This is a genomic window from Chryseobacterium soli (assembly GCF_000737705.1).
Lineage (GTDB): Bacteria > Bacteroidota > Bacteroidia > Flavobacteriales > Weeksellaceae > Chryseobacterium > Chryseobacterium soli.
Window position 1 is genome coordinate 173,014 of record NZ_JPRH01000004.1, and the last position, 115,343, is coordinate 288,356.

Annotated in this window: 115 protein-coding genes and 1 other RNA gene; 30 read left to right on the top strand and 86 right to left on the bottom strand. The window is 35.6% G+C overall.

What is annotated here, in order from left to right; all coding sequences use genetic code 11:
- The first annotated feature begins 51 nt into the window (after nt 1-51).
- Nucleotides 52-336: a bacteriocin-like protein gene (locus IW15_RS22780; protein WP_034711330.1), complete on the top strand. Its 285-nt coding sequence runs from the start codon at nt 52-54 to the stop codon at nt 334-336.
- Between the two features lie 174 nt (nt 337-510).
- Here the strand turns inward: IW15_RS22780 and IW15_RS11085 are convergent, their stop codons facing one another.
- The gene (locus tag IW15_RS11085) at nt 511-951 is read right to left on the bottom strand and encodes a nuclear transport factor 2 family protein (RefSeq protein ID WP_034711331.1); all 441 of its coding nucleotides are present in this window, start codon (nt 949-951) and stop codon (nt 511-513) included.
- A gap of 104 nt (nt 952-1,055) precedes the next feature.
- On the opposite strand from IW15_RS11085, the gene IW15_RS11090 reads away from it, so the two are divergent.
- On the top strand, nt 1,056-1,448 hold the full coding sequence (locus IW15_RS11090) for a winged helix-turn-helix transcriptional regulator (RefSeq protein WP_034711332.1): 393 nt from the start codon (nt 1,056-1,058) through the stop codon (nt 1,446-1,448).
- Between the two features lie 407 nt (nt 1,449-1,855).
- A complete protein-coding gene (locus IW15_RS11095) occupies nt 1,856-2,722 on the top strand; it encodes a DMT family transporter (protein WP_034711333.1) in 867 nt (288 codons plus the stop codon).
- A 189-nt stretch (nt 2,723-2,911) separates the two neighbouring features.
- Here IW15_RS11095 and arsB read toward each other — a convergent pair whose 3' ends face one another.
- The 4 genes from arsB to IW15_RS11115 are packed head-to-tail and all read right to left on the bottom strand — an operon-like array spanning nt 2,912 to nt 5,442.
- Complete coding sequence (gene arsB, locus IW15_RS11100; protein WP_034711334.1) at nt 2,912-3,943, bottom strand: ACR3 family arsenite efflux transporter; 1,032 nt, start codon at nt 3,941-3,943, stop codon at nt 2,912-2,914.
- The gene (locus IW15_RS11105) at nt 3,943-4,557 is read right to left on the bottom strand and encodes an arsenate-mycothiol transferase ArsC (protein WP_034711335.1); all 615 of its coding nucleotides are present in this window, start codon (nt 4,555-4,557) and stop codon (nt 3,943-3,945) included. The genes arsB and IW15_RS11105 overlap by 1 nt, the downstream gene beginning before the upstream one ends.
- A gap of 33 nt (nt 4,558-4,590) precedes the next feature.
- The gene (locus IW15_RS11110) at nt 4,591-5,058 is read right to left on the bottom strand and encodes a DUF6428 family protein (protein WP_034711336.1); all 468 of its coding nucleotides are present in this window, start codon (nt 5,056-5,058) and stop codon (nt 4,591-4,593) included.
- A 57-nt stretch (nt 5,059-5,115) separates the two neighbouring features.
- Nucleotides 5,116-5,442: an ArsR/SmtB family transcription factor gene (locus IW15_RS11115; protein ID WP_034711337.1), complete on the bottom strand. Its 327-nt coding sequence runs from the start codon at nt 5,440-5,442 to the stop codon at nt 5,116-5,118.
- Between the two features lie 135 nt (nt 5,443-5,577).
- On the opposite strand from IW15_RS11115, the gene IW15_RS11120 reads away from it, so the two are divergent.
- The 7 genes from IW15_RS11120 (at nt 5,578) to IW15_RS11150 (ending at nt 9,502) form a co-directional block, all read left to right on the top strand.
- On the top strand, nt 5,578-5,895 hold the full coding sequence (locus IW15_RS11120; RefSeq protein ID WP_034711338.1) for an ArsR/SmtB family transcription factor: 318 nt from the start codon (nt 5,578-5,580) through the stop codon (nt 5,893-5,895).
- A 111-nt stretch (nt 5,896-6,006) separates the two neighbouring features.
- Nucleotides 6,007-6,474 (top strand): SRPBCC family protein, encoded by a 468-nt coding sequence (locus IW15_RS11125; protein ID WP_034711339.1) that lies wholly within the window; start codon nt 6,007-6,009, stop codon nt 6,472-6,474.
- Nucleotides 6,475-6,500: 26 nt separating this feature from the next.
- Entirely contained in the window at nt 6,501-7,079 is a 579-nt protein-coding gene (locus tag IW15_RS11130; protein ID WP_034711340.1) for a YdeI/OmpD-associated family protein, read from the top strand.
- A gap of 16 nt (nt 7,080-7,095) precedes the next feature.
- Entirely contained in the window at nt 7,096-7,485 is a 390-nt protein-coding gene (locus IW15_RS11135; protein ID WP_034711863.1) for a DoxX family protein, read from the top strand.
- A gap of 41 nt (nt 7,486-7,526) precedes the next feature.
- The gene (locus IW15_RS11140; RefSeq protein ID WP_034711864.1) at nt 7,527-8,087 is read left to right on the top strand and encodes a DUF4256 domain-containing protein; all 561 of its coding nucleotides are present in this window, start codon (nt 7,527-7,529) and stop codon (nt 8,085-8,087) included.
- A 493-nt stretch (nt 8,088-8,580) separates the two neighbouring features.
- Nucleotides 8,581-9,081 (top strand): hypothetical protein, encoded by a 501-nt coding sequence (locus IW15_RS11145; RefSeq protein ID WP_034711341.1) that lies wholly within the window; start codon nt 8,581-8,583, stop codon nt 9,079-9,081.
- Nucleotides 9,082-9,181: 100 nt separating this feature from the next.
- Nucleotides 9,182-9,502: a hypothetical protein gene (locus IW15_RS11150; RefSeq protein ID WP_034711342.1), complete on the top strand. Its 321-nt coding sequence runs from the start codon at nt 9,182-9,184 to the stop codon at nt 9,500-9,502.
- A gap of 54 nt (nt 9,503-9,556) precedes the next feature.
- On the opposite strand, the gene IW15_RS11155 is transcribed toward IW15_RS11150, so the two are convergent.
- Nucleotides 9,557-10,591, bottom strand: coding sequence for a threonine aldolase family protein (locus IW15_RS11155; RefSeq protein WP_034711343.1), 1,035 nt, complete (start codon nt 10,589-10,591; stop codon nt 9,557-9,559).
- A gap of 85 nt (nt 10,592-10,676) precedes the next feature.
- Here IW15_RS11155 and IW15_RS11160 point away from each other — a divergent pair, with 85 nt between their 5' ends.
- Nucleotides 10,677-11,330 carry a metal-dependent transcriptional regulator gene (locus IW15_RS11160; protein WP_034711344.1) on the top strand — a complete coding sequence of 218 codons (654 nt, stop codon included), beginning with the start codon at nt 10,677-10,679 and terminating at the stop codon, nt 11,328-11,330.
- 21 nt (nt 11,331-11,351) lie between these two features.
- Here the strand turns inward: IW15_RS11160 and IW15_RS11165 are convergent, their stop codons facing one another.
- The 4 genes from IW15_RS11165 to IW15_RS11180 all read right to left on the bottom strand — a co-directional run bounded on the left by IW15_RS11165 (nt 11,352) and on the right by IW15_RS11180 (nt 15,696).
- A complete protein-coding gene (locus IW15_RS11165) occupies nt 11,352-12,518 on the bottom strand; it encodes an aminotransferase class V-fold PLP-dependent enzyme (RefSeq protein ID WP_034711866.1) in 1,167 nt (388 codons plus the stop codon).
- Between the two features lie 137 nt (nt 12,519-12,655).
- Complete coding sequence (locus tag IW15_RS11170; RefSeq protein WP_034711345.1) at nt 12,656-13,795, bottom strand: hypothetical protein; 1,140 nt, start codon at nt 13,793-13,795, stop codon at nt 12,656-12,658.
- 26 nt (nt 13,796-13,821) lie between these two features.
- Nucleotides 13,822-14,724 carry a TssN family type VI secretion system protein gene (locus IW15_RS11175; protein WP_034711346.1) on the bottom strand — a complete coding sequence of 301 codons (903 nt, stop codon included), beginning with the start codon at nt 14,722-14,724 and terminating at the stop codon, nt 13,822-13,824.
- Nucleotides 14,725-14,778: 54 nt separating this feature from the next.
- On the bottom strand, nt 14,779-15,696 hold the full coding sequence (locus IW15_RS11180) for a type VI secretion system baseplate subunit TssG (RefSeq protein ID WP_228384353.1): 918 nt from the start codon (nt 15,694-15,696) through the stop codon (nt 14,779-14,781).
- Between the two features lie 422 nt (nt 15,697-16,118).
- Here IW15_RS11180 and IW15_RS11185 point away from each other — a divergent pair, with 422 nt between their 5' ends.
- From IW15_RS11185 to IW15_RS11205, 5 genes are all read left to right on the top strand, one after another.
- Entirely contained in the window at nt 16,119-16,910 is a 792-nt protein-coding gene (locus tag IW15_RS11185) for a S1/P1 nuclease (protein WP_034711348.1), read from the top strand.
- 409 nt (nt 16,911-17,319) lie between these two features.
- A complete protein-coding gene (locus tag IW15_RS11190) occupies nt 17,320-18,186 on the top strand; it encodes a sigma-70 family RNA polymerase sigma factor (RefSeq protein WP_027385416.1) in 867 nt (288 codons plus the stop codon).
- Nucleotides 18,187-18,331: 145 nt separating this feature from the next.
- Nucleotides 18,332-18,718: a hypothetical protein gene (locus tag IW15_RS11195; protein WP_131368545.1), complete on the top strand. Its 387-nt coding sequence runs from the start codon at nt 18,332-18,334 to the stop codon at nt 18,716-18,718.
- A gap of 195 nt (nt 18,719-18,913) precedes the next feature.
- Complete coding sequence (locus IW15_RS11200; protein WP_034711350.1) at nt 18,914-19,411, top strand: GNAT family N-acetyltransferase; 498 nt, start codon at nt 18,914-18,916, stop codon at nt 19,409-19,411.
- 9 nt (nt 19,412-19,420) lie between these two features.
- A complete protein-coding gene (locus IW15_RS11205; RefSeq protein ID WP_034711351.1) occupies nt 19,421-20,539 on the top strand; it encodes an FAD-dependent monooxygenase in 1,119 nt (372 codons plus the stop codon).
- 211 nt (nt 20,540-20,750) lie between these two features.
- Here the strand turns inward: IW15_RS11205 and IW15_RS11210 are convergent, their stop codons facing one another.
- The 8 genes from IW15_RS11210 to IW15_RS11245 form a co-directional block, all read right to left on the bottom strand.
- Nucleotides 20,751-23,564: a multicopper oxidase domain-containing protein gene (locus IW15_RS11210; protein ID WP_394331244.1), complete on the bottom strand. Its 2,814-nt coding sequence runs from the start codon at nt 23,562-23,564 to the stop codon at nt 20,751-20,753.
- A gap of 100 nt (nt 23,565-23,664) precedes the next feature.
- Complete coding sequence (locus IW15_RS11215) at nt 23,665-24,138, bottom strand: DUF3347 domain-containing protein (RefSeq protein ID WP_034711352.1); 474 nt, start codon at nt 24,136-24,138, stop codon at nt 23,665-23,667.
- A 100-nt stretch (nt 24,139-24,238) separates the two neighbouring features.
- A complete protein-coding gene (locus IW15_RS11220; protein ID WP_228384354.1) occupies nt 24,239-24,616 on the bottom strand; it encodes an HYC_CC_PP family protein in 378 nt (125 codons plus the stop codon).
- 131 nt (nt 24,617-24,747) lie between these two features.
- Nucleotides 24,748-26,952 (bottom strand): TonB-dependent receptor plug domain-containing protein, encoded by a 2,205-nt coding sequence (locus tag IW15_RS11225; RefSeq protein ID WP_034711353.1) that lies wholly within the window; start codon nt 26,950-26,952, stop codon nt 24,748-24,750.
- Between the two features lie 44 nt (nt 26,953-26,996).
- On the bottom strand, nt 26,997-27,806 hold the full coding sequence (gene kdsA, locus IW15_RS11230) for a 3-deoxy-8-phosphooctulonate synthase (protein ID WP_034711354.1): 810 nt from the start codon (nt 27,804-27,806) through the stop codon (nt 26,997-26,999).
- Between the two features lie 215 nt (nt 27,807-28,021).
- Nucleotides 28,022-28,552, bottom strand: a complete 531-nt coding sequence (locus tag IW15_RS11235; RefSeq protein WP_034711355.1) for a DUF1697 domain-containing protein — start codon at nt 28,550-28,552, stop codon at nt 28,022-28,024.
- A gap of 110 nt (nt 28,553-28,662) precedes the next feature.
- On the bottom strand, nt 28,663-30,153 hold the full coding sequence (locus IW15_RS11240; RefSeq protein WP_034711356.1) for a hypothetical protein: 1,491 nt from the start codon (nt 30,151-30,153) through the stop codon (nt 28,663-28,665).
- 90 nt (nt 30,154-30,243) lie between these two features.
- Nucleotides 30,244-33,729 carry a glycosyltransferase family 117 protein gene (locus tag IW15_RS11245; RefSeq protein ID WP_034711357.1) on the bottom strand — a complete coding sequence of 1,162 codons (3,486 nt, stop codon included), beginning with the start codon at nt 33,727-33,729 and terminating at the stop codon, nt 30,244-30,246.
- A gap of 223 nt (nt 33,730-33,952) precedes the next feature.
- Here IW15_RS11245 and IW15_RS11250 point away from each other — a divergent pair, with 223 nt between their 5' ends.
- The 4 genes from IW15_RS11250 to IW15_RS11265 all read left to right on the top strand — a co-directional run bounded on the left by IW15_RS11250 (nt 33,953) and on the right by IW15_RS11265 (nt 39,525).
- Nucleotides 33,953-34,990: a PLP-dependent cysteine synthase family protein gene (locus IW15_RS11250; RefSeq protein WP_034711358.1), complete on the top strand. Its 1,038-nt coding sequence runs from the start codon at nt 33,953-33,955 to the stop codon at nt 34,988-34,990.
- A gap of 75 nt (nt 34,991-35,065) precedes the next feature.
- The gene (locus IW15_RS11255) at nt 35,066-36,328 is read left to right on the top strand and encodes an aminotransferase class I/II-fold pyridoxal phosphate-dependent enzyme (RefSeq protein ID WP_034711359.1); all 1,263 of its coding nucleotides are present in this window, start codon (nt 35,066-35,068) and stop codon (nt 36,326-36,328) included.
- Nucleotides 36,329-36,399: 71 nt separating this feature from the next.
- Nucleotides 36,400-37,278 (top strand): DMT family transporter, encoded by an 879-nt coding sequence (locus tag IW15_RS11260; RefSeq protein ID WP_034711360.1) that lies wholly within the window; start codon nt 36,400-36,402, stop codon nt 37,276-37,278.
- Nucleotides 37,279-37,338: 60 nt separating this feature from the next.
- Nucleotides 37,339-39,525: a B12-binding domain-containing radical SAM protein gene (locus IW15_RS11265; protein ID WP_034711361.1), complete on the top strand. Its 2,187-nt coding sequence runs from the start codon at nt 37,339-37,341 to the stop codon at nt 39,523-39,525.
- Nucleotides 39,526-39,603: 78 nt separating this feature from the next.
- Here IW15_RS11265 and IW15_RS11270 read toward each other — a convergent pair whose 3' ends face one another.
- The 3 genes from IW15_RS11270 to atpD form a co-directional block, all read right to left on the bottom strand.
- Entirely contained in the window at nt 39,604-40,428 is an 825-nt protein-coding gene (locus tag IW15_RS11270; protein ID WP_034711362.1) for a hypothetical protein, read from the bottom strand.
- A 78-nt stretch (nt 40,429-40,506) separates the two neighbouring features.
- Complete coding sequence (locus IW15_RS11275) at nt 40,507-40,788, bottom strand: FoF1 ATP synthase subunit delta/epsilon (RefSeq protein ID WP_034711363.1); 282 nt, start codon at nt 40,786-40,788, stop codon at nt 40,507-40,509.
- 89 nt (nt 40,789-40,877) lie between these two features.
- Complete coding sequence (gene atpD, locus IW15_RS11280) at nt 40,878-42,386, bottom strand: F0F1 ATP synthase subunit beta (RefSeq protein WP_034711870.1); 1,509 nt, start codon at nt 42,384-42,386, stop codon at nt 40,878-40,880.
- A gap of 353 nt (nt 42,387-42,739) precedes the next feature.
- On the opposite strand from atpD, the gene IW15_RS11285 reads away from it, so the two are divergent.
- Nucleotides 42,740-43,660 (top strand): bifunctional riboflavin kinase/FAD synthetase, encoded by a 921-nt coding sequence (locus IW15_RS11285; protein ID WP_034711364.1) that lies wholly within the window; start codon nt 42,740-42,742, stop codon nt 43,658-43,660.
- Nucleotides 43,650-44,723: an acyltransferase family protein gene (locus IW15_RS11290; protein WP_051881960.1), complete on the top strand. Its 1,074-nt coding sequence runs from the start codon at nt 43,650-43,652 to the stop codon at nt 44,721-44,723. The genes IW15_RS11285 and IW15_RS11290 overlap by 11 nt, the downstream gene beginning before the upstream one ends.
- A gap of 17 nt (nt 44,724-44,740) precedes the next feature.
- Here the strand turns inward: IW15_RS11290 and IW15_RS11295 are convergent, their stop codons facing one another.
- Complete coding sequence (locus IW15_RS11295) at nt 44,741-45,094, bottom strand: MmcQ/YjbR family DNA-binding protein (protein ID WP_034711365.1); 354 nt, start codon at nt 45,092-45,094, stop codon at nt 44,741-44,743.
- 206 nt (nt 45,095-45,300) lie between these two features.
- On the opposite strand from IW15_RS11295, the gene IW15_RS11300 reads away from it, so the two are divergent.
- The gene (locus IW15_RS11300) at nt 45,301-45,957 is read left to right on the top strand and encodes an NAD(P)H-binding protein (protein WP_034711366.1); all 657 of its coding nucleotides are present in this window, start codon (nt 45,301-45,303) and stop codon (nt 45,955-45,957) included.
- Nucleotides 45,958-46,044: 87 nt separating this feature from the next.
- Here IW15_RS11300 and IW15_RS11305 read toward each other — a convergent pair whose 3' ends face one another.
- The 14 genes from IW15_RS11305 to IW15_RS11370 form a co-directional block, all read right to left on the bottom strand.
- Complete coding sequence (locus tag IW15_RS11305; RefSeq protein WP_165585184.1) at nt 46,045-46,563, bottom strand: VOC family protein; 519 nt, start codon at nt 46,561-46,563, stop codon at nt 46,045-46,047.
- A 52-nt stretch (nt 46,564-46,615) separates the two neighbouring features.
- Complete coding sequence (locus IW15_RS11310; RefSeq protein ID WP_084681417.1) at nt 46,616-47,515, bottom strand: ADP-ribosylglycohydrolase family protein; 900 nt, start codon at nt 47,513-47,515, stop codon at nt 46,616-46,618.
- Nucleotides 47,516-47,538: 23 nt separating this feature from the next.
- Nucleotides 47,539-48,114, bottom strand: coding sequence for a glutathione peroxidase (locus tag IW15_RS11315; RefSeq protein ID WP_034711368.1), 576 nt, complete (start codon nt 48,112-48,114; stop codon nt 47,539-47,541).
- Between the two features lie 238 nt (nt 48,115-48,352).
- Nucleotides 48,353-49,015, bottom strand: coding sequence for a hypothetical protein (locus IW15_RS11320; protein ID WP_034711369.1), 663 nt, complete (start codon nt 49,013-49,015; stop codon nt 48,353-48,355).
- 70 nt (nt 49,016-49,085) lie between these two features.
- Nucleotides 49,086-49,814, bottom strand: coding sequence for a 3-deoxy-manno-octulosonate cytidylyltransferase (gene kdsB / locus IW15_RS11325; RefSeq protein WP_034711370.1), 729 nt, complete (start codon nt 49,812-49,814; stop codon nt 49,086-49,088).
- An 11-nt stretch (nt 49,815-49,825) separates the two neighbouring features.
- Complete coding sequence (locus IW15_RS11330) at nt 49,826-50,539, bottom strand: hypothetical protein (RefSeq protein WP_034711371.1); 714 nt, start codon at nt 50,537-50,539, stop codon at nt 49,826-49,828.
- Nucleotides 50,540-50,551: 12 nt separating this feature from the next.
- Nucleotides 50,552-51,805 (bottom strand): pyridoxal phosphate-dependent aminotransferase, encoded by a 1,254-nt coding sequence (locus IW15_RS11335; protein WP_034711372.1) that lies wholly within the window; start codon nt 51,803-51,805, stop codon nt 50,552-50,554.
- Between the two features lie 35 nt (nt 51,806-51,840).
- Nucleotides 51,841-52,731 carry a hypothetical protein gene (locus IW15_RS22020; RefSeq protein WP_051881962.1) on the bottom strand — a complete coding sequence of 297 codons (891 nt, stop codon included), beginning with the start codon at nt 52,729-52,731 and terminating at the stop codon, nt 51,841-51,843.
- A 17-nt stretch (nt 52,732-52,748) separates the two neighbouring features.
- The gene (locus tag IW15_RS11345) at nt 52,749-54,464 is read right to left on the bottom strand and encodes a phospho-sugar mutase (RefSeq protein ID WP_034711373.1); all 1,716 of its coding nucleotides are present in this window, start codon (nt 54,462-54,464) and stop codon (nt 52,749-52,751) included.
- A 99-nt stretch (nt 54,465-54,563) separates the two neighbouring features.
- The gene (locus IW15_RS11350) at nt 54,564-55,265 is read right to left on the bottom strand and encodes a GIN domain-containing protein (RefSeq protein WP_034711877.1); all 702 of its coding nucleotides are present in this window, start codon (nt 55,263-55,265) and stop codon (nt 54,564-54,566) included.
- Between the two features lie 8 nt (nt 55,266-55,273).
- A complete protein-coding gene (locus tag IW15_RS11355; RefSeq protein WP_034711374.1) occupies nt 55,274-56,002 on the bottom strand; it encodes a DUF3667 domain-containing protein in 729 nt (242 codons plus the stop codon).
- A 139-nt stretch (nt 56,003-56,141) separates the two neighbouring features.
- On the bottom strand, nt 56,142-56,534 hold the full coding sequence (locus tag IW15_RS11360; RefSeq protein WP_034711375.1) for a hypothetical protein: 393 nt from the start codon (nt 56,532-56,534) through the stop codon (nt 56,142-56,144).
- A gap of 2 nt (nt 56,535-56,536) precedes the next feature.
- Nucleotides 56,537-57,487: a glycosyltransferase family 2 protein gene (locus IW15_RS11365; protein ID WP_034711376.1), complete on the bottom strand. Its 951-nt coding sequence runs from the start codon at nt 57,485-57,487 to the stop codon at nt 56,537-56,539.
- A gap of 15 nt (nt 57,488-57,502) precedes the next feature.
- Complete coding sequence (locus IW15_RS11370; protein WP_034711377.1) at nt 57,503-58,102, bottom strand: DUF4199 domain-containing protein; 600 nt, start codon at nt 58,100-58,102, stop codon at nt 57,503-57,505.
- A gap of 131 nt (nt 58,103-58,233) precedes the next feature.
- On the opposite strand from IW15_RS11370, the gene ffs reads away from it, so the two are divergent.
- Nucleotides 58,234-58,331: signal recognition particle sRNA small type (gene ffs / locus IW15_RS22330), an RNA gene on the top strand.
- 101 nt (nt 58,332-58,432) lie between these two features.
- Here the strand turns inward: ffs and IW15_RS11375 are convergent.
- From IW15_RS11375 to gyrA, 6 genes are all read right to left on the bottom strand, one after another.
- Nucleotides 58,433-59,119: a metal-dependent hydrolase gene (locus tag IW15_RS11375; RefSeq protein WP_034711879.1), complete on the bottom strand. Its 687-nt coding sequence runs from the start codon at nt 59,117-59,119 to the stop codon at nt 58,433-58,435.
- Nucleotides 59,120-59,265: 146 nt separating this feature from the next.
- Complete coding sequence (locus IW15_RS11380; RefSeq protein WP_034711378.1) at nt 59,266-59,712, bottom strand: SRPBCC family protein; 447 nt, start codon at nt 59,710-59,712, stop codon at nt 59,266-59,268.
- Between the two features lie 13 nt (nt 59,713-59,725).
- Nucleotides 59,726-60,655 carry a 1,4-dihydroxy-2-naphthoate octaprenyltransferase gene (menA, locus tag IW15_RS11385; RefSeq protein WP_034711379.1) on the bottom strand — a complete coding sequence of 310 codons (930 nt, stop codon included), beginning with the start codon at nt 60,653-60,655 and terminating at the stop codon, nt 59,726-59,728.
- Between the two features lie 109 nt (nt 60,656-60,764).
- Nucleotides 60,765-61,601 carry a 1,4-dihydroxy-2-naphthoyl-CoA synthase gene (locus IW15_RS11390; RefSeq protein ID WP_034711881.1) on the bottom strand — a complete coding sequence of 279 codons (837 nt, stop codon included), beginning with the start codon at nt 61,599-61,601 and terminating at the stop codon, nt 60,765-60,767.
- A 153-nt stretch (nt 61,602-61,754) separates the two neighbouring features.
- On the bottom strand, nt 61,755-62,783 hold the full coding sequence (locus IW15_RS11395) for a tetratricopeptide repeat protein (protein WP_034711380.1): 1,029 nt from the start codon (nt 62,781-62,783) through the stop codon (nt 61,755-61,757).
- A gap of 28 nt (nt 62,784-62,811) precedes the next feature.
- Entirely contained in the window at nt 62,812-65,409 is a 2,598-nt protein-coding gene (gene gyrA, locus IW15_RS11400; protein WP_034711381.1) for a DNA gyrase subunit A, read from the bottom strand.
- 148 nt (nt 65,410-65,557) lie between these two features.
- On the opposite strand from gyrA, the gene IW15_RS11405 reads away from it, so the two are divergent.
- Nucleotides 65,558-65,872, top strand: coding sequence for a DUF4286 family protein (locus IW15_RS11405; protein WP_034711382.1), 315 nt, complete (start codon nt 65,558-65,560; stop codon nt 65,870-65,872).
- 75 nt (nt 65,873-65,947) lie between these two features.
- Here the strand turns inward: IW15_RS11405 and IW15_RS22600 are convergent, their stop codons facing one another.
- The 5 genes from IW15_RS22600 to uvrA all read right to left on the bottom strand — a co-directional run bounded on the left by IW15_RS22600 (nt 65,948) and on the right by uvrA (nt 70,683).
- Nucleotides 65,948-66,223: a hypothetical protein gene (locus tag IW15_RS22600; RefSeq protein ID WP_131368546.1), complete on the bottom strand. Its 276-nt coding sequence runs from the start codon at nt 66,221-66,223 to the stop codon at nt 65,948-65,950.
- 110 nt (nt 66,224-66,333) lie between these two features.
- Entirely contained in the window at nt 66,334-66,828 is a 495-nt protein-coding gene (locus tag IW15_RS11415; RefSeq protein ID WP_034711384.1) for a GNAT family N-acetyltransferase, read from the bottom strand.
- A gap of 5 nt (nt 66,829-66,833) precedes the next feature.
- Complete coding sequence (locus tag IW15_RS11420; protein ID WP_034711385.1) at nt 66,834-67,346, bottom strand: DUF421 domain-containing protein; 513 nt, start codon at nt 67,344-67,346, stop codon at nt 66,834-66,836.
- Between the two features lie 208 nt (nt 67,347-67,554).
- Nucleotides 67,555-67,689 (bottom strand): bacteriocin-like protein, encoded by a 135-nt coding sequence (locus IW15_RS22335; RefSeq protein WP_084681418.1) that lies wholly within the window; start codon nt 67,687-67,689, stop codon nt 67,555-67,557.
- A 162-nt stretch (nt 67,690-67,851) separates the two neighbouring features.
- Entirely contained in the window at nt 67,852-70,683 is a 2,832-nt protein-coding gene (gene uvrA, locus IW15_RS11425; RefSeq protein WP_034711386.1) for an excinuclease ABC subunit UvrA, read from the bottom strand.
- Between the two features lie 231 nt (nt 70,684-70,914).
- Between uvrA and IW15_RS11430 the strand changes: the two genes are divergently transcribed.
- The 3 genes from IW15_RS11430 to IW15_RS11440 all read left to right on the top strand — a co-directional run bounded on the left by IW15_RS11430 (nt 70,915) and on the right by IW15_RS11440 (nt 72,638).
- The gene (locus IW15_RS11430; RefSeq protein ID WP_034711387.1) at nt 70,915-71,484 is read left to right on the top strand and encodes a Crp/Fnr family transcriptional regulator; all 570 of its coding nucleotides are present in this window, start codon (nt 70,915-70,917) and stop codon (nt 71,482-71,484) included.
- Between the two features lie 138 nt (nt 71,485-71,622).
- The gene (locus tag IW15_RS11435) at nt 71,623-72,303 is read left to right on the top strand and encodes a type 1 glutamine amidotransferase domain-containing protein (protein WP_034711388.1); all 681 of its coding nucleotides are present in this window, start codon (nt 71,623-71,625) and stop codon (nt 72,301-72,303) included.
- Nucleotides 72,304-72,338: 35 nt separating this feature from the next.
- Entirely contained in the window at nt 72,339-72,638 is a 300-nt protein-coding gene (locus IW15_RS11440; protein WP_034711389.1) for a putative quinol monooxygenase, read from the top strand.
- A gap of 248 nt (nt 72,639-72,886) precedes the next feature.
- Here the strand turns inward: IW15_RS11440 and IW15_RS11445 are convergent, their stop codons facing one another.
- The 3 genes from IW15_RS11445 to IW15_RS11455 form a co-directional block, all read right to left on the bottom strand.
- On the bottom strand, nt 72,887-74,761 hold the full coding sequence (locus IW15_RS11445) for a type VI secretion system baseplate subunit TssF (protein ID WP_034711390.1): 1,875 nt from the start codon (nt 74,759-74,761) through the stop codon (nt 72,887-72,889).
- Nucleotides 74,762-74,784: 23 nt separating this feature from the next.
- A complete protein-coding gene (locus IW15_RS11450) occupies nt 74,785-75,225 on the bottom strand; it encodes a GPW/gp25 family protein (RefSeq protein ID WP_034711391.1) in 441 nt (146 codons plus the stop codon).
- 216 nt (nt 75,226-75,441) lie between these two features.
- Nucleotides 75,442-76,863, bottom strand: a complete 1,422-nt coding sequence (locus tag IW15_RS11455) for an APC family permease (protein WP_034711392.1) — start codon at nt 76,861-76,863, stop codon at nt 75,442-75,444.
- Between the two features lie 143 nt (nt 76,864-77,006).
- On the opposite strand from IW15_RS11455, the gene IW15_RS11460 reads away from it, so the two are divergent.
- A complete protein-coding gene (locus IW15_RS11460) occupies nt 77,007-77,522 on the top strand; it encodes a DUF4920 domain-containing protein (RefSeq protein ID WP_034711883.1) in 516 nt (171 codons plus the stop codon).
- Nucleotides 77,523-77,630: 108 nt separating this feature from the next.
- Here IW15_RS11460 and IW15_RS11465 read toward each other — a convergent pair whose 3' ends face one another.
- Nucleotides 77,631-78,740 carry a M14 family zinc carboxypeptidase gene (locus IW15_RS11465; protein ID WP_034711393.1) on the bottom strand — a complete coding sequence of 370 codons (1,110 nt, stop codon included), beginning with the start codon at nt 78,738-78,740 and terminating at the stop codon, nt 77,631-77,633.
- An 831-nt stretch (nt 78,741-79,571) separates the two neighbouring features.
- On the opposite strand from IW15_RS11465, the gene IW15_RS11470 reads away from it, so the two are divergent.
- Nucleotides 79,572-80,105, top strand: a complete 534-nt coding sequence (locus tag IW15_RS11470) for a helix-turn-helix transcriptional regulator (protein ID WP_034711394.1) — start codon at nt 79,572-79,574, stop codon at nt 80,103-80,105.
- Nucleotides 80,106-81,195: 1,090 nt separating this feature from the next.
- On the opposite strand, the gene IW15_RS11475 is transcribed toward IW15_RS11470, so the two are convergent.
- The 35 genes from IW15_RS11475 to atpB all read right to left on the bottom strand — a co-directional run bounded on the left by IW15_RS11475 (nt 81,196) and on the right by atpB (nt 114,780).
- Nucleotides 81,196-82,365 carry a proline dehydrogenase family protein gene (locus IW15_RS11475; RefSeq protein WP_034711395.1) on the bottom strand — a complete coding sequence of 390 codons (1,170 nt, stop codon included), beginning with the start codon at nt 82,363-82,365 and terminating at the stop codon, nt 81,196-81,198.
- A gap of 64 nt (nt 82,366-82,429) precedes the next feature.
- Nucleotides 82,430-83,359 carry a UbiA family prenyltransferase gene (locus tag IW15_RS11480; RefSeq protein ID WP_051881964.1) on the bottom strand — a complete coding sequence of 310 codons (930 nt, stop codon included), beginning with the start codon at nt 83,357-83,359 and terminating at the stop codon, nt 82,430-82,432.
- Between the two features lie 10 nt (nt 83,360-83,369).
- Complete coding sequence (locus tag IW15_RS11485; protein ID WP_034711396.1) at nt 83,370-84,296, bottom strand: mevalonate kinase family protein; 927 nt, start codon at nt 84,294-84,296, stop codon at nt 83,370-83,372.
- 156 nt (nt 84,297-84,452) lie between these two features.
- Entirely contained in the window at nt 84,453-85,943 is a 1,491-nt protein-coding gene (locus IW15_RS11490) for an MFS transporter (protein WP_034711397.1), read from the bottom strand.
- A 79-nt stretch (nt 85,944-86,022) separates the two neighbouring features.
- Entirely contained in the window at nt 86,023-87,201 is a 1,179-nt protein-coding gene (locus IW15_RS11495; protein ID WP_034711398.1) for an acetyl-CoA C-acyltransferase, read from the bottom strand.
- A gap of 59 nt (nt 87,202-87,260) precedes the next feature.
- Nucleotides 87,261-87,704 (bottom strand): hypothetical protein, encoded by a 444-nt coding sequence (locus IW15_RS11500; protein ID WP_084681419.1) that lies wholly within the window; start codon nt 87,702-87,704, stop codon nt 87,261-87,263.
- 11 nt (nt 87,705-87,715) lie between these two features.
- Nucleotides 87,716-88,105, bottom strand: coding sequence for a hypothetical protein (locus IW15_RS22340; protein WP_084681420.1), 390 nt, complete (start codon nt 88,103-88,105; stop codon nt 87,716-87,718).
- Between the two features lie 148 nt (nt 88,106-88,253).
- Complete coding sequence (locus tag IW15_RS11510) at nt 88,254-89,336, bottom strand: hypothetical protein (protein ID WP_034711401.1); 1,083 nt, start codon at nt 89,334-89,336, stop codon at nt 88,254-88,256.
- Between the two features lie 81 nt (nt 89,337-89,417).
- Nucleotides 89,418-90,119, bottom strand: a complete 702-nt coding sequence (locus IW15_RS11515; protein WP_034711402.1) for a hypothetical protein — start codon at nt 90,117-90,119, stop codon at nt 89,418-89,420.
- The gene (locus tag IW15_RS11520) at nt 90,085-90,639 is read right to left on the bottom strand and encodes an RNA polymerase sigma factor (protein ID WP_034711403.1); all 555 of its coding nucleotides are present in this window, start codon (nt 90,637-90,639) and stop codon (nt 90,085-90,087) included. Before IW15_RS11520 ends, IW15_RS11515 begins: the two co-directional genes overlap by 35 nt.
- 114 nt (nt 90,640-90,753) lie before the next feature.
- Nucleotides 90,754-92,034: an MFS transporter gene (locus tag IW15_RS11525; RefSeq protein WP_034711404.1), complete on the bottom strand. Its 1,281-nt coding sequence runs from the start codon at nt 92,032-92,034 to the stop codon at nt 90,754-90,756.
- A gap of 18 nt (nt 92,035-92,052) precedes the next feature.
- On the bottom strand, nt 92,053-92,652 hold the full coding sequence (locus tag IW15_RS11530) for a bifunctional nuclease family protein (protein WP_034711405.1): 600 nt from the start codon (nt 92,650-92,652) through the stop codon (nt 92,053-92,055).
- Between the two features lie 161 nt (nt 92,653-92,813).
- Nucleotides 92,814-93,761 (bottom strand): electron transfer flavoprotein subunit alpha/FixB family protein, encoded by a 948-nt coding sequence (locus IW15_RS11535; RefSeq protein ID WP_034711406.1) that lies wholly within the window; start codon nt 93,759-93,761, stop codon nt 92,814-92,816.
- A gap of 96 nt (nt 93,762-93,857) precedes the next feature.
- Nucleotides 93,858-94,604, bottom strand: coding sequence for an electron transfer flavoprotein subunit beta/FixA family protein (locus IW15_RS11540; protein ID WP_034711407.1), 747 nt, complete (start codon nt 94,602-94,604; stop codon nt 93,858-93,860).
- Nucleotides 94,605-94,755: 151 nt separating this feature from the next.
- Nucleotides 94,756-95,463 (bottom strand): SDR family oxidoreductase, encoded by a 708-nt coding sequence (locus tag IW15_RS11545; protein WP_185097420.1) that lies wholly within the window; start codon nt 95,461-95,463, stop codon nt 94,756-94,758.
- 77 nt (nt 95,464-95,540) lie between these two features.
- Nucleotides 95,541-96,533: a T9SS type A sorting domain-containing protein gene (locus IW15_RS22025; protein ID WP_051881967.1), complete on the bottom strand. Its 993-nt coding sequence runs from the start codon at nt 96,531-96,533 to the stop codon at nt 95,541-95,543.
- A 224-nt stretch (nt 96,534-96,757) separates the two neighbouring features.
- Nucleotides 96,758-97,675, bottom strand: a complete 918-nt coding sequence (locus IW15_RS11555; RefSeq protein ID WP_034711409.1) for a T9SS type A sorting domain-containing protein — start codon at nt 97,673-97,675, stop codon at nt 96,758-96,760.
- Nucleotides 97,676-97,909: 234 nt separating this feature from the next.
- On the bottom strand, nt 97,910-98,815 hold the full coding sequence (locus IW15_RS11560) for a T9SS type A sorting domain-containing protein (RefSeq protein ID WP_165585186.1): 906 nt from the start codon (nt 98,813-98,815) through the stop codon (nt 97,910-97,912).
- A gap of 159 nt (nt 98,816-98,974) precedes the next feature.
- On the bottom strand, nt 98,975-100,354 hold the full coding sequence (locus IW15_RS11565) for a dipeptidase (RefSeq protein WP_034711411.1): 1,380 nt from the start codon (nt 100,352-100,354) through the stop codon (nt 98,975-98,977).
- 78 nt (nt 100,355-100,432) lie between these two features.
- Nucleotides 100,433-101,077, bottom strand: coding sequence for an OmpA family protein (locus IW15_RS11570; protein ID WP_034711412.1), 645 nt, complete (start codon nt 101,075-101,077; stop codon nt 100,433-100,435).
- A 55-nt stretch (nt 101,078-101,132) separates the two neighbouring features.
- Nucleotides 101,133-102,281: a class I SAM-dependent methyltransferase gene (locus IW15_RS11575; RefSeq protein WP_034711413.1), complete on the bottom strand. Its 1,149-nt coding sequence runs from the start codon at nt 102,279-102,281 to the stop codon at nt 101,133-101,135.
- Nucleotides 102,282-102,326: 45 nt separating this feature from the next.
- A complete protein-coding gene (locus tag IW15_RS11580) occupies nt 102,327-102,710 on the bottom strand; it encodes a GxxExxY protein (protein ID WP_034711414.1) in 384 nt (127 codons plus the stop codon).
- 375 nt (nt 102,711-103,085) lie between these two features.
- Nucleotides 103,086-103,526 carry a DinB family protein gene (locus IW15_RS11585; protein ID WP_034711415.1) on the bottom strand — a complete coding sequence of 147 codons (441 nt, stop codon included), beginning with the start codon at nt 103,524-103,526 and terminating at the stop codon, nt 103,086-103,088.
- A gap of 51 nt (nt 103,527-103,577) precedes the next feature.
- Nucleotides 103,578-104,738, bottom strand: coding sequence for a methylmalonyl-CoA mutase family protein (locus tag IW15_RS11590; protein ID WP_034711416.1), 1,161 nt, complete (start codon nt 104,736-104,738; stop codon nt 103,578-103,580).
- Nucleotides 104,739-104,823: 85 nt separating this feature from the next.
- Nucleotides 104,824-105,183, bottom strand: a complete 360-nt coding sequence (locus IW15_RS11595; RefSeq protein ID WP_034711417.1) for an FtsB family cell division protein — start codon at nt 105,181-105,183, stop codon at nt 104,824-104,826.
- Nucleotide 105,184: 1 nt separating this feature from the next.
- The gene (gene udk / locus IW15_RS11600; RefSeq protein WP_034711418.1) at nt 105,185-105,799 is read right to left on the bottom strand and encodes a uridine kinase; all 615 of its coding nucleotides are present in this window, start codon (nt 105,797-105,799) and stop codon (nt 105,185-105,187) included.
- Nucleotides 105,800-105,928: 129 nt separating this feature from the next.
- Nucleotides 105,929-107,773 (bottom strand): T9SS type A sorting domain-containing protein, encoded by a 1,845-nt coding sequence (locus IW15_RS22030; RefSeq protein ID WP_051881971.1) that lies wholly within the window; start codon nt 107,771-107,773, stop codon nt 105,929-105,931.
- Nucleotides 107,774-107,926: 153 nt separating this feature from the next.
- A complete protein-coding gene (locus IW15_RS11610) occupies nt 107,927-108,232 on the bottom strand; it encodes an ATP-dependent Clp protease adaptor ClpS (RefSeq protein WP_034711419.1) in 306 nt (101 codons plus the stop codon).
- Nucleotides 108,233-108,242: 10 nt separating this feature from the next.
- Nucleotides 108,243-109,601, bottom strand: a complete 1,359-nt coding sequence (locus IW15_RS11615) for a hemolysin family protein (protein WP_034711420.1) — start codon at nt 109,599-109,601, stop codon at nt 108,243-108,245.
- Nucleotides 109,602-109,704: 103 nt separating this feature from the next.
- Nucleotides 109,705-110,571, bottom strand: coding sequence for an ATP synthase F1 subunit gamma (gene atpG / locus IW15_RS11620; protein ID WP_034711421.1), 867 nt, complete (start codon nt 110,569-110,571; stop codon nt 109,705-109,707).
- 84 nt (nt 110,572-110,655) lie between these two features.
- Entirely contained in the window at nt 110,656-112,233 is a 1,578-nt protein-coding gene (gene atpA, locus IW15_RS11625; protein WP_034711422.1) for a F0F1 ATP synthase subunit alpha, read from the bottom strand.
- A gap of 18 nt (nt 112,234-112,251) precedes the next feature.
- Nucleotides 112,252-112,791, bottom strand: coding sequence for an ATP synthase F1 subunit delta (gene atpH / locus IW15_RS11630; RefSeq protein ID WP_034711423.1), 540 nt, complete (start codon nt 112,789-112,791; stop codon nt 112,252-112,254).
- A gap of 2 nt (nt 112,792-112,793) precedes the next feature.
- Entirely contained in the window at nt 112,794-113,288 is a 495-nt protein-coding gene (locus tag IW15_RS11635) for a F0F1 ATP synthase subunit B (RefSeq protein ID WP_034711424.1), read from the bottom strand.
- Nucleotides 113,289-113,392: 104 nt separating this feature from the next.
- Entirely contained in the window at nt 113,393-113,611 is a 219-nt protein-coding gene (locus IW15_RS11640; protein ID WP_034711425.1) for an ATP synthase F0 subunit C, read from the bottom strand.
- Nucleotides 113,612-113,643: 32 nt separating this feature from the next.
- A complete protein-coding gene (gene atpB / locus IW15_RS11645; RefSeq protein ID WP_034711426.1) occupies nt 113,644-114,780 on the bottom strand; it encodes a F0F1 ATP synthase subunit A in 1,137 nt (378 codons plus the stop codon).
- Nucleotides 114,781-115,343 lie beyond the last annotated feature (563 nt).

Consider the following 115,343-nt stretch of genomic DNA (forward strand, 5'->3'; position numbering starts at 1 on the left):
TATTGTTATTATTCATATCTTAGTGATGTAATAATCATACAAATTTATATCATGAAAAATTTAAAAAAACTAAACAGAAACGAGATGAAAGCTATCTCTGGAAACGGATTATTTGATAATATCGGTGGCGTAGTAGGCGGCCTTGGTGGTGCTATCGGCGGTGCAATAGGAGGTGTAGGAGGAGTAATCGGCGGTGCTATTGGCGGCATTGGTGGAGTAGTTGGCGGTGTAGTAGGAGGCCTAGGTGGTGTTGTAAGTGGTACTCTATGTAACGTACAGTGCGTTATCAATGGAGTAGTACACATCCAGGTTCTTTCATGTGGATCCACTTGTTAAGATTAGTAATGAATTTATAAGGTATACCGCTCTGAAAAGAGCGGTTTTTTTTATGGGTTATTCCAATTTACAAATAAACATTTTTTTCAATTATAACCATAAAAAACTCCTGCAAAAATGCAGGAGGTAAAATTTAAAATATAACTAATTATTGATCTGCAGAGAGATTTTGACTTACTGATTAAGTAATCTGGTTTCAATAATCACAAAATAACCAACCCGGTCTTTTATTAGCCATTTTCCGTTTTGAACCACATAATAATCTTCATATTTTACATTATAATCAGTCAGAATATCTTTTCCATTAACTTCTCTTATCATTTTAATTTGAGTAAAAGATATTCCTGTAGCACTGTCACTCCCGATTTTTACAGTGTGCTGACCATTTAAAGTGAAATAGGTTTTTACTTCAGAAGCATGTCCATTGAAACTTATTTCCATATTTTCTTTTCCCGAAACATCGGCCACCAAAGCTCCGCCCATATAAACTTTGTAAGTAACATCTGCTGTAAAAAGATCCATTACCTCAGAGATTTTTTTTTCATCTCCTAGATAAGCATAATCATCAATTAAATTTCTTAAATCTTCTTTTGTTTTTAAAATTTCTAGTGTCATAATGAATTGTTTTTATTTTCTTGCTAACAAAATTATACTATATTTGCTTACAATTTATTAGTTGTTACCTAAAGGTTATTAACTAATTATTTAATAACTGCCACATGGAAAGAAATAATTTAATTGAAGTTAATAAAGAATTTACCGATGAATGTCATACGGTTTTAGACGCTGTTAGTGATGCATTGTATGCAATTGGCGGTAAGTGGAAACTGATGATTATCATTGCTATGGCTCGGGGAAACAACCGGTTCGGAGAACTTCAAAAAAATGTAAAAGGCATTTCTGCTAGAGTTTTATCAAGCGAATTAAAAGAACTAGAACTTAATGGTTTTATTATTAAAAAAGTTTCTGTTGGATATCCGGTGATGATTGAATACCAATTATTACCATACAGTCATACTTTAGAAGAACTTGTAGGAGCAATGACAAGATGGGGAATTCAGCACAGAGCAAAAATAAAAAGTGAAATGTCTGCAGACAGCCGACCATCATAAAATCAAAGATTATTAAGAGGTTTTCTTCTAGAAATGCATCTTAATAGTTTTATAAGCCGATTCTAAATTTTGATGTAAAATACTAACAATTAATTCTTTTTCAATTATGATAACATGTTCAATTTAACATAATATAAATTATAGGATAAAATATATTCTAAAGATTATCTACTTATCTTACCTAATGACAGCTTTTATAATCTTGTAAGCTTAAAAAATATTTTTCTTATATTTGAGCTAGAACAAATAAATATGAACCGCGCGAACTGTCTGCCTCCTCCGGCACCTTAATATTTTCAAATTGCTTTGAAGTATACTTATGTTGTTAATTTATTAACCACTCATATTGTTATACTTCAGATTCTGATAAAAAAATATTAATTCAAAATCTTTACAGTTCATTCTCAATGAAAAAATCATATTTATTATTACATCTAGCCGTGATACTGGCCGGCTTCACAGGCATATTCGGAAAACTAATCACTCTTAATGAAGGATTGCTGGTCTGGTATAGACTCTTATTTTCCTCAATCATATTATTTGTTATTCTAAAACTGCTGAGAATCCCCTATAACGTCTCCAGACAGGAAAAGATCCGTATAATGAAAGCTGGGCTGCTTATCACGATGCACTGGCTTTTTTTCTATGCCAGTATCAAATATTCCAATATTTCGATTGGTGTAGTCTGCTATTGTCTTACCAGTTTTTTTACTGCTGTATTCAAACCTTTAATCGACAGTGAGAAGTTTAAGATCTCAGAGCTCCTTCTTAGTACATTAACTTTATTGGGGATCAGTCTGATCTTTCATTTCGATGCCTCTTACCAGCTGGGAATTATTTTAGGGATTATATCTTCTGCTTTAGGAGCTCTTTACACGATCTACAATAATCGTCTGGTCAGGCATTTTGATACTAAGGTGATTAACTTCTACCAAATGATTAGCGGAACCTTATGTCTAGGAGCATTTTTGCCCGTTTACCTTGTTTTTTTTCCGTCTGATAGCATAATACCTGACTTAAAAGATGCAGCATATTTGGGCCTTTTAGCACTTTTTTGTACTGTAGGCTTATATGTGGCTTTTGCGGAAGTTTTGAAAAAAATTCCGGCATTTACCGTTAACTTAACTTTTAATCTGGAGCCTGTTTATGCAATCATTATGGCATTTTTATTCTTTAATGAAAGCAAAGAAGTTAATGGTGCATTTTACATAGGACTCTCATTTATAATTATTTCCGTTATCTTACAAACCTTTATTTCAATAAGGAAAATCTAACTGTTACACAGCCCTCATTATGATATATGAGGGCTTTATATTATGTTAAATTGTAGCAGTATTACTTTACGTCATCAGCTTCTGCTTCCAAATAGTAAATTATTTCAGCTTTGTCTTTTTTCAGATTTTAAATAATTTAATCCAACATAATCATCTGTGGAATTTGTATAATCTGTGGTAAAATATTTCTTAATGATAATATTTTTTCTTCAACCATAAGCTTAGCCTTACCAAAAGTATCAATACCGGAACTTCTATCAAAGGACCAATAACTCCTACAAATGCCTGAGGTGAATTAATCCCGAATACCCCTATTGCAACAGCAATTGCTAATTCAAAATTATTTCCAGTAGCAGTAAATGCAATAGATACATTTTTGTCGTAAGGAACTTGTAAAGACCTATTGATAAAAAAACTCACCAAAAACATCACAATAAAATAAATGACTAACGGTATTGCTACTTGTATAACATCCATCGGTAATTCTATTATTTTGTCACCCTTCAGGCTAAACATCAAAATAATGGTAAATAATAATGCATATAAAGTAACCGGGGATATTTTTGGGATAAATTTTGTGTTGTACCATTCTGTTCCTTTTGATTTTACGAGAAAATAGCGGCTTAAGAAACCAGCAAGAAAAGGAATTCCCAGATAGATCAATACACTTTCTGTGACATCTTTCATCGATACCGTAACATTGAAATTGGCAATTCCCAATTGCCGTGGCAATACATTAATAAATATCCAGACAAAAAAACTGTACGTAAATACCTGAAAAATACTATTTAAAGCAACCAATAAAGCGGCATATTCCCTACTCCCTTTTGCGAGGTCATTCCAGACAATTACCATGGCAATGCATCTTGCAAGACCAATGAGGATCAAACCGATCATATAATCAGGTTCATTTTTCAGAAATAATAATGCCAGTATAAACATGAGAACAGGACCAATAATCCAATTCAGGATCAGTGAAATGCTGATTACTTTTTTGTCTTTAAATGCTATGGGAAGTAATGAATAATCAACCTTTGCCAGTGGCGGATACATCATCACTATTAATCCTATGGCCAGCGGAATATTGGTAGTCCCTACTGATAAGGCATTAATGACTTTTGAAATGTCAGGAAATACATATCCTAATCCTATCCCCACAGCCATGGCAAGAAATATCCACAAAGTAAGATATCGATCTAAAAATTTCAATTTTGGCTCCATTATTTGGTGTTAATCTGTGAAAAAACATATCTTATTTCTGCACCTATCTGCAGACTTGTCTCTTGGTATACTTGATCCTGTTCAATGGTACCATCAGAGATTTTCGGGTCTTCAAAAGGAAGGGAAATTCGAAGATCAGCACCGGCAATAAACGGGCATCCGCTATCAGCTTCCGAACAGGTCATTACTGCTATAAATCCGTTTGCGGGATTGAACTCATCGTCATACTTTTTAGAAAAAGCGATTACAGGATGTGAGTTTTTATTATACTTAATAGCATACATAGGATTCTCGGTATCGGCTATTTTCTGAATTCTAAATCCCTGTTCAGAAAGCGTTTCTATAACTTTAGGATACACAGCTGTACCTTCTGTACCTCCTGAATAACAGGCAATTTCACGAATGTTATAATAAAAACTCATCGCTTGTGCCCAAACCTGTGTCAGATGGCTTCTTCTGGAATTATGGGTACATATGAAATTAAGATGGACCGCTTTTCCGATTTGGATTCGTTCCCGAATGCTATCTGCTAAAGGGCGCAGCATTGATTTTCTTTCTGCACTTATTTCATAATTCTTTAAGGATTCTATTGTTTGTAATAGTTTCAAATTCATAGGCTTTATATATTAGGCATGACAATCGATTGGTTAGCAGCATCCTGATCCCGGAGCACAGTTTGAAGTTGAAGAAGAATTCGAATTTTCAACATTAACCTTTGCTGCAGGAATCCCACACGCTTCCTGGGCCAGACAGGCAGTCGTTTTATTAAGGAGTATAAAGTTTTTTCCATTAAAATCTAAATCATATCTTCCAATGGTAGTATTCTGAAACTCAACTTCAATTTCATTATCTTCAATTCCTAGTTTTTCTTCTGATAGCTTAATGATATTGAGAAGTTTAGTCGGTTTTAACCGATGCTCAAAGTCATCAGCATTCCATAGCTGGAAGTTAACTGCTTTTTCATTCCGGACTGTTCCGCCACAATCTATAAACTCTTTTGTTACTGTACCGACTTCTGTTACATGAAAATGCTCAGGGACGAAAGTTCCGTTTTCCAATTGAAATTCTACATTCTCTAATGTGGTCAGAATTTCTTTAATTTCAGATAATTTCATAAGTTTTTATTTATTATTCAATCGTAATATTGCGATAATTAAGAGCAAAAAAAATGCTTAACAGCACTTTTGGTGGGTCACTGTAGTGATGATTCTTGAAAAATAAGTATTCACCATTTCAAAAGTCTTTTCATTAATACAGTAACAAATAGCAGTTCCTTCAATGTTTCCTTTGATCAGTCCGGCATTTTTTAATTCTTTTAAATGCTGGGAAACCGTAGCTTGTGCCAATGGAAGCTCATTCACGATATCTCCGCAAATACAGGTATTTACTTTTAGCAAATATTCAATAATCGCTATTCTGGCCGGATGCCCCAACGCTTTAGCAATCGCTGCCATTTGGTTTTGCTCATCAGTGAAATGTTCTGTTTTTGTAGTGCCCATCTTCTAATTATATATCGCAATATTACGATATAACATATTGTTGACCAAATTTTATCTTCTATTCTTTTAATTTTTTTATAAAATATTTGCGTAGTCAAATAACTTCATTTAAATTTGTAGTCAAATAACTACACTATGAATTTAAGAAGAGATGTTTTTCAGGCTATTGCCGACCCTACCAGAAGATCAATCCTGATGCTGGTGGCCACACAATCTATGACGGCCGGTGCTATCGCTTCCAATTTCGACACTGCTAGACCTACCGTTTCCAGGCATCTTCAGATTCTTACAGAATGTGAATTATTGAGCCAGGAACAAAACGGACGTGAAATGATTTACCATCTTAACCCAAACAAAATGAAGGAAATTGCTAATTTTATAGAGCCATTCCGCAAAATGTGGGACGATCGGTTCAATACTCTGGAAAGTGTAATGAAAAATTATAAAGCATAATATTTTGTAAGACCTGGAGTTTTAAATTTAAGTTGTTTATCAACAAAACCTCCATCTTCTAAATACTAAATACTAAAAACAAAACACCAAAATATTAAACACCCACACAAAATGGAACTCAAAACTAAAATCCACGCGGAAGATAACAAACAGGAAATCCTGATCACCAGAGAGTTTGATCTTCCGGTAGAACTCCTTTTCAAAGCATATACAGAGTCCGATATTGTAGAACAATGGATGGGAACTAAAGTCTTGAAACTTGAAAATAAACCGCATGGCGGCTACCAGTTTGAAACTTCAAATCCTAAAGGTGAAGTTGTTTTCCGGGCCAATGGAACCATCCATGAATTTCTCCCGGATCACAAAATAACCCGGACTTTCCAGATGGAAAATACCCCTTTTCCCGTTCAACTGGAATTTTTAACTTTTGAAAAAATCACTGATAACACCAGTAAAATAACCATTCATACGATCTATCAATCAGTAGATTACCGGGATAAAATCCTGAAACTTCCTTTTGCCCAAGGATTGAATATGGCTCATAATCGCCTGCAGGAAATTGGGAATACATTGAAATAACAGTCTATCTTTTAACACCAATAATTATGAATCCAAAAGCAGATTTCTTTTTCGATCAGGCCAAACAATGGCAGCAGGAGTTTGAAAAATTAAGATCCATTGCACTGGACACCGGACTTGAGGAGGAAGTAAAATGGGGATGTCCGTGTTACACCTATCATGGGAAAAATATTTTTTTAATCCACGGATTTAAAGAATACTGCGCTCTACTTTTTTTTAAAGGAGCATTGCTGAATGATGCTGAAAAAATACTGATTCAACAGTCTGAAAATGTGCAGGCTTCCCGACAGATTCGCTTCACTAGTCTTCAGGAAATTACTGATCTGGAAAAAGCAATAAAAACGTATATGTATGAAGCCGTTGAAGTGGAAAAAGCCGGATTAAAAGTAGTATTAAAAGAAACAAAAGAATTCGAAATGCCTGAAGAATTTCAACATCAACTAGATGAAAATATTGAATTAAAAACAGCTTTCGAAGCACTAACTCCCGGAAGACAAAGGGCTTACCTACTCTACTTTTCAGCGGCAAAACAATCTAAGACCCGCGAGTCGAGGATTGAAAAATACATTCCACAAATCCTTCGTGGAAAAGGAATTAACGATTAACCATATACTTCCAATCATGAAAACACACACTCAATTCCGAAAAAGAAACACTATTATTTACTGGTTTTTCACAGCATGGCTATCATTAGGAATGTTCTCAACAGCAGCTGTACAACTCCTGAAAAATAAAGATGAAGTAGAAAACTTTACCCATCTGGGATATCCACTGTATCTTATGACTCTTATTGGAATATGGAAAATATTGGGTGTGATTGCAATACTCATCCCCAAAAGACCCTTATTAAAAGAATGGGCATATGCCGGATTTTTCTTTGTAATGTCCGGAGCTATTATTTCCCATATCGCGTCAGACCACAATTTTAGTAAAATATTTGCATCGTTGCTCCTTCTTGTTCTTACCATCATATCATGGTATTTCAGACCGGCAGAAAGAAAAATGATTTAATATATTTGAATACAGATTTAAAATACACCAAAACTAATCTTATGAAAAACAATAAAAAATTATCTACCGAACAAGCCCAGGATTTATTAAAAATATTAAAAGCGCGTTTTGAGAAAAATATAAAACGACATAAAGATCTTGACTGGAAAAAAATTCAGGCAAAATTAGAAGCTTCACCCGAAAAGCTCTGGTCTTTGAATGAGATGGAACAAACGGAAGGTGAACCAGACGTGACAGGTTACGATAAAAAAACTGACGAATATATATTCACCGATTGTTCTACTGAAAGTCCGAAACGCAGAAGTCTCTGTTATGATAAGCAAGCCTGGGATTCCAGAAAAGCAAACAAGCCAGAAAGTAACGTGATTGATAGAGCGACAGAAATGGGAATTGAATTATTAACAGAAGAACAATACCGGAAACTCCAAGAAATAGGAAAATTTGATTTGAAAACTTCCAGCTGGGTACAGACTCCCCAAAATATCAGAAATCTTGGAGGTGCGATTTTTTGTGACCGTCGTTACGATATGGTTTTCATGTATCACAACGGAGCAGATTCTTATTATGCAGCGAGAGGTTTCAGAGGAATGTTAAAAGTTTAATTCTTTCAGTTTATAGCTTCACTAAATCTTGTACATTGAGAAAACTCTCTTTTTAAAATCTGCAAGATCAGCTTGATTAGCGAGAGCAAAAATAAATTACCGAAATTTTATTCTTTAAGATTTTCACGCTGATTTTGCAAATTGAGCAGATTCTTTTTTCGATCTGCGCAAATAAAAAAATTACATCCAATTTCATGTTTTCTGAATCGCTCGCAGATTTTGCAGATTGATCAGATTTACTATCTTATTTTCGTCTTGTTTCTACCGCCTTTATTTTTCGCTGTACGGGAAAAGATACAGAAATATTTTTTTTAAGCGATTCTCAGAGATTAGAAAATCATTAAATCTTTCTCCTTTATATTCAGTCACTTACGCTTATAAATTATTTAAAACCAAAAAATAGTTTTTAATTTATAGATAATTTGCTTTCATATACAAATACTATTATTAATTTAGCCTTAACGAAATTGAATTTAACATAATAATAGTGGGTATGAAAAAATTGATCGTATTGGGTTCATTATCTGTATTTTTAATGAATTGTAATAAAAAAACAGAAACTCCAGCTCCTAAAGCTGAGACAGATTCTGTAGCGACCGTTGAAAAGGTAGTAGATACGCTAGGTTCGAAATCATTCTGTTACATGGGAGTAACCGGAAAAGATACTGTTTTTGCATCTATTGATGATAATCTGGGAACGGTAACCGGAAAATTATTCTACAAAAACAGCGAAAAAGACAGCTCAAAAGGTGACGTAACTGGTTTTAAATCAGGAGATACCTTAAAATTGACCTATGAATTTGCCGCAGAAGGATCAAAAAGCAAAAGCGATATCTTCTTCATTCAAAAAGGTAATACATTGGTTGAGGGAATTGGCGACCATAAAGAAGAAGGTGGACAGTCAAAATATGCTGATGAGAAAAAAATAAATTATGTCAACGGACAAAAATTGACTTCCGCAGATTGTACTCTTGTGAACAAAGCTTTAAAATAAAATTCGCTAAACATATAATTCCCTGAAAAATGAAATACTTGCATGGTATTTGCTATTAAAGAGTTTCGCACACTTAACAACAAATTATTAATAACTAACTATGCAGCGTTTACAATTAAAACCATTTTCAAAAACTGAACTTATTGAAGGACTGAAGAAAACATTTCCTCAATATAAAATCCAGACAAACTTTGGATCATTACAAGTCCGCACCAGTGGTTTTACTCTGACGGGAAATGTGAAAATAAATGCACATCCGGAAACCGGAAAAATAACTACACAAACTCAATTGGATTCTGGTTTTTTTCTTATTCTGTACTTCCCTATTGGGATTTATGTAATGATGAAGAAAGAAAAAATAAGAAAACTTGAAAATGAAGTTGTTGAGGGAATAAAAAAGATACTCAATCAAGAGAACTAGGAATTCTTGTTTAATAAAAAAAGAAAAAAACAGCCTGATCAGGCTGTTTTTTATTTATGATAATTTACTGTTAATCATTTCATTAAAACTGTCTACTGCTTCATCACTGGTATTCCAGGAAGTAATAAGACGGATTGCAGAATATTTTTCGTCGATTTTTTTCCAAACATAAAATTCAAACTTTTCAGATAAAATTTCAATCATTTCATTGCTGATTACCGGAAAAATCTGGTTGGTATAGGTATCCGAAAGAAACTGTACTCCCCTTTCCGCCATAGCATTTTTCATTTTCATGGCCTGTTGGTTAGCATGTTTTGCCAGATCAAAATACAGATCATTCTTCATCAACTCCAAAAACTGGATTCCCAGAAGTCTTCCTTTTGCTAATAATGCACCTTTCTGTTTGATATTAAAACCAAAATCTTCCTGAATAGCAGGATTATTAATGACAATCGCCTCTCCTATCAATGCCCCGTTTTTGGTTCCTCCTAAATAAAAAATATCTGTTAATTCGGCTACTTTTTCAATAGTAAGATCACTTATTTCTGCAGTCAGTCCATGCCCAAGTCTTGCTCCATCCATAAAAAGATAGAGTTTATGTTCTTTACAGAAGGCAGAAAGTTCCTCCAATTCTTTAGCCTGATAAATGGTTCCCAGTTCCGTAGAATTAGAGATATACACTAATTTAGGCATCACCTGATGGGGTACATTGGAATGGTTTTTCAGGATAGGAATAATATCCGAAGGACTTATTTTTCCGTCTTGGGTTTCAATACCCAGAACTTTATGTCCTGTTGCTTCGATAGCTCCCGCTTCATTGTTCAAAATATGCCCCGTGGAAGCGGAAATCACACATTGATAAGGTTTTAACAAGGAAGAAATTACAATTAAATTAGCCTGAGTTCCTCCGGAAACAAAATAGATTTCTGAAGCTGGACTTTTAATTCTTTCCTTAATTAATTCTTTAGCCTGTAAAGAATACTGATCTTCGCCATAACCTGCCTGTTGGTCCGTATTATTCAACAAAAGTGATTGTAAAATATTGGGGTGGCAGCCCTCTGAATAGTCGTTTTTAAATGAAAATTTCATACTGTAAAATTAAAAAAAGTTAAAATAACAAGAGCAAAATTTTAATAATATTTTGTTAGATTTGTAGTGAAAATCATCTAACATTTTGAGAACAACATTAACAGAAGAAAATTATCTGAAGGCTTTGTTTCATTTAGTTGACCATGAAGGGAAAGTGACGATTAACGAACTTAGCAAATTTTTAAATGTAAAAATGCCGAGCGTCAATAATATGATGAAAAAATTCGCGGATAAGAACTGGGTCATTTACGAAACCTATAAACCACTGATTGTCACAGAAAAAGGAAAGCAGGAAGCCGCTTTAGTCGTACGCAAGCACAGACTGACTGAAATGTTTTTGGTGAAAACCATGAATTTTGGATGGGAAAATGTGCATGAAATTGCTGAACAGCTGGAACATGTACATTCACAACTGTTTTTTGATAAAATGGATGAAATTCTGGATTATCCAAAATTTGACCCCCATGGCGAGCCTATTCCGGATAAAGACGGAAACATTATTGCCCAGGATCTGCAAAAATTGAGTAACTGCGAAGACGGAGAAACCGTAGTTTTTGCTTCAGTAACCCTTTCTGATGACAGCTTTTTAAGCTATCTCACTGAGAGAAATCTTCTCCTGAATACTAAGATAAAAGTGATTAAAACAGAAAGTTTCGATAAATCGATGACCATAGAAATCGGTGACAAAAGAGAAATTATCAGTAAAAAAGCCACTGAAAAGATATTGGTAAAGAAATAAGAGATTTCTTTACCAATACAATTATTTTGAAAGTATTTCCAACATTGCTTCAATTTCGTCAGAAGTATTGAAATAATGTGGGAAAAAACGAATGACACCGTCTACATTTTTATGGGTAAAGTCAATTAAAGCTCCGTTTTTCGGGCTTACTGAAAAGTATACATTATGCTCTTTTAATACTTTCTGAATGCTTTCAATATGACCATCCTGAGTGCAAAACGTAATAATACTGTTCAAATTATTTCCTTCATCCAATACTCTGAAACCTCTATTCTGAAGTTCATTGCGTAATTTTCCCGATAATTTTTGGTTGTAATTTTCAATTGTTGATAATCCGATATTGTTGGCATATTTCACGGCTTCGGTAAGCCCAAGCAATGCTGCATATGAATTTTCCCAAAGCTCAAATCTTTTCGCTGTTTTGATCAATTCATATTCATTAAATCCTGTCCAGACCGCACCGCTCATATCTAAAAATAAAGGCGCAAGGTTTTGAGCGATTGCCCTGTCAGATACATATAAAAATCCGGTTCCACGGGGTCCACGTAAAAATTTTCTCCCTGTAGCCGTAAGAAAATCACAGCCTATTTTCTCAACGTCTACAACCATCTGACCAACCGACTGACAGGCATCAACAAGGTAAAGAATATTATACTTACGGCAGATTTTCCCAACTCCTTCCACATTTTGAATCAATCCTGAATTGGTGGGAATATGGGTAACCGCAACTAATTTTGGATTCCGTTTTTGAATGATATTCTCCAGATCTTCTAAGTCGAGTTCATGGTCAGCAAGATTTTTAAGCCTGATAATCTCTATATTATATTTTTTCTGCAGCGAAATAAAAGCAATCTGATTGGAAACATAATCATCATTCGTCGTGATGATACAATCTCCTTCTGTAAAGGAAATACTTGATAAAGCCTTTACGTAAGCATCAGTAGCACTTGATGTGAAGGCCATATTTGAAGCTTTAGCATTAATTAATTTTGCCGTTTCTTCATAAAACCCGCTGATTAATTCAGCATTACGATTCGCTGTTTCATAGCCACCATACATCTCTTCCTGATGTAAATAATCGGTCATCGTTTTTACTACAACTTCCGGCATCAGCGATGAACCGGCACTGTTTAAAAATATTTTATCTGATAATCCTTTAGTATCCTTTCTTATTGAATGTATGTCCATCTTATATCTGTTTTCTTTTGTAAATGTAAGTTTCATCAGTAAAATTGACAATAATTTTACTGGTATATAGGTGACAATTTTACACAAAAAATCCCGAAATGCATATAACGGGATTATGTATTTTTAAAATATTGAAATTAATCAAGAACACTCCAGCCTCTCTTTGGATTGCTGTTGGAGGATACTTCCTGCTCATTAACAATAATGTTTTCTTTTCTCTGACCGATATAATCAAGCTCGCTTAATTTGGAGAAAATAGTTTCTAAACTCTTCAGCATCTGACTGATATACAAAAGAGGTTCTCCACAATTATGATGATCATAGTTGGTTTCTGCAACAATAGAAAGTTGATTCAACAGTGTATGAGGTGCTATTTCACTCCATTCTAAACTGTAATTCAGCATTTCTTCCAATTCTGCTGGTACGAGAACCTGCGTGGAATTATAAAGATGAAGCGCTAATTTCGCAAAAGAATCAATTAAAAATACCGGCGGCTGCCAAGGGATAATATTTCTGAACTGGAAATACATATCACCAAAGGTATTGACCATCGTGGTACACAGAAACTTAACGTTTTGCGCTAATGCTGTATTTTGATTTTTATGGGATGCTTTCTGAATGATTTTAAAGGCATACTGCTGTAAATTACCAATCGCTTTTGCATAGCTGTTGTAATAATCCAGCAACGCAGGATGGCTCTGAATAGAGGTACAAGGCGGAATAAAATTAGAATCTACCTGGGCAATATTACCTTTTAAGTCTACTTTACCAATAATCAGATAATTTCCTCCTGAATAACTGCTGTTCAAAGAAGTTACGGGAAGCAACTCGATATGATGGTTAGGTTGTGCACTGGGATGACGTGGCGGAATTTCCTCCGGATCAATATCCCCGAAAGGTACTTTATCAAAAGGATTTACAGAAATTAGAATATAATATTCTCCGTCTGCCTGCTCTTCATTCATAGACCTGGCTAATGATTTTACACTGACTCTCCTATCGTTAAGTTCGATTCGGTACCCTGCCATAGTAACAGCGGTACAGTGCTTTATAACCAATTGAACATCATTGGTAGCCGTATTGTGAACATCAAAAATAGTTCTGTCTGTAAACTCATTGGATATAGGCAAAAGCCCATAATTGTATGTCGTGATTCCAAGTGAATTGGAATCTCTTATGGTATCAATTAAGAAATTATCCTGATCATTAAGGTGTCTCTGGGAAACTTTCATCCCATCCACCCAATTAATTGCAAAATGTTTAATAGGCTGTATCATAGTAATACTTTTAAAATTTCGTGTGATTATGCTTTTCTTTTAATTCCTTCTTCTTCATGCTGGATCACTCTTTTACAGATCACCACTTCATTTTCGGAAATACTGTTGGTGGAAATATCCTGATCAAAATCAATATATTTTCTGAAGCTGAAAAAGGACTTTTTTGTATAGAAAATCCAGTAATATGGCTCTTTTTCCTCATCTGTAAGATGAATGATCGAATTAGGATTTTTGTGATTGTAATCATCAACAACCCTATAAAACCAGTCTCCAAAAGTAACTCCCGTTGGTAATGTTTTCGCTTTAATCCTGAATCTGTTGGCATCTTCCAGTTTTTTGCTTAATTCAACATTAAGTACCAGCAAACGGTCAAAATCAACACCTTCAAAGTCCGGCAGCCTTTGATCAGGCGAATATTTCCATGTTTTATAGATATCAAATGGAATACTGATAAGCTGGATATAACAGTAGTAAAATACCATCGGAACAAAGAAAATAAGTATACTTGTTGCTGCCATTACCGCATATCCCATTCCGTTACTCATCCAATTGAAGATCAGTGTGAAAAGAAACCCTCCAAAAACAACACAGGTCAGCGTGAGTATCGATTCAAACAAGATATTCATTGCTAAAGAATCAATATGTTTCTTGAAATATCTATGAAGCAGATTAACATGGATAATCCCAAAAATCAGGTAAATAATCTGTGCGATAAGGTACCAATAGGGATTAAACAAATTCCCTGCAAACCCGAAAAATCCAGGCAGTGCAAGACATAAACTGCATAGAAGAACGTATACAATGATGACTTTAATTTTAATCGCAGGTTTGTTTCGTCTGATTATCCCAAGGATAAACATCATAATCACAGCGATTAAAGGCATTAAAATATATCTGAGAAAGATACCTTTTACTGAAGAAATTTCCATCTGTTTCTTTTCAAAATTAAAATTGGTTGGTGATTGTAAATATAATAAAATAATCTACAGAAAAGTAGAGTATCCAAGACGGTTTGCATTTCTTCCGTCATCTTCAAGACTAAATGAGTACTCTTTCTTATCGGTAACAAAATTTTCCACGATATCCACGGTTACAGGAAGAAAATAATCATATAAAGCCTGAAGCACTTTTCTGAATGGACTTCCGTCAATATATTTTGTCATTTCTCCATAAGGAATCGGACCTATATTCACTACCCAGTTGCGTTGTCCGTCCATATGTCTTCCACTAGGAATATAGGTAACGCCCAAGGTAGAATTTCCCAATAACATAGAATCGTCATTTTTCTCTATTCTGTCGATTACATTCGGAGTGAAAGTCACTTCTACAGGCATCTGTAAAAAAGCAGTCATGCATCTTTCAAACCATTTTTTGTCGCCTCTTATCTGATGAAAGAATGGCAAAATATAAATAAAAATATATGCATGCTGTTTGTCCAGCATCCTTACCAAAGGCCAGAGTTCACTTACCGTTTCCAGTAAACTATCCGTGTCACTGGTAATTTCAAAATCAAATTCTTTAAGGAGAGAGCTTATTTCCGTGAAAAATATTTCCAATTCAAAAGGCTGGAAAAATTTTCGGGCATCCTCTTCTACCCTTTTCTGTTTCCGGATCTCTCTTACTACCGTATCCACATTTTTTCTTGAAGCACCCAGTGAAGGCGGATGAAAAAGTCCTTCAGGAAGATAATCATAGATTCCCTCCCTATAGGTTTCTATCGTGAAAACTTCTTCATCAAACCCCAGGTAACTGCTCGAAATACTTTTGATATCCTTTAAATAGGCACGATCATTAATGCCGAGCCTTTCTATAAAAATATTACTTACCGCTCTCTGGTATTTCAAAAGATTAACGGCTACCGCTTCAGCTTTAAAATCCGTCTGAAGCTTATTGTAATGCATATCTACAATATTGTTCTCATACATAGTGTTTCCGTGATTATGACTTGTAAAGATAATATATCTCGTAAGGAAGAAAAATATTTTGGCTATTAATTTTACTTAAAAATGCTAATTAATTGAATTCGCAAAGAATAAAATGCAATCAGAGCAATAAATGTATAAAAAAACTGAATAAAAAGCACCAATTTGAGAGGGAATGTAAGAATTACAATAAAGCAGATCTCCAAAAACGATGTCGTCAATCAAGCTGTTTATCTTTTAATTAATATCAGATTAGAAAATGCAATATAAAATTCTGCTGTGAGGTTAAGTCTTATTTAGATTAAATTTTATTAACACATATAAACGAAATAAATTATCCAAATCCTAACATGAGTTAGAAAAGCGAGCCGTATCTTTGTGCTTTGAAAATGTTATTTAAAATGAAAAGTATTTATTCTAAAATTCTGATTTTAGCATTCATCTCCTCTTCACTGTATTCTTATGCATGGGGATTGACCGGGCACAGAATTATTGCAGAAATCGCAGAAAATCATCTTTCCGGAAGAGCAAGGAGAGAAATCAGAAAAATAATGGGCCAGGAACGTCTTGCCTATTGGGCAAACTGGCCAGACTTCATTAAATCTGATACCACAGGAGCATGGAAACAGGCTTCATCATGGCATTATGTAAATATTGATCCACAGGTTGATTTTAAAGCTTTTGAACAGAATCTTAAAGCTCAGGCAGGTCCAAGTCTTTATACACAGGCAAAAACATTATCCAGCCAGATTAAAGACAAAAATACTTCTGAAAAAGACAGAAAAATTGCATTGATCTTCTTGATTCACATCATGGGAGATTTGGCTCAGCCACTGCATGTAGGAAGAGCTGATGATTTAGGAGGAAACAAAATTAATGTAACCTATTTCGGAGAAAAAACAAATTTACACTCTGTATGGGATGGAAAATTAGTGGATTCTCAAAAATACAGCTATACAGAATACTCTAGATTGCTGGATATTAAATCTAAAGATGAAGTAAAGCAGATCCAATCCGGAACTCTGGAAGACTGGTTATATGATTCTCATAAGATCGCAAATAAAATCTACGCACAAACGCCGAATGATTCAAAATTGTCTTATGACTACCAGTATAAATTTAATGATACTATGGAAAGACAGCTTTTATATGGTGGATTGAGATTGGCAAAAATGCTTAATGAATTGTTTTAGTTGATAATTGAAGGTAACATTTAAAAAAACATCTTTTTATCTTTTATCTTCATACAAATAAAATAATTCTTAATATAATATATTGGCGAAACTTCGGTTTCGCTTTTTTTCTGTATTCTTTTTCCAAGATCATAAATACAGTAAAGATAGCCTTAGATTCTACTGTATCATTTATTCATTAAATTATTGATAAACAAACATTTAATATCATTTAAAATAATAAAAATCAGCATAGCTCATCTCTATTATATATCTCTTCAATGGTGTAAAAGTTGCTTTAATAAGGCAGAATAAAAGAAGCAAAAAGAAATGCACAATGCATTAATTTAAAAAATAATTAAAGTACGTGTAACCTTTTTACCCTTTCAGGCGTATAATATTATAGTAACTCTATTTTGAGGAATAATAAATGAGACAATTAAAAATCACTAAGCAGGTTACCAACAGGGAAACTGCTTCATTAGACAAGTACTTGCAGGAAATTGGTAAAGTGGAACTGATCACTGCGGACGAAGAAGTAGATTTGGCACAGAGAATCCGTGCGGGCGACAGAGCTGCACTGGAAAAATTAATCAAGGCCAACCTTCGTTTCGTAGTTTCCGTATCTAAACAATACCAAAATCAAGGTCTTTCTTTACCCGATTTAATCAATGAAGGTAACTTAGGACTAATGAAAGCAGCCAAAAGGTATGATGAAACTAGAGGTTTCAAATTTATCTCTTATGCGGTTTGGTGGATTCGTCAGTCAATTTTACAGGCTTTGGCAGAACAGTCAAGAATTGTAAGATTGCCATTGAATAAAATTGGTTCCATCAACAAGATCAATAAAGCATACGCTCACCTTGAACAGGAAAATGAAAGACCTCCTTCTCCGGAAGAATTGGCTGAAGTTCTTGATATGAGTGAGGAAGATATCAAAGAATCTATGAAAAACTCCGGTAGACACTTGTCTATGGATGCACCTCTTGTAGAAGGTGAAGATTCTAATCTTTATGATGTATTGCGTTCAGGAGAATCTCCTAGTCCGGATAAAGATCTGATGCTTGAATCTCTTCAGATTGAAATTGAAAGAGCATTGAATACTTTGACTCCAAGAGAGGCTGACTTGGTAAGATTATACTTCGGATTGAACGGAAAACATCCAATGACTTTAGAAGAAATTGGAGAGACTTTCGATCTTACAAGAGAAAGAGTCCGTCAGATCAAAGAAAAAGCAATTAAGAGACTAAAACATAATACCAGAAGCAAGATCCTGAAATCTTACTTAGGTAAATAAATTTTAGCGTAAAAACAATGTATGCGGAGTCTGTTTTCAGGCTCCGTTTTTTTATTTTTGTATGATGGAAATCTATTTTATTTTTGCAGGAATGTTCTGTGTTTTTATTTTTGGAAACTTGGGAATTCATCTTTATTATAAGAAAATGCACAAAAAACTTATTGAATCTCTACAAGGTAAAAACTACACTTTATGTAAAAATGTAGATATGGAAATGGATTCTTCCGGGAAATTAGCATTTAGTTATCAACGTAATAAGGCCAACATTATAATTTTAGATAATGAAATTTTTATTTTGCTTTTTAATAAACCGTTGAAGCAAGCCCAGCCTATTTTACAAATAAGTAACAGTAATGAAACATTTCCTTTTATCTCAAAAAAAATTTCTTTTGATTCAAAATTCAGAGTAAATGGAAAACTTAGAATACAGGGTACTTTCGGACAGGGAATAACAAGTGGAAAGTATAAGATATTTTTAGATTTTAATACAATAGATTTTGATTTAGAATACTATTTACATCATTCAAGGTAACAATTTTCACATGATCTTCAACTCATTGAAATAAAAATTATCTACACTTTTGTCATTCAGAACGAAGCACAGCGGAGTGAAGAATCTCTACGATGAATTATTAATTAGCCATTAAGATTTTATTTAAAATATTAAGATTATTAAGAGATTTCTCCTATCGTCGAAATGATAATATAAGCTGAAAAAAAATAAATAATGAATTACACTACACAATGGCTTACCGATACTAGCAGAACTGAAGAACTGGTTGATTTTTTTATAACCCATAAAACAGATTCTTATATCTCACACGGTGAAATCATCTCCGGGAGAGCTTTGGATTCACAGCACTGGAATCCTGATCTTAAAGCCATATTAACGGCACAATTTAATTCCGGTTTTACTGCTGATCAGAATTCAAAACTAAATATTCTGGTTGCTGAAAATGAAGAAGGAAAGATTATAGGAATACTGGTTTTCAATATCATTACCGGATTCAAAAATTATGCAGTACTGGAAGATATGCTGCTGGATCAATCCGTTAGAGGACAATCACTCGGCAGTACTTTACTGGAAAAAGCTGTAGAAGAATCCAAAAATTGGAATATCAGCTTTATGATGCTGGAAAGCGGAATTAATAATACCGGTGCGCATCACTTTTTCAATAAGTACGGATTTAAAAAAGTCTCTGAAAATTATATTTTAACGCTTTAAAAAATCCTGATGAACAGCATTTCAATAATCGGAGCGGGAATCGGCGGACTTAGTCTTGCCAATATCCTGAAACAGCAAACACTGGATTTCTCTATCTATGAATCTGCCCCGGAAATTAAACCTGTAGGTGCCGGAATCATAATGGCTATCAATGCGATGCAGATATTTGATAAGCTGGGATTAAAAGAAAAAATTGAGCGTGCAGGAAATAAAATTCATGGGATTACCATTACAGATGAATCTTTAAAAAGTATTTCGAAGACCAATATTCTTGAACTGGAAAAGAAATATAATTCCTGCAATGTTGCTATTCACAGGGCTTCTCTCCAAAAAATTTTAGCTGAAAACATAGGTCTGGAAAAGATACAAACTGGCCACAAGCTGCTGCACATTGAAAAGAAAGATCATTTCCATCTGGCTTTTGAAAACGGAAATACTGTTGAAAGTAAAATCGTTTTCGGAGCAGATGGCATACAATCGAAAGTAAGAAATCAACTATTACAAACCGGAACCATCCGAAATGCCGGTCAAAAATGCTGGCGTGGCTGGGTTAATTTTGATCTTCCCGAACAATACCATCAGGAAGCCATGGAAATGTGGGGCAAAGGAAAACGGTTTGGGTTTGTGAAGATGTCTGACAAAAGCCTGTACTGGTATGCTTTAGTCAATGAAAAACATTTCAGCCAGGATCTTAATTTATTGTCTGTTTTCAAGGATTTCAATGGTTTAGTTTTGGAAATTCTACAGGCGACTCCACCGGAACATATTATTCTGAATGATATTACAGACCTTTCTCCTATTCCTAAATGGTATTCTGAACATCTTTGCCTGATTGGTGATGCAGCGCATGCAACAACCCCTAATATGGGCCAGGGAGCCTGTCAAGCCATTGAAGATGCGTACATCATCGGGGAACTTCTGAAAACCCACAAAGAGTATGATAAGATCTTTCAAGAATTTCAGGCTATAAGAAGAAAAAAAGTAGACTATATTGTTCGTACGAGCAGGAAAATTGGTGAAATATCCCAGTGGGAACGCGGAAATTCAATTCGGAATTTTTTAATGAGATTCATCCCGGAAAGCGTCAATCAAAAATTAGGTGAAAAAATTATCCGATTGGAAAAGTAAAAGTTCCATAGAGCTATTATAGATATAATTACTTTAAAATAGTTAAGTATATCTGATATTAGACCACAGATTTCACAAATTGACACAGATGTTTACGTTATTTTAATCTGTGAAAATCTGTGCACATCTGTGGTAACTGAAAAAATCATTGCTAGAAAAAAACAGTGAGAATTCAATAAAAAAAACCGCCTCTTAGAGACAGTCTTATGGTTTAGTAGGTTAAAGTAACCCCGGCTCCCCAGCCCATTTCATTATCATAATTTCCGGAAATTGAAAACCATTTTTGTACAATATACCGGAGACCGGTTGTAAACTCTCCGTCAGAATTAAGACTAAAATTTCCTCTGATTCTTCTGGAAATAGGGATATCTTCCCGACTCAACTCTAATAACACCTTTCCGTTATGATCTACACTTGCATCAGCTGTAATCAGCATTGGCAGAAGATATTGAGCTCCTACGATAAATGCATACCGATCTTTTGAAGCTTTATATTGTCCAAACCAAGTCTTTTTACCGTGATTCTCCATTCCTGATTCTCTCGCCATCTGTCTTTCCATGATTTCATGGTTTTTTTGGATTCTGAATCCTGCATAAGGAAGCGCCCATTGGAATTTCCCTAAGAATCTCCCCACTTTAAAGTTTCCGTCAAAATGATCAAAATCCCAGTTCGAATGAAACTCATTCAGGTTAGCCCATCTTGGTCCGAACATCGTCATGGTTTCAGCATGCATTTTATTACTTGCTACATCCAGCATGGCCATTGAGCTTACCATTTTATTGTCTTTCATAAAATCTTTCCATGCCAGCTTTCTATTCGGAAGCTGTGGGTTAGGTTTAGAATCTTTATAACTGAAAACTCTTCCCATTCCGGCCATCATGTGATATAAAATATGACAGTGGAAAAACCAGTCACCATCCTGATTGGCTGCAAATTCAATAACACTGGTTTCCATCGGCATGATATCAACTACATTTTTCAGAGGGGAATATTCTCCTTTTGAATTAATCAGTCTGAAATCATGGCCATGCAAGTGCATGGGATGCCGCATCATTGAATTATTATATAATGTAATTCTCAGTACTTCTCCCTTTTTGATCAGGATCTTATCTGTTTCCGTCACAGTTTTATTGTCCAGTGTCCAGAGATAATGATTCATATTTCCTTCGAGGGTAAATTTCATTTGCCTTACGCTATCAGTTGGAAGAATTGTTTTTTCAGGAGATTTCAACAGGTTATAAGAAAGTCTTTTTATTGGCTTTTCTTCTTTCATGTTCATTCCTGCATGCTGTGAATGATCTTCTGGTGCATCAGAATCTTTTGTTTTGACACCCATCATTTCATTCATATGCTTCATGGTCATTTTTCGCTGACTTTCCGGAAGTTCAGGATACATTACTTCGTTCATATCCATCATTTGGTTTCCCATCGTCATATTCATCGGCTTCATATTTCCACTCATTTCCATCATGCCGTTCATCATTTTCATTCCCTCAAAAAGCATTAGTCTTGGCAGGTTCGGAGCTTCCATTTTTTCACCGGCTCCAAGCCAAAGTGATGCGTGTCCTACCCGATCTTCGGAAGTTGCCCGGAACTCAAAACTTTTATTTTCAGGAATCGTCACTTCGATATCATAGGTTTCTGAAACACCGACAATAAGGCGGTCTACTTCTACCGGAACCACATCATTTCCGTCATTTCCCACCACTTTTATTTTTCCGCCGCCATAGTTGAGCCAAAAATAAGTGGAAGATCCTCCGTTGGCGACTCTCAGTCTTACTTTATCACCCGCTTTGAGGTTGGAGTAATCAGAACTTGGCTGTCCGTTGATCAAAAATTTATCATAATACACATCACTTACATCCATCGCTTCCATCCTTTTCCATTCGTTGAGGGCTTTGGTTCCGAAATTGCCTGATTTTATGGCTTCCCAATAGCTTTGAACTGCATTTTTTTTAATGGCATACCAGTCTGTATTGGCCATATGAAGCCTTCTGGCGATCTGCATAGGATCATCATCACTCCAATCTCCCAATAACACAGGGATTTCAGCATTATATTCCGTTTTAGGCTCATCTTCCCTTTTTTTGAAAACCAAAATACCATTCATGCCTATCTGCTCCTGAAGTCCTTCATGGGAATGATACCAGTAGGTTCCATTCTGGGAAATCCTGAACTTATACAAATGGGTTTCGCCGGGTTGTACAGGTTTTGTAGTTAGATAAGGCACACCATCATGCTCATTGGGCAACATCACTCCATGCCAGTGGAATCCAGTGTTTTCCTTTAGCATGTTGTGAAGATAGATTTCCGCAGTATCTCCTTCCGTAAAGTATAAGGTTGGAGCCTGCAGTTTTCCATTGACTGCAATCGCGCGTCGGTTTCGTCCTGTAAAATTGACAATCGTATCTTTTACATATAAATCATAGCGTACGGTTTTACCACCAAAGCTGATTCTACCGTTTTCAGTATTTTTTTTTAAAACAGTTTTCTCTTGCTTTTCCGTGTTGGTTATTTTAGGCTGATTGTCTATTTCAACTAAGTTCATTCCGCATTTCGGGCATTTCCCAGATTGATTGGAAATCACTTCAGAATGCATTGGGCAGGTATATTTTGCTTGAGATTGAACTGTTGATTGGGATTGTATACCAGATTTAGGCTTCCCATTTTCATTAAGCTTTTCTCCGTGAATTTCTTTAGCTTTTGGTTTTATCTTGGCTTTAACTTCCGGTTTCAGCCTGGGTTTAGATTTATCCTCGGCCTTCACTTTAGGTTTAGGGCTCTGTATTTTAGGTTCTGTAGCTTCTGTTACTGTTTTAGATATTGGTTTAGCCTCCGCTTTTGGAGTAACCTTAGGTTTCATGATTACCGTCTTTTTTACCAAAGACATTCCGCATTTAGGGCAATCTCCAGGTTTTGAAGACACCACTTCGACATGCATCGGACAGGTGTAATATATTTTTGCCGTTTGGGCAAAACTGAAAACAGAAAACAAGAGCATCAGAAACATTATCAATTTTTTCATAATATTTCGAAGTTGTAACATTGTATCGCTTCATTACTTTATCAAAAAATAAATTGACATGAAGCGATACAATCTGTTAATTTAAAGAGAGATAGGTAAATTATTTAATCGTGGACTTTACACTTCCACAAGAAAGCATAGAACTTCCGTAGTAAGGATTTACGATCTTTTCTTCATTGCTCAGCCAGCTTGCATCTGCCATTGGGCAATACTGTACGAATATAGGTTTCTCTGAAAGTTTGAATTCTTTAGCCAACGCGATCATATTGTCAGAAAGGTTGGAAAATGTTTCTCTTTGAGCATCAATACTTCTGGCGTCAGAAATAACGGTGGCATCTTTTCTTAATGTATTTAAGTTTCCTTCTGTCAATACTTTTAAATCGATGGCTGAAGCCGTTTTAATAAATTCTGTGGCAGCTTTTGATGTTTTGTCTGCATCATCTGAAGCCAACGCTGATTTAATCGTAAGATAATTTTGATATAATTTTGAAACCTGAGCATCAGATTTGGACTGAGCAGCAATGGAAATCATTGAAAATAAAGAGAATACTGCTGTAATGATATATTTTTTCATTGTTTTAAATTTTAGAATTAATAAAGAATAATTTGAAGCCGCAAGAGCGCGACAGGTCCTGTCGTCATTAATGACATCACTATCAGACGACTGACGAATTCTAAATTCTAAAATTACAATGATTCAGATAGATGGGAACCGGCCTGTATTCAAGTGGTGCATTGATTTGTATCTGTGTAGATTTTTTAGCAGAAAAAGACCGGTCTGCAAAGAAAAAATGATGATTGGGAACCTCTGGAAGCTGTGGTAAAAAATCTATGGTCAGCAGATCCGTCTTTTGGGAGTTATCTACTTTTACCACTTTAATTTCTGTCTTACAACAGTCTTTTTTAGTTTTAACCCCGCATTTACTGCAAAGATCATCCACTTTCTGGCTTACAGAAGCCACTTCTTTCATACAGTAATGAATACTAAAAGCTGCCCCGGAAGAAAATCCGAAGTAGAAAATAGAGAATAGTATGGCAAGAATCTTTTTCATTGGCTTATACAAAGGTAAAAATATCTTTGAGACCCTTGTTATAAAATTCTGTATTCTTGTTATAGAATTCAGGAATAAAAAAACTCCTGAACGTATTCAGGAGTCTTGTGTTGTTGTAAACATTGTATTTATTATAATTTAAATTCTAATTTTACATTGAAGAAACGCCCGGTAAGGTTAACCGGAACCGGGATCATTGTATTTGAATTATAATTGGTAATCCACTGGTTTGAAACTCTGTTCGTTATATTAAATGCATTGAAAACCTGTACTCCTAATGTAAGCTCTTCAAAATTACCCCAGAATCCGTATCTGTTTTTCTTATCTTTTGAGTCAATAAATACTTTTGAAAGTCCGATATCTACTCTTTTATAAGCCGGCAATGTGGCCTGATACTGATAAGGATCTGTGAAAACAGCCGCTCCATTAGGAAGTCCCATTGCATAAACTAATGTAAGGTTTACACGCATAGAAGGAAATTGCGGCATATAATCCTGATAAAATGCAGAAAATCTGAACCTTTGGTCGGTAGGTCTTGGAATATTTCCTCTCCCATCAATATTTTCAAACGTCCTTGCATAACTCGCAGACAACCAGGAATCTACTCCTGGAACAAATTCACCAAACAATCTGGTATCAATACCATAAGCATATCCTGTAGCATTATTCTGACCTGAATAACGAATCCTTACATTATCCATATAATACGGGATAAGGTCGTCCATTTTCTTGTAATACAATTCTGTTGTTAGCTTAAATGGCCTGTCGTACATCTGGAATTCATAGTCATTCGCAAGAATTAACTGGATCGAACGCTGAGACTTGATATTGGAATTAAAATTACCATCCAGGTCCTTGATTTCTTTGTAGAAAGGTGCCTGATAGTAAATCCCGCCCGAGACTTTGAAGAGCATGTCGCTTTCCCAGTCCGGTTTTATCGCAAACTGAACTCTTGGTGAGAATATGGTTTCTTTATTAAAACTCCAGTTTGACACTCTCGCTCCGGCATTTAAAAATACTTTACTGGCTCCCCAGTAAAATTTCTGAGAATACTGAGCATATGCTGATAATCTGGTAGGTTCAATGCTGTTTTTCCCCGCGATATGGTAAAAGAGATCAAGGTCTCCCGGTGTCCCGAATCTTGGATCATTTACTGGCAGCGGAAGGCTGTACCCTGCAGAATCTACCAATTTCCATTCATTGGTAAGGTCTTTCAGGTTTTCTTTTTCATATTTAAAACCTACTTCAATATCTGTATTGACATTGGGTGAAAAATGGGCTCTGAACTGTGTTCCATAGGTTCTTACGAACAAATCATTTCTGGCTTGTTCTATTTGCCCGCCACCATCGTATGTGGCAACCGGATTATTGGTTACTGGATCAAAAGTCTGAATTTCATAGCTTGATGCTATTGAATAATATTCTTTTTCTCTGTTCTGATAGGAAAAAGTATCCAATGTAAACCTCCATTTGTCGGATGGTTTATAATTCATTGAAAAAGTTCCCATCATATTCTTATACATATCATCTTCCCTACCTCCATAGCCTATATTTACGGTCATTGGCTGTAAAGTACTTCCAAAATTCACTGTTTTTTGTTTGGGAATCATCTCATAATCGTTCTTAGAATAGTATCCTATAAAAGAAAGAGAGAATTTATCGTTGATATGATAATTGATGTAGGATTGAAAATCCCAGTACGTCGGATTAAAATCTGTATCCTCATTCAGCGTATTCAGGACAAGATTGGTATTTCTGTATCGACCTGAAAATAATGCGGTTAATTTTTTATTTTTTGAGGCTAAACCGGCGGTTAATCTGCCTCCCACTAAACTCGCCTCGCCTGAAACTTCAAATTTTTCAGGTTCACGGTAGTAAATATTCAGGGCAGAAGACATTTTATCTCCATATTTAGCTTCAAATCCTCCTGCTGAAAAGTTAACCGAAGATACCATATCCGGGTTAATGATACTCATTCCCTCCTGCTGGGAATTCCTGATCAGGAAAGGTCTGTAAATTTCAATATCATTAATGTAGATAAGGTTTTCATCATAGTTTCCACCACGAACCATATATTGGGACGAAAGTTCGGTATTGGAATTTACGGAAGGAAGTGTCTTTAAAAGCCCTTCAATCCCGCCACCAATAGTCGCTACATTTTTAGCATCTTTCGCTGAAATCCTGACATTGGTAATGTCATTCGTTCTTCCGACTGCTTTTTTCTGGAAAACGACTTCCTCAATATCGGTTACTTTTGCTGCGGTATCTCTTTTTTTATTTTGAGAGAAAATAAGCATGGGAACCATAAGGCTCAACGGTAAAACTAGTTTTTTCAAAAGAAATATTTTAAGAATTTCTAAAAATAGGTATTTTTTAACAATTACAAAATCGATTCTCTGATTCTTGTTAATTTTTGTAACAAATCTTCCAATAAATCTAATCTTAACATGTTGGCGCCGTCTGATAAAGCTGTTTCAGGGGTTGGATGGGTTTCAATAAAGATTCCGTCTGCTCCTACTGCAATTCCTGCTTTGGCAATGGTTTCTATAAGATCCGGTCTTCCACCTGTAACGCCTGAACTCTGGTTAGGCTGTTGTAAAGAATGGGTAACATCCAAAATTACCGGAGCATATTCCCTCATGGTAGGAATTCCTCTGTAATCTACGATCAGATCTGTATATCCGAAAGAATTTCCTCTTTCAATAATCGCTACTTTCGGGTTATGGGAATCTGTAATTTTCTGTACGGCAAATTTCATGGATTCCGGAGAAAGAAACTGGCCTTTTTTCAGAGAAACACATTTTCCTGTTGCTGCTGCAGCAATCAAAAGATCGGTCTGACGTACCAAAAATGCAGGAATCTGTAAAACATCTACATATTGTGCCGCCAACGCCGCATGTTCGTTCTCGTGAATATCTGTGGTCGTAGGAATATTAAAAGTTTCTCCTACTTTTTTAAGAATTTCCAGTGATTTTTCTTCACCAATGGTGGTAAATGAATCTACCCTGCTTCTGTTGGCTTTTTTGAAACTTCCTTTGAAAATGTAAGGAATATTATATTTATTGGTAAGTTCAATCACTTTCTCGGCTATTCTAAGAGCCATATCTTCACCTTCAATAATACAAGGCCCTGCAATAAGAAAGAAATTTTTTGAATCTTTGTGGTGGATATTATCTAAATACTGAATCATTTTATTATAATTAAAAAGTTCAGTAAAAATACTTATAAAGTTTCAGAATCGGAAATTATTTGAGAGGAATACATGGTATGGATTAGATAGAAGATTTCACATGCGAGATATCAGACTTTAGATAAGCTTGTAATTTATATATTATCAAAAAAATAATACATGATCATGTGCAAAATCTGCAAGAAACATCATTACATATATATTGTTTCAGAAGCTTATGAGCCCATCTTCTTCAAAACTTTTTCAAAAGTATTGATATTTCGGCTGGTGAATTGGTCTTTTAAGTTTTTTCTGCCTAAAATCTTTCCAAAAGAAGAATCCAACGTATTTCCTTTCGAAACCTGCCAGTAAAAGATTCCATTAATAACCGCTGCTTTTTCATTTTCGGTTTTTGAAGCTTTTTCAAACTCATCCATGAGAGTATTTTCTACTCCGTCTGCTCCTACAAAAGCATAGGTATGAAAATCTTCATTTTTATCAAAAGGATTACCCAACCAGAAAGCTTCTGTTTCATCATGGGATTTTACAAATAAAAAAGCTTCGTAAGAAAAACGGTCTGACATTGCTTTTTCAAGGACCTTTTTTAAATCCGCAACATTTTGATCGGAAGAGAAAACAATATTACCTGAAGCCAGCACAGATCCAACATCCTGCATTCCAGCCTCTTTAAAAACCTGGCACACATCTGCCATTTTCATATTGGTTCCTTTTACATTGACGCCACGGAGAAAAGCACAGTATTTCATGGGTTGGTGTTTAGTGTTTGGTGTTTGGTGTTTGGTGTTTGGTGTTTGGTGTTTGGTGTTTGGTGAAAATACTAATCTTTAAATCTTTAAATTCTTAAATATTTCAATGTTTAATCTCTCACCCTCTCATACAGATTATAATCCGTTCCGGAAGGCTTCAGAATATAGATCTTTTCCAGAATCTTATTGTTGCTCTTCAAATGGTCTTTTACCCTGAATTCTTTTAGCAGTTTATAATGAATCTGGTAGTATTCTGCATCTTCCCCTTTAAATAAATTATTATAGGAAAGCAGATATTTCGGTTTTCTTTTTTCTACGGTATTGATCCAATAGTGTTTCTTATCCTTTATGGCTTCTTCCTGGATCTGTTTGTCTACAAGCCCTACTTCATCTATTGTTTTTAATCCTGAAAAATAAGGCACGTAGCCTGCCGGTTCAAGTAAAATCCACTGATTTTTATCTTTTTCATAGGTATTTAAAAAGAGTCCTATTGTTCTTCGATAATTCCACTCCCCGTTTCCTGTTGCAATGGAATGAATGGTCTGGAAAGCCAGCATCGGAAGGATATAAAAAACGGCAAGCGAAGAAATCCACCAGTTTCTTTTTTCTTTCTGCTCCAGTACAAAAATAAGAACCGGAACGAAAAGCAGAAGCTGCGGAACCCAGTAATACCAATCAAAAAGGCTTTTCTGAGAAAGAAAAATAATCTGTTTTGCCCATCCAAAGATAAAAATCATCCATAAGAAATAGTTTCTTTTGTCTCTTTGCCTGATCAGATAGATAAAACATACAATTTCGAAAATCAATACGACAATCGTAATGATATTAAAGTTCCCGGGAAGCTTCAGCATTCCCCAGAAATTTCCGAAACTTATGATGAAATAATTCAGGTTTTGCTGAAAGGTAAAAGAATGATCATATAGCAATTTTTTAGCAACAATGGTATTATTCACTAATTCTCCAAAATAGAACCAGTTGAACGCCACCGTCGTTAAAACACCCAGAACACCTCCTAAAACATAGTTCCATCTGATTTTTTTATTCCAAAAAAGATCCACTAAAAATACAATTCCGAGGAAGATTACCGTATCGATTCTTGTAAATAATATCAAAATAGGAAGGACGATAAAGGCCAATTTTTTCTGCTGATGGAAACCATAATAGAGCAAAGCCATTTCTAAAAAGAAAAGAATTCCATATTCCATTCCGAGAATAGAAATCTTAATGCCTGGAGGCAGAATTCCCAGTAAAAATATAAAAATAGCCTTATGCCATGGATTTTTTAATACCAAATTCGACAGGAATAGCGTTCCAATAGTAAAAAGAATAGAATTGAAGATTAAAAGAGGTTCAATGAAATGTTCTTTCCCAAAAATCAAATTGAAAAAATAAGAAACGAAGACATAAAAATGGGTGGTAGAGGCCGAAATTTTAGTATCTCCATTAAAGCCTATTACACCATAATCCAATAGATTTTGCGCTACCCGCCAGGTAATAAAAGCATCTTCCTGAATATAATGGGTTAATAAAAAAAGGAGCTTGAACAGTACCGTTATTACAACGGCATAGATAGGGAATCTGCTAATTCTGGTTTCGGACATTGTGCATTTTTAATTTCACAAATATAATCTTAAAATTTATGAATCCCAATACAAAAAAAGCGGAACCGAAGTTCCGCTTTTAGTCATTTATTATTGTGTGACTTTAATAATTGCTGTGGTGATCTGACTTTCTTTTTCTTTCGAATAAGTGGAATCAAAAGGTTCCATAATATCAAATAAATATTGGTAGAAAGGAGTGATCTTTTGAATGTTTTCAGATTCTTTTCTTGCTTTTTCTTTACCCATCTGCTGAAGATCTTTTATAAAAACATTAAACTTTTTATCGATCGGCTCAATGGATTTTACCAGATAATCGTAAGCTTTTTCCTTTTGCCCTATCTTATTGTAAGCATCTGTAACTGCTGAAACTACAAGTGAATATTCCATAGGTTTCGTTCTCATCTGTCTTCTCAGATAGCTTTGATCTGATGCGGAAAGACTCAGGTAGTAATCATACTCGTCAAAAATACCTTTTTTAAGAACTTCTGCCAGTTTCAATCCTTTTTGTTCCTGTCCGGCAACGATGTATCCGTACACCATAGAGCTTAATGAACGTGGATCATTGTATTTTTCCGCAGGAATTTCTTTAGCAGCAAGATCCAACAATTCAATCGCTTTCGCTTTCTGTCCGCTCATAGCAAGGGCTGCTGCAGCCCTGCTTGCAGAACTTCTATAGCTGATGATATTTGAAGTGGCTGTTTCATCGAAATGAGCATTCAGATCTTTAAAATTACCCCATCTGTAGTTTTTCACTACATTATAAAGAGAGTTCGGATCTACTCTTCCCATATCACCATCTGCACTTGGAGGGGTATGGATAGGCACCAATCTGTAGCTGAAACCGTCAAACTGAAGGTATTCATTCAAGTAGAAAATGTTTTCGCTGTCATACACTCCTCCTGAAGAGAAGTTAATCGGACGCTTCCAGTCGAAGTTTGCCAATAGATCCATCATGATCAGATTATTCTTATATAAGGTGTTTCCTTTATAATTAATCATAATTTGGTTCGCTACATTCGGAAGATCTGCCTGGTTGATAATTCCGGCCCGTAAGGCATTATCCTTATTCACTGGTAAAATGAATTTATTAACAGGAAGAATATTATATTTTTCAAATTTCTCTTCTCCAAAATACATTTTCAGAAGTTCATCTTTGGCAGGAGACTTATATTTAATGAAATTAATAGCCTCTTTCAACGACATTGAATCCTGAGTAAGGTATTTTTTGAATTCAGCAAATTCCGTTTCCGGAGCTCCCTGCTCTTTAAGCATAGAGAACACACCCTGCCAATCCTCTTTCTTCATCATATAGATCTGATCATTCACGCCATCTCTGTAATCTTCATGAGTCAGCTGGCTTGGAATTCCCTGTGCATTGTATGTTCTTCTTTTCACCTGATCCAAATTCCACGGAGTTGAAGCTAACGTAAAGTTAACTACCTTCACATCATCTCTGAATCTTTCTGTCTCCTGAATTGCCCAAACAGGGTACGTATCGTTATCTCCGTAAACGAACAGGATTCCGTCTTTCGGTAATGATTTTAACATTGAATATGCATAATCATACGCCGTATATCTATTGCTTCTATCATGTACATTATAGTTCTGGAAGCCCATCATAAAAGGGACTCCCAACAAAATTACTCCTGCAGCGATATTTGCCCCGTTTGATTTTATTTTAGATTGCAGGAACCACAGAATTGCTCCGGCTCCCATCCCGATCCATATTGCAAATGCATAGAATGAGCCAACCATTGCATAATCTCTTTCTCTTGGTTCAAAAGGTTTTACTCCAGTATAGAAGACAATCCCTACACTTGTTATAATGAATAAAGATAATATCGCATAGAATCTTCCAAAATCTCTGTTCAGCTGGAAGAAAAATCCTATTAATCCTAATAATAATGGTAAGAAAAAGAAGGCAACCGTACTTTCATTTTTGAATTTAGCCGGCATTTTTTCCTGATTCCCCCACAAAGCATCATCAATGAAAGAAATTCCGGAAATCCAGTTTCCTTTTGTGCTTTCCATATTTCCTTCAAGGTCATTCTGTCTTCCAACAAAATTCCACATCAGGTATCTTACAAAATAATATCCGTTCTGGAACGTAATGAAATAATCCATATTCTGAGCCAGTGAAGGCTTCTGAACATTGATCAGGTTATAAGGTTTTACCTTTAAATAATCTGCTGCGGTAATTGTTTTATCTTCATACTTACCTCTCAGCTCTTCAAAGATCTGCTTAGCCTGAGGATTATCAGCAACTTCTTCATTACCGTAGTTAAAGGTAAAATCCGGCGCCCCATACATAGAGATATAATTAGCCATTACATCTTTATCCTCATTAAACATCCTTGGCATTAAACTGATCTGAGACTTACTGAAAACATAATTGAAACGGTCTCCTGTTTTTCTGTAGGTTCCTGTTTTCTCATCTTTTTCGTAGATATCGCCACTTTTCTCAGTCTTGAAACTTCCGTCTTCATTTTTTTCAATTCCATTCGCATCAAGAAAAGCCGTATAGTTCTGTCCGTAAATAGTAGGCCAGTCTCCATACTGGGCTCTGTTATAATAGTCCAGCATACCAATAGCAGTATCAGGATCGTTAAGGTTCATTGGAGGATTGGCATTTGCTCTGATAGGAATTACCATCCAGCAAGAGAAACCGATCATCATGTATACTACAGATAATGCAGCAGTCTGATATAAATTCCTTTTTGCTCTTCTGGCATATTTAATCATGAAATAACAGATCGCTACCATTAAAATAAAGGCTACAATCGTTCCTGAATGGAAAGGAAGTCCAAGACCATTCACAAAGAATATTTCCAGTCTTCCGAACATTGTCATGATTAAAGGGAAAATAATTTTGAAAACAATAATCAAAATTCCCAGTGTAATAAGGTTTGCCCAAATAAAATTTTTCCAGGTAAACGTATAATTTCTTGCATAATATACTAAACAAACTGCAGGAATAGCAAGCATACACATCATATGTACCCCAACAGAAAGTCCTAAAATGAAGAAAATAAGAATAATCCATCTTTCATTATCCGGCGCCTGATATTCGTTTTCCCACTTCGTGATCAACCAGACCAACAATGCAATAAACATCGATGCCATTGAATATACCTCTCCTTCTACAGCAGAAAACCAGAATGTATCCGAGAATGTGAAGCATAAAGCGCCCACTGCACCGGCAAATAAGATCGAAATCTCCTGATGTATGGTAACTTCTTCAAAATCTTTGTTCAGAAGTCTTCTTACAAAATGAGTAATCGTCCAAAACAAAAATAAAATAGTAAGCGCGCTGAATAACGCAGACATCGCATTGATTACGATAGAATAATTTTCACCTTTCCCCAAAGCAAAAATGGCTGCCACGGCACCCACAATCTGGAATAAAGCCGCTCCGGGAGCGTGCGTTACCTCTAACTTTACTGCTGAAGAAATGTACTCGCCACAGTCCCAAAAACTGAAATTGGGTTCTATCGTCGACAAGTACGTGAAAAATGCAATGACGAAAATCACCCATCCTAAAGCGGTGTTCCATTGCCTAAAAGTCCAATTTTTCATAGTATTAAATCAATTATGCGAAAATAAGGCTTTTATACCATTTTAGGTTGATTTTAACAAAATTTAAAAAAAATGGCGTGGTATTTGAAACCATAGTACACCGAAGATTGCAAATAAGAAAATGATTTTTGTGTAATCAATGCTTACAAATCAAACAAAAGTTTAGAAATTATTTATTTTTTTGTATTTTTGCGGTCAGATTTTTATTGAAAAATAACAAATAATGAGTAATGTTTACGATAATATCCTTGGCCTAATAGGGAACACTCCTATGGTAAAGCTAAATACTGTTACAAAAGATATTCCTGCAACTGTTTATGCCAAGTTAGAATCATATAATCCTGGACATTCCACTAAAGATAGAATCGCACTTCATATTATAGAAAACGCCGAGAAAAAAGGTTTATTAAAAGAAGACTCAGTAGTTGTAGAAACTACATCCGGGAATACCGGATTTTCTATTGCAATGGTTTGCATCATTAAGGGATATAAATGTATTCTTGCAGTAAGTGATAAAACAAAACCTGAAAAAATCGCTTATCTGAAGGCGTTGGGAGCTGTTGTGTACATATGCCCGGCTAATGTACCCGCAGATGATCCAAGGTCTTACTATGAAGTTGCCAAAAGGATTGCTTCAGAAACACCCAATTCCGTGTACATCAATCAATACTTTAACGAGTTGAACATTGATGCGCACTATCAGTCTACCGGACCGGAAATTTGGGAGCAGACAAAAGGAAAGATAACCCATCTTTTTGCATGCACTGGAACAGGTGGAACGTTGTCAGGATCGGCAAAATTTTTAAAAGAAAAAAATCCCGATATCAAAATAATCGGAGTAGATGCCGACGGTTCTATTTTAAAGAGCTACCACGAAACGGGAGAAATTCATAAGGAAGATGTACATCCTTATCAGATTGAAGGTATGGGGAAAAATTTAATTCCTGCTGCCCTTCTTTTTGACAAGGTAGATGAATTTGTAAGGGTAAATGATGAGATGTCTGCTTACAGAACGCGTGAAATTGCTTTGAAAGAAGCCATTATGGGAGGTTACACCACAGGAGCCGTTACCCAGGCATTGATACAATATGCCAATTCTCACGAGTTTTCTAAAGATGATATCGTTGTCTTAATTTATCCGGATCACGGTTCAAGGTATATCACGAAAGTATACAGCGACAAATGGATGGCTGAACAAGGTTTTGTTAATAACTGCGTTCATAATTATGACGAAGTCTTCAAAACGGAATTCATCAAATAATAATAAATTAATTATACAAATCAAGCCTTTTTTGTAGATCACAAAAGGCTTTTTTACTTAAAAATCACTAATAAAATGTTAGATATTTTTGAAAGAATAAAACAAAATCCAGGACCTCTTGGTCAGTTTGCAGATTATGCTGAAGGATATTTTGTTTTTCCAAAACTGGAAGGTCCTATTGGCCCAAGAATGAAATTTCAGGGTAAGAATGTAATTTTCTGGAGTGCCAATGACTATTTAGGATTGTGTAACCATCCGGAAGTGCTGGAAGCTGATGCAAAAGCGGCTGCAGAATTCGGAATGTTTTATCCGATGGGCGCAAGAGCAATGTCCGGTGAAACACAACAACACCAGCAACTGGAAAAAGAATTAGCAGAATTCACTCAAAAAGAAGCTGCTTATTTATTAAACTTTGGATACCAAGGAATGGTTTCTACCATTGATGCTTTGGTAACCAGACATGATGTAATTGTATATGATGCTGATTCTCACGCTTGTATTGTAGACGGAGTTCGTCTTCATATGGGTAAAAGCTTTACATTCAAACACAATGATATTGAAAGTTTAGAGAAAAACTTAGCCAGAGCAACCAAAGTAGCAGAAGAAAATGGAGGTGGAATTTTGGTGATTACAGAAGGTGTTTTCGGAATGAGAGGAATGCAGGGGAAACTTAAAGAAATCTGTGATTTGAAATCAAAATTCAATTTCAGATTATTGGTGGATGATGCTCATGGATTCGGAACGTTAGGTAAAACCGGTGCAGGAGCAGGTGAAGAACAGGGATGCCAGGATCAGATTGATGTTTACTTCTCTACTTTTGCCAAATCTATGGCTGGTTTCGGAGCTTTTCTTTCAGGAGATGAAACCATCATCAGATTTTTAAAATACAACCTTCGTTCTCAGATTTTTGCTAAATCTTTAACAATGCCAATGGTAATCGGAGGTTTAAAAAGACTGGAACTGTTGAGAACACGCCCGGAAATTAAAGCTAAATTGTGGGAAAACGTGTACAAACTTCAAAACGGATTGAAAGAAAGAGGATACAACATTGGAAATACCAATACTTGTGTAACTCCTGTTTTTATTGAAGGAACAACGATTGAAGCTACACTTTTAGCGAAAGATTTAAGAGAGAATTACGGAGTTTTCACTTCTGTGGTAGTATATCCGGTAATTCCAAAAGGAATGATCTTATTAAGATTGATCCCGACGGCTTCACATACTGATTCAGAAATTAATGAAACACTGGCTGCTTTTGACGGCATCCGTGAAAAATTAACTTCCGGACATTACACAGAAATGGAAAAACAAATGAATATCGAGTACAAGCAAATGTAATACTTGATACCGTCATATCATAAAAAAACCACTGATGTATTTTCAGTGGTTTTTTATAAAATAAATAGTCAATGAAGTTCAAAGGGTATGCATTAGGTATTATATCTGCTATTTCGTATGGCCTGATTCCTATTTTTATTTTACCAATCAAACGGTCTCATTTCTCATTGGATGTCACTTTATTTTATCGTTTTTTATTTTCAGCATTGATGGTTGGGGGTTACCTTCTCTATTCTAAAGAAAGCTTTGCTTTACATAAAAAAGAAGCTTTAATATTGGCTTGCCTGGGAACTTGTTATGCACTTTCTTCCGAATTTTTATTTTTAGGATATGATTTTCTCAGTGCCGGAATTGCGTCAACAGTGTTGTTCATATACCCTATTATTGTCGCATTAATCATGTTTTTTGTGTATAAAGAAAAACTGACGTCACTCTCTGTTATTTCTTTGCTCTTTGCTTTTGCCGGAGTCATTGTGCTTTGCTTACAAGGTACCGGATTTCAAATCAACTTTAAAGGGCTGGGCATTGTCATGCTGAGTTCCCTTTTCTATGCATTGTACATGGTGATCGTCAATAAATCCAATATGAAGATTTCGGGATTTAAGCTGGCATTTTATTCCATGCTTACGACTTCGGTATTTTTTATGATCAAGGCATATTTCGGAAATAATTCATTTGTAATTCCTTCCGTACCTATTTTTTTCAATTTTGTTACTTTTGCATTTCTGACCACTCTTATTTCAAGTGTATGTTTAGTGTATGCCGTTCAATATATCGGCCCTACACCGGCTTCCATTTTAGGCGCATTAGAGCCTGTGGTTGCAGTGATGATAAGTGTACTGATATTCCATGAAGCGTTTACCAGTAATCTGTTTGCAGGAATTGTATTCATTCTTTTTGGAGTTACTCTGAATGTCATTTCTGACAGCAGAAAATTGAAAAAAAATTAAAACTGCTTATTTGTAAACTGCTTTATTATCTTTTATTATAATTTTATAAAAACTTCTCTTTTGAAAGACCTGCTTCTTATCACTCCCCCTTTTACTCAGCTTAATACTCCTTATCCGGCAACAGCTTACATAAAAGGTTTTCTGAATACCAAACATATTTCCAGCCATCAGATCGATCTGGGGATTGAAGTTATTTTGGAATTATTTTCAAAAAAGGGAATTCAAAAAATATTCAGCAAAGAAATTGATCTTCAGACGATTTCTGAAAATTCCCAGCGTATTTATGCATTGAGAGAGGAATATATAAAAACGATTGACCAGGTTATTCTTTTCCTGCAGACTAAAAATCCTACACTGGCCAGACAGATTTGCAGCATGAACTTTTTACCGGAAGCCTCCCGTTTCAATCAGCTTGATGATATGGAATATGCATTCGGAAATATGGGACTTCAGGATAAAGCAAAACATCTTGCTACCTTATATCTGGAAGATCTTTCTGATTATATCGTTGAAAATGTAGATTCTGATTTTGGATTCAGCAGATATGCGGAACGATTAGGGAAAAGTGCCAATTCTTTTGATGAATTATATCTAAAGCTGTTGGGAAACGAATCATTTATTGATGCAATTTCTTTACAAATCCTACAGGAAAACCTGGAAACCGTGCAGCCCAAACTGGTTTGTTTTTCAATTCCTTTTCCGGGAAATTTATATGCGGCTTTCCGATGTGCAAAATTTATTAAGGAGCATTATCCACACATAAAAATAGCAATGGGCGGCGGTTTTCCGAATACTGAGCTGAGGGAAGTAAAAGATATCAGAGTATTCGAGTTCTTTGATTTCATTACGCTAGATGACGGTGAGCTCCCGATAGAATTGCTTCATGAAAATATGGATCAACCTGAAAATGCTACCTACAAAAGAACTCTTCTCTTAGAAAACGGATTGATTACCTATAAAAATAATACGACAAGACACGACTATAAACAGGCTGATATCGGAACTCCCGATTATACAGATCTGCAGCTTGAAAATTATATTTCCGTCATAGAAATTGCCAATCCGATGCACAGTTTATGGAGCGACGGAAGATGGAATAAACTGACGATGGCCCACGGATGCTATTGGGGTAAATGTACTTTTTGCGATATTTCTTTAGATTATATTAAAATTTACGAACCTATTTCAGCAAAAATCCTTGTGGACAGGATGGAAGAACTGATTGCCACTACAGGAGAAACAGGATTCCATTTTGTAGATGAGGCAGCCCCGCCCGCTTTGATGAGAGAAGTTGCTTTGGAGATTTTGCGGAGAAATCTGGTGGTTACCTGGTGGACCAATATCCGCTTCGAAAAAAGTTTTACACGGGATTTATGCTTTTTATTAAAAATATCAGGTTGCGTAGCTGTTTCCGGAGGACTTGAAGTGGCGAGCGACAGACTGCTAAAACTGATCGAAAAAGGAGTGTCTGTGGAACAGGTAGCCCAGGTTACCAGAAACTTCACAGAAGCCGGTGTTATGGTGCATGCTTACCTTATGTACGGTTATCCTACACAGACGATTCAGGAAACGGTGGATTCTCTGGAGATGATCAGGCAGCTGTTCGAAATGGGTGTTTTACAGAGTGGATTCTGGCATCAGTTTGCCATGACCGCCCATTCACCTGTCGGATTGAAACCGGAAGAATTTGGGGTAGTTCCTATCAAACAGGAGATTTTATTTGCCAATAATGATATCGATTTTACGGATACCACCGGAATCGATCATAACAAGTTCAGTTTTGGATTGAAAAAATCTCTTTTCAATTATATGCATGGAATTAATTTTGAAATTCCCCTCCAGGATTGGTTTGATTTTAAAATTCCAAAAACGACTATTCATCCGGATTATATTCATGACTGTCTTTTGGAAGATGAAAATTTTACGTTTAAAGGGAATTCCAAAGTTATTTTCTTAAGTAAAAATGTAATCAGTGAAGAACGTGTAAAAGCAAAAAAAGGAAATTCATGGACGTATACCCATCTTACCTTTCATTTGAAAACCAATATCGTATCCATTGATCTGGAGCCGGAAAAAGCTGAATGGCTGATGAAAATCCTGCAGGAAAATTCAATAGAACATTCCAAAAAGATTACTCTTCAGCAGCTTAAAGTTCTATTTGAAGAACATTTTGAGGATTTCGAATTATTCTGGTTCTCAAAACCGATGCAGCAATTGAAGGAAAATGGTATTATTTTAAGTCTGTAATTTTTGAATGTATTGATAATAAAAAAATCCGGAAAATAAATTTCCGGATTTTTTATGCCTTTAAAAGTCGATATGATTTTATTTTTCGCCATTGCCTTTCACCACATCCCCAACGATTACTTTTTCCTGAACTTTAATAAAACTCGGATCCATAATGGCCATTCGCTCTGCAATGGATTTATAAGTCGGGAATTTTAATAGTGCTGCCCTGCCGGACATTTCCCTGTAAAGCGTGAAAATCTTTCCGTTGGCTGTTTTAATCTGCTTGGTGGTGGTAATATATCTGCCGATATATTTACTCTTGGCATCATACACTTCTATATCGATGAAGGTTTTATCTGTAATGGTATCTTCTGAGCCGAAACTTACAGGTAGGTTGGTAAAGTATCCTACCGGAACACCGTTGCTGATGATCTCTCCTACTTTATTGACTTCAATATTCAGCTTATCGATTTTGCTTCTCGTGGTATAGGCATCTTTTGTTTTGCTGTCCAGCTTTCTTTTCGGGACATTTTTGAAAATTTCATCCAGGTTTTTAACATTGATTCCTTTGTTATCAATAACTTTTAATCCTTTTATGGATGTATACACCGCTGATTTTTCTTCGCCTGAAAATGCCGACGGAGAAATATAATCGAGTTCTATTGTTTTGTCTCTGTTGTAAACCCTGTTTAGCTTAATATAGCTGTCTCTTACAGAATCCACTACACTTTTATCTACAAACTCCATGGTATACATCGGAGTCTCCCCCAGATCCATGAAAGTATAGATGTTGGATTTGTTTGATATCTTGGCAACATGTACTCCGTCAAGACTTACAATACCTCTTTTGGTTTTAAAATCCTGGGCATTACACAAGATTCCCAGAACAACGGTAAAGAATATGATTGTACTTTTCTTCATAAAATCAGACTTTTACACAATAAAAAAAGTGTAACCAAAGTTACACTTTCTTGAAAATATATTTAGCTTTTCATTTAATTATTCACAAAGGATAATCCCTTTATTATGATTAAATTCTACAACACCGCTTTTGATAGGATATGAATAAACAGCGTCTTTCCCGCCTTCTTGAGTAAAGTTTTTAGCATATGCTTCATCCACAGATGAAACAAAAAGCTTTACATTACCGCCGACTAAAGAAGAAACGATTCCTGCGTGGTTTTTCATGATGTGAAATTCACCATTTTTTCCAGGCAATAATACAGAGTTTACTTCTCCTTCAAAAACTACGTATTCTGGTGTTAAAATTTTTATATTCATTTTAATTTAGATTTAAAGATTTCAGAATTCAGATTTCAGACATAAAAGTCTCATGTCTAGAATCTGACATCTTGTGTCTAATTAATTTATTACGCGTTATCAGCTAACATTTTTTGTCCAGCTTCGATCGCTTCTTCGATAGTTCCTTTCAAGTTGAAAGCAGCTTCTGGTAAGTGATCTAATTCACCGTCCATAATCATAGTAAATCCTTTGATGGTATCTTTGATATCTACCAATGATCCAGGAATACCTGTAAACTGTTCTGCTACGTGGAAAGGTTGAGATAAGAATCTCTGAACTTTTCTAGCACGGTATACAACAGATTTATCTTCTTCAGAAAGTTCTTCCATACCAAGGATCGCGATAATATCTTGAAGCGCTTTGTATCTCTGAAGAATTTCTTTTACTCTTTGAGCACAGTTATAGTGTTCTTCACCGATGATTTCCGGAGCTAGGATTCTTGACGTTGAAGCCAATGGATCTACCGCCGGGTAAATACCTAATGAAGCAATCTTTCTATCTAGTACCGTTGTTGCATCCAAGTGAGCAAACGTTGTTGCCGGAGCCGGGTCAGTTAAGTCATCCGCAGGTACGTAAACCGCCTGTACTGAAGTAATTGAACCATTTTTAGTTGAAGTAATTCTTTCCTGCATCGCACCCATCTCAGATGCCAATGTAGGCTGGTACCCTACCGCTGAAGGCATACGTCCAAGAAGTGCAGACACCTCAGAACCAGCCTGTGTAAAACGGAAAATGTTATCTACGAAGAACAATACGTCTCTACCTTGTCCGCTTTCACCTCCATCTCTGTAATACTCAGCTAACGTAAGACCAGAAAGTGCTACTCTCGCTCTTGCTCCTGGTGGCTCGTTCATCTGTCCGAAAACGAATGCAGCCTTAGATTCTTTCATAACTTCTAAGTCTACTTTAGAAAGATCCCAACCTCCGTTTTCCATAGAGTGCATGAATTCGTCACCATACTTGATGATCCCTGATTCAAGCATCTCTCTTAAAAGGTCATTTCCTTCTCTCGTTCTTTCACCTACTCCGGCGAAAACTGAAAGACCTCCGTGTCCTTTTGCAATATTGTTAATCAACTCCTGGATCAATACTGTTTTACCTACACCGGCACCACCGAACAATCCAATCTTACCTCCTTTTGCGTAAGGCTCGATAAGGTCGATTACTTTGATACCTGTAAATAAAACTTCTGCAGAAGTTGAAAGTTGATCAAATTTTGGAGCTTCTCTGTGGATCGGCAGTCCGCCTTCCTTAGAAATATTCTGAAGCCCGTCGATAGCATCACCAACCACGTTGAATAGTCTTCCGTTTACAGCTTCACCGATTGGCATTGTAATAGGCATACCATACCCGATTACTTCCTGCCCTCTTTGAAGACCGTCTGTAGCATCCATAGCGATACATCTCACTGTATCTTGTCCTATATGCTGTTCTACTTCTAAGACTACTTTTTCACCGTTTCCTTTTGTAATTTCCAATGCATCATAAATGCTCGGAATTGCCTCCACATTTGAGAAGACTACATCGATTACAGGACCAATAATTTGAGAAATTTTTCCTTTAATTTGGTTTGCCATTGCTAAATTTTTTCTTGGTGCAAATATAATGATTCTTAATAAACCCGCAATTGGTAAAAAAAAGATTTTTATCATACTTTTTAAAGAACAAAACATCCAGATTTTGAGGCTATTTTTTTTGAAATTTGAATTAATTTAAATATAATTATGCGTTGATTCCATTTCCGGACCTTCACAGATGACATGATTTTCATTGTAATTGCCTTTTTATCAGACCGGCGGGAGCAGCATTTCACGAAAATCAATTCTAAATTATGAATAGATCCTATAAAACATGATAAGAGAAAATAACTTCGCATACATTATTATAGATAATTTAAAGGCTTTATATTTGCAGTCAAATTTTTTCCGTTTTGAAAGTTTTCAAGAATTTTAAAGATTATTCCTCTCAAAAGCCTCTAGCATTGTCTTTAGGGATGTTTGATGGGGTGCATCTTGGCCACAAAAGTATTATTGACGCGTTAACCAACGTGGGTACGCAAAACAATTTAGAAACTGCAATCCTTACTTTCTGGCCCCATCCACGATTTGTTTTTAATCCTAATGAAGATTTAAAACTGCTGAATACGATCGATGAAAAAAAATTGCTGATTGAAAAATATGGCGTCAATAATTTATTTTTAAAAGAATTTGACGACGAGTTCAGAAATCTTACGGGTGAGGAATTTGTGAGACAAATCCTGGTTGATCAATTGAACGTAAAATATCTTATTATAGGATACGACCATTCTTTCGGGAAAAATAAAAGCGGAAACTTTGCTCTTCTTCAGGAGTTATCTAAAGAACTGGATTTTGAAGTTGATCAAATGGAGGCCATCAACATTCATGAAAATAATATCAGCTCTACGAAAGTGAGAAATGCACTTTTAGAAGGGAATATTAAAGAAGCGAATGAAATGCTGGGATATTCCTACTCTGTTTCCGGAAAAGTGGCTCATGGGAAAAAGATCGGAAGAACAATTGGTTATCCTACAGCAAATATCGAAACGGAATCCATTAAATTACTTCCTAAAAAAGGGGCTTACATTGTTGAAGTCTATATAAAAGGGCAGTTTTATAAAGGCATGTTGAGCATCGGTACCAATCCTACCGTAAACGGAGATTCTTTAACGGTTGAAGTTTATATTTTAGATTTTAATGAAGATATTTACGGTGAAAACATCACCGTACAATTCAGAGATTTCCTTCATGATGAAATTAAATTTGAAGGGCTCGAGAAACTGATCGAAAGGTTGGACGAGGATAAAAAAATTACTAATAATTATGGTTTCTAGAGCTAATAATTTCGATTTTCTTAGACTGATTTTTGCCAGTTCTGTTGTTATAACACACTCCTATCCCTTATCCGGGATGCTGGAGTCTGATGTTCTCAGCAGGATGACTTCCGGCCAAGTATCTTTTGCTTACCTCGGGGTTAAGGGATTTTTTATTATTTCAGGATTTTTGATTTTTAAAAGTCTGCTTCGTTGTGATAACCTTCTTGATTTTTACTGGAAGAGAGTTTTAAGACTTTTTCCGGCATTAATTGTTATTCTGCTCCTGACGGTTTTACTGGCGCCAATGGTTTACGAAAGTTCCATTCCTTATTTGAAAAACAAATCTGTACTTACCTATATTCCCCACAACATATCTTTGTTTTTTCTTCAATCTAAAATTGATGGAGTCTTTGAGAACAACCCATACAAAGGCAGTATTAATGGGAGTTTATGGACAATATGCTATGAATTCAGTATGTATATTATGGTATCTTTACTGTTTTTTATCCGCAAAAAATCTTTTGTTAAGGCTGTCGTATTTTCACTGTTCATTTTAAGCTTTGCTCTATCACTATTTTATCCTCATTTTTTGTATGGAATTTTAGTCAGGTTGAAATTGAATAGCTCAATCTTTTATAATCTCATGTGTTTCTTTACCGGTGGAATGTTGCTTACTTATTTAAATATCCGTAACGAGAAGCTGGAAAATATATTAATAATAGCCGCTCTTATTATCTTTATAGGTAGTATTTATCTGAAAATATCTATTTATACCTGTAATTTTACTTTGCCTATTCTGATCATTCTTATTGGTAAAAGATCAACAAATTATATTAATAAAGTAGGCGATGTTTTAGGTGATATTTCTTATGGAATATATATCTACTCATTCCCTATCCAGCAGACTTTAATGTATTTCTTTAAACTGGATACGATCCCATTAATGATATGTTCGCTGATTCTCTCTTTTTTCATGGGATATCTTTCATGGCATTTAGTAGAGAAAAAAGCGTTAGGATACAAGAATTTAATGATTCAGTTGCAGCAAAAGCGCAATGCGCTTCTCATTAAGAAAAGCTGATCATTTCCCGAACATTTCTAAGAAAGATTAATTTCTTCTCTCGCTTTTTTCGTTAATGAATTGAAAACCAGTTCATACGATTGATCTATCATTTTAAAAATAAGATCTCTTTTCAATCCGTCTATCGAAACCGAATTCCAGTGGGTCTTATTCATGTGGTAGGCTCCCGTGATCTGCGGATATTGTTCGCGGAGTTCTGCGCTCCATTCCGGATCGGTTTTTACATTGATTCCTAAAGGCTGTCTCTCGAGACCCATCAGAAGAAACATTTTTGTTCCTACTTTCATCACAAGGGTTTCATTATCAAAAGGAAAAGTTTCTGTTACTCCTTTCTTGGCAAGACAATAGTCTAAAATTTCGTTGGCGTCCATAGGGTTGGTTATTAGTTGTATGTTGTTGTTTTTTAGTGTTTTGTGTTTGGTCTGTGCGTTAAGTTGATGTCTGATGTCTAAAATCTAACTTCTTTATTCCCATTTTTTAATTCTTACTATTCAAAAATTTCAAAAACCAATATTATTAAAATTTTGTAAATTTAAAGGTGTATCTTTAAAATATTCAATCTACAAACTCAATTATTATGAAAGCTTTAGTTATTGGTGCCACAGGGGCCACAGGAAAAGATCTGGTTCAGCAGTTACTGAATGATAAAGATTTTGAGGCAGTAGATGTTTTTGTAAGAAAGCCCATCGATATTCAGAATGATAAATTAAACGTTCATGTTGTTAATTTCGAAAAACCTGAGGAATGGAAAAATGCTGTGAAAGGCGATGTCGCTTTTTCATGTCTGGGAACTACTTTGAAAGATGCAGGAAGTAAAGAAGCCCAGAGAAAAGTAGATTTTGATTATCAGTATGAATTTGCCAAGGCCGCCAAAGACAATAATGTTGATGATTATGTTTTAGTATCAGCATACGGAGCAGATCCAAAGTCAAAAATTTTCTATTCTAAAATGAAAGGCGAACTTGAAGAAGCCGTAAAACAGCTCCATTTCAATAAAATTACAGTTTTCAAACCGGGAATGCTGGAACGGAAAGATTCCCAGAGAACCGGTGAAGTGTTAGGAAGCAGAATCATCAAATTTGCCAATAAAATTGGACTTTTAGAAAGTCAGAGACCGCTTCCCACCGATGTTTTAGCAAAAGCTATGATCAATTCTTCAAAAATAAAAAGCAACGGCTATTCCAGCATTAAACTGGGAAATATTTTTTGTTTTGCGGAGAAAAGTAATGAGTAATGAGTAATTGGTTGTTGGTTGTTGGAAATTACAATAAGGGAAGATATTCAAAATTTCTTGATGTGATTGATTTTTTTAATTTATCATCTATTTTGTAGTGGCAGCTCCCATACTTTTACCAAGCTTTTCATATTCTACATCATTAGGTTCCCAAAGCTCTATTTTATTGCCTTCCATGTCCATGATATGAACAAATTTCCCGTATTCGTAGGTCTCAATTTTATCAACAATGGTGACATTTTCTTTTTTCAGTTCTTCAACTAATTTTTCAAGGTTTTCTACCCGGTAGTTGATCATAAAGTCTTTCTCAGAGGGCTGAAAATACTTTGTTTTCTCACTGAAAGGGCTCCACTGTGTAAATCCTTTTTTAGAATTATCTGCACCCTGATACCATTCAAATACTGCTCCATAGTCATTGGTGGTAAGACCTAAATGATCTTTATACCATTGTCTCATTTTTTTAGGATCTTTACAGGTGAAAAAAATCCCTCCGATACCGGTCACTCTTTTTACATCTTTGCCGGATCCATTTTCTGTCACTGATTTAAAAGCAAAGCCAAATACAAAAGAAGCCAGTATACAAACGGCGAATGTCAATTTTTTCATGATAAAGTGCGTGTTTTTAAATATTATATTTGATGTTCGTAGTTATAAGTCTTTAATTGAAACGGCTGTTATCTATAACCTCTTTAATCCAACTGTATTCATGCAAGCTCTTAAGTTTTGATAATAATCCTGATGGTATATTTTCAGTTCCAATCAATGTGCCTGAAATTTGTCCGGCAATAGATGCATTAGTATCTGTATCTCCTCCAGAATTAATTATTTGCTTGAACATTTTTTCCAATCCCATATCCAAAATTCTCGTTGAACAAAAAATTGCAAAGGGAATAGAATTTACAACGTATCCATTATTTCCCAGTTTAGCTATCTCAGGAATTGTTACTGTTAAAGGATAATTACTGATTTCAATTAACCTATCTCTTACATTTGTATCGGGAAGTTGAGGAATGATGATATCAAAAAGATTATTGATTCCATCCCATTCAGAATTCAAAATTGCTTTTATGGATAAATATACAGCTAAAGAACCTGCAAAAGCTTCATCATTTTTATGAGTAATTGTACAGGCGTCAAAGACATCTTCTCTTGTTATATTAGAGTAAAATGCCAATGGTGCTATTCTCATTGCAGCTCCATTTCCTGCTGCATATTCTCCGGTACGCCCAGCTTGATTCCAATGAAATCCGGCTTCTTTATCAAGAATAGCTTTAAGAGTGGCCGAACCTATCCCTATTAACTTTTTATCTCTATAATATTCAATAAATTTATCAATAAGCTTTTCGGGATCAAAACTGTCAACTGATAAAATTTCGCAAGTAGCTAAGGTCAATTGAGTATCGTCTGTAATACACCATTTTCGGGATTTACTATTTTTCCCTCCTAAATAATAAATTTTAGAATCATCAATGATAACTTCATTTTCATAACTGCTTCCCCAGGCATCACCAATAGCTCCACTCAATATACAAGCCTCAAATCTATTAAAAATGTCCACGAACGCCTGAAGTTATATGAATTTTATTTCAAATATTTAGTAATTGCTTCATTAGTAGGTTTTGTTGTACTTATGAAGGTGTCGATTAATTTACCGTTTTCGTCAATCAGAAACTTGGTGAAATTCCAAAGGATGGTGGTATTTTTTACTCCGTTCAGATCTTTTTCTGTCAGATATTTAAAAATAGGTGCTGTATCATCTCCTTTTACAGAAACTTTAGCTGCCAAAGGAAAGGTTACCCCATAGTTTTTCTGGCAGAATGCTCCGATTTCAGTATTCGTTCCCGGTTCCTGACCGCCGAAGTTATTAGCCGGAAATCCAACGATGACCAACTTATCTTTATATTGTTCGTATACTTTCTCAAGATCTGCATATTGAGGAGTAAATCCGCATTCGGAAGCGGTATTGACAATAAGAATTTTCTTTCCTTTAAAATCTGCAAAGTTAATTTCTTTACCATCAAGGCCTTCAACTTTGAAATCATATATTGTTTTTCCCATAAGTTCGGTAGTTTTAGCTTTAGAAATTTCACTTTTTTGGTTGGTGCAGCTTTGCAAAAACGCGGTAAAAGAAAGCAGCATTAAAAAAATATTTTTCATTTGAATATTTATATTTATTGTTATATCTCAAAAGAGTTTCTGAATCTCTTTTACATCTAGTTTCACACTGCTAGTTACAAAATATATTTTATGTAGCCATTAAAAAACTTGCAATATTATCTATTGTATTCTATTGATGTTCCCTGTTTGAACACATCCGTATCATGTTACCCGGCATAAAAAAGGAACAGAATGTACATTCTGTTCCTTTGTATTTTTGACTACATTGACTCTCCTATTAAAATTTAAAAATATTCACAGGAAAGACTTTATTAACATCTATTTTATTGATAATCATTACGTAATCACCGTCTTTTTTAGCGCTGGATGATTCTATTCTGAAAGGCATCATCATATTTCCTACTTTTTTGTAATCGGAATAGCTCAATGCTTCGTCTTTCTTCACTTCTTTTACCAGCATATAGGTTTTAGTATCAAAGTAGTATAGATTTTTGTTTACATTTTTGGTAAGCTCTACTTTATGACAGTAAATATCTCCTACTTTTTCTTTTCCCAAGTATTTGGCTTCAAATCCTTTATTTTCCCAATCTATAAAATCATTATCGAAGCTTTCCGCCACATAATCCGGGTATTCCTGAAGTTTATTGGTCGCATAATTCATTGCATACCCTTTGTTTCCGTCGTATCCTTCGATGGCTGTATCTTTATTATTGATGGTAAGAACCGTTTTTGTAAGATTCGGGCGCTGCTGGTATATTTTTATAGGATATTCATCTTTAACTCCTAAAATAACCTTGCCTTGCAGCAATACTGAATTCAATAGTTTCCAACTCGTTAATCCTCCTGACAGTTCGATATTTTTATCTATAATTTCTTTTGCGGTCTGTGCAAAAGATATTTGTGACCAAATCAGGACGAATACTAACAGTAATTTCTTCATTAACTCAATTTATAAATTCAAATATAGGGTTTTATTAATTTATGAATGTATCGGTTTAACGATTTATCAATTAATTGAATAATAATTTTCTCGCTTTTTCCAGATCTTCCGGAGTATCGATTCCTACTCCCACGAAATTAGTCTCGATCATTTTAATTTTCATTCCATATTCCAGATAACGGATGCATTCTATTTTTTCTGATATTTCCAGCGGTTTCATTTCCAGTTTTGAAAACTGAAGCAGCGCGTGTTTTCTAAAAGCGTACACTCCGATATGCTTAAAATAATCAACATTATAAGAAATTTCTCTATGAAAAGGAATGACAGAACGGCTGAAATACAGCGCAAAACCGTTATTATCGGTGATTACTTTTACGTTATTCGGGTTTTCAATTTCTTCTTTTTCAACCAGCTTTATTTTTAAAGAGGCCAAAGAGATTTCCTGATTGTCATCTTCTTTGAAAACTTCAATAAGCTGTTGTAATGGCTCTAATTTCAGAAATGGTTCATCTCCCTGAACATTGATCACGATATCACATTCAATATTTTGAACGGCTTCTGCAATACGGTCGCTTCCAGTTTCGTGCTGGCCGGTCATTACTGCTTTTCCTCTGTTATTTACAATTTCATTGAAAATAATTTCTGAATCTGTAGCGACAAAAACTTCATCAAAAAGACCTGTTTCCACTACATTATGATATGTGGTGGTGATGACGGTTTTCTCTCCTAACATTTGCATAAGCTTTGCAGGAAAACGGCTTGCTTCGTACCGTGCCGGAATGACAGCGATGATTTTCATCTTATTGTATATTAATTATTATTGTATTTGTAGAAATAAATGGTCTCGGGACCGGATAATCTATGGCTAAAGTACTGTATTTCTTTACTGTCTTTTATTTTAAACCCGTAAAACGTACCTTTTATTATATTATCGGCTAAAAGCTTAAAATCAATCGATACAAAATCAGTATCATAGACCAGTTTTTTTTGAGATTTAAAATCCTGTGGGCGTATTATTTTTAAAAATAATTGATAGGTCACAGAGTCTTTGGTTTTGTACGTAAAAACATCATTAGATCCTAATGCCTCAAATTCAAATAGCTGCGACTCTTTATTAAATTTAAATTTTTTAAATCTTTCGAGAGTAGAATTACAATTCTTCAATAATCCCCATTCTGAATCAGAAATAGCCTTAAGCTTTTCACCACTTTTTTTAACAATAAACTCGTTTCCATCCATTACTCCTGGATATAAAGCATACGTATCTTTACTGATGATTATTTTATTAATTCTGGCTTTCGGTCCTAAATTTAGTTCCAGAATTTTGGAACTGTCATTTCTTTTAATAAGTTGAGCATCTACTGTTCTATACTTATTGGTGACCGTATAAGAATTAAAATACGTATGCTTTACAACCATGGAGTCACATGCATTATCAATAGGATAAAGCACATAATCCTCTTTTTTACAAGAGATTAAGCTTAATGCTGTAATTATAAAAAAACCTTTGTGAAGGTATTTCATAAAAATGATGGTTTATTTTAAAGCATTCAGCGCGTTCTCCAGTTTCGGCATCATGACTTCAATTTCATGAACGTCTAATCCTCCTACTGAAGCACGGAACCAAGGTTCTGATTTTTCTTCTCCAAAAGCTGAGAAAGGGACCAATGCTACTCCGGCATCGTTAATTAGGTAAAATACCAGATCAGAAGAGTTTCCGATTATGGTACCTTCCGGTTTTGTTTTTCCGATATAGTCTAATTTGATGGTAAGGTAAAGCGCACCCATAGGCTCAATACTTTCTACGGCCAATCCTTTAGCTTTCAGATCCTGAATTCCTTTGTGAAGTACTTTCAGGCTGGTTTCAAGCTTTCCTTTGAAATCATTTACGAAAGTATCCACATCTGCAGTATTTTCATAGAATTTAGCGGTAGCTTCCTGTTCCGGTTTTGGTGCCCAGGCTCCAACGTGAGTAAGAAGCGCCTTCATTTTATCGATAATATGAGCAGGACCGAATCCCCATCCTACACGAACTCCGGTTGCTGCCAGGCATTTAGAGATACCGTCGATATAAATTGTATATTCTTTCATTTCCGGGAAAAGAGAAACGGGATCAACATGTTTTGCGCCAAAAGTAAGACAAGAATAGATCTGGTCATACATCAGGTATAGAGGTTTTTCATCTTCTCCTCTTTTTTTGTTTTCTTCCAGCACCATTTCACAAATTTCTGAAAGCTGTTCTTCTGTAAACATCGTTCCGGTTGGGTTCAGCGGTGAGCACAGTGCCAGTAATACAGCTCCGTTCAGATGGGGTCTTAAATCATCTGCAGTGGGAAGAAAGTTATTTTCAGGTGTAGTTTTTACTTCTACAGCATCAGCTGACGTTAAATAAGCATAGTGGTTGTTATTCCAGGACGGAGTTGGATAGATTACTTTATCTCCTTCATCAACAATGGTTTTGTATACTGCATAGATCAAAGGTCTTGAACCTGCAGTGATCAAAATATCGTTGGGTGAATACTCAAGATTCCATCTGTTTTTCAGGTCTCTTGCCACCTCTTTTCTTAATGACAGAAGTCCATTAGCCGGCGGATAATTTGTCAGATTGTTCTGATATGCTTTCTGAATTTCTTCCTTCAACTTTGCAGGTATCGGATACAGATTAGAATTCAGGTCGCCAATGGTAAGGTTGGCTATTTCTGCTCCTTTTGCCTTTAAATCATTTACTTCATTACCAATTTTTACAATTTCAGAACCGATCAGGTTCGCTGCTAATTTTGAAACTTTCACTTTATTTTTATTTAAAATTTACTAATATTATCTTCTTACATTGATTTCTCTTCTATTTGACCCACAGGTATATGGGCATCATAGACGGCTATTAGTTCTCTGGTTTTTTTTGCGGTATTGGAGTTCGGATATTTTTTGATAATCCGGTTGTATTCTTCCCTTTTGTCATCAACAATTTTTCCTCCCTCGCTGTCATAAATCGGATCACTATCCATTCCCAAGAGATAATCAGCTAAATAACTGTTATAGTCATTTTTCGCTCTTTTAATCAATGGGCTTTTTGGATATTTATTGATAAAGTTCTCCCATACGATCAATCGGTCACCTAATTCTTCCCAGGTTATCATCAGACCTCCATTGATGGCATAATTTTCCTTATTATCTTTTGCCATCTGTGAAATATAAACACTATAATCAGGAGTCACCTTATTCTTAAACACAGACTCATAATATCCCGGTAATGAATGAATTTCGGTAAGACCCTCGCCCATTACACGAAATTCAAGGCCTGCTTTATTCAGTTCTGCAGCTATTTTTTTCACATTGTCCGGCAGATCATAGGTATCCGGTCCTGTATGATAATCAATATATTTGTCTAATATATCTGTATGCAGACCATTGAGACACTCTGTATATTTTTCTCTTATTTTCAGGTAATCTTCGTATACTTTGTCATTCTGTTCCGGGCTGTTTTCCGCTATTTCCTTATTAACCTTTGTACGGTACCATTGAAGAGCAGTTATATAATCCTCCGTCTTGTTAGCAGGTGAACACGCAGTATCAATTGGCTTAAACAGCTCTTCTTTCATTTCTGTTCCGGCAATTGAATCATTGGCTGTTTTTCCTTCTGCGCTTTTAGATGCTTCTTTTTTGCATGAAAAAACAAGTACGGAAAGCATGCAGACTGCTAAGCTCTTTCTCATCATTTTCTATAGATCTGATATTAATCCAGCTTCAGATCTTTTCTTATTTCTTCAATCTTAGCTTCCAATGTTTTCAATTTGTCTTTGAAATCTGCCTCTGAAGTGATACTGTCTTTTACAGAGATATAAAATTTAATTTTCGGTTCTGTTCCTGAAGGTCTTACACAGACTTTAGTTCCGTCCTGAGTATAATAAATCAGTACATTAGATTTTGGAATGCCATCCATCACTTTCTTTGCGTTTTCAGAAACCACAAAGTTCGTCTGTTCTTTGAAATCCTTTACTTCTTCTACCAATGAGCCTGCTAATTCCTTAGGTGGATTTTCGCGGAAGTTTTTCATCATATTCTGAATCTCTTCTGCTCCGTCTCTGCCCTTTCTGACAAGGTTAACAAGCCCTTCATAATACATTCCCACTTCCTGGTAGATCTCAATCATATATTGGTACATGGTTCTTCCGTTTGCTTTACACCAGGCTGCAATTTCGCAGGCAAGGACAATACTTCCGCAAGAATCTTTATCACGGACAAAATCTCCGGTCATGAATCCAAAACTTTCTTCTCCACCACAGATAAATTTCTCTGTTCCTTCCGCTTCACGGATCATTTTTCCAATCCATTTGAATCCGGTAAGTCCTGCTTTACAGTCTACTCCGAATTTCTGTGCGATATCAAAGAATATATCTGAAGTTACAATGGTAGAACCTATAAATTCTTTACCTGCAATTTTACCCAATTTTCTCCATTCGTTTAAAATGTAGTAGGTAAGAATTGTATTCGTTTGGTTTCCATTCAATAGCTGCATTTCACCATCAAGGTTTCTTACGGCAATTCCCAATCTGTCGCCATCCGGATCTGTTCCGATTACGATGTCTGCATTGGTAATTCTTGCCAGGTCCATTGCCATTTCTAATGCGGCAGGTTCTTCAGGGTTTGGAGATTCTACCGTCGTAAAATTACCGCTAGGAATCATCTGCTCTTTTACAAGATCAATTTTCTTGAATCCCGCTTTTTCTAATGCTTTTGGAACCGTAGTATAGGTGGTTCCGTGGATTGAGGTGAAAACAATATTTAAGTTTTCTTTTCCTACATTCTGATAGGTAGAATTTTCAATACAGGCATCGATATAAACGTCATCCTGCTCTTCTCCGATCCATTCGATTAAATCATCATTTCCATTGAATTTAATTTCCTCAAATTTTACAGAATATACTTCATTGATGATCGCTTCATCGTGAGGAGGGACGATCTGTGCTCCGTCATTCCAATATACTTTATAGCCATTGTATTCCGGCGGATTGTGAGATGCCGTTAATACAATTCCACCATTACATTTTTTATCACGTACCGTGAAAGATAATTCAGGGGTTGGTCTGTGTTCTTTGAAAAGAAGAACTTTAATTCCGTTTGCGGTTAAAACATCAGCCACTAATTTTCCAAATTCTTTGGAGTTGTGACGTACGTCATACGCTATAGCCACTTTTATTTCTTCGTTGGGAAACTGCGTCAACATATAATTCGCAAGTCCCTGTGTAGCTTGACCTAACGTGTATTTATTTAAACGATTGGTTCCTACTCCCATAATTCCACGCATTCCTCCTGTTCCGAATTCCAATTCTCTGTAAAAAGAATCTTCCAAATCCGGTGAATTGCCGTCTATTAATAATTGTACGGCATCTCTTGTTTCCTGATCGAAGGTGTCACTTAACCAAAGTTTCGCTTTTTCTAGTGTTGTCATATGTATATTTCGTATTTTTTTAAGTTGGAAGCAGGGTGCTTGAAGATGGAAGTTATTGTATTTACTACTTCTTGCACACAACTATAATTTATTCTTTTACTAATCCAGTTTTTTATTCTCTACCCTTGTTGTTTTATCAATCTTAAAAGCTCTGATAGGGTCATTATAATAGATCAATTTCGCTGTATTCTGAACATGTCCTTTCAACGAATCTTTTACATTAACTTCTGCATAATTCCCATTTTTAGAGTCGATATTCAGATTGGTAATCTTCCAGTATGGCGCAATTAAACTCGCTGTATCTGAGATCTTTATCACTGCATTTTTAGTCTCCCCAAGAAAATTGGCACGGCTTCTGTTCCGCATCTCCACTTCTGCTCTTCTCGTATTGACCGATCCCATAAAAGTAGCGTTATTTTTTAAATTCAGCCTAAAATTATCGGTTTTAATTTGACTTGAAATATTCATTTCTACAGAATCAGCAACAGAAACTTTTTCAAGGTTATATTTTGAATAGATAGTTACATTATAAAAATCAACCCCTTTTGTCCCTCTGCTTTCTTTGATAGAAAGGGTTTTATCTTTTACATCCACATCCAGGTTGGCAGCAACATTCGGATAGGTTTCAATTTCAACGAAATTCTTTGGTCCTCGAGCATAAAACACCCGGAACTTCCCTTCCAAGTCAAGGTTCACAAATTCTGCAACATCTACATCTTTTTTCTCAATATTTCCTTTCGGAGAAATTTTCCCACAGGAAACTAAAGAAAAAACGGCCATTGCATATACTATATTTCTCATTCTTTTCATTAAAATATTTTATATAAAAGTATAATTATTGCTAAAATTTCAATTCCTAATGCACTGTAAAATACTGACAATCTCCAAAACAACCCTAATTTTGAGTAAGAAGCTTTAAAAGCATTATAATAGGTAAAAGCAGGAAAAAGCAGGAAGCCAGACACCAGAATTTTATCTACACTATCAATAATTGTCGATAATGGTTTATAGATGCTTATGATACTCACCAAATCATCTACCAATAATATGGCTAAAATTCCTGATAGACTTACCGATGCTATAATAACATGCTCTGCAAGATTCAGCATCATACGCTTAAAAAGAATCCAGCCGTTCAATGCCAGAATAGGAATCAATGAAAATAAAATCGTTTTGGAATATTGGGAGAAAAAATCTATAATCTTTGAGCTTTCCTCAGGAAATTTATTTGGATTCAGATCCAGATAAAAATGCAGCGCTAAAGCATTAAATCCAAATAAAATGAGCAGTAAAGAGAATAAGTTATAATATGCAATTCTTTTACCCGCGATGTAATTTATTGCCATTGTTCCGGGATTCAGCAGTACATGTTTTAATGTTCGGAAAAATTTTGATTCCACATGCCAAATCGATCCTAAAATATCACTTTTAATAAGAGAGCTCAAAGTTATTCTTTCCGTATCGGATTTTTGTCCGCAATGAGAACAAAACTCACCGGATATCCTATGGCCACAGTTTAAACAACTTTTTTTAGTCATATTAAAAATCAACACATTTGGGATACAGACTCTACAATATTTTTTATCTTTTTAACTCTTGGGTTTATAATCTATTCTTAGCCAGCTATATGTAATTCCCACGTCAAATGAATTTCCATGAGAATTATTTATTATTATTTCAATTGGCAGGAAGAGAATTGGAATAGATTAACAATAATACAAAAAACACTACGATTATCACTGCAATAATCGAGGGTTTCCATAAAGATTTTTTAAGAAGCTGATCTTCATTCGGAAAATATTTAGGCATAAAATAATAGGAAAAAATACTTCCTCCTGCTATTCCGCACAGATATGCAAGCGAACTCTTAGGGTTTTCCGGAATATTGACAATAACAAGAGTTGCTATCGTCATGAGAACGGAAAGCCCTAATATCATGTACGCTTCTTTCTTTTTTTTGACTTCTATTAAGTTTTGATATAATAAAACTCCGCCAAACAAAGGCGATAAGAGAATAGAAAAACCTAAAATAGCTTTTTTAGAATATATTTTCGGCGTTTGATCATCCATACCTATATCACTTCATCAATATTATAATTTTTATGCTCGCGATTGGTTCGGATAATCATTTCCCCTAAGAATCCGGCAATAAAAAGTAAGGTTCCCATGATCATCATGGTTAAAGCAATAAAAAACCACGCATTATTGGTAAGCAGATGTCCGTAAATTCCTCTGGCAATATCAATCAGTTTGGAAACTCCCAGCCAAAGAGCAGAAAGAAAACCTAAGATAAACATCACGGTTCCAACTGCTCCAAAGAAATGCATTGGTCTGCCTCCAAAACGACTGACAAACCAAAGTGTTACCAAATCCAAAAAGCCACGGATAAATCTTTCCGTCCCAAATTTAGAAGTTCCGTAAGGTCTTGCCTGGTGCTTAACCTCTTTTTCTGTAATTCTTCTGAACCCGGCATTGGCGGCCAGCACAGGGATATAACGGTGCATATCTCCATATACATCGATCGATTTTACCACCTGCTTTTTATACGCTTTCAAACCGCAGTTGAAATCATGAAGTTCTACTCCTGATACTTTTCTAGCTGCGGCATTGAATAGTTTTGAAGGAACATTTTTAGTCATTACGTTATCAAAACGCTTCTTTTTCCAGCCTGAAACAATATCATAATTATCTTCGACAATCATGTTGTAGAGTTCAGGAATTTCTTCCGGAAAATCCTGTAAATCAGCATCCATAGTGATTACAACATCTCCATGCGCTCTTTCAAACGCTGCATGAAGTGCTTGAGATTTTCCATAATTTCTGGAAAATTTAATCCCATGAATCTGAGGGTGCTGTACTTTCAGATTTTCAATAATATTCCACGATAAATCCGTACTTCCATCATCTATGAACCAAATTTCATATGATAAATTGACTGCTTTACAGACATAATCGATCCTTGAAAAAAGTTCTTCCAGAGAAGCTTCTTCGTTAAGTAACGGAATAACTATAGATAGATTCATTTAATTTTAATAAAATTATTCTTGATTTGTTATTTCCTGGTGCACAGTTCTTGTTCTGAAAAACGCTCCGAAAAATACTGACAAAACTACGTAAAATATAAGAATTGCTGCAAAATATCCGGAAAAATGACTCAGCGTGAGCATATCTTTGCCCTTAACCGCTTCTGGAGTAAAGCTTTGAATTCTTTCCTTATATTTCTGATCTAATTCATCAATGTCTTTCTGATGCTTCAATATCTTCCTCGCAGAAGTATATTCGGTATCCAATTCTGATTTCTGTCTTTGAACATATTGATAGTTCAATAGTTTTTTTGCATCGGTATCTACGAAATTTAAAAAGGCGAAAATGCTGATAATTGAAAGAATTCCTCCGGTGACCATAGGCACGAATGCTCTTTTAAACGCTTGTTTAAAACTTACTGTTTTATGGGCTCTCCAAAAGGTATTCACAGACCAGAAAGCAGCTCCTGCATAGATCAGCGGAAGTACGAATGCATTGGCTTTTAGAGAGATATCGAAATAATTAATTCCGGAGAAAAAGCCGTATACGATAAAAAAAATAGTCATCGTGGCTATAAAAAGTATAATTCCTAATGTTGATGGACTTTTCGTCATATTTTATTTTTTAGAAAAAAGTTGAAAAATTATTCCATTGCCATTCAGTATTTTAGCTCTGTCAAAGGATTTTTCAAGTGAATTTTCTGTAATTTTATTTTGAAGTTTATAATTTATTCCTACCTTTGCAACGGCAAGTCCTAAACAACCAGCTCCTGAGAATCCTCCAGGGTGGGAACACAGCAAAGGTAATTGGTCGTAGCGGTGTGATTTAGGTAGCTTGCCATTTTTTTTGTCTTAAAGTGAAGAGAGGTAATTTGATAATTATCTTTTTTTTGTTTTAATACCTTAAACATCTTTATTCTCATTTTCAAATTACCGTAATCCTAATTAAAATTCGAACTCCTCTCCCAGTTTTGGTAACACAAGTTCTACATTTTTATCAGCAAAATGCTTTAATGCACTTTCATGATTGATTTCAATGGCAGGGAAAGTATCGAAATGACATCCGATTACCTTCGGAGTTTTCAGTAATTCTGAAGCGGCAAAGGCTGCTTTTCTCGGACACATTGTATAATGGCTTCCAATTGGAAGGATCGACAGATCTAAATTTCCGTATAACCTTGGAAACAGCTCCATATCTGCCATTACTCCTGTATCACCTGCCAAATAGATGTTCTTACCTTCAGGAAGTCTGAAAATATACCCTACAGGAACGCCTCCGTAGCTTCCATCCGGGAAAGAACTTGTATGGTGAGCCGGTACCATGGAAATTTTAAGATCGTCGATTTTTGCCGATCCTCCTAAGTTTACATCGTCTTTGTTTTTTGCCGTTTTAAAATAGGCACACACTTCAGGAACTCCGATAACCACTGCTTCCGGGTAATGGTGCAGTACTTCTTCAACATCGGCAATGTGATCTCCGTGTGCGTGAGTCAGCAGAATATAATCTATTTTCTGAGCCGTGATATCAAATCCGGACTCTGCCTTTTTGTAATTGTAAAAAGGATCGCATAAAATCGTTTTGTCTTTATACGTGAACAGAAAACAGTTCTGCCCTAAGAATTGTATTTTCATTTTTAATTTATTTTTAAAATTGTTAAACACAAATAACTCAAACAGATTCACAAAAAACTCAATAGTATTAGTGAAAAGATTCGTGTTATTTGTGTTTTAATTAACCGCAAACGGTTATTATTCAAATGTATTATTTCCGGGAAAATCTATTTCTGCGGAAATTTATCTCCTATCAAATTCAGTTTTATTCCATGTTCAAGATAGGCTTTACAGCCATCTAAAACGGTTGTGAAACCACCTGTATTGTCATTAACTGTCTTCAGCAGATCTTCTCCTTTTTGGGTAAAGCCATAGCTTTTAATGACTACAAACGTCCCTTTTTCCATCTTCCTGAACTCATAATCTACATGTGTTGAAGGATTCCCCCACTCTGTTTTGATCAGCTGGTTTGGAATAACCTCATTCACCTTTACATCGGATTTTACCCCATACATTTCCCATTCCCAGGTTACTGTTTTTCCTGCTTCCAATATTCCGGTAGATTTTGTAAACCAGAACTGAGTGGTAATTTCAGGATTGACAAATGCTTCGAAAACATCTTCAATGGGTTTTCTGATCAGCATTTGAGCTTCAACGTATACAGTAGAATTCATGATGGTATATTTTTTATCTAAAAAAATTAAGGCCTATTGCGGTAAGAACAGCCATGGTAAAGGTAAGAATACCAACCTGCTTTAAAAACTGGTCGAGCTCTTTAGGTTCTTTTACAGACATAATTCTTCTTCTTAATTTAGCAAAAGGAATGATCAGAATCATGACAATGAACACATAATAATTTTGTGACTGTATGAAACCGTTTATTGCTAAAAATATAAGAATAAGAATCAATGGAAGTTGCAGCAGGACCATTTCATAGATCATTGCATTTTTAAAACCAATCCTCAAAGCGAGACTGTTTTTTCCTGACAGCTTATCACTTTCAATATCTCTCATATTATTCAGGTTAAGGACCGCCATACTCATCATTCCAACTGCAGTTCCCGGCAGCAGAATATCCCAGCTGAACGTTTTTGTGAATAAAAAGTAGCTTCCGCATACGGAAACCAATCCAAAAAAGATAAATACGAAAAGGTCTCCCAATCCCATATATCCATAAGGTTTTTTCCCTACCGTATACCCAATAGCTGCTAAAATACTGGCCACACCCAATCCTATGAAAATATAAAATTCTTTCATGTATTGCGGTATGAAAGCTACATACAGCAAAGCTACCGTTGCTGCAAAAGACAATACTGAAAACAGGATTACCGCATTTTTCATCTGTTTTGCTGTAATTTTCCCGGATGCAACCGCTCTTGCCTCTGCTGAAGTACTTCTTTTTGCGTCAGTCCCTTTGATTCCGTCACCATAATCATTAGCGTAGTTGGATAAGATCTGATACAGCAATGTAACCAAAAGCGCCAATGCAAATATTTTCCAATCCCAGGTTCCGCCTTCACCCCAAAGTCTCCATTTCGCAATGAAAGCACCCATAATAATCCCGCTTAAAGAAAGCGGAAGCGTTCTTAGCCTTGCGGCTTTTATCCAGTCAGTCATAGTTTTGTACAATGTATGCTGTACAATGTAAAATGTAATGAGTACATTATGAAAAGTTTAATACTTCCTTTAATATACTTTGTACATTATACTTCGTACATATTACAATTTAAGATATCCATTTATTTTCTCCGAAGTCAGGTTTTCTTTTTTCTAAGAATGCGTTTCTTCCTTCCTGAGCTTCTTCCGTCATGTAAGCTAATCGGGTTGCTTCTCCTGCAAATACTTGTTGTCCTACCATTCCGTCATCGGTAAGGTTCATAGCAAACTTCAGCATTCTGATAGAAGTTGGAGATTTAGCTAAAATTTCCTGAGCCCATTCGTACGCTGTATCTTCTAATTCTGCATGAGGAATTACCGCATTGACCATTCCCATGTCCAACGCTTCCTGAGCTGAATAGTTTCGTCCTAAAAAGAAGATCTCACGGGCTTTTTTCTGACCTACCATTTTCGCCAGGTAAGCGGAACCATAACCACCATCAAAGCTGGTGACATCAGCATCCGTCTGTTTGAAAATCGCATGTTCTTTACTTGCTAATGTAAGGTCGCATACCACATGAAGTGAATGTCCACCTCCAACAGCCCAACCTGGTACGACCGCGATTACCACTTTTGGCATAAAGCGGATCAAACGCTGTACTTCCAGAATATTCAGACGATGTCTTCCATCTTCTCCTACATATCCCTGTTTTCCTCTGGCTTTTTGATCGCCTCCACTGCAGAAGGCCCAACCTCCGTCTTTAGGACTTGGTCCTTCTCCTGAAAGCAAAACAACGCCTATGGAAGAATCTTCAGAAGCGTCATAAAAAGCGTCATATAATTCTGAAGTTGTCTTGGGTCTGAATGCGTTACGGATTTCCGGTCTGTTGAAAGCAATTCTTGCTACACCATTGCATTTTTTATAGGTAATATCTTCGTATTCTTTGACGGTTTTCCACTCAATCATCTTGTAAAAATTTTTCTCAAAGATACGGAATTGCAAAGAATTTTTAAGGCGAAATTTGATGATAATCTCTACAAATATAGAGATCATTTCAGTCTAAAAACAAAAAGCCGGAACACTGATGCTCCGGCTTTTTTTATAGTTTAGTTATTGCTGTTATTTGGCAGCTTTTCCTTCAAGTTCGGCTAATTTAGCTTTCATTTCCAATGCTTTTGCCTGATTTTTAGTCACTACATAGATGTCTTTTAATGCAGAAACTGCATCTACACTGGTAGGAACTGCTTTATACCAGCTTTCAGCATATGGAAGAGCTTTGGCAAATCTCTCTCTTCTTCCGTCGATCAACTTAGTCGCTTCCTCCGGCTTATCTTTTCTTAAAGCATTAATCTGCTCAACAGTTTTTGAATCATCACCAATGATGGTAAATACTAAATTCTGATGTGCATTTGCGAAATCAGGTTTAATCTCTACTGCTTTTTTGAACGATTCTATAGCATCGTTCACGCTAGCAGGATCTTTAGACTGCATTACTCCCAGATTATACCAATTGGTAGCATCAGTAGGATTTTTTGCTAACTGCTCTTTCAAAGTGGCTACAAATTTCTCTGTATTTCCAGATTGGAAATACGCAGTGCTCTGAGCTTCTTTTAATTTTGCATTGTTAGGGAATTTAGCCAATCCTTTTTCAACGATAGCAACAGCTTCATTTCCTTTTTTTGCATTAAGAAGCAAAGTAGACAATGTTTCATACAAGTCCGGCTCTACGCTTGGAGTTTGTTCCGTTTTGAAATCTGTGTAATCAGGACTTTTTTTCATCAGGTCCCAAGTTGCTTTATCAAAAGGTTTTACTTCTCCAGTCTTCTTTTCTTTTGCAGTATAGGTAGTCTGCACCCCTGTGTATCCTGAATTAATTAAATCTGTATAGATTTTAATTGATTCGTCGCTGTTATTAGCCAGTGCATAGCTAAGACCAGCATAATACATATAGGTTTTATCGTCCTGACCACTTGTTTTCAACAAGTTGTAAACCTCCAAAAATTTAGGTGCTGCAGCTGCATAATTTTTTGAGTTATATGCGTCCATCGCCACTTTATTAGCACTTTGAAGCTGGGCATTCACATCTCCTTTCTGTCCAAAGACAAAAGCTGATGCTACAATAGCCATCCCTAAAATCAGTTTCTTCATAATAACTATTTTATATTAATTGTACAATTTATTCTTCGGAATCAGAATTTCCAGTTTCCCCGGTTGTATCTTCAGCATTGTTTTCTGCTTCAGTCTGAGGAGCTGTAGTATTTTCCTGATTATCAAGTGCAATTTCTACTCCTTCTTCACCTAGTTCAGTGTCATCTTCAACATCTTTATCCATTTCTACTTTTGCAATGGCTGCAATTTCGTCATTCTTCTTAAGGTTGATCATTTTCACACCCTGCGTATTTCTACCCATCACCCTCATTTCATCCATATTCATACGGATAGCCACTCCAGATTTGTTGATGATCATTAATCCGTCTTCATCCGTTACATTCTGGATAGCGATCAGATTTCCTGTTTTTTCGGTGATATTTAAAGTGATCACTCCTTTTCCTCCTCTGTTGGTAATTCTGTAATCTTCTACTGCTGTTCTCTTCCCGTATCCTTTTTCAGAAACTACAAGAACAGTTTCGTTCTCCACATCGTTCACAACAATCATACCAATAACCTCATCATTGTCTTCCATGGTAATACCACGAACTCCTATAGATCCTCTTCCTACTTCTCTTACTTTTTCTTCAGGGAAACGGATACATTTACCGTTTTTAGTAGCAATCATGATCTGAGAGGTTCCGTTGGTTAACCAAGCTCCTAATAACTGGTCATTATCACGGATTTCAATCGCGTTAATACCATTGACTCTCGGTCTTGAATAAGCTTCAAGAGATGTTTTTTTGATAGTCCCGTTTTTGGTAATCATCACCACACTCATCTGATTGATGTATTCAGAATCTTTTAAGTCGTTGGTTCTGATATAGGCTTTGATCTTGTCATCCGGCTCAATATTGATAAGGTTTTGCACCGCTCTTCCTTTGGCCGTTTTGGAACCTTCAGGAATTTCAAATACTCTCAGCCAGTAACATTTTCCTTTTTCTGTGAAGAACAGCATATACTGGTGGTTGGTTGCAGAAACAATATACTCCAGGAAATCTTCATCTCTGGTTGTTGCCGCTCTGTTTCCTACACCACCTCTGCTCTGAATTTTATATTCTGAAAGAGAAGTTCTCTTCACATATCCTGCATGAGAAATGGTAAGCACTACTGAATCATTCGGAATAATATCTTCAATAGACATTTCTCCTCCTGAGAAGTCGATTTCGGTTCTTCTTTCGTCACCGTATCTTTCTTTAATTTCAGCTAATTCTTCTTTAATAATCTGGAATCTTCTTTCTTCATTGGCAAGAATATCTTCTAAATTAAGAATCTCCTTCATGATCTCGTCGTACTCGTTACGGATCTTATCAAGTTCCATACCTGTTAAACGAGCCAAACGAAGGTCCAGAATTGCCTGTGCCTGGATTTCAGAAAGTTCAAACGCTTCGATCAATCCTTCTTTCGCTCCCTGTGGGTTGGCACTGTGACGGATAATCGAAATCGCTCTGTCTAATGAATCCTGAGAACCGATCACTTTCATGAAACCTTCTAAGATATGCGCTCTTTCTTTCGCTTTTTTAAGCTCAAACTGAGTTCTTCTTACGATAACAATATGTCTGTGCTCTACGAAATGGTGGATAATATCTTTCAGGTTTAACTGCTCGGGTCTTCCATGTACCAAAGCAATATTGTTCACACTGAACGATGTCTGAAGCGAAGTATATTTATATAATAAGTTAAGAACAACATTAGGAATTGCATCATGTTTTAATTCATACACAATACGAAGACCTTTTCTGTCCGACTCATCTCTTATTTCATAGATTCCGGTAAGTTTTTCGTCTTTTACCAGTTCTGCTGTTTTGGCGATCATTTCCGCCTTGTTTACCTGATAAGGAATTTCAGTAACGATAATGGCGCTTCTGTTTCCTATTTCTTCAAAGTTCACTTTAGCTCTTAAAACAACTCTTCCTCTACCGGTATGGAAAGCATCTCTTACCCCGTCATATCCATAGATAATCCCTCCTGTAGGAAAATCGGGAGCCGTGATATGCTGCATCAGCTCATCGATGGTAATATCTTTGTTATCAATATAGGCAGAAATTGCATCTATCGATTCAGATAGGTTGTGTGGGGCCATATTGGTAGCCATCCCTACTGCAATACCTGATGTTCCGTTTACCAGAAGATTAGGGATTTTTGTAGGCATCACGGTAGGCTCCGTTAAACTATCATCGAAGTTATTCTGAAAGTCAACCGTTTCTTTGTCTAAGTCTGAAAGTATATCATCAGATATTTTTTTCAATCTTGCTTCGGTATAACGCATTGCTGCAGGCGGGTCGCCGTCCATTGAACCAAAGTTACCCTGCCCGTCAACCTGAGGGTATCGTAAACTCCATGGCTGCGCCATTCTTACCATTGCATCATACACAGAGGAATCTCCATGCGGGTGATATTTACCCAAAACATCCCCAACAATTCTCGCAGATTTTAAATATTTCCTATTAGAAAAAACCCCTAATCCATACATACCGTAAAGTACTCTTCTATGAACGGGTTTCAAGCCATCTCTTACATCAGGTAGCGCTCTTGACACGATAACCGACATCGAATAATCGATATAAGATGACTTCATTTCATCAACAATGTTGATAGGAATCAGTCTTTCTCCTTCTTTTTGCATAAACAAATTTTATTATAATGATAGTCAGACTTTTAGCTGTGGGTCTGAAAATTATTTATTTTGTATTTTTATTAACGGGCTAATTTACGAAAATTTTGTCGATTTTTGCCCTAGAATTTATCCTAAAAATCTTAAAAATTCATAAAATATGAGCGTATTGAGTATAACTTTCCACTGCACGAAAAACAATATTGAAGAATGGGAAAATTATATTGATGAAACACTGGTTTTAATGACGGAAAACCTAATGGACGTCAGCAAATATATCCTATCGGAAGTCCACAGTGACTATATTGAAGACGGGAAAAATTATAACCTTCTGCTGATCTTCGACAATGAGGATCTCCGAACAGATTTTATTGAGAGTGAACTGGAAAATATTGCAGAAATCATTGAGAAAAAATTCGGACAGGAAATTATGATATTCAATACCTTCCTTAATCCGAAAAAAACCAGATTATAATTTTATTGAGACCAAGGTTTATTAAAGCCAAGTTCACATACAAGAAAAGCACTGAAATAATCAGTGCTTTTTTATTTATAATCTTACGACCACTACAGGTCTGCTTGAAACATACGGTCTTCTGTGATGGTAATATCTATGAGGCCTTACCGGTCTGTAATATCTTGGTTCGTAATAATGCCTTACAGGTCTATGGTATGTATAGGCAACAGGTCTGTAATGTGGTCTCGGTCCGTGATAATAATGTCTCGGTGGCCCATGGTGAGGGCGTCTTTGGACAGGTGATGCTTGATAATAAGCAAAAGAAAAAATAAGCAAGAAAAGTCCTAGTATTTTAGTCAGCATTTTCATGATTCAACTATTTTAAAATTACAATATAAAAACTTACAAGAGCAATGCCAATACTCTTTTTATTATTATGTTCTATTGAAATTTTATACTTTTTTATGATTTAATCCAATCTAAGAAATTATTTCGCTTCTTCTCTCATACATGATAAGATCTTTCCATACTCCATTTAATTTTGCAATTTTTTTTCGGGTTCCGACATTTCTAAACCCATTTTTCTGATGGAATTTAATAGATGCTTCATTTTCAGGAAAAACATTTGCCTGCAATGTCCAGAATCCATGGTCCTCGCTATCCAAAATCATCTTTTTAAGCAATACGGAACCCAAACCCCTGCCTTGATACTCGTTGTCGAAGTAAATGACCGCTTCCGCTACTCCTTTGAAACATTCTTTTTTGCTTACGGGTCTTAATGCACACCATCCCACTACTTCATTGTTTTCATTTTCCAACACCCATCTGCAGTCGTTAAAGTATTCCATATTCCAGGCTTCGCCGTTGGGGACTGCTGTATCAAATGTGGCAATTCCGCCGTCTATACCCTGCTGGAATATTTCCAGTACTTTGGCGGTATCGCTGGGAAGCATTTCTCTCAGTTCGTAGTTCATTGTATTTAATGGTATTTTCTTTTGTTTTTCCTTTTTATTCTTGAATAGTGGGTCTGCTTGCTCATTTCATCTTCGGAAACGACACTGATGTTTCCATCCACTTCCAGTACGGATAATTTTACACTTTCTATTTTTTCTATTCCGTGTTCCCTGATGGCTTCTTCTAATTCATCTCTGGTAATCTTCACTTCATTTAATGCCCGTTGGTCGATCACACCGTCTCTTACTAAAATTACAGGATCGGCTTCCATGAATGATCCAAAGGAACGGTTGGAAAACATTAATCTTTTTAATGTAAAATTAGCAGCAAAAAGTACTAAGGCTGCAATGATTCCGCCCTGGAGAGAAGTATCCGGGCCCACCATTGCATTTTGAACGGCATTGGAAATCAGAAGTAATAATACCACATCCCCGGCATTAAGCTGGGAAAGCTGGTTTTTACCAAACAGACGGATGGCAACCACCATAAAAAGGTAAACGCATAGGGAGCGTACAGCCACATCAAGAATAGAATTCACAGGAGTTTATTTATCTATTCAAATGTAGAAAATTTTATGAAGTATAGGGATAATTATTTTAAGCTTTCTATTTAAAGCGACATGAAACCTGAACCTTCAGCTGAGAAATTACACAACCTCATCTATAAGACCATTATTATATGAAATTTGCTTATTTTATATCAGATTCAGAATTAAAAAAAGCCGCCCGATAGGCAGCTTTACTTTTTTAAGGACATTGACCGATGGGAACTTCGCTGCATACTACCTGATTGATTCTTTCGCAGTATACACAATACTTTTTAGGCTGTCCGCCATACACTGATTTTAATGCCGTCTTGCTTAGTTTTGTTAAATTTTTCATATCGTTTTAATTTTGTAGGTTAAAGTTAAAACGAAAATATATACTTTTTATTACAGATTTCTGATTGAAATTTTCAGGATTTTCACTTGAAAATAATGATCTGTTTCAAATAGAAAAGAATCTGCTTTCACAAATTCTTTTCTTCTATTGATTTATTTTATATTATTCCAGTTCTCTCTTCAGGAACTTTCCTGTTAAACTTTTCTTAGACTTTACAATCTCTTCCGGTGTTCCCTGGGCAACGATCTGGCCGCCGTGTTTTCCGCCTTCAGGTCCAACGTCAATAATGTGGTCTGCCAGTTTGATCACATCCATATTATGTTCAATAATAATGAATGAATTTCCGAGTTCTACCAATTTATTAATAGCTTCCATCAAGATCTTTACGTCTTCGAAATGAAGCCCTGTGGTAGGTTCATCCAGAATATATAAAGTATTTCCGGTCTGTCTTTTTGCGAGTTCTGTCGCCAGCTTGATACGCTGTGCTTCTCCTCCGGATAATGTCGTCGACTGCTGTCCTAATGTAATATATCCTAATCCGACATCCTGTAATGTTTTTACTTTACTAAAGATCTTTGGAATCGGCTGGAAGAAATCCACGGCTTCATCAATCGTCATATCCAGTACATCGGAAATAGATTTCCCTTTGTAACGTACTTCCAGGGTTTCTCTGTTAAAACGTTTTCCATTGCAGGTTTCACAGTGAACATATACATCCGGAAGGAAGTTCATTTCAATCACTTTCAATCCTCCACCCTGGCAGGTTTCGCATCGTCCGCCTTTAACGTTGAAAGAGAATCTCCCCGGCTTGTATCCACGGATTTTACTTTCCGGCAATTCTGCAAAAAGATTTCTTATATCGGTAAACATTCCTGTGTAGGTGGCGGGATTGGAACGTGGTGTTCTTCCAATCGGAGTCTGGTCTACGTCTACAATTTTATCGATGTTTTCAAGACCTTCAATCTTTTTGTACGGAAGTGGTTCCTGAACCGCTCTGTAAAAATGTTTATTTAAGATCGGGTATAAAGTTCCATTGACCAGTGAAGATTTTCCGCTTCCTGAAATCCCGGTTACGACTACTAATTTTCCAAGTGGAATATCAAGGGTAACATTTTTAAGGTTATTTCCTGTTGCTCCTTTTAGTACTATACTTTTTCCGCTTCCTGCTCTTCTTTCTTCAGGAATAGCAATTTTTCTTTTTCCATTGATGTACTGCGCTGTGATGGTATCGGCATGCAGCAAGTCTGCAGGTTTTCCCTGCCACAGGATTTCACCGCCGAATTTTCCGGCTCTTGGACCAATATCCAAAACCTCATCAGCTTCCATGATCATATCTTTATCATGTTCTACGACTAAAACAGAGTTTCCGATATCTCTAAGGTTTTTCAATGAAGCGATAAGTCTTTCATTATCTCTTTGATGAAGTCCAATGCTTGGTTCATCCAGAATATACAATACGTTCACTAACTGTGATCCGATCTGTGTTGCCAAACGAATCCTCTGTGATTCTCCTCCTGAAAGTGTTTTTGAACTTCTGCTTAAACTCAGATAATCTAATCCTACATCCAGCAGGAACTGAAGGCGGGTTTCAATTTCCTTCAAGATTTCGTAGGCAATGATTTTATGTTTCTCTGAGAATTTGTCTTTTATCTCATGTAACCAGTCTTTAAGATCAGCCAGACTTAAGCCATTCACCTCAGCAATATTCTTTCCGTCAATTTTAAAACTTAAACTTGCAGACTGAAGACGGGCTCCGCCACATTCAGGACATGTTTCTTCTGTAGTAAAATGTCTTTCCAGCAGAATCGCTTCATAGGATTCTCTCTCTTCAATCATTTCTTCCATAAAAGGAATCAATCCATCAAAGCTGATTTTTATTTTCTTCGCAATGCCTGCGTATTTAAGATCTTTATTGAATTCTTTGTGACAGCCATGGTAGATATACTCCAGCGCTTCTTCCGGAATATCTTTAAAAGGCGTTGTCAATCCTAAACCAAAGATCTCAAGGATGCTTTTAATCTGTGCAAGGATCCATTTGTTGGATTTAATGTCTTCCAATGGCAATAAACCACCCTGATTAATAGATAATTTTGTATTTTCTACAAAATGATCGGTATTGATCTTCTTGATCGTTCCTAAACCTTTACAGTTTGGACAGCTTCCTTTCGGAGAGTTGAATGAGAATGTATTCGGTTCCGGTAATGCTAATGAGTGCCCGGTTTCAGCATCCATCAGGTTTTTTGAGAAATACTCGATCTCTGTGCCGCCTAACTTTTGAATTCCTATAATTCCCTCGCCCATCTCCATTGCCGTACGAAGCGATTTCTCCATTCTGTTCTCGGAAGCACTTTCTCCAATGATCCAGCGATCGATAACGATATCAATATCGTGGGTTTTATAACGGTCTAATTTCAGATCATATTCGATATCCTGAAGATCGCCGTCAATTCTTGCCTGTCCATATCCTTTTTTTGCCATCTGGACGAAAAGTTCATGATAGTGCCCTTTTCTGGAACGCACAACAGGCGCCATCAACATTATTTTTTCGCCTTTATAGTTTTCTTTAATGGTATCCAGGATCTGATCTTCTGTATAGCTTACCAGTTTTTTTCCTGTAGACAATGAATACGCATCTGAAACCCTTGCATATAAAAGACGCAGGTAATCATAGAGCTCAGTCACTGTTCCTACTGTAGAACGTGGATTTTTATTGGTAGTTTTCTGCTCGATGGCAATAACGGGTGAAAGTCCCTCGATTTTGTCTACATCAGGACGTTCAAGACCTCCCAGAAACTGTCGGGCATAGGCCGAGAATGTTTCAATATATCGGCGTTGCCCTTCTGCAAAGATTGTATCGAAAGCCAATGAAGATTTTCCGCTTCCGGACAAACCGGTAATTACCACCAGTTCATTGCGGGGAATTTTAACATTAATGTTCTTAAGATTATGCTCGCGAGCACCGTAAACTTCTATATATTCTCTTGATTCGCTCATAATGTAAGAGTGATCTTACCTGAAAATCACAATGTGCAAAATTACGGAATTTTATGGAATTTTTATAGTAAATGATCTTCTTAAAATAGGATTACTTTAAGACAAAACAGATGAGACTAGTCATTTACGTCTCTCCTTTCTTCCACTGGATAAGGAGCCATAATTTTTTTCTTACTTTTATGCTTTATTTAACTTACTGAATTTTCATCATTTGAATCGGGACAAAACAGCATGGACAGATTACGACAGCATATAGAAGAGATTACGCCATTGAGCAATGAAGAGTTTGACTATATAAAAAGTTTCTTTATTTTGAAAAAGGTCCGTAAAAATCAGTTTCTTGTTCATGAAGGAGATGAAGTGAAATTCGAATTTTTAGTGCTTGAAGGTATTTATAAAGTATTTTACCTGGATGCCAGCGGAAAAGAACATATTGTTCAATTTGCAAAAAAAGACTGGTGGATGACGGATTATATAGGCTTTTTTAAACAAAAGAATGCAACGATGTTTGTAGAATGCCTGCAAGAAGGGGAAGTTTTATGTCTTTCTCTGGAGGGAAGAGAAAAGTTAGCCTCGGAATTTCATACCATGGAACATTTCTTTAGAGTAAAGCTGACTAACGGTTTTATTGCTTTACAGCAAAGAATCACTTTTTTGCTTTCCAGTACTCCGCAGGAGCGTTACGAAGAGTTTTCAAAATTATATCCTGATCTCATGCTCCAGATTCCTAAAAAATATGTTGCAGAATATTTAGGAGTAAGCAGGGAAACGTTAAGCAGGCTGTATTCAAATAATAAATAAACGGGTGTGATTTCGATCACACTTTTTTTGTGACTTCAATCCTTCTCCCGGCGACCCGGCCCGTCATACATTTGCTCTATCAATTGAGAACATCCTCAAGAGAGTAACAAGAGTATTTAATTCATAAAAATTTAAGTCATGAAACCACGAGTATTAATTATTGTTTCCAATGCCCATTCAATAGGACCTAACAACAGAAGAACCGGAACTTTCCTGCCTGAGGTAGCCCATCCTTATGCTGAATTTCAGAAAGCAGGGTATAAGATAGATTTTGCAAGCTTAACCGGTGAAGTTCCTTATCTGGATGCCTTGAATTTAGCTAATGATCCGGATAATTTACAATTTTTAACGGGTCCCGGATGGGAAGATATGCAAAAAGCATCTTTGCTCTCTGAAATCAATGCAGATGAGTATGATGCCGTGTTCATCCCAGGAGGTCTAGCACCAATGGTGGATATGCCTGAAGCACCGCTTCTAAAGAAAGTTATTGCCCAGGTGTACGAAAACGATGGTGTTGTAGGAGCCGTATGTCATGGTCCCGTGTCATTTCTTAATGTAGTATTGAGTGATGGGACATATTTAGTGGAAGGTAAAAATATCACTTCATTTACGACAGAGGAAGAAGATCAATATGCAAGAGCTGATGTTCCTTTTGATCTGCAGGCGGCGCTTTCCAATCAGGGAGCTGTTTTTCATGCTGCGGAACCATGGTCTTCACACAGTATTGCCGATGGAAATATCGTAACCGGTCAAAATCCGGCTTCTGCTAAAGAGGTTGGTGAGAAAATGATTGCTGTTTTAGAAGCTAAAAAAGCTTAATCATATCTGATATTTATTAATTTTAAATAAAAAAGATGAGTCAAAAACCCGTTTATGTATACGCACAATGGCACGTAAAGGATGGTCATGTAGATACTGTGTTGGAATTATTGGAGCATGTTGCCGGTAAAACCTTACAGGAAGAAGGAAATTTATTTTACAAAGTACATCAAAATCAATCTGATAAAAATAATCTGATATTATTTGAAGGCTATTCAGATGCTGATGCTGTAGAAACACACCGTCATTCGCAGCATTATAAAAGCTTTGTATCAGAACAAATTATTCCTTTACTGGAAAAAAGAGAAGTGATTCTTATGGACCAGCTGATGTAAGGAAAGTTGCCCTTTTATTTTAATATTCCGAAAAACGTTGAGCTTATTTGTCTCAAAGTCTTTCGGAATATTTTTAGGTGGTTATATACCATTTTACCTCTAGTGTCATTCCGACGAAGGAGGAATCTCTTTCATAGATTAGATTCTTCATTTCACTTCGTTACATTCTGAATGACAGCAGAAATAAACAGACCAAAACATCAGGTGTAAAATTATATATTCTTACCTATTTTTATTTTATTTCTTATTTAAAAATCAACATCTTCATTGCTAACTTTTACAATGTATTCTATTCCGTCGATTGCTTTTAAAATAATCTGGTTTCGGAGGATGTTAGACATATTTTCCCAGTATACTCTTCCGTAGAAAGAATAATTCTGCGGGATGATCTCCACCTCAACAGTTCTTACAAAACCTTCTTTGGGTTTATTGCTGATCATGGTTCCTCTTCTTACCCTTACTTCTTTCAGTTCATCTTTCAGCACCATTCTGCAATAGTTTTTCACATCTTCCAGGGAAATGATCTTATCTCTCGTTGTTAATGCATATTTGTAAGCCTGAATGCTGTCTGTTCCTTTCTGCTCTTCGGCACCGCCAATGGTTTCGGTAAGGAGAATAACAGTCTGTGATTTCAGCTGGTTGGAAAGTTCCGTTCCGGGACGCATATGATTGGCTAAGGTGCAATGCGTGATCCAGAATGAAGCATAAGTGTGATCTGTTTTTTCTACAGGTTCCATGATGACGTAATTCAGTTCCTGCTTGATGGTTCTTTTAGCATTATTTACTTTTTGTACCATCGACTTCATTTTGTCCGACATTTCGCTGAGGATTCCTTTTACATTATCCCTGTTTAACAGAGAAAATGCAGCAATTTCATCTCTTGTCAGTTCCAGAACATTGGCGATCATATCCACCGCATTCCTGTTGGTGAAACGTTCCATGCCTCCTTTTCTTACTGTATACAAACCTTTCTTCAGATCATCTGATGGAGTGAAAGGAATTTCTGTATACTTTCTTCCTTCGCCGTCCTGAACCTCATCTACATATAAAAAATGTTCTCCTTCGTCTGTCACCAAAGGAATATTATTCCCCATAATATCTAAACTGTATTCTGTTTTTTTCCATCCTCTGTTGTACATCGGAAATGCATTAAGTACAAATGAAAAGTTATCCAGTATTTCAGCAGAAAACTGTGGCGGAAATTCGAAAGTAAGCCATAAGAACTTTTTGCCGTCAAGATATTTTGTGATCTCTTCTTTCTGTTCAAGAAAATCAAGGTTTTTCGGAAGCTTTCCTGGTTCGGAAAACAAACTGTTTGAAATTCCTGTGATCTCAATAAATTTATGGTGGTAAATGCTTTTAATATCTTCAATTACCTTATTTTGTATAGACTGCTCACGGAACATCTGTTCATAGCCTTCCGCCTGACTGTTTTTAACGTAAGACAAACCTTCTCTTACAAATAACGGATTTTCGTTACTGGACACCGTAATGTAAGGCAGCAGCTTATACACAAAGTCCAAATGCTCAAATGCAGGATTTGAACAAAATATACTTAAATATTTAGGGAAATTTTCATTGGTATATTTACTGACATCAATTCCAATCGTTACTTTTCTGTAATCTGCAGGCTGTCCCTGAAATCTTGAAATAGGAATTTTATTCAGCCTTTCATCGATACTGTAGCAAGTATTTCCTACAAACATCACAGAAGTCTGGGCTTTATTGATTCTTATATTTCCGATCGGTGTAAAAGGAATGTTTACCTGTTTATCAGATTCCGATTTTACCGTAGAGGTCATCTGTTTCCGGAAAAAAAATTCGGTATGCTCTAAAAGTACCTCGGAGGATTCATAAGGCTGGGTAAATGCTACAGCATGGGCGGGTACGGGATAAGTGTAAATTGATGGCGTAAGCAATTTTGCCAGTTTTTCTAAAATCCGGGCATTGACGGTCTGAATTTCGTTGTTGGCTTTAAAAACTTCAGTGCTGAATGCATCAATGAGTAATTTTACGAAAGGATCCAAAGACTGTGGACTTTTTAATCCCCAAACTTTGGTAGCATTCTGAAGCATTCTTGCTTTTACGGACTCTTTGGAATATATATTCTGATCTAAATTCATAAATTTTTGTTACAATTAAAACATTAATCGATCGACATCGGGCTTAAGAACAATTCGGTAGAAAAGCTGAAACGGTCTCCTGTTTCTTCCATTTTGGCATTAATCGCTATTTTTACCTTCTTTTTGATCTCGGTGTGCTCTTTGGTATCGTAACTATGCTCTACAAACTGTATGTAGGCATCAATCTGCGCCTGTACAATCCGGGGTTCATATTCCTGGATCTGTCTTTTAAGGCTTTTAATGAAAACGCTTTCCCAGACGGCACTTGTAACTCCATTATCGAATTCCAGACTCCAAACATCGTTTCCGTAATTTTCGTCATATCTGTTTTCGCCTTTTTTGGTGGTTATCAGCAGCATAATGTTGTGGGCAATACTTTCCCCCATATCGCAGGTATCAATACTCCCGCCTTCGGTCATTAAGGTTGATGGAACAAAAGGCATTCTGTAATTTGGTGTGTCCATAAATCAACTTCTTTATTTTTTACTTCGTGGTGTTAGTTTACTTGAAACGAAATACCAAATTAATCATTTTCATGAATATACGTGGTATAAGAATTTAAAAATATTGCTTAAACAGTAAGGCTTCCAAACAAATCCGGAAGCCTTGAATAATTTTCTATGTAAAAATTGAAAATACCGTAAATAAATCAACCCAATAAAAGGTTTTTTCAGCCTATTTTATGATGATTGGGTACCCTTCTGGTTTCGGTTGATAAAATAGTACACCGGAAGTCCAAGTAAAACCATAACGAATCCCGGCCACGTATACTGCTGCTTATAGATTAAAAGCAAAATACAGAATACCGAACCTATCACTAAGTAAATGATCGGAGTTATAGGATAAAGCCACGTTTTATAAGGTCTTTCAAGATCAGGTTGTTTTACCCGTAAATAGATCACTCCAAAAACGGTGATCATATAAAATAAGACAATTACAAAAGAGATCATGTCTAACAGGTTTCCATACTGTCCGCTCAAACATAAAAGAGAAGCCCAGACTCCCTGCATCCATAAAGCATTTCCGGGTACTTCATTTTTGTTGTTATCCACAGCTGCTTTAAAAAACATTCCGTCTTTTGCCATAGTCTGAAAAACTCTTGCACCAGCCAGAATCAATCCGTTATTGCATCCAAATGTAGAAACCATTACCAGTAAAGCAATAATGATTGTTCCGGCACTCCCGAAAATATTCTGTGATGCTGCTACCGCTACCCTGTCATTTGTGGCAAAGGCGATAGAATCTCTGTCGATTGCATTAAGATAAACATAATTCACGGCGATATATAAAATCATTACGGCAGAAGTTCCGTAAATCATAGCCTTTACGACATTTTTCTTTGGATTGTCTATTTCTCCGGAAACGAAAGTTACACTTTCCCAGGCCACGGAACTGAAAACAGAACCTACCATCGCCGCCGCAATTCCTCCCATTAAAGTCATGCCGCCAATCGGCTCCCAGCCTTCTTTAAGAAAATTACCGGTGATATCTTTTTTAAGATTATTAAATGAATCAAAACCTAAACTGAAATTTTCAGCCAGATGAGAACTTTCCACCAAAATAAATCCCGCCGCTATCAATCCCAGCAATGCAACAATTTTTGACCCTGTAAATATATTCTGTAAAATTTTTCCGCTTTGCACTCCTCTCGTATTGATGTAGGTCAGCAGAAGAATAATAGCAATGGCTAAAATCTGTATCCATGTAATTTTAAATTCACCACTCTGGAAAATAGGAGCAGCATCATTAAGTGCCGGAAACAGATAGGCTGTAAATTTTCCGAAAGCCATCGCAACGGCGGCAATCGTTCCGGTCTGTATAACCGTAAATAATCCCCATCCGTACAAGAATCCCATCTTTCTGCCGAAGATCTCCTTAAGATAGGTATATTGCCCTCCAGCTTTAGGAAAAAGAGCAGAGAGCTCTCCATAACTGATCGCAGCAGCAACCGTCATAATTCCTGTAATTACCCAAACGATGATCAGCCAGAATCCAGAACCCAGGTTCCGCATCATGTCGGCACTTACAATAAAGATTCCGCTTCCTATCATGGAGCCCATTACGAGCATGATGGCGTCCCAAAGTTTTAATTTTTTTTGCATAGTAACGTATAGGCGTCAAATATAAACAAATATGCATTCGGTTTCGATTATTGTTTAAAATTTAGCAATACACCTGTTTTTTATCAAGTTTTTAACGATTTATGATTCAAATTTTATTAGTACTTTTGAAAAAAATATTAAAAATGAAATTCAAAGCTATATTATTTGCAGCAGCGGTAAGTGTTTCCACTTTAGCTTTTGCACAGGAGACATCACAGAAAAAGTTTGGACCACCGGCAGGAAATGCTTTGGTAGGTGATGCTTATGGAGCCGGAGTAGCTTCTACCGTTGAAAGTAAAGCAATCTCTGTTGAAAAATTAAGCAAGAAGCTTAAAAAAGACAACAAGAAAGTTGAGAATGTAGCGATCAAAGGAAAAGTTATTGATGTTTGTGACAAAAAAGGATGCTGGTTGACGATACAGACTGAAGACGATTCTCAGCTTTTCGTGAAAATGAAAGATTATGCATTTTTCGTACCTACTGCCTTAAAAGGTAAAACCGTAGTACTGGATGGAAGCGCTGAAAGAAAAGTAACTTCTGTAGATGAACAAAAGCACTATGCTGAAGATGCTAAAAAACCTCAATCTGAAATCGACGCGATTACAAAACCTAAAGAAGAAATCAGATTCGTAGCCAACGGAATTAAAGTAGTTAATTAATATAAATTGTCATCAGATCAGAGTAAGCAGTTTCTCAAGATTTCTGCGCTCCCGAAATGACAATAACTGATACAAAAAAAGCGGAACAAAATGTTCCGCTTTTTTTAATTAATCTTCTATCATAAATTCTACCACAGCATCCAGTTTCGGATATTTTGTGGGAGAAATAAATTTCTTTCCGGTGCAGTCTATTTCCAGCCAGCCTTTTCTTTTTTTCACATCACCTACTTCCATCACAAAAGGTACAAATGATATTTCATCTTTTCCTTCTTCTATCACTTCCCGGTACTGAACGGCAACATCCAAAATACATTCATGATCGGTGTTCAGTTTTACATTTCGGTAAATAATATCATAGTGCGTTTCCTGATTTTCCGGAATCTCAAGATAAGTCTCCCAACCTGTAATATCGGAGTTCAATTCTGCGATTGATTGGAGCGCATAATACAAGGCAACCGTATAATATTTTCTTGTTCCTTTTCTGGTATAATCATCTATAAAATGTCCGCCTTCAAATAAGATGGTTGGCATACCCGCTTTAATAAAATTGTCGCCGGTTGAGTTGGGGTAAAATTCATCCGAATATCTTCCGATCTGATTAGGGATCATATCTTTCAAATGGTTGTAAACAGCAGCGATTACCGCCATACATTTTTTACGGTTATCTGTAATGGTACGTTCTACATTTTCTGAAGGTGCCAGAAAAGAAAGAGTAGCGGGGTGAATTCCGTCTGTTGTGAAAATAGTTCTCTGCTCATGTAAATTAAGAGCGTAATCATATTTCTTGGAACCTACTGCTGATTTAAGAAATTTAATCTCTTTGCTGGACTCGTTATGAAAGTCTCTGTTCAGATCAATATCTGCAGCATTCAACCTTGTCCATTTTTCCGAGCCGTCAGGATTAAGCATAAAAATAAAATCCAGTTGGATCTTACTGAATAATTCATCCTTCATTTCAGGATCCTTATCCAGGCTTACCAATAAATCCAACATTGCATGTGTTGCGTTGGATTCGTTCCCGTGCATTTGAGACCATGCAAGAATATGAATGGAACCTGTTCCTGTGCTTAGCTTATAAATGGGTTTGTCTAAATAGGAGGTTCCGATTTCCTGAATCTGATCCGCGAGATTGGTCTGTAGGTAAGAAAATAATTTTTCAGGAGAAATATACCGGTTTGGAAAGTTAGGGTGTGCAGTGTATAACTGTTCAAAATTCATTGTGCAATAATTTACAAGAGTCAAATTTAACCATTTTTGAGCAAAAAATAAAATTAACATTTGTAACAAATCCAAACAATGTAAATAGTCATTTTGTCTGTTGATAACTTTGTGGATTGACAATAATTCAACGTTATATTATTATTTTACTAAAAGTGAGCGAGTTACAGTTTTCACCTCAATGAATGTATTAAATATACTTTAAGTCCTTAAATCCCTGTTTATCAACAAATGGGTGTAATTTCATTAAACAGAATTAACTGTGGAAAACTATTTGATTTACATGCATACACAAATGTAAATTGTTAATTACTTCAAAATATGCCTTAAAATTCTCTTTTTTGAAAGCTTCTAAATGATAGCATAACTGATCAAAAAAAATTATAGTATAGTAGATGATATTTATTCTTCTATTCTTTATAAAGCAGGCTTATATAGACATTTAAGGAAAGAAATTGCAGTTTACAAATGCATATTCTACTGGATATACCGTAAAAAAAGGCATCTACTACTCTATTTGTTAAATTTAAGCCAATATAATGATGTAAACAACTTCTAACAGGCATTTTATCAGCACTATACTTCTCTAAAATATTCATTATTTCATTTATCTCACCCAATACTTTAAGTCATAATTTACATGATGAATATTGTGGATAATTTGTGTAGTAAAAATTGATGTATATTAATAAATATGAAATATATAGTTGTTTATCAGTATATTACATGGATTTACATATGTATATTCAATAAAATAACTCTTGTTTACATTTGTGGTTTGCATTTGTAAACATTATTTTTTACATTTGTAACACAAATAAAAATCATTTTATGAGTTTAAACGAAAGGATTTCAAAAGTAATAGAGTATTCTAAGCTCACTCCTTCAGAATTTGCAGATGAAATTGATGTGCAGCGTTCTTCTATTTCTCATATTACTTCAGGAAGGAACAAGCCTTCATTAGAGTTTATCATAAAAATAAAATCCAGTTTTCCTGAAATTTTGTGGGACTGGTTAGTTACCGGCGAAGGCGAAATGCTGAAGCAGGATCTACCGGAAGTGAATGAAATTCCAGCAGACGAAGAAGAAAAGAGCAAGCCAACTTCCCTCCCCGATTTATTTACGATGATGAATACGGATGACGATTTTGGTGCTGAAGAAACGGAAATTGACACCCCAAAACAGACCGCTGGAGAATCATTTATTCCGCATCAAAGTCTTACTCAGGAAAAAATATCCGATTCTCAGCGATTAGAGAAATCAAATGATCAAATCATAAGTGAAGCTATTGGTAATCAGACCTATAAGATAAAACGTATCGTATTATTCTATGAAAATGGAAAATTTGAAAGTTTTGAGCCTTAAGCAATGAACGGATAAAAAAATAGTAGATAAAAATCATAAATTATACTTCATAACCAAATTTGGTTTTCATGATTTATGGGTCAATTTATCTAACATCGGAATTTTAAAATCTATTCCATTCTTTAAATTATTTTATATTTCCCAGGGGGTTAAGCTTTGCTATTGAACCGAAATTGTCAGTTAGTTTTCACGACTATTTTATATTTCCAAACAAGAAACAGCAGAAAATATCCTAAGAATTTTGCTCTATTTTAGAACTAATAATCGCTTCTATTTCTTTAAATTTTAAATCAAAACTATCAAAAAATTAACTTGGAAAATAATTATTTCAAGCATTTTTTTCAATACTTAAATCTACTTTTTAAGAGGTTGTCGGTTCAAATATGTAGCTGAAATTTCCATCAAATTTCCTATATTATTTTATAATTTTAGTGAAGTTTTACAGTGAAAACCCCTTAAAAATTTCACTGAAATTTGAGGTTGATAATAGTATTTCTCTTCCAATTATTCCGTAAAATATCAAGTAAAATTAATCAAAAATGAAGTAGAAAAAACAATTATTTCGGTCTAGTCAATGAAGGTTTTGAACATTGACAAGCATAGCAATATCACAAAAAACCAATACAAATTCAAGCCTGATTTAAGTAAAAGTTTACTACAAATTTTGATTTAAATCTTATGTTTTTAAGAAAAAAAACTGAATAATATGGTTGAAATTCTACAATATTTGAGGGCTAATTACGACGATAATTCTACTTTAGAATCTGCAATTTTAATGTCTATTTACTGACAAAAATAATACAGAAAAAGAGACATATTGCTCACTTTATAAGAAGTTATTGAGCGGGAAATTATTGCTAGGAATTCAAAAATAATACTGATTTTCTTACCTGAATTTACCTAAGGATTTGATGAAATATTCACCGTAATTTTGATTGAAATCTCATCTTTTTTTAATTAAGATATTATGAAAATTAAGCCGCAATTTTATGTTATTTAAAGCTTGATTAACGTCTTTAACTTTTGAAATAGGTAATAAAAAAACGCTTCACCTAATCATGTGAAGCGTTATATATTGTAAGGCTGAAAACTATTTCTTTTTTCTTCTTTCGAGCTCTTTTTTAATCAATCCAAGCTCTCTTCCTGTCTGTCCTGCTACCGAAGTATTCTCCTGGGCTCTTCTGGTAAGATAAGGCACAACATCTTTCACAGGGCCATATGGAAGGTATTTAGCTACATTATAGCCTTTATCAGATAAATAGAAGCTGATGTTATCACTCATTCCATAAAGCTGCCCAAAATAGATATGTGGATTATCATTTTCCAATGATTTTGCCTTCATTTTATCCATAATCAGTTCTGAAGAAATCTCATTGTGGGTTCCAAAAAAGGCCGAAACTTTATCTAAATGGTTCATCACAAAGTCAATTCCTGCATTATAGTTTTTGTCCGAAGCGTCTTTAGTAGGCTGGATAGGATCCGGATATCCCTTTTCTGCCGCTCTCGCTCTTTCTTTTTCCATATAAGCGCCACGAACGATCTTATATCCTATGAAATAATTCTTTTCTCTCGCTCTCTGAAGGTTGGCTTCCATATATTCCAGTCTTCCTGTTCTGTACATTTGAATGGTATTCCAAACGATCGGCTTTTCCCGGTTATATTTCTCCATCATTTCTTCACAAAGATGATCGGCAGCGTCCTGCATCCAAGTTTCCTCAGCATCTACCATTACTTTTTTGTCATTTTCATGGCACAATCTGCATACTTCATCAAATCTTTTTACGACTCTTTCCCACTCTTCTTTTTGGCTTGTCGTTAGCTCCGCCTTTTTTCCAACCGCTTCATATAAGTCGATTCTTCCAAATGCTGTAGGCTTAAATACAATAAACGGAATCGCCGGATTTCCAATAGAAAACCTTATGATATCTTTAATTTCATTGCAGACAGCATCAAAAGTGGCTTCATCCTCCTTTCCTTCTATGGAATAATCGAAAATACTTCCTACTCCTCTTTTAAAGAGCTGTTTTACAACTTTCATACTTTCTTCACGCGTTTCACCACCACAGAATTGTGCAAACAAAGTGCTTTTTACAATTCCGGTAACGAAAGGGAAGTCATTATGTACCGTAAAATTAAGGATAGAAGTTCCAAGACTGGTAAGAGCGGGCTGTTCGATCATTTTGAACATCCAGTACGCCTTTTTCAATTGTGCATCTGACTTGTCTGCAAATGCAATTTTAGTATCGTTAAAAATGGGCATTCCTTTTTATTAAATTTAGTTCTGCAAATGTAATAATAACCTAAGCTTTTTTAAAGAAATTTCTCTACAATTTACCTTCCAGACCATTTAAAAGCATTGCAATAATTCCTACAAAAACCCAAAAACGTAAGATATTGAGGGTCAAAAATTTGCTTTTTCGCGAAGAATTTAAAAGAAGATAGATGCAAAAGATCATCATCAGCAAACCACTGGCGAAATAATAGGCCATAAAACCTGAAATTCCGGTCCGAAGAATCAGCTTCATGGAAACAGCCATGGTAACGACTAATAAAGAAATAATGATAATATTGGTATTTCTGCTTTTAAAATAATTGGGAATGGTAATGTAGCCAAAGGCTTTATCCACACTTTTGGTAAGGGTATCTTTTACAATATCAATGCATAAAAGAATAAGGAAAAGGAAAATAGCCATTAAAAGCACCTTTTTGGAGAACCTTTCATAATATACCATCATTCCGAAAAATGGATATAAGGTTAAACTTACAAAGGTTAGATTATTAACGATCAGAATACGGCTTAATTTATGACTGTACAGCCACATAAAAAACTGGTAGACCACAAAAAAGGCGAATACTCTATGGGAAATCATCCAGGCTACGCCCAAAGAAATAACACTTAAAGCCAGGTAAGCGTATAAAAAGTACTTCTGCTTGATAAAACTTTGAATCCTTGTTCTGAAAGGCTTAACGATATGATCTTTTTCAAGATCATAGAACTGATTGATGATTCCGCCAGCAAGAATCGTAAGTACGGTACAGAAAATAATACCATGAACTTTAAAATCAAAGACGAATTTTCTGAAGGTTTCATCCTGATTAAACAGGAAAAAGGTGGAAACATAAAGCGCAAAAGTGAGCAGTAAAGCCACAGAAACCCTTGCTCCCAGAAGAAATCCCACGAATTGTGAAAATCTGTAATATAGAGATTTGGATATATAATTTTTCTGTTGGAAAGTTTCTTTTTCAGAATTCATTCCAACGCAATTAAAATCTGTAAATCACTTCTTTTTGGAAGCCTTCAAGCATTTTTTCAGCTTTTTCATAGTCTTTGGTAAATCCTAAAATATAGCCACCCCCGCCGCTTCCGCAGAGTTTTAAATAGTAAGCATTGGAATCCAGACCTTTTTTCCAGATATTAAAAATACTTTCCGGGATCATCGGACGGAAATGTTCGTATGCCCAATAAGAAAGCTTCTTTAAGTTTCTAAAGAAAGGCGTCATGTCTTTTTTAAGGAAAGACTCTATACACGCATTATTATAGCGGATAAATTCTTCTTTAAGCGTTTTTCTAAACCCTTCAGTCTTCATTTTTTCAAAGAAAATCTGAATCATTGGCCCAGTTTCTCCGGACATTCCGGAATCAATAAGGAAAATAGCACCTTTGCCTTTTTCTCCATCGGGAATAGAAACCCTGTCGAGGTTTTCTTTATTTTCGATAAGAATAGGAAGGTTCATATAGCAAATTAAAGGATCCATTCCTGAGCTTTTTCCATGGAAATAGCTTTCCATTTCTCCAAAAACGGCTTTTAATTTCTTTAAATTTTCTTTTGAAATATTTTCAGGATCAAGTTTATTGATGGAATATTTTTCAAAAATAGCAGCTACCAAAGCTCCTGAACTTCCCACTCCATATCCCTGAGGAATATTGGAATCAAAGAAAAGTCCTTTTGAAATATCACTTTTAAAACTTTCAATATCTAATTTGAAATCGTCAGAAAGATCCAATTCTAATAAATAATCGGAGTATTTCTGTAAATGTTGGTTTGATTTAAGCTCAAATTCAGGACCTAGATCCGAGAATTTTAAGGTTCCTTTATAAAAACTGTAAGGAACAACAAGTCCCTGGGAATCTTCTATCATCCCATATTCTCCAAACAGAATTATTTTTGCGTAAAATAGAGGGTTCGTCATTTTGACATAAATCTTTTTGCAAAGTTAAAATTATTCGCATGAATATAAGCAAAATCCAAGCCGAATTATATCTATTCTATCAGTATATCGCTTACCGCTTCTCTTAAGCTTGAGTAAAGGTATGAAAAAAGACGTTAAAAATAACGTCCTTTTGTATTATAAAGTATCTCTGTCTTTCAGCATGTTGACTTTAAGGAATCGGATCAGGACGAGTCCTGTTGCGAAGAATAAAGTCATGGAAAGGGCTGCAATACGCATGTTGTTAAAATGCTCAATCAATGTTGCAAAGATGAAGGTTCCAATGATAATGGCTATCTTTTCCAATACATCATAGAAACTGAAGTATGTTGTATTTTCCATTGAATTTTCCGGCAATAGTTTGGAATAAGTGGATCTGGACATCGCCTGAAGACCTCCCATTACCAATCCTACTACTGCGGCCACTCCATAGAACTGATATTCAACCGTTGGGTTTTCTTTATTTAAGAAGAATGCCCACAGACAAGCCACAATCCATAGAACAATCGCAATGGAGATCACATTTTTGTTTCCGATTTTTCTTGATAGTCTGGAAAATATAACGGCTCCGATAATGGCTTCAATCTGAATCACCAAAAGTGTTCCTATCAGTTTATCCTGAGCAAGATTGATTTCACTTTTTCCAAATAAAGTAGCCATCAGGAAGATCGTCTGCATCCCTACACTGTAGAAAAAGAAGCTGGAAAGGAAAAATTTCAGATTTTTATCTTTAAATAATTCTCCACCTACTTTGAACAGTTCATGGAAACTTTCTTTTGCAATATCTTTATAGAAGCTTAGGTTATCTTTTAAAACTTCAAAGAAACCACCCTGCTCTTCATGCTTTTTAAAGATGTTTTTATAGTTTAACAGGACCAGATCTTTAGGTAATTTTTCTTTAACATCGCCAAACTGAGGAAGGTGTTTGAAGGTATATTGTGAAAATCCGAACCACCAGGCTCCTGTAAGCAGGAAGCTGATTCTTGTAAAGATCAGCTGTTGTGCCGCTCCTTTAGCAAAAACCTGAATAAGCACAAGACAAATCACGACCAATACTACTGAACCGATATATCCGTAAACATATCCTTTGGCCGAAAGGGCATCCTGTTTATCGCGTGTTGCAATATCGGGAAGAAATGAGTTGTAAAATACGAGACTTCCCCAGAATCCTACACTGGCTGTGATACTGAACAGAAGGCCCAGAAAGACATTGTGCATCCCGGTAAACATTGCTAATCCCATACATGAAGTTGCCCCCAGGTAACAGAAAAACTGCAGGAATGATTTTTTATTTCCGATCGTATCAGCTAAAGAAGATAAAAACGGGGAAAGCAACACCACAATGAAAAACGATATCGTTAAAGAATAACCGTACACCGCATCGGGCTGGTATTCATTCCCGAAAATCTTGATCATATGCCGTACCGGAACATCGATCCATTTTTTGGTTTCCGCTACATATTCCTTTTTATCATATGCTGTGGTCAGAATAGAATAATAAATTGGAAAGATAGTAGAGGTAATAACCAAAGAATAAACAGAGTTTGCCCAGTCATACACTGCCCAGGCTTTCATAATCTTTGGATTATTTTTTATGTTTTGAGTTTCTTGATTCTCAATTTCAGACATTTCAAATAAATATTAGTAGCACAAAAATATAAAAACCGCTGAATATTCGGCGGTTTTTATATTAAATTAAATTTATAGTTTATATATTTTCAATAACAATGGCTGAAGCACCACCTCCACCATTGCAAATTGCTGCTGCGCCATATTTTGCATTGTTCTGCTTTAATACGTTGATCAGCGTTACGATGATTCTTGATCCTGAGCTTCCCAGCGGGTGTCCTAATGCTACAGCACCCCCATTTACATTTACTTTAGAAGCGTCTAATCCTAGGATTTTATTGTTGGCCAAACCTACTACAGAGAATGCTTCGTTGAATTCGAAGAAATCGATATCAGAAATTTGCAATCCTGCTTTTTTCAGAGCGATAGGAAGTGCTTTTGCCGGTGCTGTAGTGAAGTTTTCAGGCTCCTGTGCTGCGTCTGCATAAGAGACTATTCTTGCTAAAGGCTTAAGGCCTAATTCTTCCATTTTTTCTTTAGAAACAAGGATCAAAGCGGAAGCACCATCATTTAAAGTGGATGCATTGGCAGCTGTAACAGTTCCTTCTTCTTTCTTGAATACGGTTGGAAGTGTAGGAAGCCTGTCAAAATTAACTGCTTTATATTCTTCATCTTCTGCAAAAATTACAGGTTCTCCTTTTCTCTGAGGGATTGAAACGGGTACGATTTCTTCATTAAATTTCCCTTCGCTCCATGCTTTTGCTGATCTTTTATAAGATTCAATAGCAAAATTATCCTGATCTTCTCTTGTAATGCTGTAGTCTGCTGCACATTTTTCTGCGCAAACTCCCATATGAACTTTGTTGTAAACGTCTGTAAGACCGTCCAGCACCATTCCGTCCAACATTTTAATATCTCCTAATTTGGTTGCTACTCTTGCGTTGTAGTAATGAGGAACCATAGACATGTTCTCCATTCCTCCTGCAACGATTACTTCCGCATCGCCTGCTTTGATAGCCTGTGCAGCCATTGTTACAGCCTTCATTCCTGATGCACAAACTTTATTGACTGTAGTTGAAGGCGTCTCAATAGACAAACCTGCTCCTAATGCAGCCTGACGGGCAGGAGCCTGTCCTTCTCCAGCCTGCAATACGTTCCCCATATAGATTTCCTGAACGTTTTTAGGGTCTAAGCCGATTTTATCTAATGCTCCTTTTACAGCAATAGATCCCAGCTTTGTAGCCGGAACAGTTGATAAATTTCCTAAAAAACTTCCCATTGGAGTTCTAACTGCAGAAACGATGAATACTTCTTTCATGTGTATGATATTTATTTTTTTAGTCAAATGAAGCCGAAAGGCTGCATTCTTTAATACTTTTATTTTACTTTAATTAATATAAAATGATACTGGTCATTATCAATCTTGTTCTCGACTTTCAGATAACGATCCTGGGTAGCTACAATTTTATTACTGAAAACATCCCCTACTTTTATACGGTTATCCTGTTGATTAATATTTTCAATGACAATCGATTTATAATTGCAGTCATCAATAAAAACCATTGTTGATTTCACAAAATCTTTTCCGTCATTATAATATTCAGTCTGAACATTATCTTTTACGGTCATATACCAAAGATTTTTTGGATAATTGGAGCGTAGAAATGTTCCTTCCTTGATATTACTGCATTTAGGAGGATTATCTACAGGCTTTTGCTGTACTCCTTCTTTTTTCTTGGTATCAGTTTCTTTTTTCTGAGCATGTATCTGAAAAATGCCCAAAAACAATACAGCAACGGAAATGGTCTTTATCCCCTTCATATTGATATCTCTTATTTATTTTTTATTTTATTTCCTGATAAAATCATCAGAATCGCGCCTAAAAATTCAACAGCCCAGCCCCATTTTAGTTTTACAACTCCGGCAAAGGTTTCTCTCCAGGATTTAAACGGTACAAAGCTGAAGTATTCTAATGACTGCATTTTAACCGCTAATAAAGTGAAAGCGAACAAAAGAACTAGTAATATGCCAAAAGTTCTTACCACTTTGGCACTGCTATTTATCAGTCCAAAGGCCGCACATGCAGAAAGAACCCAGCATGTAATCGCCAGATAGTGGTCTAGCTTCCAATAATTCCAATTCCCAATAATAGGAACATGAACCAGGGGTAGAAAGCTCCCTGCCACCACTAATAACAATCCTAATAATTGAATATTTTTCATATTTCTTAAAGAGCCAAAATACAAAAAAAAACACACTTTACAGAAGTGTGTTTTAAAAACAAATTATTGGCGTACAAACATTTGTTAGTGTAAAAAAAATATATTAAAATTATTTATTTCGCAATAAAAATCATTTTTTATTATTCAATTAAAAATCAATATTGGCTATTTCTATCCCGATTTGTAAACCATATTTCTTCTTCAGGGTAGCATCACTGTTAAACGCCGGGGTAAAATCTTTTTGAATGAATATATTAAATCCACCATATCCAACTCCGAACTTCCCTCCAAAGACGAAATTATTTAAACCCTGTTTTACCCTTTCACGCTCTACAATCCTTCTGGAATCTTCATTTGAAAACCTATTATAAATGGTGCTGAACAATCTTGTCCCTCCATACACACCGGCAACTATAGAGAACTGGCTTTTTCTGTTATCCAGATATTTCACTCCGTCTACCACTTTATATTCAGGGTTCAGAACAAACCTCAGATCCAGAGGAATCATAAGGTAGGAATTATTAAGGTATGTTTTCCTCAAATTTCCTCTTGAGAAATCATCTACGACAAGCTTTTGATTTTCCTGAGCGAAGACTTTATCATATTTCGGGGTGAACCTGTCTGAACGGAATCCCAGTCCGATACGGTAAAAAAACGGACTTGTGAATCCCCCCAATTGGTTTTCATATCTCAAGGTCGTATTGGTTGAATTGATGATCGTATTTTTCACATCAGAATCCTGGTTGTAAAATTTAAAAGGATCGTCTTTTGAAGTCAGATTCGCTCCTGTTAAGCTCACAGAAAGCTGCCATGAATGCAGATAATCCTTAACCGTTTTCTTTCTGCTGGCCAGTTTTAATTTTACGCCATCCGTTCCCAATTGCATCTCATTTTTGCGCCACAATACACTGTCACGCCTTCCTAATACTGCATTTTTCACCATTTCTTTAGTGGCATTTTCCAACTCATTTTGCTGGGCATCTACTTTATCGTTGATGTTTTGCTGGTATCTCGCTGCAATTTCTGCTCTCTTGCTTTGCTTTTCTTCGGAGGTAATTTTCTTTTCCTGAAACATTTTATCAACGTTATCAAGTTCCTCATTCATCTTTGATTTTTCTGAAACCACAATGCTGTCAATCTTTTGAGAATAAGATTTCATGTGGCTGTTTTCCTGTGCAAAGCTGTATGAAAAAGCCATTACAGCGGTCATTAAGGCAATTTTCGTTTTCATATTTTAGATTAATTTTTAGACAATATTATCCCACAACTCATTTTTTCAGAGCAGTATTTTTTTATGTAAAAGGTTAAAAGATTATTTGGTTTCCTGATCGGAAAAGACGGTCACACCGAGTATTTTTAAAGAATTTGGGCTTTTGAATTTAATTTTCGTAGCATCCAGCACTCCGAATTTACCCTGTTCACCTTTATTTTCTTCACGGGTTCTGTCAAATTCTCTTCCCAGCAGCAATTCGTCAGCTTTTATATAATTTGCTTTATTTTTTGCTGCAATCACAGGTTTTTCAATACTATTAGCCACTGTTGAATTTATCGCAGGAACAGCGATCACATTATTTTTGATGATAATTTCTTCTTTTGCTAAATGCTGGACATTTGGTATAGCATGGTCCTCAGAAACGGTAGATATTTCTTTATCGGTTTTGATTTTATCAATTTTATTTTCCTTGAGAACCGCTACCTCAGCATGTTGAGCCTGATCAGTATTTGAATTGACGATTTCAACGGTTGGTTGGGGTTCTGCAACAGCATTTAGCTTTTCAGCTGTTGCGATTACGGCCTTATCTTCAGTTTTATTTGAATTAAAATAAAAGAAAGCGCCAAAAGAAATCAAAAGCAATATGGCAGCCGCGTATTTCCAGCCCTGGAACGGTTTTTTAATGTCTGAAATGGGTACTTTGTCCAGTTCAGCTTCCATTCTGTCCCAAAGATCAGCGGAAGGCTTTATTTCAAGCTTTTCGTAATCAGATCTTACTTGTTTCAATATTTCTTTTTTCATTTTCTTTTGTTTTAAAAAATTCGGCAAGCCATTTTTTCGCTTTACTCAACTGGCTCTTGCTGGTCCCTTCCGAAATATTGAGAATTTCGGCAATCTCATGATGTTTTTTCTCTTCAAAAACATATAAATTAAAAATCAGCCTATATCCTACCGGCATCTGAGAAAATATTTCTTCAATATTAATTTCACCAAACTGCTCTTCACCATCTTCCTCAGAGTAATCATCTGCAATTTCAATATCCATGTAGAGAATATTTTTATTTTTCCGGACAAAGCTTATAGCATCATTAACGACAATTTTTCTGAGCCAAAACGGAAAACTTTTCCATTCTCTGCATTCATCAAGTTTGGTAAAACATTTCATAAATGCATTTAAAAGAATATCTTCTGCATCATGAATATTGTTCGTGTAAGAGTTTGCAATGGCAAGCATTTTTGCTGAAAACAGATCGTAAAGCGCTTTCTGAGCCCTACGGTCCTGTTTTTTAGCCAGCATAAAATTCTCTTCTAAAGTCTTCATGTATGAGTTTCTATATATAAGACGGGATCTGTAATAAATGGTTGCCTGAAAATAAAAAAAATTGCACTTTTTTTTAAAAGTGCAATTTAATATTTTAATAATCAACGAAATAAATTAATGATTTACTTCTTTTAATTGATTAGGATCGTGCTTATGTTTAAAAATAACAGCAAATAAAACGGTCACAATTAATGCATAGCCTGCAAATATGTACCAAGAAGTCTGCCATCCTTCCAGCTGTAATGCAGGATCAGTCTGTGAAAACACATAATGATTTACTACGCCCTGAGCAGCCAGCATTCCTATTGTCGCACCAAAACCATTGGTCATCATCATGAAAACGCCCTGAGCACTTGAACGGATACTTTTATCTGTTTCCTTATCTACAAATAGTGAACCTGACACGTTGAAGAAGTCAAATGCAATTCCATACACAATCATTGATAAGACAAACATCCATACACCGCCTCCAGGATTTCCTAATCCGAACAGTCCAAATCGTAAAACCCAGGCAAACATCGCCATCAGCATTACTTTTTTAATTCCGAATCTCTTTAAAAAGAAAGGAATCAACAGAATACATAATGTTTCGGAAACCTGAGAAAGGGAAATCAAAGCATTGGCATGATTCGCTCCCCAAGTATCTTTGAAAGCTGGAATATCTTTAAAGCTGGTAATAAACGGGTTTGCATATCCATTGGTAATCTGTAATGAAACTCCCAACAGCATGGAAAAAATGAAGAAAACAGCCATTTTCTTATCTTTAAAAAGGGCAAATGCTTTCAATCCTAATGCATCAGAAAAGCTTTTCTTCTCATCACTTTTATTGGTAGGACATTTCGGTAAGGTAAATGAGTATACAAATAATACTATTCCTAAAATTCCCGATACAAAAAATTGTGAATAACTGTGCTGAAATCCTGTAAAATCTACAAACAGCATCGCGCAAATGAAACCGATTGTACCGAAAGTACGGATAGGAGGAAATGCTTTGATCGTGTCATAGTTATTGTTTACAAGAACAGTATATGCTACAGAGTTTGAAAGGGCAATGGAAGGCATATAGAACATCACACTTAAACTATATAAAAGGAATAGTTTAGAAAATTCCACATCGCTTCCTGCCGACATTCCATAGTATCCTGCTGCAATCAAAAAGACGGCTGCGAAAAAATGACAAATCCCAAGCAGCTTCTGAGCCTGTATCCATCGGTCTGCAATAATCCCCATCAATGCGGGCATAAAAATGGAGACAATCCCCTGCATTGCATAAAAAAGGCCTATTTTAGAGCCTAATCCAACTGAACCTAAATAATTTCCCATGGAAGTTAAATAGGCCCCCCAAACAGCAAACTGAAGAAAGCTAAGGATGGTAAGTCGTAATTTTAAATTCATAGTTTAAATGTAAATATCTTAATCAATTTTCTTTTTTCTCCTTTTGATTTCTTCCTGAATCTCCAGAGCGGTATCATAATCTTCTTCTTTTACGGCTTCATCCAGCAGTTTTTGAAGTTCTTCCATTGAAAGAGACTTTAAAGTGTCTTCGGACTGCACCGTTTCGGAAAATGATTGTTCTTCTTTAGCGACATCTTCTAATTCTAAAAGGATCCCGGCTTCGCTCAACACCTGCTGAGTAGTAAAGATGGGAGCATCAAACCTTACTGCCATGGCGACAGCATCTGATGTTCTGGCATCAAGAATTAATTCTTCATCATTAGCTTTGTTTTTGAAGTTAATATTTGAAAAGAAAACTCCATCTACAATCTGATAGATGATCACTGAAACCAATTCGTAATTGGCTGAAACTATAAATTTTGTGAATAAATCGTGGGTAAGAGGACGTGGCGGATGAATATCTTTCTCCAGTCCTAATGAAATGGACTGTGCCTCGAAATTTCCTATAACAACAGGTAATTTTATATGTGTTTCTTCATGCTCCAATAACAAGGCGTACGCCCCCGATTGGGTCTGGCTGTACGATATTCCGCGAATAATTAGCTGCTTATAATCCATAGCTACAAATATAAATTAATTTTTTATTGTAGGTTTTACTTTTAGACAAAAATAAAAGCCCGGAAACCGAGCTTTTATTTTTTATGGGAATTGTGAATCGTGAAATAACTTCGTGGTCAACTTTTCAGATCTTCGAAGCAACATTCACGGCTGCACGACTCTTATCCTTTTAAAGCTTTAATTTTTTCAGTTAATGCAGGGATGATCTGGAATGCATCTCCTACCACACCATAATCTGCAGATTTAAAGAAAGGTGCTTCTTTATCACTGTTGATCACTACAATAGTCTTAGAAGAGTTTACTCCTGCTAAATGCTGAATAGCTCCTGAAATACCTACTGCAATATAAAGATTCGGAGCAATTGCTTTGCCCGTCTGTCCTACGTGTTCTGTATGAGGTCTCCATCCGATATCTGAAACCGGTTTTGAACAAGCAGTAGCAGCGCCTAAAACGTTTGCCAGCTCTTCAATCATTCCCCAGTTTTCAGGACCTTTCATTCCTCTTCCTGCGGAAACTACAATTTCCGCTTCTTTAAGGTCTAGTTTTCCTGAGCTTTGTTCGTGAGAGATTACTTTGGTATCTTCATTGGCTACAGATAAGTTTTTCACTTCTTCTGAACCTGAAGCTGCACTTTCTTTTACTCCAAAAGCATTTTGAGAAACGGTAACAATTACACCACTCCCTTCAGCTTTTGCATGCATAAAGCCTTTTCCGGAGAATGCTCTTCTTTTTACCTGGAAAGGAGAAAGACTTTCCGGAGCTTCCAATACGTTGGTAATTAAAGAATAATTCTTCATTACTGCCAACATTGGAGCGATAGATGAAGCGTCTGTAGTATGTGGGAAAATAATGATATTTCCATCCAATACTTCACTTACAGCCTGAGCGAATGCTTTTGCTGAAAAGCTTTTAAGACCTTCGTCTTTGATATTGATTACATTTGATGCTCCATATTTGTACAACAAATCTGAAGAATCGGTAGGGTTTACAGAGATTGCCGTAACGGTATCTCCTGCTTGATCTGCAACTGCTTTAGCATAAGAAACTGCTTCGAAAGCTGCTTTTTTGTAAACTCCATTTATATTTTCTGCGTATACGAATACTGCCATTATTTTACATTTAAAGATTAAAAAATTTAAATATTAAAAAATTGAATACGGATTAAGGAGTCTTTGCTCCTGCTTCCGACATTCAGTTTTCTATTTTTAGATAACTTTAGCCTCTTCGTGAAGCAATCTTACCAATTCATCCAAGTTGTCCGGAGAAACAATCTTCACAGCAGCTCTTGGTGGAACGCTGTCATAAGAAACTCCCTGAACTTTTACTTCAGAAGATGAAGGCTCTACTACTTGTAAAGGCTTTGTTCTTGCAGACATAATTCCTCTCATGTTTGGAATAATTAAATCTTTCTCATCTACTAATCCTTTTTGTCCTGCGATAACAGCTGGTAACTTTACAGAAATAGTTTCTTTACCCCCTTCGATTTCTCTGATCGCAGTCGCTTCACTTCCATTCACGTCTAATCCTACAGAAGCATTCACAAAAGGCTGGTTTAATAACTGAGCTACCATTCCCGGAACAGAGCCTCCATTATAATCGATAGATTCTTTACCGCAAAGGATTAAATCATATCCGCCATTTTGAGCCACTGCAGCGATTTCTTTTGCTGTAGAATAGCTATCTTTTGGATCAAGGTTTACTCTTACTCCATCGTTGGCACCAATGGCCAATGCTTTTCTGATTACCGGTTCCGTAGTGGCATCTCCAACATTGATTACTGTTACGACAGCTCCCTGAGATTCCTGAAGTTTAATTGCTTTTGTTAATGCAAATTCATCTAACGGATTGATTACCCATTGGATTCCATTTTTGTCAAAAGCAGATTTGTCTGCTGTAAAGTTAATTTTGGAAGTAGTATCCGGAACACTACTAATACAAACTAATATTTTCATGTGTACTATTTTAATTTTCTCCCTTTTGGGCATAAAAACCGAGGATGTTTATGCAGGGATTTTGTTCTAATTAATTTTTGCTAATATAAATAAAAAATATATTATGCATGCATAATACTTATTATTTTACTATTCAATACATTAAAAGTATTTACTTGGCTGGTTTTGTTGCTCTAAACTCTATTTTGCTCGGCAAAACGCGTGGATTCATTTTTAAAATATCTAAAATAAGATTCCCCATATCTTCGGGCTGGATCTTCCAATTGTCTTTTTCTGAAGGAGTATTTCCGTTAAAATGAGTAGCTACGGATCCCGGCATTATAACTGTCGTTTTGATATTATATTTTCTTAAATCGATCATGGCAGCCTGGGTAAATCCTACAACTCCAAATTTCGAGGCGTTGTAACCGGTTCCGTTTTCAAAGAAATTGGCCCCTGCCAGACTTGAAATGGTGATATAGTACCCTTCTGTTTTCTTTAGCTCTTCTACAGAAGCTTTTAAAGTATAGAAAGCTCCGGTTAAATTGGTTTCGATCATCTCATTCCATTCTTCTGCAGACAATTCATCTACGGGTTTAAATATCCCCAATCCTGCATTGGCAATAACAAAATCCAGTCTTCCGAATTTTTCAAGGGTTTGTTGTACCGCTTTTTCTTCGCTTTCCAGGTTTTTAACGTCAGAAACGATTCCTACCACCATTTCTGAGTATTGTTTAAGTTCTTGTTCAGCTTTTTGAACATCTTCTTTTTTTCTTCCAGAAAACGACACTGAGATACCGTTTTCAAGCAATATTTTTGCAATACCAAAACCAATTCCTTTGGTTCCTCCCGTTATATAAGCGACTTTATTTTGTGACATTGTATTTATTTTAATTCTCTAAAATAACAAAAACGCTCCAATTGGAGCGTTTTACTGATGCTAAGATTTATCAGTTATTATTTTTTGATGAATTTCTTGGAAACTTTTCCTTCTTTTGTTTCAATATTAATGATATAGCTTCCTGAGTTAAGGTTAGTAACATCTACTTTATCCCCATTCAAGATACTATTCATATTTCTTCCTGTCATATCATAAACCTCTACTTTATTAACTTTGGAATCAGATTTAACAGTTAAATAATCAACCACAGGATTTGGATGGATTATTACACCTTCTTTAGCAGATATTACCTCATTCGTACCTAAAGTAGTAGTGTTTCCAAATGATAAACTAACATTATCTATTGCAGCCTGATTTGCAACAGTGTTACCTGTAGCAGTTAAGGAAATAAAGTCAAACTCAACAGGAGTTAAACCTGGAGATAAAGTGTAGGCTGCATTTGTAAATGAATATGTCCCTTCAGGGTAAGTCCAAGAATAGACACCTGTAGTTTTATTATATGTAAAAGAAACTGATACCCATGTATTTGCCGGATAAGTTGCTGAACCTAGCCCAATAGTATAGAAAGCAGCAGTTCCAGTAGCAACAGGCGTCAATCTGCCCATCCCACTTATTTTTTTAGTTGCAAAATCATAGTTTATTCCAACAACTCCCATAGTATCATCATATAATACACATTGAATTTTTCCAGCTCCAGTAGCTGCTCCCGTATAAAATTGTAATGATCCTTTCAAAATATTGTTTCCAACCGTGGCTGTAGTAGAGATTTCTTTGAATACAAATCTATTATAAGTATTTGCTGTACCACTATATCCTGCTCCACTTGTAATTCTTAACGAATTTCCGTGTGCGGCATCTATCGTTGCAATTTGGTAATCAGCTGCTGCTCCACTGAAAATATAATAACCTCCCTGACCAGCAGCTGCACCTGTTAGATCAGTACCTACATTACCTGCCACTAAAGAATTAAAATTTTCGGTTACAATTGTTTGGGCAGAAATGCCAGTTGATAATGCTGTTCCTAATGCAATAAGTAAAATTTTTCTCATAATATATAATTTTTTTATAAATTTAAATAAATTAATTCAAATTCAGTTATTTATTATCCTAAAAAATAAATATTTATCATGACAAATGAAAATGCCGTATCAATATAACAAATTGTTTAATTATAATTTTCATATAGCTAGCACATAATATCCGCCAGCAGGACATACAATCAAATTAAATCCTAATACACTCACGCAAATAAGAAAGCTTTTTATTTGAATTTTTATTTTTTAATAAATTTTTCAGTGAAATTCCGGCCTTCTGTTTCTATATTGATCAAATATAAGCCAGAATACAAACCTCTAACATCCAACGCGTTACCATTAAGCTTTAGACTCACTCTTTTTCCGGCAGCATCAAAGACCTCAACATTTTTTATTGTATAGGCAGTATGGATCTTTATAAAATCGGAAGAGGGATTTGGGTAAATACTTAGTATATCACCGTTTGCAGAAGGATTTTTAGTAGATAATAAAGTTTCATTATTAATTTTCACATTATCAATATAGGCAGTTCCAACATTATTATCATGAACAAAACGCAACTGATCGATAGTCATTTCACTTACCGCAGAGCCTGTGTAAATCAATGTATCATTAACATAATACTTAATATTTGCAGCTGAGCCCACTACTTTAAATCTATACCACACATTAGGCACCCAGTTGCTTGTTGCAGAATCAAGCATTACATTACCCGCCACTGTATTTAATATTTTAACTCCTCCTGAATTATCGAAATCTACTCTTATCACAAACTGTTCTTGAGTACTGTTAATCCCCTGAAATCCAAAGACAGATCCATTAAGCTGGGACATATTGATATCAAATGAAACTGTAAAATTGGTGTAGATAAGTGGTGATGTAAGATTATTAAACCCTCCAATTATAGGAATTGGCTGAGTCCCATAGACGGGTTCTTTTACGATTTTAAGAGCATTGCTGCCTGTAGAAGCATTTTCTGTATTGATGATCTGGTTGGTGACATTAGGCGGCATTCCTCCTGTTGGAGTACTGATCCATGTTCCCTGCCCATGAATATCTGCTATTGTAAAGCCTTCCTGAGCTTCAAAAGAAATTGTCTGCTGAGACATAGCTAATGCCGAGAATAATGACAAAGCCATTAAGTAAATTTTTTTCATGTAGGTCGTGTATTAGTTCCATCTAAATATATACATTTTCAGTGAAACAAAAAATACATCATCAACAATTGAAAAATTATTTAATTAAACATCATTAGATTAAATAATAAAATATTATAATTACTGATTTACTAAAAATGAAACCATTACAAATTAATTCAATTAATATACAATAAAGACAAAAAAAACGCTCCAAAATTGGAACGTTTTAAAAGTGAAAAAAAAATTTCTAATTTATTTTTTAATGAACTTCTCAGTGGTTACACCCTCTTTAGTTTGAATTTTGATGATGTAGTTTCCTGGTTCAAGATTTTTTACATCTACTCTATCAGTTTCTGTAGTGGAAACAATCTTTCTTCCTGTAAGATCGAAAATTTCTACTGCACTCACTTTAGATTTAGTTTTTATAAACAGATAATCTGAAGTAGGATTTGGAGAAACGGTAATTTCTTTTACAGAGCTGAATACTTCAGTGGTTCCTAATACAGAATTTCCTTCAATAGAAAAAGCTAAACCATCAAGAGCAGTCGTTCCCGTTAATGCAGATAAACTGGTCCATGTCGTAGCACCGGCTCCAAAAGCATTAGCAGGATCAACTAATTTAGCGGGACTGCCATTAGCCTGTCCTGCAAACCAGTTAAATCGTGTAGCCGCTGTATAGGCTGTTAAATTGGTTTTGGCAGCAAATACTACCCAGTATACTGTATTGGCTTGTAAAATGACGGGAGTAGATAAAGCAACGGTTACGTCAATACTAAAAGTGTAATTCGATGTTCCTGTTTTTGTCAGTACATATCCGGGAGCTCCTTTAGCAATATTAATGGCTGCAATAGGAGCCACAACATTGTTATTAGGAATTCCTGCCGGACTGCCTGCATTATCCGCATAAATATACAGCATTGCTCCGGTCGCCACAGTAGTTTCAAGTGTTCCCTGATTCTGAAATCCAACGATATTGATTTTGGTTATCCTTCGTTGGCTGGTAAGGGTAAAATCATCGGCTGTAGCAACAAAAGTATTATTTGCTAATGCATTGGCGACAATACCGTCTGTCGTAGTTGTTGGTTGGTTATAGATTACGGTCTGGGCATTCAATCCCGTAATACAAAATAATAAACCTAATAAGTAATTCTTTTTCATGATTAAAAATTTTATTACTAAAAATATGAAAAAAAACATTACCAATGCAAAATAAATCACAATCAAATGATTTTAATTGCATTTTAACTTATTTAAAACCAGTTATTTTATTGTTATAAAAACAAATCCTTAAGAAAATTTCTTAAGGATTTTATTATTTTATTTTGTGTAATTCTCGAAGAACAGCGGAATACTTTCAATTCCTTTATAAAAATTAAACAGTCCGTAATGCTCGTTTGGAGAATGGATCGCATCAGAATCAAGACCGAAGCCCATCAAAACTGATTTAGCGCCTAGAACCTGCTCAAACATAGCTGTAATAGGAATACTGCCTCCGCCTCTGTAAGGAAGAACTTCTTTACCAAATGCAGTTTCCATAGCGTTTTTAGCAGCACGGAATTCTTTAGTATCCGTCGGTAAAACGTAAGGCATACCTCCATGGTGTGGCGTAATTTTTACTTTTACATTAGCCGGAGCTATTTTTTCGAAATGTTTAGTGAATTTTTCTGTAATCTCTTCAGGAGTCTGATAAGGAACCAGACGCATTGAAATTTTAGCAGAAGCTTTGGAAGGAATTACTGTTTTCGCTCCTTCTCCTGTATACCCTCCCCAAATCCCATTGCAGTCTAAGGTAGGACGGATTGAAGTTCTCTCTAAGGTTGTATATCCTTTTTCACCTTCTACTCCGTTCAGTCCGATTGACTTTTTAAATTCTTCAGGATTATCTTTCAGTTTGTTCATTTCTGCTCTTTCTTCATCAGAAACTACCTCTACATTGTCATAGAAACCGTCAATGGTAATACGTCCGTCTTCATCAATTAATTGAGCAATCATTCTTGAAAGAACGTGGATAGGATTAGGTACTGCACCACCATATAGTCCTGAATGCAGGTCTCTGTTTGGTCCTTCCACTTCTACTTCTACATAGCTCAACCCTCTTAAACCTGTTGTCACAGTGGGTTGTTCGTTGCTGTAAATATGAGTATCAGAAATCAAAATACAGTCGCAAGACAGTTTTTCTTTATTTTCATTAACAAAGTCTCCCAGGCTTACAGATCCCACTTCTTCTTCCCCTTCTAAAATAAATTTAACATTACAAGGAAGCGTATTGGTTTTCATCATGGCTTCAAATGCCTTTAAATGCATGAAGAACTGTCCTTTATCATCTGCTGAACCTCTTGCAAAGATGGCTCCGTCAGGATGAAGTTCGGTTTTCTCAATATATGGCTCAAAAGGTGGTTTTGTCCAAAGCTCTAATGGATCTGCCGGCTGAACATCATAATGTCCGTATACCAATACTGTCGGCAGATTTTCATCTATAAGTTTTTCTCCAAAAACGATAGGATAACCGCTGGTTTTGCATACTTCCACATTATCCGCTCCTGCATCCTTAAGATATGCTGCACATACATCCGCACACTTCAACACGTCATCTTTATAGGCAGGATCTGCAGAAATAGAAGGGATTCTCAATAACTCAAATAATTCATCCACGAAACGCTGTTTGTTTTCGTTAATGTAATTTAATGTCTCTTGCATTGTAAAAATTTGTTTTGTTAAAAATAAAAAAAATGCCTTGCATAGGCAAGACATTCATATTTTCTTTATTGCAGATTATTATTTTGTGAATCTAACAGACATTTTTCTGTCTGCAGCTCTTTCAGCATCAGAAGCTTTTGCATCTACATGCGCAAACTGGCTTCCGTATCCTTCAGCAGAAACGATTTGTCCGGTAACTCCTAACTTAGAAAGTTCAGCTTTAATAAAATTAGCTCTATCCTGAGATAATTTTAAGTTTTTAGCTTCATCACCTGTTTTATCAGTATATCCACCAATTTTAATTTTTGCATCCGGATAAGCTTTTAAGATTTTAGCTAAGTTATCCAACTGCTCATGAGAACCAGCTTCCAGTTGATTGGCAGATCCTGTTTTAAAATTAACATTATCGAAATTATACCAGGTATTTTTCAATCCATCTTCAGTAGCTGTTGCATATTGTCCAGACTTCAGGTAAGTAATGATACTTTCTTCCATCCCATTAGCAAAACCTTTTAAAGCCGTACCATTCAAATCAATAGAAACCTGAGCTTTTTTTTCAGCATGACCGGCTGCTGCTTCATGAACCTCACCTCCCTGATGATCATCAGAATATCTCTCCATCCCTTCTTCAAGTTTCAGTGTATTCTTATTTCCTCCAGCTTGTATTTTTTTACAGCTTACAGCTACAGTTGCCACCGCTAAACATATAATTAATTTTCTCATGCTTAAATTTTAGATTGCCCAAAATTAAGAAATCCTACATTTTAAGGCAACATTTTTATACTGATTTTAAAATAATTTTACCTTTTTTGGATTGTGTAAAAATAAGGTAGCTTTCTCCACCGTCTTTTAATCCATATTTCTTCTTAATTTCCTCAGGCTTTAAAGGATAGTTTTTTGAGATAATATTAAACTGCTCTTTCTTTTTAATCTGCTTACCATCAACAACTTCCATCTCCATTGCTCTTCCCGGAAAATTTTTTACTTTATCATTGGAAGTATAAATATGGGTATTAGGATGCAGCTTTTTAAGTCCGAATTTTTCTGAAATTACATTGAAAATTCCCGCCTTTAAAATTGAATTATTGGGAATATAAATGAATTTTTCGGGATCTGAGTATTCCGATTGGGCATTTTCTTCGTCTCCAAATTGATATTCAAGCTCAGATTCTTCACTTTCCAGGTTCACACATTTACAGATAATCTGTCCGGAATTTTCTCCGGAAAGAAAAACAACAACCTCTTTTACATCATTTTTTACTGCAATAATTTCTATTCTGAAAATATTAGGCAAAACAGAAACCAGGTACTTCAGATCAATTAAAGGCGATAATTTGATCACCACTTCATTTGAAATAGAAATAAGTTTATCCTGAATTTCTATGATGTTGGGTGATAAGTCTTCCAGCAGAAAGACTTTATTTTTATTTTGGTCTCTTCTTGCAGGATCGAGATAGATAACATCAAATGTATTGCGGTTTTCAGCAAGAAAGTCTTCCAGTTTTTGGTTGAGGAATCTTGCTTTTTTCTCTAAAATACCCCAATTATGTGAAACAATCTCCAAAAGCTCTGAATTTTGCTCTACTAAAGTGATTTTTTCAAATTTTTGAGAAAGATAGTAAGCATCAATCCCGAATCCGCTGGTAAGATCTATAAAAGTTTTTCCTTTCAGAATATTTGATTTATACAGAGCGGTTTTCTCAGAAGAAGCCTGTTCCAGGTTAAGCTGTGGCGGAAAAACTATTCCTTCTTTCAGTAAAAACGAGAATTTTTTCTGTGCAGTCTGCTTTCCTTTAATTTGCTGAACAATCTCCTGCATCGAGACATCAGGAAATGGTGATTTTTTCAACAATAATCCGTGCAGGTCTGAATGCAGATTAGCATTGATATAATTTTGTACTTCTTTGTTCAATAGTTTTTCTTCCACAGATCTCAAAAATGATTGTATTTATTTTTATCGTGAAGCTTTAATTTAATCTAAAATCCCATTTATTTTTCTGAATATACTTTTATCAATATAGTCTGTATTAAAATTTACTAAAAGACCCAATTTTAAGCCTGTCAATTTTAAATAAGTCAACAATTGCTGGTGATGTATATTCTGAATTTCTACTATCGCTTTTACTTCAATAATAACTTTATTTTCAACAATAATATCAGCAATAAAACTAGAATCTATAAAAGTATCTCTATATTTTATTTTCATTGGAACTTGAGTCTTAACCTTTAGTCCATTATTTTGAAGCTCATAAGCTAAAACATTTTCATATACCTTTTCTAACAAACCGGGTCCAAGTTCATTATATACCGAAAATATGGATTTTCTCACATAAAAGCTTATTTCATTTTCTTTCATCGCGAATGTGTTTTTTGTGCTTATGAAAATTACACAAAAATTATATTTGCGAGCAATAATCTGTGAAAATTTGTGTAATCTGTGGTGAGATATTTTTTATTTGACCACAGATTTTCGCAGATTAACACAGATGTTTACATTATCTTTTACAAGAATGTAATCTCTCAATAAAGGATAAACTAGTTTTGTCTCAGTAAAGAATTGATTTTCTGGAATAAAAACTTATCCCATTTTCTTTCATCGTGAATGCATTTTTTGTGTTTATGAAAATTACACAAAATTTATATCTGTGCACAATAATCTGTGAAAATTTGTGTAATCTGTGGTGAGATATTTTTTATTTGACCACAGATTTTCGCAGATTAACACAGATGTTTATCTTTTATAAAAAATATAGTCTGTCAATATAGGCGTAAGTCCGTTTTGTTTCAGTAAAGAATTGATTTGTCCTCTATGATAAGTTGAATGATTGATCGCATGAAACAACATTTCAAAAATACTGTTTTCAAACTTTAACCCTTTGGAATTCTGATATTCTATTCTTTTGTCCAGATCATAATTATTCAGAATTTCGATGCTTTTAGCATGGTTTCTATCATTAATTTCCTCTAAATTTTCCAAAGGATTAATCTGCCATACTTCAAAAGCTTTTTCGCCCAGAATACGGGAATTCCAGATTTGCTGAGCATTTAACGTATGATTGATTAAACTGATCGTTTTACCATCAACTGCCGATCTATTTTCTGAAATATAGTGAATCATTTGCTTATTGAAATGATGAGTATATTCAAACAAGTCAATCAGTTTTTCATTCATTTCTCGATGATATTAGTATGAAAAGAAAAATAAGCATTTTTTCTTTGTAATTTATTCAAACATTTCTGCCCAACGAACAGCTTTGATTTCTTTTTCGTTATACAGTTCTGCAACAGACTTTTTAACGTCTAATTTCGGATATAAATTAACTCCTATCAGCTTTATTTTGCCTTCTTCCACCCATTTTTGTTCTTCTACAGCATGATCAAATATCTTTTTCTGGATCACACCTTGTTTTAAAAGTTCCAGATAGCCTCCAGCTTCCTCGATCTCTACGAATAAAGCCCATGATTTTTCAGCGATCTGTTTGGTAATATCTTCTACATAATAACTTCCGTTGGAAGCATCTTCAAAGACATTGATAATACTTTCATAGGCCAGAACGATCTGCTGCTTGAACGAGATTTCTTCTGAGTTCTCCGTACTTTTTCCTACACGGTAATTGGTACTGAAAACAGCATCAGCCCCTCCAATCATGGCTGCGGCAAGTTCCAGTGTGGAACGGATAAGATTATTTTCGCTGTCAGCAACTGCTTTGTTTCTCAACGAGGTCTCTGCAAAAATATAGGGGATTTCGTTTAGGTTGTATTCTTTTGAAAATTGATTGAAAATAATTTTAAAGGCTCTGAGTTTAGCCATTTCAAAGAAATAATTGCCTCCTACAGCCACTCTGAAAATCAGTTTATGTAAGATTTCAGGACCATAAACTTCTATCAGTTCTTTGGCTTTGGCTAGTGCAATACCCAACTGCTGGTATATGGCAGCGCCTGCATTCTGATGAAAAGAAATGTCTACACAGATATTCCTTTTGAAATTTTTTGCTAATAATTCTTTCGCCAGCTGATCATCAATTCCTCCTTTTTCATCAAAAACGTCGATTAATGAAAAATACTGATCTTCTTCTGCCGGGCTGATGTGTCCTGCAAGATCTTTATTATTGACGAAAACCGTTTTCTGTTCAAGGTTTTCTACGTTTTGATCTAAGAGAAATGCGAATACATCATCTTCCAAACTTTCATGATATCTGGCAACCAAATGGGTATTTTCTTCAACTTTTGGCAGATTGGCCAAGGGTTTTTGAACGGAGCTGTAAAAAGGTTTTACATCGATTCCTTCTAAGTTTTCTTTCTTAAGAATCGTGTAAATATCTTCTGATTTAAGCTGTTTCTGTACGAGTTTTTCCCAATCCGGAAGTATATCTGTATTTGACATTGAGTTCAGAGTTATGAGCGTTAATGAGTGAATTGTGCTGAGCAAGTGAATTAATCATCCTAAAATTAATTATATTCACCATGAATTATTTTTTCTTCGGAATATTGGTGCTGTCTACTACTAAAATGAAAATTTCCTCATTCGGTTTTTTCATAAAGTAATTTTCTCTGGCGTATTTTTCTTTTTCCGATTTATTGTTCATCAGTTTTTTATAAAACGTATCATTTTTTTCGTATTCCGCTTTATAATAGGTCAACTGATCTTCATACTTGTTGATTTCGCCGTTGAGTTCATTAATTACCAAAAATGAGGTCTTATCAAAAAAGGTCATCCAGACCAGAAAAAGGCATATCGTAATGGTATACTTATTCAAAAATATTTTTTGAATTTTTTTCAGCGTTTCAGATTTTGGCTGTATGTCTTTGATAAGGTTATTTTCTTTCATTTTAATGTTTTCTTAACGAGTTTTTAATAACGGTAGTTAAAAAATCAATCGCTACGGAATTCTGCTTCATATTGGGAATAATAAGATCTGCATCATTTTTAGATGGCTCGATGAATTCCTGGTGCATCGGTTTCAGTGTCGTCTGATAACGGTGCAGTACTTCATTCAGGTCTCTTCCCCTTTCCTGGGTGTCTCTCCTGATCCGCCTGATTAATCTTTCGTCTGAATCTGCGTGAACGAATACTTTCAAGTCAAATTCTTTCAATAATTCTTTATTGGTAAGTACCAAAATTCCTTCTACTACCAATACATTTTTAGGTTCTACAGTTACATGATCACCAGTTCTGGAATGCGTCACAAAGCTGTAAATGGGCTGTTCTATAGACTCATTATTTTTTAAAGCTTTTACGTGTTTCAACATCAATTCAAAATCTATGGACTTGGGATGATCGTAATTCAACGCTTCTCTTTCCGTGAGTGTAAGATTTGGGTTATCGTGATAATAATTATCCTGAGAAAGGATGTTCATTCCTTCAATATCAAGCTGCTGAAGTATTTTGTCAACAACTGTAGTTTTGCCGGAGCCTGTACCCCCTGCAATTCCTATTACAAGCATTCTTTTTTTGTTTCTTTATAGTTTTACAAATATACTATTTTAGTTGAATGCAAGTAAAGTAATCCCTATACAAATTGATATTCAAAAAAAATCCGATGCCAAAACACCGGATTAAAAAGATTTTTCTATTTATTTTTTGATAAATTTCGTTGACAGGCTGATATCTTTTATGATTAGAATATAGTTTCCGGTCTGAAGGTTTGATACATCAATTGTACTGTTGCTATTCACCTTAGCCTCCATCACTTTTCTCCCTTCCATATTATAAATTTCAGCTTTTTCATCTTTATTTCCCTGTAATGAAACATGTAACAGATCAGAAACCGGATTTGGATATACTGAAACCTTTGTTTCTTTACCTGTTTCACTGGTACCCAGTGTACAGCTGTATTCAGGAAGTACATATCCTGCAGCGGTAAATTCTTGTGTCATAGCCATGATATCGTTACAACTGAACCCAAACTGACCGATCATATCGATAGCAGCCTGTCGTACTGCAATTGCAGCATTCTGTTGATTGGTGGTGGAAGTTGTCATTGCCAATCCTTCTAAAAAGGCTCTGTCTGTTTTTTCCTTACCAATTCTATTATAAATTCTCATTAAGGCTGCCGACCAAATCTGTGCCTTATCATAATAAGTTCCTGACCCGGGATATACCATGGTTGTATTGGTTATCCTTCCTGCCCAGCAGCTATTATGTCCATCCCAATTGAATACCCAGTTGTATTGCGGTGCGGAAGAGCTCCACTGGTTTAAGCTTCTGCTGTATGACTGTGCCCAATAATCTCCGCAACCTTCACTTAATCCATCATCATTTGAAACGCCCCCGGAAAGCCAGTGATGGATTCCGTGGCCTAATTCGTGAAGGATAACGTCAGCATCTTCTGCATCGTCTACGCATCCTTGTCCAAATTCCAAGGTGCCGGCAGTTGTATATTGCGAATTATCGGCTCCGTTTAGTGCATGTGGGTCATATACAACAGCACCGGCATTGGTTGCAGGTCTGCATAAGATATTTAAAGTTTCATTGATATATCTTAAGCTTTTATCGATATGCCAGAAAGCATTCACTGCTTCAAAACCAAGTTGGCTCCTGTTAAACAAAAACTGATTGGTAGACTGCGTAAATAATCCGGTAGCAGGACTACTTAATTCTCTTATTTCTACATAAGCATTTTTTAACTTGTATTGACCATTAGCCAGCTCAATATCAGATAAAGTCACCAAACTTCTGGCATTATCCAAGCTGGCATTGGTTGCATCAGCATTATCCACATACTGCCCTCCATATGTTGCCCCCATTTTGGATAAGGGATCGGCATCAAAAACATAGCCTGTGCCTGATGCTTTAAAAGTGCTTTTATTTTCAGGAATTTCCTCTTTGTTTATTTGCTTTTGCACAGACTTCTCTCCTTCTTTATGATGATGAACAGCAATGTCTTTAACACTGATTATCACTCCGGACTTAGCATCAACAATCGTTTCCCAGCTTCCTGGATTGTCGTGGGAATTGAGAATAACTCTATAAACAAGTTTTGTTTTACCATCTTCGGTAATGTAGATGAATAATTTATTTTCCTCATAAGTTATTTCTCCAGCTGTTTTAGAAGCAACATATGCTTTATTTCTGGCTTCAGAAGCAGAAAAAGCGGGAACTATATCAACTTCTGTAAGACCTCTTTTGAGACCTTCCGTCGCCGTAAAGTTCATTTTGCCTTCTTTGTTAAAATGGATAACAATTTCCGACTGGAAAACAGGAATATCTTTAATGGTCTGCTGAAAGCGGAGCGTCTCGCCTGTATTTCCTTTGCGTACAGAGCTCAATGTGAAGTTGCTAAAGTTTGGAATCCCAATACTTCTGGAGTTTTCACTGATCCATTTTTTTGCAGGAGCCTCCATAACAGATTCTTGAGCAGATAAAAAAGTACAAGAAAGTGCACATCCCAGAATTAAGGAATTAATTTTTAATTTCATATTTGTATTTTTCTTAAAGAAGCTAAAATAAAAAAAGATTCTTGAAAATACCACTTATAATGTGACAGATTATAAAAATAGGCTACAAATAAGGACTTAAAACCATGAGAAAAGTCAATAATAAAAAAGCTCTGACCAATGTCAGAGCTTTTTCTATACTATTTCGCTTGTTAATTCCCTTGAAAGCAATCTTTCATGCATAGGCTTCAAAAGATCTAATGAGCCTGTTTTTACGGTGCATTTGCCTTTGTAATGAATCAACATGGTACATTGCTCGGCCTGCTCCGGGGCGTGTTTACAGATTTCTATCAGACAGTCAATCACATAATCAAAGGTATGGATGTCGTCGTTATGCAGAATTAATTTATAAACTTCATCCGTTTCGTCCAAAACGAGAACTTCTTCTTCATATTTACGTTTTGGATCTTCGTAATCTCTTATACCGTTAAAAAATATCATTCTTACTTATTTAAACTTCTCCTAATTTATCTGCCAAATCATTGATGCTGTTTGGCGCTTCATAGACCAATTCTACGAGTTCTACACTCTTATTATTCATTTTCAAAATCTTGAAATGATAATTTTCCAGATCAAACTCCTGATTTTCTTCCGGAATATCTTCTAATTCATGAAGGATAAAGCCGGCAAGTGAGTTGTATTCGCTTTCTTCGGAAAGGGGTAATTTTTTAGGTAAATGTTCATTAATCTCATCCAAAGGCTGTGTAGCCTGAACCCAATAGGTATTGTCAGCGATTTTATCCACCAGTTTTTCTTCATCATCCTCTTCATCCTGAATTTCACCTACTAACTCTTCCAGAATATCTTCCAGAGTAACGATTCCTTCAGTACCTCCAAATTCGTCAATAACAATGGCAAGGTGCTGTTTTTTCTGCTGAAAGGTTTTTAACAGGTCTGAAATTTTCTTACTTCCTACCACGAAAAAGGTGTCACGCATCAAATCTTTAAGATCTTCATGGGTAAGATCTCCTTTTCTTTTAACAAATTCCCTGATAATTTCTTTGGTATAGAAAATACCTATCACATTATCAATGGAATCCACATACACAGGAATACGTGAGTATCCGCTGTCCATGATTTCGTTGATGATATCATTAACATCTTCTTTGAAATCGATAGATGTAATATTCTGTCTCGGAACCATGATCTGCTTGGCAGAATGATCTGTAAAATCAAATGCATTTTTAATGATCTCATAGTTCTCTTCTTCAATTTCACCGCTGTCTGCACTTTGTTTTACCAAAAGCTGTAATTCTTCTGTTGAGTGAATTTCCTGTTCAGAAGCCGGATGAATTTTCAGAAGTCTTAAAAATCCATTGGACATGATGTTCATCAACCAGATGAATGGTTTAAAAACGGTATAAAAAACTCTCAGAGGAACGGCTGTTGCCATGGTAGTGGCTTCCGATTTTCTGATCGCAATTGATTTAGGTATAAGTTCTCCGAATACAATATGCATTACGGTAATTAATACAAAACTGGTAACCACTGAAATGGTGGTAATGGTTGTTTCCGCCAGATCAATACGTAAGGAGCTGAAAATATTTTGAACGACGTGATGTAAAGCACTTTCACCTACCCAACCCAAGGCCAGGGATGCTAAGGTAATACCTAATTGTGTGGCCGAAAGATATTCATCAAGATGCTTGATGATGTGCTCCGCCTGCTTAGCCATAGAATTCCCTTCTGCAGCTTTTAACTGGATTTGTGAATAGCGTACTTTAACAATTGAAAATTCTGCGGCTACGAAGAAACCATTTAGTAAAACAAGAAATAAGGCTAGCAAAAGCCTGACTATGTCCGAATCCATTTAGAAGTTGTATAATTTTATTGGTACAAAGATATACAAAATAAAAATAATAAAAAAAGCATCGATATACTCGATGCTTGTAATATTTTGTTAAAGAGATTCTTTATGAATTCTTTAAAGCTTCTGCTCCTGAAACAATTTCTAAGATTTCGTTTGTAATAGCAGCCTGTCTTGCTTTGTTGTAGAAGATTACCAACCCATTCTTCATTTCCTGGGCATTGTCTGTTGCTTTATGCATGGCAGTCATTCTCGCTCCGTGCTCAGATGCTACTGAATCCAGAACGGCTTTGAAAACCTGAGTTTTGATAGATTTTGGAATTAAATTATCCAAAATTTCATTTTTGTTAGGTTCAAAGATATAATCAGCCTCTACGCCAGGTTCTTCTGTGGTTTCAGGCATTAAGATCGGAAGTAACTGTTCTACAGTAACATCTTGAGTAGCAGCATTTACAAATTTATTATAAATAACATAAACTTCGTCAAACTTGCCTTCTTTGAAGCTGGTCATTACCGCTTCTGTAAGGTTAGAAACTGCATCGAAGTTCAGATTATCAAAAACAGAACTTCCGTTTGCATATACATTACGGCTTCTTCTTACAGCATCATATGCTTTTTTACCAATGGTAAGTACTTCAATCTCATATTGAGAATTATTCTGAAACTGAATATTAAGCTCTTTTATAATCGATGAGTTAAAAGCACCTGCAAGACCTCTGTTTGAAGTCACAGCAATAAAAAGTACTCTTTTAACCTCTCTTTTTTGGGCATAAATAGAAATCTGATCAGGATCTGAACTAGAATTTACATTCTGGATGATTTCTTGTAGTTTTTCAGAATAAGGTCTTAACATCACGATGGCATCCTGCGCTTTTTTTAGTTTCGCTGCAGAAACCATTTTCATAGCACGGGTAATCTGCATCGTAGATGAAATTGAACTGATTCTTCCTCGTATTTCTTTTAAGTTTGCCATATTGGGTTAGTTGTTGGTTGTCGGTTGTTGGTTGCTAGTTTTAGAAAATTCCGTCAACTATCAACCAACAATCATCAACTAATTTTAGTTATATTTAGAAGCCAAATCGTTAGCCGCCTGCTTAAGAACTGCTGTAATATCGTTATCGATTTTTCCAGCTTTAAGAGCAGCCATTGTATCCGGGTGCTTAGATCTTAGGAATTCGATATATTCTTTTTGGAATTCTTTTACTTTTCTGATAGGAACGTTTCTCATTAAGTTCTCTGTTCCTGCATAGATCATTGCCACCTGGCTATCTACAGGAAGTGGAGAGTTTACCGGCTGCTTAAGAAGCTCAACGTTTCTTTCTCCTTTAGAGATTACTGCTAAAGTAGAAGCATCAAGGTCAGAACCGAATTTAGCAAATGCTTCCAATTCTTTATATTGAGCCTGGTCTAATTTAAGAGTACCAGAAACTTTTTTCATTGATTTGATCTGCGCGTTACCTCCTACTCTTGATACAGAGATACCTACGTTGATCGCAGGACGAACCCCAGAGTTGAATAGATCAGACTCCAAGAAAATCTGTCCATCTGTAATAGAGATTACGTTTGTTGGAATATATGCAGAAACGTCACCAGCCTGAGTTTCGATAATTGGAAGTGCAGTTAATGAACCTCCTCCTTTTACGATTGGTCTTAATGAATCAGGTAAGTCGTTCATCTGTCTCGCGATATTGTCATCAGCAATTACTTTTGCTGCTCTTTCCAATAATCTTGAGTGAAGATAGAAAACGTCTCCAGGATAAGCTTCACGGCCCGGTGGTCTTCTTAATAGAAGAGAAAGCTCACGGTATGCAACCGCTTGTTTAGATAAATCATCATAGATGATCAATGCCGGTCTACCAGTGTCTCTGAAGAATTCACCGATAGAAGCTCCTGCCATTGCAGAATATACCTGCATTGGAACTGGATCTGATGCATTAGCAGCAACAATTACAGTATATGCTAAAGCTCCTTTATCAGAAAGTGTTTTAACGATTTGAGCTACTGTAGATGCTTTCTGTCCGATTGCAACATATATACAATATACTGGGTTACCAGCATCAAAAAATTCTTTTTGGTTGATGATCGTATCGATAGCAACAGTAGTTTTACCTGTCTGTCTGTCACCGATGATCAATTCTCTTTGTCCTCTTCCTACAGGGATCATAGAGTCGATAGCAACGATACCTGTTTGTAAAGGTTCAGTTACAGGCTGTCTGAAGATAACTCCAGGAGCCTTTCTTTCCAATGGCATTTCGTATAATTCTCCTGAGATAGGACCTTTACCATCGATAGGATTACCAAGAGTATCTACTACTCTTCCTAACATTCCTTCTCCTACTTTGATAGAAGAGATTCTGTTTGTTCTTCTTACTGTATCTCCTTCTCTTACTAATTTACTTTCCCCAAGTAAAGCAACCCCTACGTTGTCTTCTTCAAGGTTTAGTACAATACCTTCTACATCACTAGAAAATTTCACCAACTCTCCGTATTGTACGTTTTCTAACCCGTATACACGAGCAATACCATCACCGATGGTTAAAACTGTACCTACTTCCTCAACATTTGATTGAGTATCGAAGTTGGCCAATTGCTGTTTTAAGATCGCAGATACTTCTGCCGGATTTATTTCTGCCATTGTATGGTTTTTTTTTCTTTAATTTAATTGAAAATCTTTTTTAACTTGAGTAAGTTTAGTTTTCACAGATGCATCGATCTGCTGGTCTCCTACTCTTAGGACATATCCTCCTAAAATAGCAGGGTTTACATTTACTTTCAGGTCAAAGTTTGAACCAGCTTTTACTAAATCCGTAGATCTAAGGATTTGGTCAATATTTTCTTTTGAAAGTGACGTTGCAGTAGTCAAAGTTATTCTCTGTACTCCGTTAACATCTTCTACTTTATTGATATATTCCTGAGCGATATTTTTCAGCTGTGTTTCACGCCCCTGTCTGATCACTAATTTGATCATATTCTGGGAAGTTAATGATAAACTTTTGAAAATTTCGTGCGCTACTTCTATCTTCTTTTTAGAATCAATGTAAGGCGTTTGGAAAAATTTGTTCAGATCAACAGATTGAGCCATCAGCTTTACTACATCTTTCATTTCAGAAAATACAGCAGCTGTTTCTCCTGATTCATTGGTAAAATCAAGCAAACCTTGTGCGTATCTTTTAGCTACTTTAGATGTAAGCATTCTTAGTTAAGGTTAGATTTGTTTAAATAATTTTGAACCAACTCATTCTGAGCCTCAGTGTTGTCTAATTTTTGCTTCAAGATAGATTCAGCAATATTTACAGACAAGTTACCAATTTGAGACTTGATATCTGCCATAGCAGCATTTTTCTCTGACTGGATGCTTTGTCTAGCTGATTCGATTAATTTATCTCCTTCAGATTTAGCAATATCTTTAGCTTCACCTACGATTCTATCTTTAATTTCTCTGGCTTCTTTAAGGATCGCATCTCTTTCGATCTTAGCTTCACGAATGATTCTTTCGTTATCAGCTTTTAACTCTTCCATTTCTTTTTTAGCCAATTTAGCTTGGTTCAATGCATCAACAATTGAAGTTTCTCTATCATTAACAGCATTAACGATTGGTTTCCAAGCGAATTTTGCTAGAATAAATAACAGGATAACAAAAGTAAGCGTCATCCAAAACAAAAGTCCAATTCCAGGTTCAATAATTCCCATATCTGTAATTCTTTTTTTTAATGTAATTTATGGATCATTTTTTTAAAATTCTTAGCAGCAGCCAAACGCTTCACTGCTAAGAATATTTTCTTTGAGGATAATTATTACTTGATGAAAGCACCAAAGATAATAGCAATAAGACCAGCTCCTTCAATAAGACCTGCAGCAATAAGCATTGCTCCTTGAATCTTACCAGCTTGTTCTGGTTGTCTAGCGATAGCATCCATTGCATGCCCACCGATTTTACCGATACCAAGACCTACTCCTAGTACTGCTAAACCTATTCCTACGTAAATTAATCCTGCTCCAGTTGTGATGTCCATAATAAATAAATATTTAGTTAAAATTATTTTTCTTAGTTAGCGTGCTCCTCGTGGTGAGCATGAGCATGTTCGTGCTCGTGTTCTGCAACTGCAATACCGATAAACAATGCAGATAACACTGTAAATATATAAGCCTGTAATGCGGCAACCAATAACTCTAATACCGAAACAAATAATGCTAATGGTACAGATGCAAATCCTAAAAGCGGAGATTTAAAAATAAAAATCAAAGATATAATTGCCAGAATCATGATGTGTCCTGCAGTTATGTTTGCGAAAAGTCGCATCATCAATGCAAAAGGTTTTGTGAAAACCCCGATAATTTCAATCGGAACCATGATCGGATATAATAAAATTGGAACCGGCGGCATGAAAATGTGCTTCCAGTAATCTTTATTAGCACTGAATAACGTAATTAATAAAGTAATAATAGCTAATACTGCAGTAATTGCAATGTTTCCGGTAAGGTTAGATCCTCCAGGAAAGAAAGGAATCAATCCAAAAAGGTTGTTGAACCAGATAAAGAAGAATGCGGTTAAAAGATAAGGCATATATCTTTTATACTTTACAGAACCGATGTTTGGAATAGCCACTTCATCTCTGATAAATACAATCACAGGCTCTAATAATTTCCCTGCACCCTTTGGTAACTGAGATTTTTTATAGTTTCTAGCCATTCCTATGAAGATAATTCCCATAAAAATTACTGACAAGAACATGGATGCTGCATTCTTAGTAATTGACATATCAAAGAATACTTCGTTTGATTTTTGTTTTCCACTAATGATTGAAAACAATGTTGCTTTCTGGATTCCTTTAGTAGAAACTACTTGTCCTTCTTCTAAAGTATAGCCATCATGTTCATGTCCGTGAGCGATACTGCTTGAAAGAAAAGTATGCCATCCTTCGTTATCTTTAATGATCACAGGCAATGGAATAGAAACATGGTGCTCTTCACCGTTATCGTCTTTGGTAGTCCATAAATGCCATTCGTTAGAATCACCAATGTGTTCCATGATCATTTTGGTAGCATTGAATTTGTTGCCATCTTCTTTATGCTCTACTTTTTCAGCGGATTTTTCACCTTCAGAATCATGTTGTGCAGTAGCTAAACTGCTAATAAACACAAATAAAAATGCGAAAAATAATGAAGAAATCTTTCTGTTCATATCTCTTTTTTAATCGTGTGCAAATATATTGATTTTATTAAACTTTACCAATATTAAAAATTGATTTTTATCATCAAAAAAATCAAGACTTGTTAATGAGTTTTATTATGGGTATATATATAAGGAGTGAGCCTATAATAAAGCTTATAACAATAAAAAGAAAATTGGTTTTTGTTTTTTCTAACATTATCAAAGAAATAACTAACCAAATAAGGTCTTTAGAAATATTTATGACTAAAAATTTCATTCCTTCATCAGGCTTTTTGTATAAAAATTTCTTAAAAACAAAAAATACTGTCAAATTAAAAACAGCAAGTAAAAAAATAATGGTAAAGAAAATCATCCTCTAATTTTAAGCTTGAGTTAACTATGAACGCAAACATAATAAAAATACCTTATAACAAACAATTTTCACAGGTGATAAAAATTCTCTACTCTTTGAAAAACATGTATTGCATAAAACAGAATCTGCCTGACATTCCTGAATTGAATGTATTGGCTACTCTTATTTATATATTATATGATACAGGACAAGAATTTTTTAAGTTTAGAAATACTTAATA

Bases quoted from the DNA above. Each gene is read 5' to 3' on its own strand.
- atpG (WP_034711421.1), bottom strand. From the start codon at position 110,571: ATGGCAAACTTAAAAGAAATACGAGGAAGAATCAGTTCAATTTCATCT.
- IW15_RS11170 (WP_034711345.1), bottom strand. From the start codon at position 13,795: ATGATACAGCCTATTAAACATTTTGCAATTAATTGGGTGGATGGGATG.
- IW15_RS11360 (WP_034711375.1), bottom strand. From the start codon at position 56,534: ATGGATGATCAAACGCCGAAAATATATTCTAAAAAAGCTATTTTAGGT.
- IW15_RS11270 (WP_034711362.1), bottom strand. From the start codon at position 40,428: ATGAAGAAAAGTACAATCATATTCTTTACCGTTGTTCTGGGAATCTTG.
- kdsB (WP_034711370.1), bottom strand. From the start codon at position 49,814: ATGAAAATCATCGCTGTCATTCCGGCACGGTACGAAGCAAGCCGTTTT.
- IW15_RS11115 (WP_034711337.1), bottom strand. From the start codon at position 5,442: ATGGGCACTACAAAAACAGAACATTTCACTGATGAGCAAAACCAAATG.
- IW15_RS11615 (WP_034711420.1), bottom strand. From the start codon at position 109,601: ATGGATTCGGACATAGTCAGGCTTTTGCTAGCCTTATTTCTTGTTTTA.
- menA (WP_034711379.1), bottom strand. From the start codon at position 60,655: ATGACTGACTGGATAAAAGCCGCAAGGCTAAGAACGCTTCCGCTTTCT.
- IW15_RS11555 (WP_034711409.1), bottom strand. From the start codon at position 97,675: ATGAAAAAAATTTACTTAATGGCTTTGTCATTATTCTCGGCATTAGCT.
- IW15_RS11195 (WP_131368545.1), top strand. From the start codon at position 18,332: ATGCACAAAAAACTTATTGAATCTCTACAAGGTAAAAACTACACTTTA.
- IW15_RS11275 (WP_034711363.1), bottom strand. From the start codon at position 40,788: ATGAATATAAAAATTTTAACACCAGAATACGTAGTTTTTGAAGGAGAA.
- IW15_RS11450 (WP_034711391.1), bottom strand. From the start codon at position 75,225: ATGGACACACCAAATTACAGAATGCCTTTTGTTCCATCAACCTTAATG.
- IW15_RS11320 (WP_034711369.1), bottom strand. From the start codon at position 49,015: ATGAAGAAATTACTGTTAGTATTCGTCCTGATTTGGTCACAAATATCT.
- IW15_RS11535 (WP_034711406.1), bottom strand. From the start codon at position 93,761: ATGGCAGTATTCGTATACGCAGAAAATATAAATGGAGTTTACAAAAAA.
- IW15_RS11595 (WP_034711417.1), bottom strand. From the start codon at position 105,183: ATGAAAGAAAATAACCTTATCAAAGACATACAGCCAAAATCTGAAACG.
- IW15_RS11105 (WP_034711335.1), bottom strand. From the start codon at position 4,557: ATGAATTTGAAACTATTACAAACAATAGAATCCTTAAAGAATTATGAA.
- IW15_RS11430 (WP_034711387.1), top strand. From the start codon at position 70,915: ATGGACAGATTACGACAGCATATAGAAGAGATTACGCCATTGAGCAAT.
- IW15_RS11495 (WP_034711398.1), bottom strand. From the start codon at position 87,201: ATGAAAGAAGTATTCATCGTTTCTGCAGTTAGAACTCCAATGGGAAGT.
- IW15_RS11260 (WP_034711360.1), top strand. From the start codon at position 36,400: ATGAAGTTCAAAGGGTATGCATTAGGTATTATATCTGCTATTTCGTAT.
- atpD (WP_034711870.1), bottom strand. From the start codon at position 42,386: ATGGCAAACCAAATTAAAGGAAAAATTTCTCAAATTATTGGTCCTGTA.
- IW15_RS11480 (WP_051881964.1), bottom strand. From the start codon at position 83,359: ATGAATTCTGAAAAAGAAACTTTCCAACAGAAAAATTATATATCCAAA.
- IW15_RS11355 (WP_034711374.1), bottom strand. From the start codon at position 56,002: ATGACTAAAAAAAGTTGTTTAAACTGTGGCCATAGGATATCCGGTGAG.
- IW15_RS11305 (WP_165585184.1), bottom strand. From the start codon at position 46,563: ATGAAAAAATTGACATTCGCCGTTTGTATACTGGCTTCTTTTGTATTT.
- IW15_RS11475 (WP_034711395.1), bottom strand. From the start codon at position 82,365: ATGCCCATTTTTAACGATACTAAAATTGCATTTGCAGACAAGTCAGAT.
- IW15_RS11165 (WP_034711866.1), bottom strand. From the start codon at position 12,518: ATGGACATACATTCAATAAGAAAGGATACTAAAGGATTATCAGATAAA.
- udk (WP_034711418.1), bottom strand. From the start codon at position 105,799: ATGCTTGTAATAGGAATTGCAGGGGGTACAGGCTCCGGCAAAACTACA.
- IW15_RS11180 (WP_228384353.1), bottom strand. From the start codon at position 15,696: ATGCATTACAATAAGCTTCAGACGGATTTTAAAGCTGAAGCGGTAGCC.
- IW15_RS22030 (WP_051881971.1), bottom strand. From the start codon at position 107,773: ATGAAATTAAAAATTAATTCCTTAATTCTGGGATGTGCACTTTCTTGT.
- IW15_RS11490 (WP_034711397.1), bottom strand. From the start codon at position 85,943: ATGTCTGAAATTGAGAATCAAGAAACTCAAAACATAAAAAATAATCCA.
- IW15_RS11610 (WP_034711419.1), bottom strand. From the start codon at position 108,232: ATGATATTTTTTAACGGTATAAGAGATTACGAAGATCCAAAACGTAAA.
- IW15_RS11220 (WP_228384354.1), bottom strand. From the start codon at position 24,616: ATGAAAAAGATTCTTGCCATACTATTCTCTATTTTCTACTTCGGATTT.
- arsB (WP_034711334.1), bottom strand. From the start codon at position 3,943: ATGGAGCCAAAATTGAAATTTTTAGATCGATATCTTACTTTGTGGATA.
- IW15_RS11130 (WP_034711340.1), top strand. From the start codon at position 6,501: ATGAATCCAAAAGCAGATTTCTTTTTCGATCAGGCCAAACAATGGCAG.
- IW15_RS11330 (WP_034711371.1), bottom strand. From the start codon at position 50,539: ATGAAATACCTTCACAAAGGTTTTTTTATAATTACAGCATTAAGCTTA.
- IW15_RS11135 (WP_034711863.1), top strand. From the start codon at position 7,096: ATGAAAACACACACTCAATTCCGAAAAAGAAACACTATTATTTACTGG.
- IW15_RS11090 (WP_034711332.1), top strand. From the start codon at position 1,056: ATGGAAAGAAATAATTTAATTGAAGTTAATAAAGAATTTACCGATGAA.
- IW15_RS11140 (WP_034711864.1), top strand. From the start codon at position 7,527: ATGAAAAACAATAAAAAATTATCTACCGAACAAGCCCAGGATTTATTA.
- IW15_RS11545 (WP_185097420.1), bottom strand. From the start codon at position 95,463: ATGTCACAAAATAAAGTCGCTTATATAACGGGAGGAACCAAAGGAATT.
- IW15_RS11110 (WP_034711336.1), bottom strand. From the start codon at position 5,058: ATGAAATTATCTGAAATTAAAGAAATTCTGACCACATTAGAGAATGTA.
- IW15_RS11185 (WP_034711348.1), top strand. From the start codon at position 16,119: ATGAAAAGTATTTATTCTAAAATTCTGATTTTAGCATTCATCTCCTCT.
- IW15_RS11390 (WP_034711881.1), bottom strand. From the start codon at position 61,601: ATGATTGAGTGGAAAACCGTCAAAGAATACGAAGATATTACCTATAAA.
- IW15_RS11300 (WP_034711366.1), top strand. From the start codon at position 45,301: ATGAAAGCTTTAGTTATTGGTGCCACAGGGGCCACAGGAAAAGATCTG.
- uvrA (WP_034711386.1), bottom strand. From the start codon at position 70,683: ATGAGCGAATCAAGAGAATATATAGAAGTTTACGGTGCTCGCGAGCAT.
- IW15_RS22780 (WP_034711330.1), top strand. From the start codon at position 52: ATGAAAAATTTAAAAAAACTAAACAGAAACGAGATGAAAGCTATCTCT.
- IW15_RS11365 (WP_034711376.1), bottom strand. From the start codon at position 57,487: ATGAATCTATCTATAGTTATTCCGTTACTTAACGAAGAAGCTTCTCTG.
- IW15_RS11520 (WP_034711403.1), bottom strand. From the start codon at position 90,639: ATGAAGACTTTAGAAGAGAATTTTATGCTGGCTAAAAAACAGGACCGT.
- IW15_RS11240 (WP_034711356.1), bottom strand. From the start codon at position 30,153: ATGTCCGAAACCAGAATTAGCAGATTCCCTATCTATGCCGTTGTAATA.
- IW15_RS22340 (WP_084681420.1), bottom strand. From the start codon at position 88,105: ATGAAAAATATTCAATTATTAGGATTGTTATTAGTGGTGGCAGGGAGC.
- IW15_RS11635 (WP_034711424.1), bottom strand. From the start codon at position 113,288: ATGGGAATTATTGAACCTGGAATTGGACTTTTGTTTTGGATGACGCTT.
- IW15_RS11570 (WP_034711412.1), bottom strand. From the start codon at position 101,077: ATGAGAAAATTAATTATATGTTTAGCGGTGGCAACTGTAGCTGTAAGC.
- IW15_RS11120 (WP_034711338.1), top strand. From the start codon at position 5,578: ATGAATTTAAGAAGAGATGTTTTTCAGGCTATTGCCGACCCTACCAGA.
- IW15_RS11155 (WP_034711343.1), bottom strand. From the start codon at position 10,591: ATGAAATTTTCATTTAAAAACGACTATTCAGAGGGCTGCCACCCCAAT.
- IW15_RS11510 (WP_034711401.1), bottom strand. From the start codon at position 89,336: ATGAAAACGAAAATTGCCTTAATGACCGCTGTAATGGCTTTTTCATAC.
- IW15_RS11465 (WP_034711393.1), bottom strand. From the start codon at position 78,740: ATGAATTTTGAACAGTTATACACTGCACACCCTAACTTTCCAAACCGG.
- IW15_RS11250 (WP_034711358.1), top strand. From the start codon at position 33,953: ATGAGTAATGTTTACGATAATATCCTTGGCCTAATAGGGAACACTCCT.
- IW15_RS11460 (WP_034711883.1), top strand. From the start codon at position 77,007: ATGAAATTCAAAGCTATATTATTTGCAGCAGCGGTAAGTGTTTCCACT.
- IW15_RS11175 (WP_034711346.1), bottom strand. From the start codon at position 14,724: ATGGAAATTTCTTCAGTAAAAGGTATCTTTCTCAGATATATTTTAATG.
- IW15_RS22335 (WP_084681418.1), bottom strand. From the start codon at position 67,689: ATGAAAAATTTAACAAAACTAAGCAAGACGGCATTAAAATCAGTGTAT.
- IW15_RS11200 (WP_034711350.1), top strand. From the start codon at position 18,914: ATGAATTACACTACACAATGGCTTACCGATACTAGCAGAACTGAAGAA.
- IW15_RS11560 (WP_165585186.1), bottom strand. From the start codon at position 98,815: ATGAAAAAGAATTACTTATTAGGTTTATTATTTTGTATTACGGGATTG.
- IW15_RS11350 (WP_034711877.1), bottom strand. From the start codon at position 55,265: ATGAGAAATATAGTATATGCAATGGCCGTTTTTTCTTTAGTTTCCTGT.
- IW15_RS11440 (WP_034711389.1), top strand. From the start codon at position 72,339: ATGAGTCAAAAACCCGTTTATGTATACGCACAATGGCACGTAAAGGAT.
- IW15_RS11245 (WP_034711357.1), bottom strand. From the start codon at position 33,729: ATGAAAAATTGGACTTTTAGGCAATGGAACACCGCTTTAGGATGGGTG.
- IW15_RS11145 (WP_034711341.1), top strand. From the start codon at position 8,581: ATGAAAAAATTGATCGTATTGGGTTCATTATCTGTATTTTTAATGAAT.
- IW15_RS11405 (WP_034711382.1), top strand. From the start codon at position 65,558: ATGAGCGTATTGAGTATAACTTTCCACTGCACGAAAAACAATATTGAA.
- IW15_RS11515 (WP_034711402.1), bottom strand. From the start codon at position 90,119: ATGAAAAAAGAAATATTGAAACAAGTAAGATCTGATTACGAAAAGCTT.
- IW15_RS11095 (WP_034711333.1), top strand. From the start codon at position 1,856: ATGAAAAAATCATATTTATTATTACATCTAGCCGTGATACTGGCCGGC.
- IW15_RS11295 (WP_034711365.1), bottom strand. From the start codon at position 45,094: ATGGACGCCAACGAAATTTTAGACTATTGTCTTGCCAAGAAAGGAGTA.
- IW15_RS11345 (WP_034711373.1), bottom strand. From the start codon at position 54,464: ATGACAACACTAGAAAAAGCGAAACTTTGGTTAAGTGACACCTTCGAT.
- IW15_RS11370 (WP_034711377.1), bottom strand. From the start codon at position 58,102: ATGACGAAAAGTCCATCAACATTAGGAATTATACTTTTTATAGCCACG.
- IW15_RS11565 (WP_034711411.1), bottom strand. From the start codon at position 100,354: ATGCAAGAGACATTAAATTACATTAACGAAAACAAACAGCGTTTCGTG.
- IW15_RS11525 (WP_034711404.1), bottom strand. From the start codon at position 92,034: ATGAATTTAAAATTACGACTTACCATCCTTAGCTTTCTTCAGTTTGCT.
- IW15_RS11205 (WP_034711351.1), top strand. From the start codon at position 19,421: ATGAACAGCATTTCAATAATCGGAGCGGGAATCGGCGGACTTAGTCTT.
- IW15_RS11380 (WP_034711378.1), bottom strand. From the start codon at position 59,712: ATGAATTCTACTGTATACGTTGAAGCTCAAATGCTGATCAGAAAACCC.
- IW15_RS11455 (WP_034711392.1), bottom strand. From the start codon at position 76,863: ATGCAAAAAAAATTAAAACTTTGGGACGCCATCATGCTCGTAATGGGC.
- IW15_RS11415 (WP_034711384.1), bottom strand. From the start codon at position 66,828: ATGAACTACGAACTGAGAGAAATGCTTCCCAGCGATACCGCCAAAGTA.
- IW15_RS11315 (WP_034711368.1), bottom strand. From the start codon at position 48,114: ATGAAAAATATTTTTTTAATGCTGCTTTCTTTTACCGCGTTTTTGCAA.
- IW15_RS22020 (WP_051881962.1), bottom strand. From the start codon at position 52,731: ATGATGAGAAAGAGCTTAGCAGTCTGCATGCTTTCCGTACTTGTTTTT.
- IW15_RS11290 (WP_051881960.1), top strand. From the start codon at position 43,650: ATGGTTTCTAGAGCTAATAATTTCGATTTTCTTAGACTGATTTTTGCC.
- IW15_RS11485 (WP_034711396.1), bottom strand. From the start codon at position 84,296: ATGACGAACCCTCTATTTTACGCAAAAATAATTCTGTTTGGAGAATAT.
- atpA (WP_034711422.1), bottom strand. From the start codon at position 112,233: ATGGCAGAAATAAATCCGGCAGAAGTATCTGCGATCTTAAAACAGCAA.
- IW15_RS11470 (WP_034711394.1), top strand. From the start codon at position 79,572: ATGAGTTTAAACGAAAGGATTTCAAAAGTAATAGAGTATTCTAAGCTC.
- IW15_RS11445 (WP_034711390.1), bottom strand. From the start codon at position 74,761: ATGAATTTAGATCAGAATATATATTCCAAAGAGTCCGTAAAAGCAAGA.
- IW15_RS22025 (WP_051881967.1), bottom strand. From the start codon at position 96,533: ATGAGAAAAATTTTACTTATTGCATTAGGAACAGCATTATCAACTGGC.
- IW15_RS22600 (WP_131368546.1), bottom strand. From the start codon at position 66,223: ATGAAAATGCTGACTAAAATACTAGGACTTTTCTTGCTTATTTTTTCT.
- gyrA (WP_034711381.1), bottom strand. From the start codon at position 65,409: ATGCAAAAAGAAGGAGAAAGACTGATTCCTATCAACATTGTTGATGAA.
- IW15_RS11235 (WP_034711355.1), bottom strand. From the start codon at position 28,552: ATGAAATACTGTGCTTTTCTCCGTGGCGTCAATGTAAAAGGAACCAAT.
- IW15_RS11395 (WP_034711380.1), bottom strand. From the start codon at position 62,783: ATGAAGAAACTGATTTTAGGGATGGCTATTGTAGCATCAGCTTTTGTC.
- IW15_RS11375 (WP_034711879.1), bottom strand. From the start codon at position 59,119: ATGAAAATACAATTCTTAGGGCAGAACTGTTTTCTGTTCACGTATAAA.
- IW15_RS11210 (WP_394331244.1), bottom strand. From the start codon at position 23,564: ATGAAAAAATTGATAATGTTTCTGATGCTCTTGTTTTCTGTTTTCAGT.
- IW15_RS11585 (WP_034711415.1), bottom strand. From the start codon at position 103,526: ATGAATGAAAAACTGATTGACTTGTTTGAATATACTCATCATTTCAAT.
- kdsA (WP_034711354.1), bottom strand. From the start codon at position 27,806: ATGATTCAGTATTTAGATAATATCCACCACAAAGATTCAAAAAATTTC.
- atpH (WP_034711423.1), bottom strand. From the start codon at position 112,791: ATGCTTACATCTAAAGTAGCTAAAAGATACGCACAAGGTTTGCTTGAT.
- atpB (WP_034711426.1), bottom strand. From the start codon at position 114,780: ATGAACAGAAAGATTTCTTCATTATTTTTCGCATTTTTATTTGTGTTT.
- IW15_RS11215 (WP_034711352.1), bottom strand. From the start codon at position 24,138: ATGAAAAAATATATCATTACAGCAGTATTCTCTTTATTTTCAATGATT.
- IW15_RS11190 (WP_027385416.1), top strand. From the start codon at position 17,320: ATGAGACAATTAAAAATCACTAAGCAGGTTACCAACAGGGAAACTGCT.
- IW15_RS11530 (WP_034711405.1), bottom strand. From the start codon at position 92,652: ATGGATTATAAGCAGCTAATTATTCGCGGAATATCGTACAGCCAGACC.
- IW15_RS11255 (WP_034711359.1), top strand. From the start codon at position 35,066: ATGTTAGATATTTTTGAAAGAATAAAACAAAATCCAGGACCTCTTGGT.
- IW15_RS11150 (WP_034711342.1), top strand. From the start codon at position 9,182: ATGCAGCGTTTACAATTAAAACCATTTTCAAAAACTGAACTTATTGAA.
- IW15_RS11640 (WP_034711425.1), bottom strand. From the start codon at position 113,611: ATGGACATCACAACTGGAGCAGGATTAATTTACGTAGGAATAGGTTTA.
- IW15_RS11590 (WP_034711416.1), bottom strand. From the start codon at position 104,738: ATGTCAAATACAGATATACTTCCGGATTGGGAAAAACTCGTACAGAAA.
- IW15_RS11085 (WP_034711331.1), bottom strand. From the start codon at position 951: ATGACACTAGAAATTTTAAAAACAAAAGAAGATTTAAGAAATTTAATT.
- IW15_RS11540 (WP_034711407.1), bottom strand. From the start codon at position 94,604: ATGAAAATATTAGTTTGTATTAGTAGTGTTCCGGATACTACTTCCAAA.
- IW15_RS11500 (WP_084681419.1), bottom strand. From the start codon at position 87,704: ATGAAGGGGATAAAGACCATTTCCGTTGCTGTATTGTTTTTGGGCATT.
- IW15_RS11435 (WP_034711388.1), top strand. From the start codon at position 71,623: ATGAAACCACGAGTATTAATTATTGTTTCCAATGCCCATTCAATAGGA.
- IW15_RS11125 (WP_034711339.1), top strand. From the start codon at position 6,007: ATGGAACTCAAAACTAAAATCCACGCGGAAGATAACAAACAGGAAATC.
- IW15_RS11580 (WP_034711414.1), bottom strand. From the start codon at position 102,710: ATGAAAGAAAATGAAATAAGCTTTTATGTGAGAAAATCCATATTTTCG.